The 84,730-nt window shown below is 64.4% G+C and carries 91 protein-coding genes, 3 tRNA genes, 1 other RNA gene and 1 riboswitch; of the genes, 63 read left to right on the top strand and 32 right to left on the bottom strand.

The features are described 5' to 3' along the window. Positions 1-218: 218 nt before the first annotated feature. The gene (locus P0X85_RS13245; RefSeq protein ID WP_275814215.1) at positions 219-662 is read right to left on the bottom strand and encodes a BrnA antitoxin family protein; all 444 of its coding nucleotides are present in this window, start codon (positions 660-662) and stop codon (positions 219-221) included. 142 nt (positions 663-804) lie between these two features. Between P0X85_RS13245 and P0X85_RS13240 the strand changes: the two genes are divergently transcribed. Next, positions 805-1,125: a hypothetical protein gene (locus P0X85_RS13240; RefSeq protein ID WP_275814212.1), complete on the top strand. Its 321-nt coding sequence runs from the start codon at positions 805-807 to the stop codon at positions 1,123-1,125. Positions 1,126-1,248: 123 nt separating this feature from the next. Beyond that, positions 1,249-1,434, top strand: a complete 186-nt coding sequence (locus P0X85_RS13235; protein WP_275814208.1) for a CTP synthetase — start codon at positions 1,249-1,251, stop codon at positions 1,432-1,434. A gap of 47 nt (positions 1,435-1,481) precedes the next feature. On the opposite strand, the gene P0X85_RS13230 is transcribed toward P0X85_RS13235, so the two are convergent. Next, positions 1,482-2,249 carry an alpha/beta fold hydrolase gene (locus P0X85_RS13230; protein WP_275814205.1) on the bottom strand — a complete coding sequence of 256 codons (768 nt, stop codon included), beginning with the start codon at positions 2,247-2,249 and terminating at the stop codon, positions 1,482-1,484. A gap of 88 nt (positions 2,250-2,337) precedes the next feature. On the opposite strand from P0X85_RS13230, the gene P0X85_RS13225 reads away from it, so the two are divergent. Next, positions 2,338-2,709 carry a hypothetical protein gene (locus P0X85_RS13225; protein WP_275814202.1) on the top strand — a complete coding sequence of 124 codons (372 nt, stop codon included), beginning with the start codon at positions 2,338-2,340 and terminating at the stop codon, positions 2,707-2,709. A gap of 64 nt (positions 2,710-2,773) precedes the next feature. Here the strand turns inward: P0X85_RS13225 and glyA are convergent, their stop codons facing one another. After that, positions 2,774-4,066: a serine hydroxymethyltransferase gene (gene glyA / locus P0X85_RS13220; protein WP_275814199.1), complete on the bottom strand. Its 1,293-nt coding sequence runs from the start codon at positions 4,064-4,066 to the stop codon at positions 2,774-2,776. Between the two features lie 173 nt (positions 4,067-4,239). Between glyA and P0X85_RS13215 the strand changes: the two genes are divergently transcribed. Further along, positions 4,240-5,004, top strand: coding sequence for an NAD kinase (locus tag P0X85_RS13215; protein ID WP_275814196.1), 765 nt, complete (start codon positions 4,240-4,242; stop codon positions 5,002-5,004). Here P0X85_RS13215 and P0X85_RS13210 read toward each other — a convergent pair. The 3 genes from P0X85_RS13210 to P0X85_RS13200 all read right to left on the bottom strand — a co-directional run bounded on the left by P0X85_RS13210 (position 5,001) and on the right by P0X85_RS13200 (position 11,140). Continuing rightward, complete coding sequence (locus tag P0X85_RS13210; RefSeq protein WP_275814193.1) at positions 5,001-6,371, bottom strand: sigma-54-dependent transcriptional regulator; 1,371 nt, start codon at positions 6,369-6,371, stop codon at positions 5,001-5,003. The two genes, P0X85_RS13215 and P0X85_RS13210, sit on opposite strands and share 4 nt — an antisense overlap. Before the next feature lie 382 nt (positions 6,372-6,753). Continuing rightward, positions 6,754-8,646, bottom strand: a complete 1,893-nt coding sequence (prpE, locus tag P0X85_RS13205; protein WP_275814189.1) for a propionate-CoA ligase PrpE — start codon at positions 8,644-8,646, stop codon at positions 6,754-6,756. A gap of 217 nt (positions 8,647-8,863) precedes the next feature. Beyond that, positions 8,864-11,140 carry an NADP-dependent malic enzyme gene (locus P0X85_RS13200; protein ID WP_275814186.1) on the bottom strand — a complete coding sequence of 759 codons (2,277 nt, stop codon included), beginning with the start codon at positions 11,138-11,140 and terminating at the stop codon, positions 8,864-8,866. Between the two features lie 201 nt (positions 11,141-11,341). Between P0X85_RS13200 and P0X85_RS13195 the strand changes: the two genes are divergently transcribed. The 5 genes from P0X85_RS13195 to P0X85_RS13175 all read left to right on the top strand — a co-directional run bounded on the left by P0X85_RS13195 (position 11,342) and on the right by P0X85_RS13175 (position 16,476). Beyond that, a complete protein-coding gene (locus P0X85_RS13195) occupies positions 11,342-11,734 on the top strand; it encodes a cytidine deaminase (RefSeq protein WP_275814183.1) in 393 nt (130 codons plus the stop codon). Further along, entirely contained in the window at positions 11,734-13,044 is a 1,311-nt protein-coding gene (locus tag P0X85_RS13190) for a thymidine phosphorylase (protein WP_275814180.1), read from the top strand. The genes P0X85_RS13195 and P0X85_RS13190 overlap by 1 nt, the downstream gene beginning before the upstream one ends. Next, positions 13,041-14,258: a phosphopentomutase gene (locus P0X85_RS13185; protein WP_275814177.1), complete on the top strand. Its 1,218-nt coding sequence runs from the start codon at positions 13,041-13,043 to the stop codon at positions 14,256-14,258. The genes P0X85_RS13190 and P0X85_RS13185 overlap by 4 nt, the downstream gene beginning before the upstream one ends. Before the next feature lie 26 nt (positions 14,259-14,284). After that, the gene (upp, locus tag P0X85_RS13180) at positions 14,285-14,917 is read left to right on the top strand and encodes a uracil phosphoribosyltransferase (RefSeq protein ID WP_275814173.1); all 633 of its coding nucleotides are present in this window, start codon (positions 14,285-14,287) and stop codon (positions 14,915-14,917) included. Between the two features lie 65 nt (positions 14,918-14,982). Further along, positions 14,983-16,476 carry an SPOR domain-containing protein gene (locus P0X85_RS13175; RefSeq protein ID WP_275814169.1) on the top strand — a complete coding sequence of 498 codons (1,494 nt, stop codon included), beginning with the start codon at positions 14,983-14,985 and terminating at the stop codon, positions 16,474-16,476. A gap of 56 nt (positions 16,477-16,532) precedes the next feature. Here P0X85_RS13175 and P0X85_RS13170 read toward each other — a convergent pair whose 3' ends face one another. Further along, positions 16,533-17,549 carry a hypothetical protein gene (locus tag P0X85_RS13170; protein ID WP_275814166.1) on the bottom strand — a complete coding sequence of 339 codons (1,017 nt, stop codon included), beginning with the start codon at positions 17,547-17,549 and terminating at the stop codon, positions 16,533-16,535. Positions 17,550-17,684: 135 nt separating this feature from the next. Continuing rightward, positions 17,685-19,310 (bottom strand): AMP-binding protein, encoded by a 1,626-nt coding sequence (locus tag P0X85_RS13165; RefSeq protein WP_275814163.1) that lies wholly within the window; start codon positions 19,308-19,310, stop codon positions 17,685-17,687. 157 nt (positions 19,311-19,467) lie between these two features. Here P0X85_RS13165 and P0X85_RS13160 point away from each other — a divergent pair, with 157 nt between their 5' ends. After that, on the top strand, positions 19,468-20,115 hold the full coding sequence (locus P0X85_RS13160; protein ID WP_275814161.1) for a sulfotransferase family 2 domain-containing protein: 648 nt from the start codon (positions 19,468-19,470) through the stop codon (positions 20,113-20,115). Positions 20,116-20,312: 197 nt separating this feature from the next. Next, positions 20,313-20,969, top strand: coding sequence for a Hint domain-containing protein (locus tag P0X85_RS13155; protein ID WP_275814158.1), 657 nt, complete (start codon positions 20,313-20,315; stop codon positions 20,967-20,969). A gap of 74 nt (positions 20,970-21,043) precedes the next feature. Here the strand turns inward: P0X85_RS13155 and P0X85_RS13150 are convergent, their stop codons facing one another. The 8 genes from P0X85_RS13150 to P0X85_RS13115 form a co-directional block, all read right to left on the bottom strand. After that, positions 21,044-23,245, bottom strand: a complete 2,202-nt coding sequence (locus P0X85_RS13150) for a 3-hydroxyacyl-CoA dehydrogenase NAD-binding domain-containing protein (RefSeq protein WP_275814155.1) — start codon at positions 23,243-23,245, stop codon at positions 21,044-21,046. Between the two features lie 11 nt (positions 23,246-23,256). After that, positions 23,257-24,468, bottom strand: a complete 1,212-nt coding sequence (locus P0X85_RS13145) for an acetyl-CoA C-acetyltransferase (RefSeq protein WP_275814153.1) — start codon at positions 24,466-24,468, stop codon at positions 23,257-23,259. Positions 24,469-24,477: 9 nt separating this feature from the next. After that, complete coding sequence (locus P0X85_RS13140; protein ID WP_275814150.1) at positions 24,478-25,110, bottom strand: glutathione S-transferase family protein; 633 nt, start codon at positions 25,108-25,110, stop codon at positions 24,478-24,480. A 123-nt stretch (positions 25,111-25,233) separates the two neighbouring features. Beyond that, entirely contained in the window at positions 25,234-25,764 is a 531-nt protein-coding gene (locus P0X85_RS13135) for a hypothetical protein (RefSeq protein WP_275814147.1), read from the bottom strand. An 11-nt stretch (positions 25,765-25,775) separates the two neighbouring features. Next, positions 25,776-25,988, bottom strand: coding sequence for a hypothetical protein (locus P0X85_RS13130; RefSeq protein WP_275814145.1), 213 nt, complete (start codon positions 25,986-25,988; stop codon positions 25,776-25,778). A gap of 99 nt (positions 25,989-26,087) precedes the next feature. After that, positions 26,088-27,863, bottom strand: coding sequence for an acyl-CoA dehydrogenase C-terminal domain-containing protein (locus P0X85_RS13125; RefSeq protein WP_275814142.1), 1,776 nt, complete (start codon positions 27,861-27,863; stop codon positions 26,088-26,090). A gap of 18 nt (positions 27,864-27,881) precedes the next feature. Then, a complete protein-coding gene (locus P0X85_RS13120; RefSeq protein ID WP_275814140.1) occupies positions 27,882-28,280 on the bottom strand; it encodes a MerR family transcriptional regulator in 399 nt (132 codons plus the stop codon). Positions 28,281-28,510: 230 nt separating this feature from the next. Next, positions 28,511-28,879, bottom strand: a complete 369-nt coding sequence (locus tag P0X85_RS13115; protein WP_275814137.1) for a MerR family transcriptional regulator — start codon at positions 28,877-28,879, stop codon at positions 28,511-28,513. A gap of 174 nt (positions 28,880-29,053) precedes the next feature. On the opposite strand from P0X85_RS13115, the gene P0X85_RS13110 reads away from it, so the two are divergent. From P0X85_RS13110 to P0X85_RS13100, 3 genes are read left to right on the top strand one after another with little or no spacing between them, the layout of a single operon-like run. Next, the gene (locus P0X85_RS13110) at positions 29,054-29,518 is read left to right on the top strand and encodes a PaaI family thioesterase (RefSeq protein WP_275814135.1); all 465 of its coding nucleotides are present in this window, start codon (positions 29,054-29,056) and stop codon (positions 29,516-29,518) included. Then, on the top strand, positions 29,515-30,030 hold the full coding sequence (locus P0X85_RS13105; protein WP_275814132.1) for a PaaI family thioesterase: 516 nt from the start codon (positions 29,515-29,517) through the stop codon (positions 30,028-30,030). Before P0X85_RS13110 ends, P0X85_RS13105 begins: the two co-directional genes overlap by 4 nt. After that, entirely contained in the window at positions 30,023-31,327 is a 1,305-nt protein-coding gene (locus tag P0X85_RS13100; RefSeq protein ID WP_275814129.1) for an MATE family efflux transporter, read from the top strand. Before P0X85_RS13105 ends, P0X85_RS13100 begins: the two co-directional genes overlap by 8 nt. Positions 31,328-31,394: 67 nt before the next feature. Here P0X85_RS13100 and P0X85_RS13095 read toward each other — a convergent pair whose 3' ends face one another. Continuing rightward, complete coding sequence (locus P0X85_RS13095; RefSeq protein ID WP_275814126.1) at positions 31,395-32,342, bottom strand: 1-phosphofructokinase family hexose kinase; 948 nt, start codon at positions 32,340-32,342, stop codon at positions 31,395-31,397. Positions 32,343-32,468: 126 nt separating this feature from the next. Here P0X85_RS13095 and P0X85_RS13090 point away from each other — a divergent pair, with 126 nt between their 5' ends. Continuing rightward, positions 32,469-32,678 (top strand): hypothetical protein, encoded by a 210-nt coding sequence (locus P0X85_RS13090; RefSeq protein ID WP_275814123.1) that lies wholly within the window; start codon positions 32,469-32,471, stop codon positions 32,676-32,678. Positions 32,679-32,690: 12 nt separating this feature from the next. Continuing rightward, the gene (locus P0X85_RS13085) at positions 32,691-33,680 is read left to right on the top strand and encodes a DUF6976 family protein (protein ID WP_275814120.1); all 990 of its coding nucleotides are present in this window, start codon (positions 32,691-32,693) and stop codon (positions 33,678-33,680) included. 75 nt (positions 33,681-33,755) lie between these two features. Here the strand turns inward: P0X85_RS13085 and P0X85_RS13080 are convergent, their stop codons facing one another. Continuing rightward, positions 33,756-34,691, bottom strand: coding sequence for an MBL fold metallo-hydrolase (locus P0X85_RS13080; RefSeq protein ID WP_275814116.1), 936 nt, complete (start codon positions 34,689-34,691; stop codon positions 33,756-33,758). 113 nt (positions 34,692-34,804) lie between these two features. After that, positions 34,805-35,209, bottom strand: a complete 405-nt coding sequence (locus P0X85_RS13075; RefSeq protein WP_275814114.1) for a metallopeptidase family protein — start codon at positions 35,207-35,209, stop codon at positions 34,805-34,807. 90 nt (positions 35,210-35,299) lie between these two features. On the opposite strand from P0X85_RS13075, the gene gltX reads away from it, so the two are divergent. The 11 genes from gltX (at position 35,300) to P0X85_RS13020 (ending at position 46,162) form a co-directional block, all read left to right on the top strand. Further along, positions 35,300-36,628, top strand: a complete 1,329-nt coding sequence (gene gltX, locus P0X85_RS13070; RefSeq protein ID WP_275814111.1) for a glutamate--tRNA ligase — start codon at positions 35,300-35,302, stop codon at positions 36,626-36,628. Positions 36,629-36,803: 175 nt separating this feature from the next. After that, a riboswitch (glycine riboswitch) is annotated at positions 36,804-36,892 on the top strand. A 148-nt stretch (positions 36,893-37,040) separates the two neighbouring features. Beyond that, the gene (gcvT, locus tag P0X85_RS13065) at positions 37,041-38,156 is read left to right on the top strand and encodes a glycine cleavage system aminomethyltransferase GcvT (protein ID WP_275814107.1); all 1,116 of its coding nucleotides are present in this window, start codon (positions 37,041-37,043) and stop codon (positions 38,154-38,156) included. Positions 38,157-38,166: 10 nt separating this feature from the next. Beyond that, positions 38,167-38,526, top strand: a complete 360-nt coding sequence (gene gcvH, locus P0X85_RS13060; protein WP_275814104.1) for a glycine cleavage system protein GcvH — start codon at positions 38,167-38,169, stop codon at positions 38,524-38,526. Between the two features lie 9 nt (positions 38,527-38,535). Further along, positions 38,536-41,367 (top strand): aminomethyl-transferring glycine dehydrogenase, encoded by a 2,832-nt coding sequence (gcvP, locus tag P0X85_RS13055; RefSeq protein ID WP_275814102.1) that lies wholly within the window; start codon positions 38,536-38,538, stop codon positions 41,365-41,367. Between the two features lie 138 nt (positions 41,368-41,505). After that, positions 41,506-41,949, top strand: coding sequence for a thioredoxin domain-containing protein (locus P0X85_RS13050; protein ID WP_275814100.1), 444 nt, complete (start codon positions 41,506-41,508; stop codon positions 41,947-41,949). 99 nt (positions 41,950-42,048) lie between these two features. Then, positions 42,049-42,124: transfer RNA gene (locus P0X85_RS13045), tRNA-Ala, on the top strand. A 245-nt stretch (positions 42,125-42,369) separates the two neighbouring features. Beyond that, positions 42,370-42,873, top strand: coding sequence for a type III secretion system chaperone family protein (locus tag P0X85_RS13040; protein ID WP_275814098.1), 504 nt, complete (start codon positions 42,370-42,372; stop codon positions 42,871-42,873). 26 nt (positions 42,874-42,899) lie between these two features. Then, the gene (gene proC / locus P0X85_RS13035) at positions 42,900-43,712 is read left to right on the top strand and encodes a pyrroline-5-carboxylate reductase (RefSeq protein ID WP_275814095.1); all 813 of its coding nucleotides are present in this window, start codon (positions 42,900-42,902) and stop codon (positions 43,710-43,712) included. After that, positions 43,709-44,044, top strand: a complete 336-nt coding sequence (locus tag P0X85_RS13030; protein ID WP_275814092.1) for a tRNA-binding protein — start codon at positions 43,709-43,711, stop codon at positions 44,042-44,044. Before proC ends, P0X85_RS13030 begins: the two co-directional genes overlap by 4 nt. Next, the gene (locus P0X85_RS13025; RefSeq protein ID WP_275814090.1) at positions 44,044-44,985 is read left to right on the top strand and encodes a 2-hydroxyacid dehydrogenase; all 942 of its coding nucleotides are present in this window, start codon (positions 44,044-44,046) and stop codon (positions 44,983-44,985) included. Before P0X85_RS13030 ends, P0X85_RS13025 begins: the two co-directional genes overlap by 1 nt. Before the next feature lie 55 nt (positions 44,986-45,040). Continuing rightward, positions 45,041-46,162, top strand: a complete 1,122-nt coding sequence (locus P0X85_RS13020) for a beta-ketoacyl-ACP synthase III (RefSeq protein ID WP_275814087.1) — start codon at positions 45,041-45,043, stop codon at positions 46,160-46,162. A 4-nt stretch (positions 46,163-46,166) separates the two neighbouring features. On the opposite strand, the gene P0X85_RS13015 is transcribed toward P0X85_RS13020, so the two are convergent. Next, positions 46,167-46,748 carry a thymidine kinase gene (locus tag P0X85_RS13015; RefSeq protein ID WP_275814084.1) on the bottom strand — a complete coding sequence of 194 codons (582 nt, stop codon included), beginning with the start codon at positions 46,746-46,748 and terminating at the stop codon, positions 46,167-46,169. A 258-nt stretch (positions 46,749-47,006) separates the two neighbouring features. On the opposite strand from P0X85_RS13015, the gene P0X85_RS13010 reads away from it, so the two are divergent. Next, complete coding sequence (locus tag P0X85_RS13010; protein ID WP_275814081.1) at positions 47,007-47,468, top strand: hypothetical protein; 462 nt, start codon at positions 47,007-47,009, stop codon at positions 47,466-47,468. A gap of 3 nt (positions 47,469-47,471) precedes the next feature. On the opposite strand, the gene P0X85_RS13005 is transcribed toward P0X85_RS13010, so the two are convergent. The 9 genes from P0X85_RS13005 to P0X85_RS12965 all read right to left on the bottom strand — a co-directional run bounded on the left by P0X85_RS13005 (position 47,472) and on the right by P0X85_RS12965 (position 57,738). After that, positions 47,472-48,818, bottom strand: coding sequence for a DEAD/DEAH box helicase (locus tag P0X85_RS13005; RefSeq protein WP_275814079.1), 1,347 nt, complete (start codon positions 48,816-48,818; stop codon positions 47,472-47,474). A gap of 266 nt (positions 48,819-49,084) precedes the next feature. Next, entirely contained in the window at positions 49,085-49,534 is a 450-nt protein-coding gene (dtd, locus tag P0X85_RS13000; RefSeq protein WP_275814076.1) for a D-aminoacyl-tRNA deacylase, read from the bottom strand. Further along, positions 49,531-50,460: a carbohydrate kinase family protein gene (locus P0X85_RS12995; protein ID WP_275814073.1), complete on the bottom strand. Its 930-nt coding sequence runs from the start codon at positions 50,458-50,460 to the stop codon at positions 49,531-49,533. Before P0X85_RS12995 ends, dtd begins: the two co-directional genes overlap by 4 nt. A gap of 110 nt (positions 50,461-50,570) precedes the next feature. Further along, positions 50,571-51,701 carry a TFIIB-type zinc ribbon-containing protein gene (locus tag P0X85_RS12990; RefSeq protein WP_275814071.1) on the bottom strand — a complete coding sequence of 377 codons (1,131 nt, stop codon included), beginning with the start codon at positions 51,699-51,701 and terminating at the stop codon, positions 50,571-50,573. A 6-nt stretch (positions 51,702-51,707) separates the two neighbouring features. Further along, positions 51,708-52,841 carry an SPFH domain-containing protein gene (locus P0X85_RS12985; protein WP_275814069.1) on the bottom strand — a complete coding sequence of 378 codons (1,134 nt, stop codon included), beginning with the start codon at positions 52,839-52,841 and terminating at the stop codon, positions 51,708-51,710. A gap of 12 nt (positions 52,842-52,853) precedes the next feature. After that, on the bottom strand, positions 52,854-53,825 hold the full coding sequence (locus tag P0X85_RS12980; protein WP_275814067.1) for a DUF2927 domain-containing protein: 972 nt from the start codon (positions 53,823-53,825) through the stop codon (positions 52,854-52,856). A 1-nt stretch (position 53,826) separates the two neighbouring features. After that, positions 53,827-54,996 (bottom strand): toxic anion resistance protein, encoded by a 1,170-nt coding sequence (locus P0X85_RS12975; RefSeq protein WP_275814065.1) that lies wholly within the window; start codon positions 54,994-54,996, stop codon positions 53,827-53,829. A 53-nt stretch (positions 54,997-55,049) separates the two neighbouring features. Further along, on the bottom strand, positions 55,050-55,949 hold the full coding sequence (locus tag P0X85_RS12970) for a 5-bromo-4-chloroindolyl phosphate hydrolysis family protein (RefSeq protein WP_275814062.1): 900 nt from the start codon (positions 55,947-55,949) through the stop codon (positions 55,050-55,052). Positions 55,950-56,163: 214 nt separating this feature from the next. Beyond that, complete coding sequence (locus P0X85_RS12965) at positions 56,164-57,738, bottom strand: pseudouridine synthase (RefSeq protein ID WP_275814058.1); 1,575 nt, start codon at positions 57,736-57,738, stop codon at positions 56,164-56,166. 122 nt (positions 57,739-57,860) lie between these two features. Between P0X85_RS12965 and P0X85_RS12960 the strand changes: the two genes are divergently transcribed. Continuing rightward, the gene (locus P0X85_RS12960; RefSeq protein ID WP_275814055.1) at positions 57,861-58,310 is read left to right on the top strand and encodes a nucleoside deaminase; all 450 of its coding nucleotides are present in this window, start codon (positions 57,861-57,863) and stop codon (positions 58,308-58,310) included. Positions 58,311-58,393: 83 nt separating this feature from the next. Next, complete coding sequence (locus P0X85_RS12955) at positions 58,394-58,831, top strand: DsrE family protein (RefSeq protein ID WP_275814052.1); 438 nt, start codon at positions 58,394-58,396, stop codon at positions 58,829-58,831. A gap of 142 nt (positions 58,832-58,973) precedes the next feature. Here the strand turns inward: P0X85_RS12955 and P0X85_RS12950 are convergent, their stop codons facing one another. Further along, positions 58,974-59,666 carry a metal-dependent hydrolase gene (locus P0X85_RS12950; RefSeq protein WP_275814049.1) on the bottom strand — a complete coding sequence of 231 codons (693 nt, stop codon included), beginning with the start codon at positions 59,664-59,666 and terminating at the stop codon, positions 58,974-58,976. A 115-nt stretch (positions 59,667-59,781) separates the two neighbouring features. Here P0X85_RS12950 and gatC point away from each other — a divergent pair, with 115 nt between their 5' ends. The 15 genes from gatC to P0X85_RS12875 all read left to right on the top strand — a co-directional run bounded on the left by gatC (position 59,782) and on the right by P0X85_RS12875 (position 72,453). Beyond that, positions 59,782-60,069, top strand: coding sequence for an Asp-tRNA(Asn)/Glu-tRNA(Gln) amidotransferase subunit GatC (gatC, locus tag P0X85_RS12945; protein ID WP_275814046.1), 288 nt, complete (start codon positions 59,782-59,784; stop codon positions 60,067-60,069). Beyond that, on the top strand, positions 60,066-61,544 hold the full coding sequence (gatA, locus tag P0X85_RS12940; protein WP_275814043.1) for an Asp-tRNA(Asn)/Glu-tRNA(Gln) amidotransferase subunit GatA: 1,479 nt from the start codon (positions 60,066-60,068) through the stop codon (positions 61,542-61,544). Before gatC ends, gatA begins: the two co-directional genes overlap by 4 nt. Before the next feature lie 16 nt (positions 61,545-61,560). Then, positions 61,561-62,187 carry a hypothetical protein gene (locus P0X85_RS12935; RefSeq protein ID WP_275814040.1) on the top strand — a complete coding sequence of 209 codons (627 nt, stop codon included), beginning with the start codon at positions 61,561-61,563 and terminating at the stop codon, positions 62,185-62,187. Next, positions 62,188-62,868, top strand: a complete 681-nt coding sequence (locus P0X85_RS12930) for an N-acetylmuramoyl-L-alanine amidase (protein WP_275814037.1) — start codon at positions 62,188-62,190, stop codon at positions 62,866-62,868. It begins immediately after the preceding gene. Positions 62,869-63,056: 188 nt separating this feature from the next. Further along, an RNA gene (gene rnpB / locus P0X85_RS12925) (RNase P RNA component class A) lies at positions 63,057-63,453 on the top strand. An 81-nt stretch (positions 63,454-63,534) separates the two neighbouring features. After that, entirely contained in the window at positions 63,535-63,921 is a 387-nt protein-coding gene (locus tag P0X85_RS12920) for a DUF302 domain-containing protein (protein WP_275814035.1), read from the top strand. An 81-nt stretch (positions 63,922-64,002) separates the two neighbouring features. After that, entirely contained in the window at positions 64,003-64,713 is a 711-nt protein-coding gene (locus tag P0X85_RS12915) for a tellurite resistance TerB family protein (RefSeq protein ID WP_275814032.1), read from the top strand. A gap of 156 nt (positions 64,714-64,869) precedes the next feature. Next, positions 64,870-65,037: a 50S ribosomal protein L33 gene (gene rpmG, locus P0X85_RS12910; RefSeq protein WP_011750518.1), complete on the top strand. Its 168-nt coding sequence runs from the start codon at positions 64,870-64,872 to the stop codon at positions 65,035-65,037. A gap of 204 nt (positions 65,038-65,241) precedes the next feature. Beyond that, positions 65,242-66,513, top strand: coding sequence for an imelysin family protein (locus P0X85_RS12905; RefSeq protein WP_275814028.1), 1,272 nt, complete (start codon positions 65,242-65,244; stop codon positions 66,511-66,513). A 45-nt stretch (positions 66,514-66,558) separates the two neighbouring features. Then, on the top strand, positions 66,559-67,920 hold the full coding sequence (locus tag P0X85_RS12900) for a di-heme oxidoreductase family protein (protein ID WP_275814025.1): 1,362 nt from the start codon (positions 66,559-66,561) through the stop codon (positions 67,918-67,920). Continuing rightward, the gene (locus P0X85_RS12895) at positions 67,920-68,924 is read left to right on the top strand and encodes an imelysin family protein (protein WP_275814022.1); all 1,005 of its coding nucleotides are present in this window, start codon (positions 67,920-67,922) and stop codon (positions 68,922-68,924) included. Before P0X85_RS12900 ends, P0X85_RS12895 begins: the two co-directional genes overlap by 1 nt. A gap of 3 nt (positions 68,925-68,927) precedes the next feature. Further along, positions 68,928-69,998, top strand: a complete 1,071-nt coding sequence (locus P0X85_RS12890; RefSeq protein WP_275814019.1) for a DUF1513 domain-containing protein — start codon at positions 68,928-68,930, stop codon at positions 69,996-69,998. Positions 69,999-70,222: 224 nt separating this feature from the next. After that, on the top strand, positions 70,223-71,347 hold the full coding sequence (locus tag P0X85_RS12885; protein WP_275814016.1) for a Gfo/Idh/MocA family protein: 1,125 nt from the start codon (positions 70,223-70,225) through the stop codon (positions 71,345-71,347). A 204-nt stretch (positions 71,348-71,551) separates the two neighbouring features. Beyond that, the gene (locus tag P0X85_RS12880) at positions 71,552-71,845 is read left to right on the top strand and encodes a YciI family protein (RefSeq protein WP_275814013.1); all 294 of its coding nucleotides are present in this window, start codon (positions 71,552-71,554) and stop codon (positions 71,843-71,845) included. Continuing rightward, positions 71,842-72,453: a DNA-3-methyladenine glycosylase I gene (locus P0X85_RS12875; protein WP_275814010.1), complete on the top strand. Its 612-nt coding sequence runs from the start codon at positions 71,842-71,844 to the stop codon at positions 72,451-72,453. Before P0X85_RS12880 ends, P0X85_RS12875 begins: the two co-directional genes overlap by 4 nt. Before the next feature lie 35 nt (positions 72,454-72,488). Here P0X85_RS12875 and P0X85_RS12870 read toward each other — a convergent pair whose 3' ends face one another. Beyond that, a complete protein-coding gene (locus P0X85_RS12870; protein ID WP_275814007.1) occupies positions 72,489-73,376 on the bottom strand; it encodes a LysR family transcriptional regulator in 888 nt (295 codons plus the stop codon). A 110-nt stretch (positions 73,377-73,486) separates the two neighbouring features. Here P0X85_RS12870 and P0X85_RS12865 point away from each other — a divergent pair, with 110 nt between their 5' ends. From P0X85_RS12865 to P0X85_RS12855, 3 genes are all read left to right on the top strand, one after another. Continuing rightward, positions 73,487-73,888: a (R)-mandelonitrile lyase gene (locus P0X85_RS12865; RefSeq protein ID WP_275814004.1), complete on the top strand. Its 402-nt coding sequence runs from the start codon at positions 73,487-73,489 to the stop codon at positions 73,886-73,888. 85 nt (positions 73,889-73,973) lie between these two features. Continuing rightward, positions 73,974-74,324 (top strand): cyclophilin-like fold protein, encoded by a 351-nt coding sequence (locus tag P0X85_RS12860; RefSeq protein ID WP_275814001.1) that lies wholly within the window; start codon positions 73,974-73,976, stop codon positions 74,322-74,324. 25 nt (positions 74,325-74,349) lie between these two features. Further along, the gene (locus tag P0X85_RS12855) at positions 74,350-75,090 is read left to right on the top strand and encodes an SDR family oxidoreductase (protein WP_275813998.1); all 741 of its coding nucleotides are present in this window, start codon (positions 74,350-74,352) and stop codon (positions 75,088-75,090) included. 220 nt (positions 75,091-75,310) lie between these two features. Here the strand turns inward: P0X85_RS12855 and P0X85_RS12850 are convergent. After that, a tRNA-Thr gene (locus P0X85_RS12850) sits at positions 75,311-75,385 on the bottom strand. 116 nt (positions 75,386-75,501) lie between these two features. Between P0X85_RS12850 and P0X85_RS12845 the strand changes: the two genes are divergently transcribed. The 15 genes from P0X85_RS12845 (at position 75,502) to P0X85_RS12775 (ending at position 84,504) form a co-directional block, all read left to right on the top strand. Beyond that, a complete protein-coding gene (locus P0X85_RS12845; protein ID WP_275813995.1) occupies positions 75,502-75,657 on the top strand; it encodes a hypothetical protein in 156 nt (51 codons plus the stop codon). Positions 75,658-75,659: 2 nt separating this feature from the next. Next, entirely contained in the window at positions 75,660-76,928 is a 1,269-nt protein-coding gene (gene murA / locus P0X85_RS12840) for a UDP-N-acetylglucosamine 1-carboxyvinyltransferase (RefSeq protein WP_275813992.1), read from the top strand. Then, positions 76,925-77,401 (top strand): DUF2948 family protein, encoded by a 477-nt coding sequence (locus P0X85_RS12835; RefSeq protein WP_275813989.1) that lies wholly within the window; start codon positions 76,925-76,927, stop codon positions 77,399-77,401. Before murA ends, P0X85_RS12835 begins: the two co-directional genes overlap by 4 nt. Positions 77,402-77,535: 134 nt before the next feature. Next, positions 77,536-78,846, top strand: a complete 1,311-nt coding sequence (hisD, locus tag P0X85_RS12830; RefSeq protein ID WP_275813986.1) for a histidinol dehydrogenase — start codon at positions 77,536-77,538, stop codon at positions 78,844-78,846. After that, positions 78,846-79,325, top strand: coding sequence for a UPF0262 family protein (locus P0X85_RS12825; RefSeq protein ID WP_275813983.1), 480 nt, complete (start codon positions 78,846-78,848; stop codon positions 79,323-79,325). Before hisD ends, P0X85_RS12825 begins: the two co-directional genes overlap by 1 nt. 13 nt (positions 79,326-79,338) lie before the next feature. Beyond that, positions 79,339-79,794: an arsenate-mycothiol transferase ArsC gene (locus tag P0X85_RS12820; protein WP_275813981.1), complete on the top strand. Its 456-nt coding sequence runs from the start codon at positions 79,339-79,341 to the stop codon at positions 79,792-79,794. Between the two features lie 4 nt (positions 79,795-79,798). After that, on the top strand, positions 79,799-80,206 hold the full coding sequence (locus P0X85_RS12815) for a ketosteroid isomerase-related protein (protein ID WP_275813977.1): 408 nt from the start codon (positions 79,799-79,801) through the stop codon (positions 80,204-80,206). Further along, entirely contained in the window at positions 80,206-80,787 is a 582-nt protein-coding gene (locus P0X85_RS12810; RefSeq protein WP_275813974.1) for a GNAT family N-acetyltransferase, read from the top strand. Before P0X85_RS12815 ends, P0X85_RS12810 begins: the two co-directional genes overlap by 1 nt. Next, positions 80,784-81,689 (top strand): carbon-nitrogen hydrolase family protein, encoded by a 906-nt coding sequence (locus tag P0X85_RS12805; protein ID WP_275813971.1) that lies wholly within the window; start codon positions 80,784-80,786, stop codon positions 81,687-81,689. The genes P0X85_RS12810 and P0X85_RS12805 overlap by 4 nt, the downstream gene beginning before the upstream one ends. 82 nt (positions 81,690-81,771) lie before the next feature. Beyond that, a complete protein-coding gene (gene infA / locus P0X85_RS12800) occupies positions 81,772-81,990 on the top strand; it encodes a translation initiation factor IF-1 (protein ID WP_022707441.1) in 219 nt (72 codons plus the stop codon). 5 nt (positions 81,991-81,995) lie between these two features. After that, positions 81,996-82,574, top strand: a complete 579-nt coding sequence (locus tag P0X85_RS12795; protein ID WP_275813964.1) for a Maf family protein — start codon at positions 81,996-81,998, stop codon at positions 82,572-82,574. Then, a complete protein-coding gene (locus P0X85_RS12790) occupies positions 82,571-83,614 on the top strand; it encodes a ribonuclease E/G (protein WP_275813961.1) in 1,044 nt (347 codons plus the stop codon). The genes P0X85_RS12795 and P0X85_RS12790 overlap by 4 nt, the downstream gene beginning before the upstream one ends. Continuing rightward, on the top strand, positions 83,611-83,796 hold the full coding sequence (locus P0X85_RS12785) for a DNA gyrase inhibitor YacG (protein ID WP_275813958.1): 186 nt from the start codon (positions 83,611-83,613) through the stop codon (positions 83,794-83,796). Before P0X85_RS12790 ends, P0X85_RS12785 begins: the two co-directional genes overlap by 4 nt. A gap of 151 nt (positions 83,797-83,947) precedes the next feature. Next, positions 83,948-84,023: transfer RNA gene (locus tag P0X85_RS12780), tRNA-Phe, on the top strand. A 256-nt stretch (positions 84,024-84,279) separates the two neighbouring features. Then, entirely contained in the window at positions 84,280-84,504 is a 225-nt protein-coding gene (locus P0X85_RS12775; protein WP_275813955.1) for a helix-turn-helix transcriptional regulator, read from the top strand. Positions 84,505-84,730: the final 226 nt, after the last annotated feature.

The raw sequence follows: 84,730 nt of genomic DNA, 5'->3' as shown, positions 1-84,730 counted from the left end.
TCAGCATAACCACGAAAGCCGCCTGATCATGACCTCAGGCCATCTGGGAAATTACACCACCTTGACGGACGCTACCGCAAAAACTTCCCTCAGTGCTTTCTGCACGTTTCCCAAACGAATATATAGGTCATTGTGGATAAAATGTGAACAACTCACATTCACGTGTGTCTTCGGCCACAAGAGCGGCCTATATCTATCAAACCCATAACTCCCCCCCCTCACCGCCGCTTGATCCGCACCTTCTCCGCCGCCCCAATCTCGGGCGCTGGCCTCTCCGTGCCGCGCAGTTCATGTTCCGTCAGGCCCCAGGCCGGGCGCTCGGCCTCGGTGGCCGTGTCGCGGTAAGCGTCGATCGTGTCCGCGCCTTTCACCAGCCCTGCCAGCCGTCCGTGCATGAACGCCGAGAGCACCGCGCCGATCCGTTCGCCGTAGCCGCGCCCTTGGGATTTGAAGAACCGCACCACGTCCGCCTCGATCCAGAGCGTGACCTTGACCTTCGGGCGCGGGCCGCGCGTCTGGGCGATCTCGTGCCAGTCCTCGGGGATGCGCCCGCCAAGGTCGATCGTGTTGTGCAGGTCCCATTCCAGCCGGCGCATCGCGTCGAGCATGTAGTAATGGTGTTCGCGTTGTTTGGCGGTCAGTTTCGGGCGGGCGGTCGGCATTCTGCGCTCCTGTGTTGGGGGCGTCAGTCTGGCGCGAAAGCGTTAAGCAAGTCTGGCCCCTGCGTCTGGCGCAAAACCAGCGCAAAACCAGACGAAAGCTGGATTTAACGGATCGTTAACCAAGAGGCGGCATCCTGCGCCCATGAAACAGCTTTTTGCCCTCCCGATTGTCATCCTCCTCGCCGCCTGCGGGGCGCAGCCCGCGCCGCAATTCTTCGGTGCCGAGCGGCATGAGGTGACGCTTCAAGGCATTGATTTCGTTGTCTTTCAAAAGGGAGATCAGGCAGAGGTGATCCGTCTGGGCTATCTCTCCCGCGCCGCGCGCGACGCCGTGCCGCCCCTGATGATCGAGGCCGCCGAGAGGACCACCCGCTGCCGTGTCGCCGGTCCCGCCGCCGGACCCTTCCGCTCGCCCTCTCTGCCCGGCGATACCGGCGAGGCCCGCTTTCAGCTTGCCTGCTAAGTGATTGATTTCCCGTCGCTCCTGCGACAACCCGCCGCGCTCCCGGCGTGACACAGATCAAAGTCGGGGGCGGGAATTCATGTTTTTTCAATACACGAAACGCATCCTCACTCGGAGGCCATCATGACTCGCCTTTTCGGAATCATCTACGCCCTCGCCGGCCCGACTCTCGCCGGTATCCTGATCACCGCGGCATTGACGATGAACATGTTCGACACCAAGTCGATGATCGTCGCCGCAGCAGTCGGGTTTTTGGCTGCATTGCCAATTGCTTGGATCGTTGCCAAGCAGATCAACGAGAACACCTGAACCGGTATGGCGCGTGTCCTGAACGGGGTGCGCGCCATCGGCTTTTGTCACCCGGTGGTCAGGAAATTCTCGATTGTGGCCTCGAATTCACGCGGCTTTTCCGCGTGAAGCCAGTGGCCTGCACCTTCGAGTGATACGAACTCCGCCGCAGGAAACTGCGCGCGGATAGCCGCGTGATCTGCGGGGGTCACATAGTCCGATAGCGCGCCGGAAATGAACAGGCTCGGCCCCTTGAACCGGCCCGGCGTGTCCGGCCAACCAGTGATGTCCGCCATCACCCGGTCAAGCACATCAAGGTTGAGCTTCCAGCGCACCGGCCCGTCCCGCATCTCCAGAGATTGCAGGAGAAACGCGCGCACCGCGGGGATCTTGATGCTTTCGGAGAGCCTCCGGTCGGCCTCTGACCGAGACGTCAGATCGTCAATCTTCAGCCCCTGCATCGCCGCGATCAGCCCACTATGCGAATGATCGTAGCCCTTCGGCGCGATATCCGCGACGACGAGCTTACGCACCAGCTCGGGCCGCGTCAGCGCGAGTTGCATGGACGCTTTGCCCCCCATCGAATGGCCCAAAACATCGGCTTGGCCGCCATGGGCTTCGATCACTTCAGCGAGGTCAGCAGCCATGGCTTCGTAGGAATGCTCATCCGACCAGAAGCTGTCGCCGTGGTTGCGCATGTCGAGGGCGATGACCTCCCGCATATCGGACAGACGCTTGGCGATCACCCCCCAGTTGCGTGCGGACCCGAAGAGGCCGGGCGCGATCAGTAGCGGGGGCAGGGCGGTTGGGGTGCCATGGATTTGTGTGTTCAGCATGGCCCATAGCTAGCGCAGTGTGACGTTCCCCGCCAGCCCGGTTGCACGAGATTTCCGGCCCGGTTAGCGTGACCGGAAAGGAGGCAGGATGGACCCGAAACGCTTGCAGGATATGGCGCAGGAAATCTCGCAGCTTCTGGTGACGCGGCTTGGTGCGAAGGGGCACGGGCTACGTGCGCGCATTGAAAGCCGGATCCGGGCACTGCCGCGCAAAGTGCGCCGTGCAGCCCTCGCATTGGCCGACGCAGAGGCGCAGGTGGGCGCCCCCAAGATCACGCACCAGCTCGACGCGCGCCAAATCGAGCATGACTATCAAACGTGTCGCCATTATCTCGAACCGTTGGGGTTCGGGGCGCGATGGGTGGCGTTGGCGCTGAGCATCAGTGCGTCGGTGGCTTTTGCCATCCTTACAACGCTCGTCCTGTTGGTGGTCGTCGCGCGTTGGCGCGGCCTGATCTGATTGACAATCCGCCCAAGCAAAAGGGCCCCCGAAGCGGAGGCCCTTTCGACACATCGTATTGCGATCACAGGTTCGGGTAGAGCGGGAAGCGCGCGCAGAGCGCCGAGACCTTGGCCTTCACGGCCTCTTCCACCGCCGCATTGCCCTCTTCGCCGTTCTGCGCCAGCCCGTCGACGACCTCGACGATCAGGCGGGCGATTTCGCGGAACTCTTCTTCCTTGAAGCCACGGGTGGTGCCGGCGGGCGTGCCCAGACGGACGCCCGAAGTGACCATCGGCTTTTCGGGGTCGAAGGGAATGCCGTTCTTGTTGCAGGTGATATGCGCGCGCCCGAGAGCTTTCTCGGTTGCGTTGCCCTTCACGCCTTTCGGGCGCAGGTCAACCAGCATCACGTGGGTGTCGGTGCCGCCGGTGACGATGTCGAGGCCGCCCTTCATCAGTTCATCCGCGAGCGCTTGCGCGTTCTTGACGACCTGCTCGGCATAGACCTTGAACTCGGGGCGCAGCGCCTCGCCGAAAGCCACGGCCTTGGCTGCGATCACATGCATGAGCGGACCGCCCTGGATGCCCGGGAAGATGGCTGAATTGATCTTTTTCGCGATCTCTTCGTTGTTGGTCAGGATCATGCCGCCGCGCGGACCGCGGAGCGTCTTGTGGGTGGTGGTGGTCGCCACGTCCGCATAGGGGAAGGGCGAGGGGTGCTGACCGCCGGCCACGAGGCCCGCGAAATGCGCCATGTCCACCATCAGCCATGCGCCGACCTCATCCGCGATTTCGCGGAACTTGGCGAAGTCGATCTGGCGTGGAATGGCCGAACCACCAGCGATGATCAGCTTGGGCTTGTGCTCTTGGGCGAGGGCGCGGACCTGATCGTAGTCGAGCAGCGAGTCCTGCTTGCGCACGCCGTATTGGATCGCGTTGAACCATTTGCCCGATTGGTTGGGCTTGGCGCCGTGGGTCAGGTGACCGCCCGCGTCGAGGCTCATGCCGAGGATGGTGTCGCCCGGTTGCAGCAGCGCGGTGAACACGCCCTGGTTGGCCTGCGAGCCCGAGTTCGGCTGCACGTTGGCGAATTCGCAGCCGAACATCTGCTTGGCGCGGTCGATGGCGAGGTTTTCGGCCACATCTACGAATTGGCAGCCGCCATAGTAGCGCTTGCCCGGATAGCCCTCGGCATATTTGTTGGTCATCACCGAACCCTGCGCTTCCATCACGGCGGCAGAGACGATGTTTTCGGAGGCGATCAGTTCGATCTCGTCGCGCTGGCGACCGAGTTCATCGGTGATCGAACCCCAAAGCTCGGGGTCGCGGGTGGCGAGTTTTTCAGTGAAAAAGCCTTCGTCACGTTGGCCGGTCATGGCGGTCTCCTGCGTGGGTCCTGCATGGGTGTGCCGCTCGTTTATCCCAGAAATTTCCGCGCTGAAAGCGTTCAAAACGACGAAAACGCAATTTGCCGCGGCATTTGTCGGACGTTCGGCGCTTGTCTTTCGGCCTGCGGCTTGTCACATCTTGGGCAAAGCGGGGGGCGGGCGTGGCCAAATCCAAGCAGAAGATCCATTTCGTGGCGTCGAGCGCCGAGAGCGCGCAGCGGGCGCTGGCCCAACTGATCGAACGGTATGGGCAGGTGCCGCTCTATGCGGCCGATGTGATCGTAGCGCTCGGCGGTGACGGGTTCATGCTGCAAACCCTGCATGACGGCACCGGCTTGCCGGTTTACGGGATGAACCGGGGCACGATCGGCTTTCTGATGAACGATTACGAACCCAAGGATCTGCCCGACCGTCTGGCGGCGGCGGAAGAGGCGGAGATCAACCCGCTGTCGATGCGTGCCGAGACGATGGATGGCATCATCCATGAGGCCCTTGCGATCAACGAAGTCTCGTTGCTGCGCGCGGGTCCGCAGGCGGCCAAGCTGCAGATATCCGTGAACGGGGTGGTGCGGCTTGAGGAACTCGTCTGCGACGGGGCGATCCTGTCCACGCCCGCAGGTTCGACCGCTTACAACTATTCGGCGCATGGGCCGATTCTGCCGATCGGTTCGGATGTGCTGGCCCTGACCGGGATTGCAAGTTTTCGGCCCCGGCGCTGGCAGGGCGCGATCCTGCCCAGCTCGGCTGTCGTGCGGTTCGACGTGCTCGATCCCGACAAGCGCCCGGTGATGGCCGACGCGGATTCTCGTTCGGTGAAGCCTGTGAAGTGGGTCGAGATTCGCTCGGAGCCAAGCGTCAAGCACCGTATCCTCTTTGATCCCGGTCACGGGCTGGAGGAGCGGCTGATGCGGGAGCAGTTCGCCTAGGCGTCGCGCAGGCGCCAGGCGTCCATTTTGCGGTAGATCGTCGAGGGCGCGATACCCAGCTCATACGCGGCGCGCGGCACCGAACCTGCATGACGGACGAGGGCGTCCTCGATGACGAGCCGTTCGATCTCGGCCAGCGAGCGCCCGGCAAGTGTCGAGAGCGTCAGGCTGGCAGGTGTGGAGAGATCGCCGCTCGGTCGGCGCACCTCCGGGGGCAGCATCTCGAGCGTCAGCTCTGCACCATCATGCAGCAGAACGGCCGAACGCAGCACATTCATCAATTGCCGCACGTTCCCCGGCCAGTCGAAGCGTTCGAGCGCGCTGAGGGCGCGCGCGTCAATCTGGTCGAATGCGCGCTTCTCGGTTGCCGCGAAACGCGCCAGCAAGTGGCGCGAGAGCTGAGCGATATCCGTCGGGCGCTCGCGCAGCGCGGGCATGCGGATCGAGAGCACATGAAGCCGATAAAACAGGTCCTCGCGCAGCGTGCCGTCTTCGATGGCTTTGGCTGGCGCCGTGCCAGAGGTGCAGATCAGCCGCAGATCAATATCGCGTGGGGTGGTTTCCCCGGCGAGGCGGATCGATTCATCTTCGATAAAGCGCAGGAATTTGCCCTGAAGCGCGATTGGCATCTCGCACAGATTGTCGAGCAGGAGCGTGCCGCCATCGGCAGCGGGCACCGCGCCGAGCTTCGCGGCGCTTGCGCCGGGCGCCACGCCGCGGCCAAGGCCAAAGACCTCTGCCTCGATCTGATCGGCGGGCAGGGCGGCGCAGTCGAGCGTGATGAACGGGCCAGAGCGGCGATTGGAGAGGTCGTGGATGGCCCGCGCGCACAGCTCTTTGCCGGTGCCGCTCTCTCCGGTGATGAAGGTCGGTGCGTCCGATTGCGCGGCCTTCCTGATCCGGGCGTAGACATCCTGCATCATCTCCGACTGACCAAGGAACGCACCGGGTGGCGTGTCCCGGCCGGTGCAGTCCGCAGGCCCATCGAGCGCGATATGGCGCCGGGCATTTTCCAACGCCGAACTTAGCCGGGTTTCATTGACCGGCTTGACCAGAAAATCGAATGCACCTGCCCGCATCGCAAGAACCGCGCGGTCGGTCGAGCGATCTGCGGTAATCACCACAACCGCCGTCGCCGGGCGCAGGGCAAGGAACTCGGCCATCAGGTCGAGCCCGTCACGGTCCGGCAACATCAGGTCCAGCAGCACCACGCCGACGCCACTTTGCCGAAACAGCGCCAGCCCTTCGGACGCGGTGGCGGCGGCGAGTGTCTCCCAGCCCTCGGCGCGCAGATGGGCCTCGTAGATCGAGCGCAGGCTGGGCGTGCCCTCGATAAGAAGCAGTTTCGGTGCGTTGGGGTCAGGCAAGGGCGGTACTCACATCAGGCACAAAAGGGGTAGCGAAAAAAGGTTCGCAAATGATTGCCCATTCACGGCTCGGATGCCAGCGCTGCGGGGGCTTGATTTTGGGATCAATCGGCTCTGGATCGGTGACTGATGGGCATGAGGAGGTCTTGCGCACCGCAAAAGCGTCCAGAGAGGACTGCGGGGTAACGGAAGTTAATTTAATCATTTCGCGCAACCGCCGTAAGTACGGCGTCCATATGATTGGGGGCAATATGCCAAAATTATAGGTATGGTGCATGCAATATATGTGAGCAGTTTATACAATAAATAGTCGGCTGCAAACGAAGACGGGCGAGCCGCGCGTGGCGGCCCGCCCGTTTGAGGCATAAATGTCTCTGGCTGGTCAGGCCATCGGATAACCCAGCCCTTTCAGGGCCTCTGCGATTTCGCCGAGGATGGCGGGATCGTCGATGGTCGCGGGCATCTTGTACTCTTTGCCATCCGCGATCGACACCATGGTCCCACGCAGGATCTTGCCCGAGCGCGTCTTTGGCAAACGATCCACCACGCAGGCGAGCTTGAACGCCGCCACCGGACCGATCTGGTCGCGCACCAGTTTCACGCATTCCTTGACGACATCCGCATGGGGCTTGTCGCAGCCCGCGTTGAGGCACAGGAAGCCGACCGGCATTTGGCCCTTGAGGTCATCCGAGACGCCGATCACGGCACATTCGGCCACGTCGGGATGCGAGGCGAGAACCTCTTCCATGCCGCCGGTCGAGAGGCGGTGGCCCGCCACGTTGATGACGTCATCGGTGCGCGCCATGATGTAGAGGTAGCCGTCCTCGTCGATCATGCCCGCATCACCCGTCTCGTAATAGCCGGGGAAGTGTTCGAGATAGCTTTTCTTGAAGCGCGCTTCGGCATTCCATAGCGTCGGCAGCGTGCCCGGAGGCAGCGGCAGCTTGATTGCGATGGCGCCAAGCTCGCCCGCCTTGACCGGGTGGCCGCCCTCGTCGAGCACTTGCACATCATAGCCCGGCATCGGCACCGAGGGGCTTCCGATCTTGGTCGGCAGTTCCTCAATCCCAAGCGGGTTCGCGGCAATCGCCCAGCCGGTCTCAGTCTGCCACCAATGGTCGACCACCGGAACGCCGAGATGCTCTTGCGCCCATTTCACGGTGTCCGGGTCGGCCCGCTCACCGGCGAGGTAGAGCGCCTGCATGTTCTTGAGGTTGTATTCCTTGATGAACTCGCCCTTGGGATCTTCACGCTTGATGGCGCGCAGGGCGGTCGGCGCGGTGAAGAAGCTCTTCACCTTGTGGTTCTGGATCACGCGCCAGAAAGTGCCTGCATCCGGGGTGCCGACGGGTTTGCCTTCGAAAACGATGGTGGTGGCGCCCGCGATCAACGGACCGTAGCAGATGTAGGAGTGGCCCACGACCCAACCCACGTCCGAGGCGGCCCAGAACACGTCGCCCGCGTCGATGTTGTAGATCGCTTTCATCGTCCAGTTCAGCGCGACGAGGTGGCCTGCGGTCGGGCGCACCACGCCTTTGGGCTGGCCGGTCGTGCCCGAGGTGTAGAGGATATAGGCCGGGTGGTCGCCCTCGACCGGGACGCAATCCGCCGGCTCCACGCCATACTGGAAACCGTGCCAGTTATAGTCACGCCCTTCGATCAGCTTCGCGACTTCCTGCTCGCGCTGGAAGATCACGCAAAAATCGGGCTTGTGCGTCGCCTGGTCGATCGCATCGTCCAGCAGCGGCTTGTAATGCACGACGCGGTTCGGCTCGAGACCGCAGGAGGCGGCGATGATCGCCTTCGGTTTCGCATCGTCGATGCGCACCGCAAGCTCGTGCGCGGCAAAACCGCCAAACACGACCGAGTGAATCGCGCCAAGGCGGGCACAGGCCAGCATCGCCTCAAGCGCTTCGGGGATCATCGGCATGTAGATGATGACGCGGTCGCCCTTCTCAACGCCCTTGGCGCGCAGGGCGCCCGCGAGCGAGGCCACGCGGTCGCGCAGTTCGAGATAGGTGATGCCCTTGGTCGAGTGGGTGATTGGGCTGTCATGGATGATGGCGAGCTGGTTGCCGCGGCCTTCTTCGACATGGCGGTCCACCGCGTTCCAGCAGGTGTTGACCTTGGCATCGACGAACCATTCGTAGAGAGGCGCGTTTTCGTCGAACAACGCCTTCGAGGGTTTCTGATCCCAGGAAATCGCCTCGGCCGCATCCATCCAGAACCCGTTCGGGTCGGCTTTCCACGCTGCGTAGACCTTATCGTATGACATATGTGCCTCCTCCAAGCTTGCACGCTTGTTAGGCAGGCAGAAAGATTCCCGCAAGATTGTTACCGCCCCCATTCACGACGTGGCGTCAAAAATTTGCATAAATCCGCCGGATGGGGGTGCAAATATTTGCAAACACCTGAAAATTATTCAAAAGCGCGCGAAGAGGCTGGGGTGTTTGCAAACTTATGGTCGCGCGCCGCACTGGCGCGCGACGGGGTTAGCCGTAATGCGCGACCGGGGTTCCTGCGATGGCCGACATGTTCAACAGCCCGCGCGCGGTGATCGAGGGCGTCACGATATGCGCGCGGTTCCCCATGCCCATCAGGATCGGCCCGACCTCAAGCCCACCCGCCTTGGCCTTGAGGATGTTGCGCACCCCCGAAGCCGCGTCGGTATTGGCAAAGACCAGCACGTTCGCCGCTGTGTCGAGGCGCGAATTCGGCATGAGCCGGCTGCGGATGCCCGGGTCCAGCGCCGCGTCGATATGCATCTCGCCCTCATAGGCAAAGTCGGGCTGACGTGCGTCGAGCAGTTCCAGCGCCGCTCGCATGCGTCGCCCGGAATCGGTGTCGAGATTGCCGAACTGGCTGTGCGAACACAGCGCGACCTTGGGCTGCAATCCAAAGCGGCGCACATGGCGCGCGGCCCCGATCGCGGTGTGCATGATCTGCTCGGGGCTTGGCTCGTGGTTCACATGCGTGTCCGCGATGAAGAGCGGCCCGTCTTCAAGGATCATCAGCGACAGCGCCCCCACCGGGGAAAGCCCGCCGCGCGCAAGCACCTGTCGCACATAGTTGAGGTGCCACAGATACTGTCCGAAAGTGCCGCAGATCAGGCTGTCGGCTTCTTCCCGATGGACCATGATTGCGGCGATGGCTGTGGTGTTTGTCCGCATGATCGCGCGGGCGAGGTCGGGCGTCACGCCGCGCCGCGCCATCAGGCTGTGATAGGTGCCCCAATAGTCGCGGTAACGCGGGTCGTCATTGGGGTTGACCACTTCGAGATCAGAGAGCCGCAGCGGCAGGCCCGCCCGCTCGCAGCGCTGCTCGATCACCTCGGGGCGACCGATCAGGATCGGTGTGTCGGTGGTTTCCTCGATCATCGCATTGGCAGCGCGCAGGACGCGCTCATCCTCGCCCTCGGCAAAGACGATGCGGCGGGTTGCGGTCGCGGCGGCCTCGAAGACAGGGCGCATGAGGAGCGCCGATTTGAAGACCGAGCCGTCCAGTTTGCGTTTATAGGCGCCGAGGTCGTCGATTTCGCGGGTGGCGACGCCGGTCTCCATCGCCGCCTTGGCCACGGCCGACGAGACCACGCCGATCAGCCGGGGATCGAAGGGTTTCGGGATCAGGTAATCCGCGCCGAAGGTCATCTTCTCGCCGCGATAAGCCGCGGCGGCCTCGGCAGAGGTGGTGGCGCGGGCCAGCGCAGCGATCCCTTCGATGCAGGCGATCTGCATCTCGTCATTGATCGTCGTCGCGCCGACATCCAGCGCGCCCCGGAAGATGAACGGGAAACAGAGCACGTTGTTCACCTGGTTCGGGAAATCCGAACGCCCGGTTGCGATGATTGCGTCGGGCGCCACCTCGCGCACCTGATCGGGCAGAATCTCGGGCGTCGGGTTGGCCAGCGCGAACACGATCGGTTGTTTGGTCATCCGGGCGACCATCTCGGGCTTGAGCACGCCCGGTCCCGACAGGCCGAGGAACATATCCGCGCCCTCGATCACCTCGTCGAGCGTCCGCAGATCGGTCTTTTGCGCATAGGCCGCCTTTTGCGGGTTCATGTCCTCGCTGCGGCCCTCATAGACGAGGCCGTGAATGTCGCAGAGCCAGACATTCTCGCGCTTCACGCCGAGCTTGAGCAGCATGTTGAGGCAGGCGATCCCCGCTGCGCCGCCCCCGGTGGAGACGATCTTGATCTCGTCGAAACGCTTGCCGGTGATGTGCAGCGCGTTGGTGGCGGCGGCGCCGACCACGATGGCGGTGCCGTGTTGGTCATCATGGAAGACCGGAATGTTCATCCGCTCGCGGCAGATTTTCTCGACGATAAAGCAGTCCGGAGCCTTGATGTCTTCGAGGTTGATTGCGCCGAAAGAAGGCTCCATCGCGCAGACGATCTCGGCCAGTTTCTCGGGATCGGTTTCCGAGATTTCGAGGTCGAAGCAGTCGATATTGGCGAATTTCTTGAAGAGCACCGCCTTGCCCTCCATCACCGGCTTCGAGGCCAGCGCCCCGATATTGCCAAGGCCCAGCACCGCCGTGCCGTTCGAGACCACTGCGACAAGGTTGCCGCGCGCGGTGTAGCGGGCGGCGGTCGAGGGGTCGGCCTTGATCTCGAGACAGGCTTCGGCCACGCCCGGCGAATAGGCGCGACTCAGGTCGCGGCCATTCGCAAGGGGCTTCGTTGCCCGGATCTCGAGTTTTCCCGGCTTTGGGAACTCGTGATAATCAAGTGCCGCCTGCCGTGCGCTGTCCTGTCTGACGTCGTCCATGGTCGCCTCCCGAAAACTGGTTTAGCGTTAAACTAAATTCCCGAGCATTAAAAGGTGTCGGTTGCGCTATCACGGCGAAACTCTGCCGAAACTTGTGCGCCGCTTGCCCTTGCGCCGTGCTTGCATCGGGGCGCGACCCGGCGCAGGATCGGAAATTGAACCGGGCGGACAAATCCGCCAGCCAGTCCGTGGAGGGCCCAGATGTCGCTTTTGCAAGCCGCGCGCGAAGTGCGCGAAAACGCCTATGCTCCCTATTCGAAGTTCAAGGTGGGGGCCGCGATCCGGGGCAAGTCCGGGGTGATCTATCGCGGCGTGAATGTCGAAAACGTGGCCTATCCCGAGGGCACCTGCGCCGAAGCGGGCGCGATTGCGGCGATGGTTGCGGCGGGCGAGACCGAGCTGATTGAGGTCGCCGTCATCGCGGACAGCCCCACGCCGGTGCCGCCTTGCGGAGGATGCCGGCAAAAGCTGGCCGAGTTCGGGCGGGGCGAGGTGCCGGTGACGCTGGCGACCACGGGCGGTGAACGGCTCGATACGACCGTTGGGGAATTGCTCCCTGGACGGTTCGACATTTCGCACATGGACAACTGCTGATGGATGCCCGCTCGATCATCGCGGGCGTGCGCGACCGGCGCGGGTTGCCGCCCGAGGCGGCCGCGTGGTTTGCGCGGGGGCTTGCGGATGGGTCGGTATCCGACGCGCAGGCGGGCGCTTTTGCGATGGCGGTTTTGCTCAACGGTATTGGAGAAGCGGGCCGCGTCGCGCTGACCGAAGCGATGCGCGACAGTGGGCTGGTGATGAAATGGGACCTGCCGGGACCTGTCATCGACAAGCATTCGACCGGCGGCGTGGGGGATAGCGTGTCGCTGTTGCTGGCCCCGGCGCTGGCGGCCTGTGGGGTCTATGTGCCGATGATCTCGGGGCGCGGGCTGGGACATACGGGTGGCACGCTCGACAAGATGGAGGCGATCCCGGGCTATCGCGCGCTGCCGGGCACCGAGGCACTGCGCAAGGTCGTGGCCGAGGTCGGTTGCGCCATTGTCGGCGCCACGGATGAGATCGCGCCTGCCGACCGGCGCCTCTATGGCATTCGCGATATTTCCGGGACGGTGGAGAGCATCGACCTCATCACCGCGTCGATCCTGTCCAAGAAACTCGCCGCCGGGCTGGAGGGCTTGGTGCTTGACGTCAAAGTCGGCACCGGGGCCTTCATGGCCACGCCCGAGGATGCTCAGGCGCTCGCTCATTCCTTGGTGAAGACGGCGAATGATGCGGGCTGCAAAACCTCGGCGCTGATCACCGATATGAACCAGAGCCTTGGCCACACGGCGGGCAATGCGCTTGAGGTGATGGAGGTGATGGAGATCCTCACCGGCGCGGGCATGAACGAGGCGCTTTGGGACGTGACGGCGGCCTTGGGGGGCGAGGCGCTGATGCTGGCCGGACTCGTGGAGGATGCCGAGGCCGGGGCCGAGAAGATCGACGACGCGATCGAGACGGGGCGCGCGGCCGAGATATTCGGCAAAATGGTCGCGGCACTGGGTGGGCCGCTCGATTTCGTCGAGCGCTATCCCGACCGGCTGCCCTCGGCCCCGGTGGTGCGGCTGGTGCCTGCGCCGGGCGACGGGTTCGTCTCGTCCGTCAATGCGCGCGCGCTGGGCGAGGCGGTGGTGCATCTGGGTGGCGGGCGGCTGGTCGGCTCCGACAAGGTCAATCCTTCGGTGGGCCTCTCGGCGCTGGCCGAGATCGGTGAGCCACGCAGCCGGGGCGAGCCTCTGGCGATCATCCATGCCAGCAGCGACGCGGCGGCGGACGCGGCCCAGGCGGCGGTTCTGGCGGCCTATGCCATGTCCGAGGTGCAGCCCGAAGAACCTGACCTGATCCATGAAAGGATCGGCCCATGACCCGTGCCTTTCTGATCGTGATGGACAGTGTCGGCATTGGCGGCGCGCCGGATGCGGATCGGTTCTTTAACGATGGCGTGCCGGACACGGGCGCGAACACGGTCGGCCATATCGCTGAAGCCTGCGTCGCAGGCCGGGCCGAGGATGGCCGCTCGGGGATGCTCCGGGTGCCCAATCTCGATGCGCTGGGTCTGGGCGAAGCGGTGCGGCTGGCCTCTGGTCTGCGCCCGCCCGGGCTTGGTGCGGTGCCGCGCGGGCTTTGGGGGGCTGCGACCGAGATTTCGAAAGGCAAGGACACTCCCTCGGGGCATTGGGAGCTTGCCGGGGTGCCGGTGCCTTGGGACTGGCATTACTTCACCGAAAAGACCGGCAGTTTCCCGCCCGATCTCGTCGCCGAGGTGGCGCGCGCGGCGGGCACCGAGGGGATATTGGGCAATTGCCACGCGCCCGGCACCGCCATCATCGAGCGGCTGGGAGAGGAGCATATGAGGACCGGATGGCCGATTTGCTATACCTCCGCCGACAGCGTGTTTCAGATCGCCGCGCATGAGGAAACCTTCGGCCTTGAGCGGCTCTTGACGCTGTGCCGCGAGGTTGCACCCCGGTTGCATGCGATGAAGGTGGGGCGGGTTATCGCGCGCCCCTTCATCGGGCAGCCGGGCGCGTTCACGCGCACGCCTAACCGCCGCGATTTCGCCATTGCGCCACCCGCGCCAACGCTTCTTGATTGGGCTGTGTCCGCGGGGCGCGTGACCCATGCGATCGGAAAGATCGGCGACATCTTCAGCCATCGCGGCGTGACCCATCTGCACAAGGGCAAGGGCGACCGCGATCTGATGGAGCATCTCGTCCGGCTGGGCGAGGAGGCCGAGGACGGCTCGCTCACCTTCGCCAATTTCGTCGAGTTCGATAGCCTCTATGGCCACCGCCGCGATATCTCTGGCTATGCGCGGGCGCTCGAATGGTTCGATCTTGCGGCGGGGCGGTTCCTGTCGCGGCTCGGGCCGGGCGATCTGGCGATCTTCACCGCCGATCACGGCAATGACCCAAGCTGGACCGGCACGGACCACACCCGAGAGCGGGTGCCGGTGCTCTGCTATGCGCCCGGATCGGGTGCGCGCGGTTTGGGGCAGGTGGGGTTCAGCGATGTCGCGGCTTCGGTGGCCGCGCATCTTGGGCTGCGGTCCGAGGGGCCGGGGCGCACATTTCTATGACACAAGACAAGCGGACTGGAACGGACATGACCAAGCATCTGACCATCGTCGATCACCCTCTCGTGCAACACAAGCTGACGTTGATGCGCGAGAAAGACACGTCCACTGCAAGCTTTCGCCAGCTTCTGCGCGAGATCAGTCTGCTGCTGGGCTATGAGGTGACGCGCGAATTGGAGATGACCCGGAAGCGGATCGAAACGCCGCTTTGCGAGATGGATGCGCCGATCCTTGAGGGTAAGAAGCTGGCGCTGATCTCGATCCTGCGGGCCGGGAATGGGCTGCTCGACGGTATCCTTGAACTGATCCCCGCGGCGCGGGTCGGATTTGTCGGGCTCTATCGCGATCCCGAAACGCTGCAACCGGTCGAGTATTACTGCAAGGTGCCCTCCGAGCTTGAGGACCGCATGACCATTGTCGTCGATCCGATGCTGGCAACGGGAAATTCTTCGGTGGCGGCCATCGACCTGCTCAAGGCCAAGGGCGCGCGCAAGATCCGTTTTCTGTGCCTGCTGGCGGCGCCCGAGGGCGTGAAGCGCATGCAGGAAGCCCATCCCGATGTGCCGATCGTCACAGCATCTGTGGACGAATGTCTCAACGACCATGGATATATTGTTCCCGGCCTAGGGGATGCGGGTGATCGCATGTTCGGCACTAAATAGGCCGTTTATCCTTTACTTGATGCCCGGATTCCGGCATTTTCACCCTGCAATATGTGGGGGCGGACATGCGTTTGGGTGGCTTGGTTTCAGCGGGTGCAATCTTGGCGATGATGCTGGGCGGGACCGCTTTGGCGCGCTCGACGATGGATGTGAACGGTCCGGCCGATCTCCCGCCACCCAGCTACAAAGGCCGCCAGTTCGTCGATAGCGCTGGCTGCGTGTTCGTGCGGGCGGGCTTTGGGGATGCGGTGCGCTGGGTCCCGCGCGTAAGCCGCGACCGTCAGCACCTGTGCGGCTACAAGCCGACATTTGGCAGCCGCGCGCCGACGCTTGATGTGGCGCGCAGCGCGCCGGTCGCCGAGCCGGCCCCCGCATCGGCTCCGGTCCCGACACGGGTCGCCGCGCCTGTGTTGGCGGCTCCGGCCGTGCCCGCATCGCGTCCGGCAGAGACGCCGGCTCCGACCAGCTTCTCGGCCTCTGTGCCCGAGACGCCCGCAGCATCACCCGTCGCGCCTGCTCGAGCGCCCTCGATCTCGCGCGTCGCGCCTGCGCAGCCCAAGGCAGCGCGCGCGACCGCGCCAAGTGTGTTCTCCCCGACGCCGCAAGCGGCCAAGCCTGCGGCTCCGCGTGTTGCCGCGGCGCCTGCCCCTGTCGTCTCGCGCACGGCTGAACCCGCTCCGCGTGCCGAGCGGGTTTACGGCACGAGCTTTTCCAAGCCTGCCGAAGAGCGCCAGGTTGGGGCGCCGATGCCGACCATTGCCAGCCGGATGATGACGCCGCCGCAGCCGGCCCGCCCGCAGGCCCCGGCCCGTGTCGCGGCCCCGCCTGTGGCCGGGACAACGCTCAGCGGCTATGTCTCGCCTTATGCCAAACCCGGCTATGTGGCCCCGACCCAACAGGTCGCGGCTTACCCGGTGCAACGCAATTCCGCGCAGGCCGCGGCACAACGCGCGGCGGCGCATGCGGCTGCGAACTGTGCCTATCAGTCGCCCTATACCGATCGCTATGACGGGACGGCCATGGGCTGCGTGCCGCAAGGGCAGGCCATGGCGCCCAGCTCGTTCGCGCCCTCCGCCGCCGTGGTCGCCACCAAGCCGCCCGCCGGTGGCTACAAGCCAGCCTTCGAGGATGGACGTCTCAACCCCTATCGCGGGCCACGCACGCTTCAAGGGGACTACGAGATGGGGCAGCTATGGACCAATGAAGTGCCAGCCAAGCTGGTGACGGCCAAGACCCCGGCGCGCAAGCGGATCTTGGTCGCCCCGGCCCCGGTGCAGCCGCAGGCGCGTCTGTCGAGCAAATCCCTCCCGGGTGCCGCGCCCAAGGCGGCCAGTGGTGCGCGCTATGTGCAGGTTGGCACGTTCGGCGACCCCGCCAATGCAGAGGGGGTCAAGTCGCGGTTGCGGGCGATGGGCCTGCCGGTGGCAACGTCTCGCCTGACCAAAGGGGGGCGGACGCTGCAAATCGTTCTGGCCGGGCCCTTTACCTCGGGTGCCGATCTGGGGCGTGCGCTGGGCGCGGCGCGGTCTGCGGGCTTCGGGGATGCGTTTGCGCGCTGAACGTCAGAGTTTCGACAAATAGATACGGCGGCTCCCGGGCCGCCGTTTTTATTCGATCAGTCGGTGCAGATCGCCTGAAGCGCGATCCATTGGGCGTCTTCCAGCACGGGCTGCGGCGCGGGGCTGCCTTTGAACGGGTCGGCTTCGATCAGGCCGAGCACGCTCTCCCCGGAGGGGTCGAGCGCGAAGGCATAGGGTGTCGAGGACACGCCCACGCGCGCGAAGGCTTCGAGCAGCGGCTCGTCCTCGGGGCGGGGCACCGCGTCGGTCAGGAGTTTCTGACCATATCCTTTCAGAGCATCCTCAGGCAGGTTGCCGGTCGTGAGCAGTTTGAAGGCGGCGACCGGCCCGGTCCAGCGCAGCAAATCGCGCAGGGGATCGCGCCCGAGACTGTCGAGTTCGGCGGCGATGATGTGACCTGCCGCGATTTCGGGCGTGTCGGGGCCGTCGATGGCGTCCTGCCCGATGACGGCGATCCGTCCGGGCAAGCGGCGCGCGCCCTTGAGCGCATCTGGCAATACGACGATCTGCGCCGGGCCTTGCAGGCGTGTGGCCAGTGCTTTGAGCGCCGCATCCCCTGCGCTTGAGCGGCACGGCGACCCGGTGAGGGTGGTCAGTTCCGCCAGCACGCGTTGTCCGATCTCTACCCGCTTGGGCGGGGGCGCGACCCGCGCCGCGTGGTCGATCAGCGCGCCGGGCAGCCAGAACACGGCCGCACCAAGCCCGAGGATCACAGCCGCCCCGGTCAGAATCGCGCGTAATCGGCCCGGGTGCGGGCGACGTGCGTCGATCAGGGCGTGCACCTTCTCGATCGCGGCGATCATCGTTTCGTCCTCGATCTCAAGCTCCTCGCCCGGTTCTGTCGAGGGGGTATAAACCGCCGGGCGCTTGCCCGGATTGCGTCGGATCATGGCCGGGAGCGACCAATGTGCGAGCGCCTTGGCGGAGCGGTCGTCCGAAATCACCAGCGTGGCATCGCCAAACGCGACGATAACCTCCTGACGCTGCGCGTCGGGGGACTCGCGCCAGATCGCCGGGGCTTCGAGCCGTTCATATTCGCTTAGGGCGGTCATTCGGACCTTTGGCTGCTCTTATTGCTTGGGGTCAGGATAGACGATCTGCCCCCCGGGTCAATCTGTGAGCGCGCCTGCTAGGGCCGGGGGCTGTCTGCCCCCGGCCCCCCGAGAGTATTTCGGGTTTCATGAAGATCAGTCCAGCAGCTTGGCCACGGCGCGCAGTTCGAATTTCTGGATCTTGCCGGTCGAGGTCTTGGGCAGGTCGGTGAACACCACACGCTTGGGCGTCTTGAAGCCTGCGAGCCGTTCGCGACAGAACTTGATGATCTCCTCCTCGCTGGCCTCGGCGCCGTCCTTGAGTTCGACGAAGGCGCAGGGGACCTCGCCCCATTTCTCATCGGGCTTGGCCACGACGGAGGCGAGAGACACGGCGGGGTGCGCGGCAATCACGCCTTCGACCTCGACCGAGGAGACGTTCTCGCCGCCCGAGATGATGATGTCCTTCGCCCGGTCGGTGATCTTGATGTAGCCATCGGGATGCATGAAGGCGATATCGCCAGAGTGGAAATAGCCGCCCTCGAAGGCCTCGCGGGTGGCTTCGGGGTTCTTGTAATAGCCCTTCATCGTTGCGTTGCCGCGCATCACGATCTCGCCAAGATGCTGGGCGTCGCGGGCGACTTCCTTGCCGTGATCGTGGACGGTGATGCTTTCCATCATCGGCATTAGCACGCCTGTCCGGGCCTTGAGGTCCGCGCGCTCGGGACCCGTGATCCCGTCCCATGCGGGCTTCCAGGTGCATTCGGTCGCCGGGCCGTAGACCTCGGTCAGGCCATAGACCTGGGTCACGTTGAAGCCGAGCGGCTCGATGGCAGCGAGGGTCGCGGCCGGGGGCGGTGCGCCAGCGGTGAAGACCTCGACGATATGGTCGAAGGGGCGGCGGTCGCTGTCCTTGGCGTTGACGATCGTGTTTAGCACGATCGGCGCGCCGCCGAAATGGGTGACGCCGTGATCGGCGATGGCATCATAGACGCCCTTGGCGGTGACATCGCGCAGGCACACGACCGTGCCGCCGAGCAGCGGGACCATCCAGCCATGGGTCCAGGCGTTGCAATGGAACAGCGGCACGATGGTGAGATAGACCGGATAAAGCTGCATCCGCCACGAAATCAGGTTCCCCATCGTCGCAAGATAGGCACCGCGGTGGTGGTAGACCACGCCTTTGGGGCGTCCGGTGGTGCCGGAGGTGTAGTTGAGCGCGATGCTCTCCCATTCATCCTCGGGCATGATCCATTGGAACATCGGATCGCCCTCGGCGACCAGGTCTTCGTATTCGAGGTAATGGCCGCCCGGCGCGAAGCCGTGCTCGGGATCGGCCACCTCGATGATCTGCGGGGCGGGGGCGTGCATCTTCTTGATCGCCTCCTCGGCGAGCGGCAGGAAGGCCGTGTCGCAGAGCACGACCTTGGCGCCGCCATGCTCGAAGATATAGGCGACGGTATCGCTGTCGAGACGGGTGTTGATTGCGTTCAGGATCGCCCCGCAGGCCGGCACGCCGAAATGCGCCTCCATCTGGGGGGCGGTGTTGGGCAGGATCGTCGCCACCACGTCACCGGGCTGGACACCGCGCCCCTTGAGCGCCGAAGCCAGCTGGCTGATGCGGGCGTGGTAGTCGAGATAGCTGCGCTGGATCGAGCCGTAGATCAGCGCGGTGCGTTCCGGGAAGACTTCGAGCGCGCGGTTGAGATGCGATAGCGGCGTCAGCGGCACGAAATTTGCCGCGCATTTCTCGAGACCGGTTTCGTCAGCTAGCCACCCCATCGGAGCCTCCCTGTGCTTGGATCGAAGTGGCGCGATCATTGGCGTCTTGGCGGCGAAAGGGAAGGGGGCGGCGGCGCAAACATTTTAGGTTGACGCTGCGTCACGTGACAGTGTCGAGAGGCTAGGCCGCGCGACCCCGGCAGGCTATGGTTCGCCCATGATCGTTTCGCATGGCCGCCGGTATATCTTTGTCCATATCCCGAAAACAGGGGGGACGGCGCTGGCACTGGCGCTTGAGGCCCGGGCGATGGCGGATGATCTGTTGATCGGCGATACGCCCAAGGCGAAGCGGCGGCGCAAACGGCTGGATGGGATACAGAGCGCCGGGCGGCAGTGGAAACATGCCACGCTGAGCGACGGGATCGGGCTGTATTCCGAGGCCGAGGCGGCGCAATATTTTACCTTCACGCTTGTGCGCAATCCGTGGGATCGCATCGTGAGCTATTACCACTGGCTGCGCGCGCAGAGCTTTGCCCATCCGGCGGTGGCGCTGGCGCGGCGATTGGATTTCGGGGCCTTTCTGAACGACCCGCATACGCAAGCGACGCTGGGGCGTGCGCCGTACGGGCACTACATGCGGTTGCCGGATGGGCGTGAATGTTGCGATGGGTTCCTGCGTCTTGAGGCACTGGACGAGGATATCGCCCCGCTTGAGGCGCATCTGGGATTTTCACTGACGCCCCTGCCACGGGTCAATGAATCAGAGCGGTTGCGGGATTGGCGCGGCTATTACAGCGACGCTGACGCCGATCTGGTCGCGCGGCTCTGTGCCGAGGACATCGCGCGATTTAACTACTCTTTCTGAGATATTTACGCCGAACACGCATATTGGCCCTGATGCACAGATCAATCGGGGTAGGGCGGGAAGATTGCGCGGTGATATAGAAACAGTGCCGCTTTTGCGCCGCAAACTGGCCCACGAATCGACCTCAAATCTTCTCCAACTGGACATCAGCGAAACGCGGTTCGGTCATTTTCGACCGCAGGGGGAAAGGGGCAGCGATGTTCGGTCTCAAGCCGAGAAAGCCATGGAATAGCGCTGAACCTTTCGAGGGGCTGATCGCGGCCCAGCAAGCTGCAAGCCCCGCCATGCCCATGGGCGCGCTGGCAGAGGGGATCGTCGCCGGGACACGGATTGCGACCGAGATGGGCTGGCGACTGATCGAGAGCATCGCTCCGGGCGACAAGATCATGACCTTCGATCACGGCTTGCGCGAGGTCGTGCAGGTCAAGCGCAGCGCGCTGTGGACCGGCTCCGATAGCTGTCCCCGCCACATGATGCCGCTTGCGGTGCCGCCGGGGGCGCTTGGCAATGCGACGGCGATGCTGCTTTTGCCCGAGCAGAATATTCTGGTGGAGAGCGATCTGGCCGAGGCAGTCTTTGGCGACCCCTTCGCCTTGATTCCCGCCGCTGCGCTCGAGGGCTATCGCGGGATCGACCGGATCACGCCACACCAAAAAGTCGAAATCATCATCCTGCAATTCGAGTGCGACGAGGTGATCTATGCCAATGGAATGGGGATGATCCATTGCGCCTCGGTCAATGGCGGGCAGTTCGCAGCGATGCTGGAAGAAGGTGCCGAATATGCGGCTTTGCCGCTGGATATGGCGCGGGCGATTGTCGCCTCGATGATCGAGGAAGATGCGCGTCAACCCTGAGGGATCCCCGTCCCGTATGAAAACGCCGGGTGCCTCTGGCCCCGGCGTTTTGGTGTCTGCGTAGAGGATTGGGATCAGGCGGCCTTGGCTGCCTGACCGCCGCCGAAGCGCGCGTAGAACCCGTCACCTTTGGCCGCGATGTCACGCAGCAGGGCGGGGGCGTTGAAACGTGCACCGTATTGGGCTTCGAGCGCGTCGCAGATTTCGACCGCACGGCCCGCGCCGATGATATCGAGCCAGCTGAACGGGCCGCCCGACCACGGCGCAAAGCCCCAGCCGAGGATCGCGCCGACGTCACCCTCGCGGATGTCCTCGAGCACACCGGCCTCGAAAGCGCGGACAGCTTCGAGCACCTGTGCCATCAGCAGACGATGCTGAACGTGGTGCAGGTCGGGCTGATCGGTGGCTTCGGGATAGTGCCCCGTGACAACCTCCGAGAGGCCCTGACGCTTGCCGGCTTCGTCATAATCGTAGAAGCCCGACTTGGTCTTGCGGCCCAGACGCCCCTGATCGGCCATCCAGAAGATCACCTCATCCACCGCGTCGTCCGGATAGGCTTCGCCCATCGCCGCACGGGTCGCCTTGGCGATCTTCACGCCCAGATCAATCGAGGTCTCGTCCACCAGTTGCAGCGGTCCAAGCGGCATCCCGACCATCTTGGCGGCGTTCTCGATCAGCGTCGGGTTGACGCCCTCGGCCACCATGCGGATGCCCTCGTTGATATAGGGGATGATGCAGCGGTTGGCGTAGAAGAAGCGCTCGTCATTGACGACGATCGGGGTCTTCTTGATCTGACGCACGAAGTCGAGCGCCTTGGCCACGGCCACCTCGCCGGTCTCACGGCCCTTGATGATCTCGACCAGCAGCATCTTTTCGACGGGCGAGAAGAAGTGGATGCCGATGAACTGCTCGGGGCGCTTGGAGGCCTTGGCGAGCGAGGTGATCGGCAGGGTCGAGGTGTTGGTGGCGAAGATCGCATTCTCGGGGATCACGGCTTCGGCCTTGGCGGTGACGTCTGCCTTGACCTTCGGGTCCTCGAACACGGCTTCGACGATCAGGTCGCAGCACTCAAGCGCCGCGTAATCGGTCGTGGCCGTAATCAGGCCCAGAACCGCGTCCTTCTTCTCGGGGGTGACCTTCTTGCGGGCGATCCCCTTGTCGAGATAGGCCTCGGTATAGGCTTTGCCGCGATCGGCCGCGTCCTGCGCGGCGTCGATCAGGACGACCTGAATACCGGCCAGCGCCGAGACCAGCGCGATGCCTGCGCCCATCATGCCTGCGCCCAGCACGCCCACCTTCTTCACCGTCTGATCCGGCACCGAGGGGCGGTTCGCGCCTTTCTCCAGCGCCTGCTTGTTGATGAAGAGCGAACGGATCATCGCCGAGGACGAGGGGTTCATCAGCACGTTGGTGAACCAGCGCGCCTCGATCGAGAGCGCCTGATCGAAAGGCACGAGCGCGCCTTCATAGACCGCGCTGAGCAGCGCCTTGGCTGCCGGGTAGACGCCCATGGTCTTGCCATGCACCATCGCGGAGGCACCGACAAAAGTCATAAAGCCCGCCGGATGGTAGGGTGCGCCGCCGGGCATCTTGTAGCCCTTGGCGTCCCACGGTTTGACGATGTCGCTGTCCTTGGCGTTGAGCACCCATTCCTTCGCCGCGGCGACCGGATCGTCCACCACCTCGTCGATGATGCCCGCAGCCTTGGCCTTCTTCGGGTCCGAGAGCTTGCCTTCAAGCAGGAAGGGGGCCGCGACCATCGCGCCCATCTTGCGCACGAGCCGCGTCGTGCCGCCCGCGCCGGGGAAAATGCCGACCATGATTTCCGGCAGGCCGATCTTGGCCTTGGGGTTGTCGGCGGCAAAGATGCGATGCGTCGAGAGCGGCAGTTCGAGGCCGATCCCAAGCGCCGTGCCCGGCAGCGCTGCCGCAATCGGCTTGCCGCCCTTGAGGGTCTTCGGGTCCATGCCCGCGCGCTCGATCTTACGCAGCACGGCGTGCATCTGCATGACGCCCTCATAAAGGCCCTTCGCCGGTTCCGCGCCCGCGTCCTCTTTCATCTTGGCGATGACATTGAGGTCCATGCCGCCCGCGAAATCGGGCTTGCCGGAGGTGATGACGACGCCCTTCACGGCGTCATCGGCCAGCGCCTTGTCGATGAAGCTGTCCAAGAGCGCAAAGCCCTCAAGGCTCATCACGTTCATGGATTTTTCCGGCACGTCCCAAGTGATGACTGCCACGCCATCGGTGCCGAGTTCATAGGTAAAATCAGCCATGTCTCTCTCCCTCAGACGCGTTCGATGATGGTGGCCGCGCCCATGCCGGACGCGATGCAGAGCGTTGCCAGACCCGTCGACAGGTCGCGCCGCTCCAGTTCATCGAGCAGCGTGCCGATGATGATTGCGCCGGTTGCACCCAGCGGGTGGCCCATCGCGATGGAGCCGCCGTTCACGTTGACTTTGGAGCTGTCCACGTCGAAGGCCTGCATGAAGCGCAGCACGACCGAGGCGAAGGCTTCGTTCACCTCGAACAGGTCGATATCGCCGATCTTCATGCCGCTGTCGGCGAGGATTTTCTCGGTGACCGGCACCGGGCCGGTGAGCATGATCGTCGGGTCGGTGCCGATCTTTGCGGTGGCGCGGATGCGCGCGCGCGGCTTGAGCCCGTGGGCCTCGCCGAATTCCTTGTTGCCGATCAGCACGGCGGCTGCACCGTCCACGATGCCCGAGCTGTTGCCCGCATGGTGGATGTGATTGATCGCCGAGAGATGCGGGTATTTCAGCATCGCGACCTTGTCAAAGCCGGGCATCACTTCGCCCATTTCCTTGAACGAGGCCTTCAGCTTGCCGAGATCCTCCATCGAGGTGCCCGGGCGCATGTATTCGTCATGGTCGAGAATGGTCACGCCGTTCTGGTCGAGCACCGGCACGATGGATTTCGCAAAACGGTTATCGGCCCAGGCTTCGGCGGCGCGGCGCTGCGATTCAACGGCCAGCGCATCGGCATCCTCGCGCGAGAAGCCGTATTCGGTCGCGATGATATCGGCCGAGATGCCTTGCGGGACGAAATAGGTTTTCATCGCCAGCGAAGGGTCAACCGCGATCGCCGCGCCGTCCGAGCCCATCGCCACGCGGCCCATCATTTCGACGCCGCCCGCGATATAGGCCGAACCGGCGCCGCCCTTGACCTGGTTGGCGGCGAGGTTCACCGCCTCCATGCCGCTTGCGCAGAAGCGGTTGATGGCGAGGCCGGGGATGCTTTCGTCGAGATCCGAGAGCAGCACCGCCGAGCGTGCAAGGCAGCCGCCTTGCTCCATGACCTGGGTCACGTTGCCCCAGATCACGTCCTCGACCGCATGGCCCTCAAGACCGTTGCGCTCCTTGACCGCGTTCAGCAGCCGCGCCGACAGCGCGACCGAGGTCACCTCGTGCAGTGCGCCGTCCTTGCGGCCCTTGCCGCGAGGCGTGCGCGCCGCGTCATAGATATAGGCTTCCGTCATTGCTCCTCCTCACGCCCGGTCGGATGGGTTTCCGGGCATCATGTCATAGGGATGTTGCCAGCCGGGCAGGGCCGCGATGCGGTCGAGCCATTGGCCGATATTCGGGTAATCCTCACGCGCGAAGCCGAACGGCTCCGGGTAATAGAGATAGGCGCAGCAGGCAAAGTCGGCCAGCGTCGGGCCATCGCCCACCATCCAGTCGCGCCCCGCCAGATGCGCCTCGAGCGTCTTGAGCGCCGCCCGCACGCGGCCCGAGAGCCACTGGATCGTTTCTTGCGGGCGTTTGTCCTCAGGCAGGAAATTCATCAGGAACCGCAGGGTGCCGAATTGCGAGCTGCCCTTGTGGTTGTCCCAGAAAAGCCAGCGCAGGACCTCGTCGCGGTCCTCGGGGGCGCCCATGAACTTGCCGGTCTTCTCGGCCACCATGAGCTGGATCACGCCCGATTGGGTGATGGTGCGGTCGCCGTCGACAAGAACGGGCGCTTCGCCCATCTCATTGAGCGCGAGGAATTCCGGGCTGCGGGCCTCGCCGCGAAAGAAATCGACGAAGACCGGCTCCCAGGCGTAGCCCGCCAGCGTCATCGTCAGCGCCGCCTTGTAGGCGTTACCGCTTTCGCCAAAGCAATAGAGTTTCGCGACCATACAGATCCCTCCCCGGATCATCGTATAATTGCGGAAAAGTGACGCGCACGTAAAGGAGTGGAGCGGGATGCGCCGCAACGTCACGAACCGCGTGACTTCGCGTCGCGCCCCGTCAGGGCCGTGTCACTGGACCGCTTCCATCGTCCCTTGCGGGAAAACGATTCCCTCGAAATCCGGGTAGACCGAGCGCAGCACCGCGATTTGCTGCGGATTGTCCATCCGCACCAGATACCATGCGCCGTCATCCTCCAGTGCGAGCGTGGTATTTGTGCTGCGGGTCTTGCCGATATTGGGCACCGAGACCGTGGTCGTCGTCGGGATTATCGCATAGCCGCGCCCGCTGCTGGTGTCGCCGGTCTCCATCGCGTCGAGGTCGATCTCGAATTGCTCGATCGTCACCGAGGACATCGCGGTTTGAATCTGCGCGCCCATCGCGGCCTTGAGCTCCGCAGGCGGAAGCTGGGCCTGTTCCGCGATGAAATCGAGCATCTTCGGCGGGATCGTGTCGAAGAAGACCGAATAGTTCTGGCTGCGCACGGCGCTTTCGAAGTCCGCGACCTTGCTGCGGACCGCTGAAGCGTCGCTGTCATCGAAGGCAAGGGCCGGGGCGGCGCAGAGGGCAAGGGCGAAAATGGCGGGAAGCAATGGGCGCATGAGTCAGGCTTTCAGCGTTTGCGATCCTCCAGCTCCGCCTTGAACAGGCGCAGCCGGTGACCGAGGTTTTCAGAATGGGTGACGGAGTTGAAATTCTCGAAGAGGAAGGTCAGCGCCTCGTCCTGCGTCAGCCCGGCTTCGGTGGCAAAGCCTTGCAGACGGCGATAGGCATCATTGGTGACTGCGACGGGAAAGCGGCGCGTCAGGCGCAGGCGTTTGGGCATGGGGCCTCCTTTGTCGGGGCAGCTTAGGCCGAACGGGCGCGAAAAGAAAAGGCGCGCGAGTTGCCCCGCGCGCCAAATCTTTGTGTCATCCCGGCGGGATCAGAACTGATCGTCGGCCAGCGCCATCACCGGGTCGGCACCGCTTTCGATCCGTGCGAGGTGCATCGCACAGGCCGGAAGCTGGCGCGCCATGTAATAGCGACCAGTGGCGATCTTGCCCTCGTAGAAGGCTTTGTCGGACGCGCCGCCATCAAGCGCGGCATGGGCCGCCGCGGCCATCCGGGTCCACATCAGGCCAAGGCAGACATGGCCCATCAGATGCATGAAGTCGTAGCTGCCCGAGAGCGCCGCGTTCGGGTTCTTCATCCCGTTCTGCATGAAGAACATGCCCGCCGCCTGAAGCTGTTTGGAGGCGGTCTTCAGCGCATCGGTGAAGGGTTTCATGCGCTCGTCCGCATCATGCGCCTTGCACTCGGCCTTGATCATTTCGAAGAAGGCCATCACGTGCTTGCCACCGTCCTGCGCGAGCTTGCGGCCCACGAGGTCGAGCGCCTGCACGCCGTTCGCACCTTCGTAGATCATGGCGATCCGGGCGTCGCGGACGAATTGGGACATGCCCCATTCCTCGATATAGCCGTGGCCGCCATAGACCTGCTGCGCCTGCACCGCCGAGTCGAAGCCCTTGTCGGTCAGGAAGCCCTTGATGACCGGGGTCATCAGCGAGATCAGCCCCTCGGCATCGGCGTCATTGGCCTTGTGGCTGCGGTCGATGAGATGCGCGCCCCAAAGCGTGAAGGCGCGCGCGCCCTCGACGAAGCTTTTCTGGTCCATCAGGTTGCGGCGGATATCCGGGTGCACGATCAGCGGATCGGCCGGGCCGTTCGGGTTCTCGGCGCCGGTGACCGCGCGGCCTTGCAGGCGATCCTTGGCATAGGCGACTGCGTTCTGATAGGCCGCCTCGGCCACGGCGTAGCCTTGCAGGCCCACGCCCAGACGCGCCTCGTTCATCATCGTGAACATCGCGCGCATGCCCTTGTGCAGATCGCCCAGCAGCCAGCCGGTTGCGCCATCATAGTTCATCACGCAGGTCGAGTTCGCGTGAATGCCCATCTTCTCTTCGATCTTGCCGACCGAAACGGCGTTCCGGTCGCCCAGCGAGCCATCCTCGTTCACAAGGAATTTCGGCACGATGAACAGCGAAATGCCCTTGGTGCCTTCGCCGCCGCCCGGTGCCTTGGCCAGCACGAGGTGAATGATGTTGTCGGCCAGATCGTGTTCGCCCGCCGAGATAAAGATCTTCTGGCCGGTGATCTTGTAGCTGCCGTCGTCCTGCGGCTCTGCCTTGGTGCGCATCATGCCCAGATCGGTGCCGCAATGCGGCTCGGTCAGGTTCATGGTGCCGGTCCATTCGCACGACACCATCTTGGGCAGGTACTTGGCTTTCTGCTCATCCGTGCCATGGGCATGGATCGCGGAATAGGCGCCGTGCGTCAGGCCCTGATACATGTTGAAGGCCATGTTGGCCGAAACAAACATCTCGCCCACCGCGCAGTTGAGCACATAGGGCATGCCCTGACCGCCATATTCGGGATCGCAATCGAGCGCGGTCCAGCCGCCCTCTTTCATCGCTTCGAACGCCGCATCGAACCCTTTGGGCGTCCGCACCACACCGTTTTCGAGCACGCAACCCTCGGCATCGCCCGAGGCGTTGAGCGGGGCCAGAACTTCGGACGACACCTTGCCGGCCGCGTCCAGCACAGCCTCGGTGAAGTCGCGCTCCATCTCCTCGTAGCCGGGCAGGCCCGATTCCGAGATTTTCAGGACATCGTGCAGAACGAATTGCATGTCCTTGGTGTTGGCGTTGAATTGCGGCATTTCTCTCTCCCTTCCGGTTCAGGCGGCGGAAGTTTCCGGGTCGGACCCGCTCAGCTCCCGCTCGACCAGTTCGATCTGCTCGCCCAGCTCGACGATGGCCTGTCCAAGCTCATCGCGCTGCGCGATCATTTCCTGATGGCGTTGACGCGCCAGTTTCAGCGTCTCGGCCAGTTGCGTTTTCTGCTGATCGCCCATCGCGTAGAGGTCCAGCAGCTGGCGAATGTCCTCCAGACTGAAACCGAAACGCTTGCCGCGCAGGATCAGTTTCAACCGGGCCCGGTCGCGCCGGGTAAACAACCGCTTCTGCCCCTCACGGATCGGGAACAGCAATTCCTTCGACTCGTAAAACCGCAGCGTGCGGGGCGTCACGTCGAACGCGTCGCACATCTCGCGGATCGTCATCACTTCTTCACTCATTCTCTCTGCCCTTTGCATGTCCTTGCGTAATGCAGGGGGCAGATCGACAATCTGCACCTACATTACAAGCGAAGTTGACGTGAACGTCACTGTAACGTGGCGTCACAATCGGACTGACGTAATGTCAGACAAAATTGACCTAGAGGTAAAGCAATTTTCTTTCACAGAAAGCGGCTCGGCGGAGCGGCTCTGGTGGCGCTGATCCGCCCGGATTCGCCCAGAAAGCGCGGTCAGTCGCCCACGCTTTTTGCGACCTCATTGCGCAATTGGCGCAGGTCGTCGATGGTGACGCTCAATTCGTCACGCTGCTTTTCGAGCACGCCCAACTGGCGGTCAGCGAGTTCGACCCAGACCCGGTTCTGCTCGTCAGTGCCTTTCTGGTCGTAGATCAGCAGCCATTGGCGGAGTTCCTCAAGCGAGAAGCCAAAGCGCCGCCCGCGCAGGATCAACGTCATCCGGGCGACCTCTCGCGGGCCGTAAAAGCGCGCACGGCCTTCCTTCTGGGGGGAAAGCAGTTCGATATACTCATAATACCGCAAGGTGCGCGGCGTCACGTCGAAGCGTGCGCACATTTCCTTGAACGTCAGTGTGTCCGCCATTCGGGCCTCCCTGCGGGGGAAAGCTAACGCGCCCCCGCCGTGGCTTCAATAGAGATGCGCCGAACGGCGGGGCAAGCGGTGCGAAAAATTCCGTAACGGCAGGCTCGCGCTCTCTTGCGCGCGGATAGCCGGGCCTGCGATGATCGCACCGATATTGACAGGAGCATGGCACAGATGACCGACCCTGATGCAAACGCACCGGATGCGGACAAGCTCCGGCTTGCCCGCCAGTTCATCGAGGCGATCCCGCATAGCCACGCGCTGGGCATGAAGGTCGAGTCGATCGGCGGCGGGGCTGCGGTGCTTTCGATGCCCTACGATCTGCGGCTGGTGGGCGATCCGCGCACCGGGGTCATCCATGGCGGCGCGGTTTCGGCGCTGATGGATACCTGCTGCGGCGCCGCCGTCATGAGCCATCCCGAAGCGCCCGCCGGCACCGCGACCATCGATCTGCGGATTGACTATATGCGCGCGGCGACCCCCGGGCAGCGGATTACCGCGCGGGCGGAGTGCTTTCACATCACCCGCAGTGTCGCCTTCGTGCGCGCGAGCGCCCATGACGAAGAAACGGGCATTCCGGTGGCCTCCGCGACCGGGGCTTTTACCGTCGAACGCATGAAGAAAGGGGGCGCGGCATGACCCGGCCCAAGCCCGAACCCGTTCAACTCATCAAGCAACGGCGCGACGGGGCGCTGCGGGCGCTGGTCTCGGGCGTGCCCTATATCCAGTTCCTCGGCATCACTTTCGAGCGTCGGGGCGATGAGCTGACGGCCGTTCTGCCCTTTGACGACAAGCTGATCGGCAACCCGATGCTGCCCGCGCTCCATGGCGGGGTGACGGCGGCGTTCCTTGAGGTGACTGCGATCATCGAATTGAGCTGGTCCTATCTTTGGGAGGACCTTGAAGCAGGCCGGATCGACGCGGCCTCCCTCGATCCGATGCATCTTCCGCGGCTGCCCAAGACGATTGACTTCACCGTCGATTATCTGCGCTCCGGCCTGCCGCGCGATGCCTATGCGCGGGCGCGGGTGAACCGCTCGGGGCGGCGCTATGCGAGCGTGCATGTCGAGGCGTGGCAGGATAATCGCTCGCGTCTGTTTGCGCAGGCGACCGGGCATTTCCTGATGCCCGATCCTGCGCAGAATGGCTGAGATCACCCATGCGCGGGTGCTGCGGATCGCGGCGCCTATCGTGATTTCCAATGCCACCGTGCCGATCCTTGGCGCGGTGGATACGGGCGTGGTCGGGCAGTTGGGCGAGGCCGCCCCGATCGGCGCGGTCGGCATGGGGGCGGTGATCCTCGCCTCGCTTTACTGGATTTTCGGGTTCCTGCGGATGGGCACGACCGGGCTTGTCGCGCAGGCGCATGGGACGGGCGACGCGACCGAGGTCTCCGCTGGCCTGATGCGGGCGCTGATCATCGCGGGGGCGGCGGGGCTGGCCCTGATCGTGCTGCAACTGCCGCTTTTTGCCGCCGCCTTCTGGCTCTCGCCCGCAAGTCCCGAGGTCGAGGCGCTGACCCGCGATTACCTGACGATCCGGATCTGGGGCGCGCCCGCGACGATTGCGCTCTATGCGCTGACCGGCTGGCTTATCGCGCTGGAGCGCACGCGGGCGGTCCTGGCGGTGCAACTGTGCATGAACGGGCTGAACGTCGCGCTCGACCTGCTCTTCGTGCTGGGCCTCGGCTGGGGCGTGCAGGGTGTCGCGGTGGCCACGCTGATTGCCGAGCTGTCGGGCGTGGCGCTGGCGCTTTGGCTGGCGCGGGCGGCCTTTGCGGATGGGCTATGGCGGGCGCGCTCTATCTTTGACCGGGTGCGGCTGGCCACCATGGCGCGGGTCAATGGTGATATCATGATCCGCTCGGTGCTCTTGCAGGCGAGTTTCACGAGCTTTCTGTTCCTCGGTGCGGGGCAGGGCGATGTGCAGCTCGCCGCCAATCAGGTTTTGCTGCAATTCCTGTCGATCACGGCCTTCGCGCTCGACGGGTTTGCCTTCGCGGCCGAGAGTCTTGTCGGGCAGGCAGTGGGGGCAAAATCCCTGCGCGGGCTGCGGCGCGCTTCCATCATGACCTCGCAATGGGGGCTGGGCGGGGCGATCCTCTTGGGGCTCGGTTTCTTCATCGGCGAGCCTTGGATCATCGACCTGATGACCACGGCCGAGCCGGTCCGTGAGAGCGCCCGGCATTACCTCCCGTGGATGATCATCGCGCCCCTGATCGGGATCGCCAGCTGGATGCTCGACGGTATTTTCATCGGAGCGACGCTCACGCGCGAGATGCGCAATGCGATGATCCTCTCGGTCGCGGTCTATGTGCTGGCGTTGTTGGTGTTTGTGCCGGTCTTGGGCAATCACGGGCTGTGGGCGGCGCTGATGGTGCTGAACGCCACACGGGGGGTGGTGATGGGGCGGCTTTATCCGCGCGCCGAGGCGAAGGCGGCGGGGTAAGGGGGCGCCGCCCCCTCTGGCGCGTTGCGCCATTCACCCCCGGGATATTTGTCGCAGACTGACCAGCTCAGAGCGTGCTGACCGCGCTGTGCGGGAGCAGTTTGCGCACCATTGGCAGGTGGCACAGGTCGGTGGCGGAGGTGGTGACGGCGGCCGAGGCCGCAGCGGCCCCCCATTGCAGGGCCTCGGGCATCGAGAGCCCCCGCGACAGCGACAAGGTGAACGCCGCGACGAAGCTGTCGCCGGCGCCGACTTTGGAGACGACATCGACCTTGGCGGCCTCGGCGACCCAGCGGTTCTCCGCCGTGGCGAGGACATTGCCGTCTCCGCCCCGCGCCACGATCACGGCGCGTGCAAGCCCGCGCCGGACAAGCGATTGGGCGAAATCCGCGCTGTCGGCCCGGCTGGGGAGTTTGCGTCCGGCGAGGTCCTCGGCTTCAAGATCGTCCATGCGCAGTACATCGGCGGGGGCAGTGCAGTTGCGCAGCAGGCAATGCAGGGCGGCACCCGATGTGTCGAGAAAGAGCTGCGCACGCGTGCGGGCAATGCGGGCTGCGAGGCGTGCGGGAAAATCGTCGGGGACGCCGGGCGGCTGCGAGCCCGAGAGCACCACGATCCCGTTCTCGGGCGCGGCGCGACCGATGCGGGTGAGCGCGCGGGTCACATCGCCGGATTTCCACTCCGGGCCGGGCATCACGAAACGATATTGCAGGCCGGAGGATTGATCCGTGACGGTCAGGGACTGGCGGGTTTCGCCTGGCGCCGGGAAAGGGGCAAGGCCGATCCCCGCTTCGGCGAGGAGCCGCATCACCTTGTCGCCCGTCAGCCCACCGACCGCCACGAAGGCCGTGGAGTGTCCGCCCAGTTCAAGAATCCCCCGGCTGACATTGATCCCGCCGCCGCCCGGATCGGTCTCGGGCCGGGTGCAGCGGAGTTTGCGTTCGGGCTCGACCTTGTCCGCCCCGATCGACAGATCGACCGTGGGATTGAGGGTGATGGTGAGGATGGAGGTCATGGTTTGCTCCGGCATCGTGCCGCGTTAGCGCTATCTTGGCAGGAAGCTGGAGGGGATGGAAGGCCGGAAACCGTTTTTTAAGGTGCGGATGTTTAGCTCAGCGCATCCGTTTAGCGGGAGAGATTGATGATTCCAGATATGAATGACCCGCGTTGGTCGCGGGTTTTGACTTCGGATGCCGATTTGTCGGCGGCCTCTTTGGCGACGCGCATTCTTGTGACGCGCCTGCGCCGGGAGGTGGCCGCTGCGCCGACCACACTATCGGCAAAGATCGCCGAATTGCGCGATTTCGTCGCCAAGAATGCCTTTGCCAGTGCCGATGTGGCGCGCTTCTGAAGGGATATGCCAATGAAGAATGAAATGCTCAGCGCGGCCGAGGCCGCGCAACGGATCGAGGCGGGGGCGGTCATGGTGATCGCCGGGGCGGAAGATCTGCTGGCACAACTTCCCAAAGGGGCGTGGATCGGCGGCACCACGGTCTATTTCGTGACCGATGAAGGGGGCGCTGTCGTGCGCGACAAGCTTTTTTGCACGACCTTCCCCGAGGCGACTGGCGCGGCGCCGCGTTTCGTCCCGGTCCAAGAGTTGGAAGGCATCGCAACGGGCTATGTGCCGGGTGGATTCACGATGATCATGATCCCGGCCTTCTCGGTCGCGCATTCCGATTTCGCGATCCATGGGCAGACCTATCCCAATTTGTTCAACCAGCCGCTGGCCGGGTGGATCACCGGGGTGCATCTCGATGATCTCGGCAAGCGCGCGCCGATGGTATTCGACGGGGCGACAGGGACCGGCCATGACGAGGGGGCGGTGTTGCTGCATTGCGCCTTGCCCGAGGGTCGTTCGGTCGATCTCGACATCCTCAACATCTTTGCGCAGGGGGATCAGGAGGAGCTGACCTTCAGTTTCCCCGAAGGCGGATTCGCCGCGCATGATGTGATCGTGGGCGGTGAGCGGGTGAATTTTGCCCGCTACCTCGAAGAGAACAAGGTCGACACGCGCTTGCCGCTGGTGGCGAATTACGCAGGCGCTTTGGTGAACGTTTCGATCCAGTCGGTGGATGAAAACGAGGGTGAGGTGCGGTTCTATGCGCCGGTTGTCGCAGGGGTCGAATATCGCCTCGCCCGGGCGCTTGGCAGCTATGCCCAAGCCTTTGCGGAGGGCGCTGGCCCGGATGGGGTCGGGCAATACTCGTGCAACTGCATCCTCAACTATCTTTATGGTGAGTTGGAGGGGCAGAAGACCGGGCATTTCACCGGTCCGGTCACCTTTGGCGAGATCGCTTACATCCTGCTCAATCAGACACTCGTGCGGCTCGATATCTCTGATGCTGCCTGATCTGCATAACGGCGTTGCGTAACGAGTGGTGACGCGGACCCCCCGGGGTCCGCGTCGGTTGCCTTGACTGAGGGTTCAAAGGTCAAGCTGATAGGCGACAGGCACGAACTGGAAGCCTTCGTTTCTGGCTTCCAGATAGCCCGTGCCGGGGAAAGGCATATGGTAGCCTACGAACGGAATCTTTTCAGCCGCGATCCTGCCCAAAAGCGATTTGCGCGTGGCGGCGGCGGCCGATTTGTCCATGTCATAGCGCACCTCCCAATCTGGACGTTGTAGCGACCAGACGAAGTGATTGGCCGTGTCCGCGGTGAGCATCAGGTGCCGGCCGTTGCTTTCGAGGTGATAGGCCATGTGGCCCGGCGAATGGCCGAAGGCGGCGACCGAAGTGATGCCGCCTGCCACATCCGCGCCATCTCCGATGAAGGCCATCTTCTCGGCCAAAGGGCGCACCTTGGCTTCGAAATTCTCGTTGCTTGCGGCGGCCCAGTGGTCGAATTCGACCTGCCCGGTAACGTAACGCGCATTGGTGAAGGTCGGCGTATCGCCCGACATCAGGCCGCCGATATGATCGCCGTGCATATGCGTGAGTACGACGATGCTGATCTGATCGGGGGACTTACCCGCTGCGGTGAGTGCGGCCGTGATGCTCTCGGGACTCAGTCCGGTGTCGAACAAGATCACCTCGGAACCGGTTTCGACAAGCGTCGGTGTAAAGAAGTTCATGCTCTTGTCCGACGGGATGAACGCGGCCTGAGAGAGCGCCGCGAAATCCTCGGCGCTCGCATTGAGCCCAAAAATCTCCTGAGGGTTGTCCATCGGGCGCGTGCCGGCAAGTAATGTCGTGACAGTGAAATCGCCCACGGAGAAACGCCGATAGGGCGCGATGGCGGGGGCGGCCGTAGCCTGCGCCATTGCAGGGCGGGCCCCGGCCAGAATGGCAGGCGCGGAGACGAGCGGCATCGCCGCGATGCCGGCCATGACAGACCGGCGGGTCAGAGCAGCAGGTTTCATGAAAAACCCTCCCTCGGTTTTCAGGTGAATATGAAAGACACCGGAAAGAGGTTAGGGCGCGCGGATCATGCGGCAAGGTTGGCTCCCGCACGAATCCGTGTGTGTGGTGCGGGTTATTCCCACCACCTGTCGATGCGCGCGATATCCGCATCCGACCAGCCGAAATGATGGGCCAATTCATGCACGAAGACGTGGGCGACCAGCGCGCCGAGTTCGATGTCGCCGCGCGCCACCCATTCGTCGAGGATCGGGCGACGAAACAGCCAGATGACATCCGGCCCACCCGGGTCCATCACCGATTTTTCGGTGAGGGGAATGCCCTCGTAAAGTCCGGTGATCTCGAACGCGTCCTGCGCGCCCATCTCTTCGAGAAGCGCCTCGGAGGGGAAATCCTCGACGCGCAGCACGACCTGCGCGGCGGCCCCGGCAAAAGCCTCGGGGAGCGCGGCGCGGGTGGCTTCGGCGAGGGTCTCGATATCTTCGAGGGACGGCGCGGTCGCCGCTGTCCATTCAACCATGATTTACCCTTTGCCGCTAACGCTCCACCCCGCCTGATATGGACAAAACCGCGCGCATATGAAAGAGCAGGCGCGAACCAGGAGATCATCATGACGACCGTTACCCGCTTCGCGCCCTCGCCCACCGGCTTCATCCATGTCGGCAACCTGCGCACGGCGCTGTTCAACTACCTGATCGCGCGCAAGACGGGGGGCACCTTCATCTTGCGTCTCGACGACACCGATCAGGAGCGCTCGAAGCAGGAATATGTGGACGCGATCAAGGAAGATCTCGAATGGCTCGGCCTGACCTGGGACCGCGAGGAGCGCCAGTCGCTGCGCCTCGACCGCTATGAGGCCGCCGCCGAGAGCCTCAAGCGCGTGGGCAAGCTCTATGAATGTTTCGAGAGCCCGACCGAGCTGGACCTCAAGCGCAAGAAGCTGCTGAACATGCACAAGCCTCCGGTCTACGACCGCGCGGCGCTGAAGCTGACGGACCTTGAGAAAGACAAGTTCCGCGAAGAGGGGCGCGAGGGGTACTGGCGCTTCCTGCTGAACCAGACCCGGATCGAATGGACCGACGGCATTCTGGGCGATCTGTCGATCGACGCGGCCAGCGTGTCCGACCCGGTTCTGATCCGCGCGGATGGGCAGGTGCTTTATACCTTCGCCTCCTCGGTGGACGATATTCAGATGGGCATCACCCATATCGTGCGCGGCGGCGACCACGTCACCAACACCGCGACGCAGATCCAGATCATCGAGGCGCTGGGCGGCACCGCGCCGTCATTTGCGCACCATTCGCTGCTGACCGGCGCGCATGGCGAGGAGCTGTCGAAACGTCTCGGCACGCTCTCGATCCGCGATCTGCGCGCGAACGGGATCGCCCCCGAGGCGCTTCTGAGCATGATGGCGCGGCTCGGATCGTCGCAGCCGGTCGAACTGCGCATGTCGCTCGAAGAGATCGCGGACGGGTTCGATCTGTCGCAATTTGGGGCCGCGCCGACGAAGTTCGACCCTGAGGACCTCGTGCCGCTGACCCGCGCGCGCAACCAGCACCTGCCCTTCGCTGCTGTTGCGGACGAGATTGCGGCGCTCGGTATCCCCGCCGACAAGGCCGAGCAGTTCTGGGCCGTCGCCTCGCAGAACATCGACAAGCTGTCGGATCTTGGCCAATGGGCGGATCTGGTGCTGAATGGCGCCGAGCCGGTCATCGACCCGGAGGATGCGGAGTTCGTGGCGGAGGCGCTCACGCTTCTGCCGGCTCTGCCCTTCACCGAGACCACTTGGAAGGACTGGACGACAGCCGTCAAAGAGAAAACCGGGCGCAAGGGCAAGGGGCTGTTCATGCCGCTGCGCAAGGCGCTGACGGGGCTTTCGCACGGGCCGGATATGGGTGAGTTGATGCCGCTTCTGGCGAAGGTGCGCGCCAAGGGCTGAGGCCGGCGGGGGGGGGCGCCCCGGAGTATTCCGGGTTTGATGAAAGCAAGCGCGGTCCGGTACGGGTCGCGCTTTTTTCATGCTGTTTGCGACCCGCGATGGTCGTATTTTTCTCAAATGGGTCGCTTCCGGTTTTTGGGCTTGTCTCGGGCGGGTGGGACGGGCTATCCGGTAAGGGACGGACACGGGAGAATCTGGCCCCGCGCCAGTGCCGAAGGAGCAACCGCCCCGGTAAACTCTCAGGCAAAAGGACCGGTCCGACGCAGAATTCTGGAGAGTGGCGCCGCGCGGTGCCCGCCGAAGGGATAACGATCTCAGGCGCCCGCATGCGGGCATGGACAGAAGGGGCATCGAGCGGGCCGAAAGGCTCATGGATTCGATGCCGGGCATCCGGCTGACAGAAGGGGGCGGCATGGCTGACCTTGCGGGCGCGGAGCTGAAGCGGACACCGCTTTACGATCTTCATGTGGAACTGGGCGCGAAGATGGTGCCCTTTGCAGGCTACGAGATGCCGGTGCAATATCCGCTGGGCGTGATGAAAGAGCATCTTCACACGCGGGCGCGGGCCGGGCTTTTCGATGTGAGCCATATGGGTCAGGTGATCTTGCCGCCCGACGCGGCGCTCGCGCTCGAGGCTCTGGTGCCGGTGGATATCGCGGGGCTGGGTGAGGGTCGCCAGCGTTATGCGCTTTTCACCGATCCGGCGGGGGGCATCCTTGATGACTTGATGGTCGCCAATCGCGGGGACGATCTGTTCCTCGTGGTGAACGCGGCCTGCAAAGAGGCGGACATCGCCCATCTTCAGGCGCATATCGAAGGCGTTCAGCCGGTCAACGACCGGGCGCTTCTGGCGCTTCAGGGGCCCGACGCCGAGACGGTGCTGGCGACGCTGGTCGCCGGTGTGGCCGGGATGCGCTTCATGGATGTTGGCCGTTTCGACTGGCAGGGCACTGAGTTGTGGATTTCGCGCTCGGGCTACACGGGCGAAGACGGCTTCGAGATTTCCGTTCCCGAGGGCCGGGCCGTCGATCTGGCGCGGGCGCTTTTGGCGCATGAGGCGGTGGAGGCCGTCGGTCTGGGCGCGCGCGACAGTCTGCGGCTTGAGGCAGGGCTGTGCCTCTACGGGCATGACATCGACACCACCACCTCGCCGGTCGAGGGCGCGCTGACATGGGCGATCCAGAAGGTCCGGCGCAATGGCGGTGCGCGTGCAGGCGGGTTCCCGGGCGCGGAGCGTATTCTGGCCGAACTGGACACTGGGACCGCGCGCAAACGCATGGGGCTCTTGCCCGAGGGCCGTGCCCCGATGCGTGAGGGCACCGAGATTTTCGCGGGTCCCGAAGGCGGCGCACCAATCGGCACTGTCACCTCGGGCGGCTTTGGCCCCTCGATCGGGCGGCCCATGGCGATGGCCTATCTTCCGGCCGATCTTGATATCGGCGCTACCGTTTACGGCGAGGTGCGCGGCAAAAGACTGCCCGTGCAGGTCGCGCCGATGCCCTTCCAACCCACCAATTACAAACGCTGAGGAGCGAGAGATGAAATTCACCGAAGAACACGAATGGCTGCGCGTCGAAGGCGATCTGGTGGTCGTGGGCATTACCGACCACGCCTCGGAGCAGCTGGGCGATGTGGTCTTTGTCGAACTGCCCGAGCCGGAAACCAAGGTCGCCAAGGGTGATGAGGTCTCGGTGATCGAGAGCGTCAAGGCGGCCTCCGACATCCTCGCGCCCGTCGATGGCGAGATCGTCGAGGTGAACGAGGCGCTGGTCGACAACCCGGCACTGGTGAACGAGGACCCGCTCGGCGAAGCGTGGTTCTTCAAGATGAAGGTGGAGGACATGGAGCAGCTTGACGACTTCATGGACGAGGACGCCTACAAAGACTTTATCGGCTGAGGCTGCACGATGTTTACCCCCACGACCTACGACACCTACGATTTCGCGAACCGCCGTCATATCGGGCCGTCTCCGGCTGAGATGGCGGAAATGCTCAAGGTGGTGGGGGTGGAAACCCTCGACCAGCTCATCGACGAGACCGTGCCCCGCGCGATCCGTCAGGATGAGCCGCTTTCCTGGGCGCCGCTCACCGAACACGCGCTGCTGCAAAAGCTGCGCAAAGTGGCCGAGAAGAACGAGGTGATGACCTCGCTGATCGGGCAGGGCTATTACGGCACGGTGACGCCTCCCGCGATCCAGCGCAACATTCTCGAAAACCCGGCCTGGTATACGGCCTACACGCCCTACCAACCCGAGATCGCGCAGGGCCGGCTTGAGGCGCTCTTGAATTACCAGACGATGGTTGCGGACCTGACCGGGTTGCCGGTGGCGAATGCGTCGCTACTCGACGAGGCGACCGCGGCGGCCGAGGCGATGGCGATGGCGCAGCGTTCGGCCAAGTCGAAGGCGACGGCCTTCTTCGTCGATCAAAGCTGCCACCCGCAGACGATCGAGGTGATCCGCACACGCGCGCTGCCGCTCGGGATCGAGGTCATCGTGGGCGCGCCCGAGGCGCTGGAGCCCGAAACCGTCTTTGGCGCGATCTTCCAGTATCCGGGCACTTACGGCCACGTCCGTGATTTCACTGACCTGTGCGAAAAGCTGCACGAAGCCAAAGCCTTGGCAGTCGTTGCAACGGACCTTCTGGCGCTGTGTCTGCTCAAAGAACCGGGTGCGATGGGGGCCGATATCGCGATTGGCTCCGCGCAGCGGTTTGGCGTGCCGATGGGCTATGGCGGCCCGCACGCGGCCTTCATGTCCTGCCGCGACGAGTTGAAACGCGCGATGCCGGGGCGGATCGTCGGTGTCTCTATCGACAGCCATGGCAACCCCGCCTATCGCCTGTCGCTGCAAACCCGCGAGCAGCATATCCGCCGCGAAAAGGCGACCTCGAATGTCTGCACGGCGCAGGCGCTTCTGGCGGTCATGGCCTCGTTCTATGCGGTCTTCCACGGGCCTGTTGGCCTGCGCTCGATTGCCGAGATGGTGCATCTGAACGCGGTGCGTCTGCGCGATGCGCTGGTCGCCGCCGGGGCCGAAGTGGCGCCGGAAGCCTTCTTCGACACGATCACGGTCAAGGTCGGCGTGGGCCAGATGGGCATCCTCGCGGCGGCGCGTCAGCGTGGGTTAAACCTGCGCAAAGTGGGGCGTGACCGCGTGGGCATTTCGGTCGATGAGATGACCGATGGCGAGGTGATCGCCCGCGTGCTCGACGCGTTTGGCATCACCGAGCCCGCGCCCGAGACGGTGGGGCTTGGTTTCCCCGAGGAGATGCTGCGGCAGAGCGACTACCTGACCCACCCGGTTTTCCACATGAACCGCGCCGAGTCCGAGATGATGCGCTACATGCGCCGTCTGTCGGACCGCGATCTGGCGCTTGACCGGGCGATGATCCCGCTCGGTTCGTGCACGATGAAGCTCAATGCGGCGGCAGAAATGATGCCGATCACATGGCCGGAATTCGGCTCGCTGCACCCGTTCGCGCCCGCGGATCAGGCGCAGGGCTATGCCGAGGTGATCGAGGACCTGACCGCGAAACTCTGCGAGATTACCGGATACGATGCCTTCTCGATGCAGCCCAATTCCGGCGCGCAGGGTGAATATGCTGGCCTTCTGACGATTGCCGCCTATCACCGCGCGCGCGGCGAGGGGCATCGCAATATCTGCCTGATCCCGACCTCGGCGCATGGCACGAACCCGGCCTCGGCACAGATGGCAGGGATGAAAGTCGTTGTGGTCAAGTCCGCGCCGAACGGCGATGTGGACCTTGAGGATTTCGCGGCCAAGGCGGAAGCTGCTGGCGAAAATCTGGCCGCCTGCATGATCACCTACCCCTCGACCCACGGGGTGTTCGAGGAAACCGTGCGCGAGATTTGTGACATCACGCATCGCTTTGGCGGGCAGGTTTATCTGGACGGGGCGAATATGAACGCGCTGGTCGGGCTGGTGAAGCCCGGCGAGATCGGCTCGGACGTGTCGCACCTGAACCTGCACAAGACCTTTGCGATCCCGCATGGTGGCGGTGGTCCGGGGATGGGTCCGATCGGCGTGAAGGCGCATCTGGCCCCTTACCTGCCGGGGCATCCCGAAACCGGCGGCAGTGAGGGCCCCGTATCGGCGGCGCCCTTCGGCTCTGCCTCGATCCTGCTGATTTCATGGGCTTATTGCCTGATGATGGGTGGCTCGGGTCTGGCGCAGGCGACTCGTGTGGCGATCCTCAACGCGAACTATATCGCTGCGCGGCTTAAGACCGCCTATCCGATCCTGTTCATGGGTAACCGGGGGCGGGTGGCGCATGAGTGCATCCTCGACACGCGACCTTTCGGAGAGTGCGGCGTGACCGTGGACGATATCGCCAAGCGTCTGATCGACAACGGGTTCCACGCGCCGACCATGAGCTGGCCGGTCGCAGGCACGCTCATGGTGGAGCCGACGGAGTCGGAAACCAAGGCAGAGCTTGACCGTTTCATCACCGCGATGCTCGCGATCCGCGAGGAGGTGCGCGCCGTGGCCGATGGCGAGATTGCCGCCGAGGACTCGCCGCTGCGCCATGCGCCCCACACGGTCCATGACCTCGTGGCCGAGTGGACGCGCCCCTATAGCCGGGAGCAGGCCTGCTTCCCGCCGGGGTCGTTCCGCGAGGACAAATATTGGCCGCCCGTCGGGCGGGTCGATAACGTTCACGGCGATCGGCACCTGATCTGCACCTGCCCGCCGCTGGAGAGCTATGCTGCGGAATAGAGAGAGGGGGTGCTGCCCCCTCTTTTCCTTCGGCAAATTCACCCTCAGAGTATTTCGGGTTTGATGAATGGCGTGGTCTTGCGCGGGAGCCATTCTGCCCCAATATATTCGGTAAGTTGAATATTGCGGGAGGCTGTCATGGCCCAATCCTATCGCGTGACCTGTCTGGACTGCGGACAGGCGAACCGTGTGCCCTCGGACAAGCTCTCGGCGGGCCCCAAATGCGGGACGTGCGGCGGCAAGCTGGTGAGCGGCAAGGTGACCGAGATCGACGCGGGCATCCTTGCCAAGGCGGAAAAGGACGACCTGCCGCTGCTGGTGGATTTCTGGGCGCCGTGGTGTGGGCCGTGCCGTCAGATGGCGCCGCAGTTCCAGATCGCCGCCGGGCAACTGGCACCGCAGGTGCGGCTGGCCAAGCTGAACACCCAAGTGAACCCGCAAGCGACGCAGCGCTATCGTATTCAGGGCATCCCCTCTTTCATCCTGTTCGGCAAGGGGCGCGAAATGGCGCGGGCCTCGGGCGCGCGTCCGGCTTCGGATCTGGTTGCGTTCGTGCGCGCGCATCTGCCGGCAATGGCGTGACATCTGGTCGCCCCTCCGGGCCCGTCAAAACGGGGTCTGCCACGGGTGCACGTGCTTGACAAGAATACGCGATTGCGCGAAACAGCCGCCATCGAATGTGGGGTCGTAGCTCAGTTGGGAGAGCGCGTCGTTCGCAATGACGAGGTCGTCGGTTCGATCCCGATCGACTCCACCAATCGATCCTCCCGCTTTCTTTCGCTTTAGCGTCCTGTGCGCCGCGTTTTTCGGTTCTCGCACGGGTTTTCCCCAGATTTGGTGGGTGTGGGCCAAGTTATCCACGACAAATTGCTTTACAGAATGCACCTTTGCCCGCACGATATCTTGTATGGGCAAGGCGGTTATCCGCCGCACTTTGTGGATACACCAAACCCTAGGGGAGCTGCACCCCGTCGGGACGTATACAGGCAGGGGGATACGGGCATGGCACTGAGCGAGGACTTTCTCTACGCGGACGACCTTCACCCGATCGATGTGGTGGAGACGCTCGCCGAGGCGCATGACTGGGATTTTGACCGCGTGACTGACGACCAGATCGCAATGGCGGTTGAGGGTCAGTGGCGGACCTATTCGATCACCCTCGCATGGAGCCCGGTCGATGAGACCCTGCGTCTGATCTCGACCTTCGAGATGGACCCGCCCGCCGAGCGCGAGAGCGAACTTTACGACCTGCTGAACCGCGTGAACGATCAATGCTGGACGGGGGCCTTCACCTTCTGGAACGAGCAGAAGCTGATGGTCTGGCGCTATGGGCTGGTGCTGTCGGGCGGGCAGGTGGCGAGCGCGGATCAGATCGACCGGCTGATCGGCGCGGCGGTCGTGGCGTCCGAGCGCTTCTATCCGGCCTTCCAACTGGTGGCCTGGGGCGATCAGAAAGCGGCGCGCGCGATGGATGTCGCCATTGCCGAGGCCTACGGTCGCGCCTAATCTGCCCCCGCAACAAAGGGGGTAACATGAATTTTTCCGATATCGTGACGCGGGGGCTTGTGCTTCTGGGCTGTGGCAAGATGGGCTCTGCGATGTTGCAGGGCTGGCTTGGCAATGGCTTGCCGCCGACCTCCGTGCATGTGATCGACCCGAACCCGTCCGATTGGCTGCGCGGGACGGGCGTGCATATCAATGGCGACTTGCCAGCCGCTCCGGCGGTTGTTTTGCTCGCGGTGAAGCCGCAGATGATGGGCGCGGCGCTGCCGCAACTGGCGGCGATGGGCGGCGGCAAGACGCTGTTCGTCACGGTCGCCGCGGGTATCACCATCGAGGGCTATGAGAAGCTGCTCGGCGCCCAAACGCCCTTGATCCGGGCGATGCCCAACACGCCCGCGGCGATTGGGCGCGGGATCACGGCAATCGTCGGGAACGGGGCGGCGAGCGCGGCGGATCTCGATCTTTCCGAGGCGCTGTTGCGCGCCGTTGGACAGGTTGTCCGGCTTGAAGATGAGGCTCAGATGGATGCTGTGATCGGGGTTTCGGGTTCCGGTCCGGCCTATGTGTTCCACCTGATCGAGACGATGGCTGCGGCCGGAGTCGAACAGGGACTCTCCGAAGAGCTTGCGATGCAGCTGGCCAAGGCGACCGTCGCCGGGGCGGGCGCGCTGGCCGAGGCGTCCGACGAAAGCCCCGCTCAACTGCGGGTGAATGTCACGAGTCCGGGTGGTACGACTGCTGCCGCGCTTGAGGTCCTGATGGAGCCGGAGACCGGATTTCCCGGACTTCTCAGCCGCGCCGTCGCCGCCAATATCCGCCGCAACCGGGAGCTGGCCGGATGACCATCAGTTTCGACGATTTCCTCAAGGTCGATATCCGCGTGGGCCAGATCGTGCAGGCGGAACCTTTCCCCGAGGCCCGCAAGCCCGCGCTCAAGCTCTGGGTCGATTACGGACCGGACATCGGGGTCAAGAAAAGCTCGGCGCAGATCACGGTGCATTATACCCCCGACGCGCTGATTGGGCGCAAGGTGCTGGGCGTCGTGAACTTCCCGCCGCGCCAGATCGGGCCGTTCATGTCCGAGGCGCTGGTGCTGGGCCTGCCCGATGAGGCGGGTGAGGTCGTGCTCATCACCCCCGACAAAGATGTCCCCATCGGCGGGCGGATGTTCTGATGCGGCTCTTCGTGACGCGTCGGATGACGGATGCGGTCGAGGCAGCCATCGCCGACGAATTCGATACGACCTTTCGCCATGAGGCGGCGCCGCTGACCCAAGATGAGGCCCGCGCGGCTTTGGCTGAATTCGATCTCGTGTTGCCGACCTTGGGCGATGCGTTCGGGGCGGGGGCTTTCACCGGACAACCGCGCTGCAAGCTCTTGGCGAATTTCGGGGTGGGCTACAATCACATCGACGTCGAGGCCGCTCGCGCCGCCGGGATCGCGGTGACCAACACGCCGGGGGCCGTGACCGATGCTACCGCCGATATCGCGATGGCGCTGATCCTGATGAGCGCGCGCCGCGCGGGCGAAGGGGAGCGTCTGGTGCGCTCGGGTGGCTGGACTGGCTGGCAGCCGACGCAGATGCTCGGCCTTCACGTGACGGGCAAGCGCGTGGGGATTATCGGCATGGGCCGCATCGGCAAGGCCATCGCGCGGCGCTGCCATTTCGGCTTCGGCATGGAGGTTGTCTTTCACAACCGCTCTGTGGTGACCGATCCGGGCTGTCCGGCGCGGCAGGTTTCGCTCGCCGAGGTGTTGCGGGCCGATATCGTGGTGATCGCTGTGCCCGCGACGCCGGAAACCCATCACTTGATCGGTGCAGATGAACTTGCACAAATGCAACCTCATGCACACCTGATCAATATCGCACGGGGCGATATCCTTTCACAATCCGACCTGATCGTGGCTTTGGAGGCCGGTACAATCGCTGGCGCGGGGCTGGATGTCTATGAGTTCGAGCCAGAGGTGCCGGATGCGCTGCGCGCGCTCGACAATGTCACGCTGCTGCCGCATCTGGGGACCGCTGCGGAAGAGGTGAGGACGGATATGGGGCTGATGGCACTGGCCAATCTGCGCGCTTTCCGTGACGGCAAGCCTTTGCCGAATTTGCTCTGATCTCTTGACCTTTTTCGGCCTTGGGCGGACTCTGCCCGAGGTCAGGAGGAGTGCCATGTTTACGCCAGCGATTACCGGGGTGGGCGTCTTTACGCCGCAAGAGACCATCTCCAATGACGAGCTCGTCATCGCCTTCAACGCCTATGCGGATCGGATGAACGCCGAGAACGCGCAGGCCATCGCCGCCGGAGAGATGGAGCCGATCCCCCATTCCTCGAGCGAGTTCATCGTCAAGGCGTCGGGCATTCACAGCCGCCATGTGATGAACAAGTCGGGCGTGCTCGATCCTGCGCGGATGTATCCTGAATTCCGCCAGCGCGCTGACGAGGAGCCTGGCATCATGGCCGAGATGGCACTCAAGGCCTGCGAAACCGCGCTGGCGCAGGCTGGCCGCACAGGTGAAGAGGTCGATCTGGTGATCTGCGCCGCCTCCAACATGGAGCGGCCCTATCCCGCCATCGCGATCGAGATCCAGAAGCTGATCGGCGCGACCGGATTTGCCTTCGATATGAATGTCGCCTGCTCCTCGGCGACCTTTGGGATTCAGGCGGCGGCGGACATGATCCGCGCCGGCTCGGTGCGGCGCGCGCTGGTCGTAAACCCCGAGATTACCTCGGGGCATCTCGAATGGCGCGACCGCGATTGTCACTTCATCTTCGGGGATGTGGCGACGGCGACCCTTTTGGAACGGCGCGAGGATGCGAAACACGGTGGCTTCGTGATCCATTCCACTCGCTGCGCGACCGAGTTCTCGAACAATATTCGGAATAATAACGGTTTTCTGCGCCGCACCCGGCCCGATGGCGTGGCGGATCGCCGCGACATGCAGTTCATGCAAGAGGGCCGCAAAGTGTTCAAGGAAGTGCTGCCGATGGTCTCGGCACATATCCAGAACCATCTCGCCGAGGAAGGGATTTCTTCCGACTCGCTCCGGAGGCTTTGGCTGCATCAGGCGAACAAGACGATGAACGACTTCATTGGCAGAAAAGTGCTAGGCCGCGACCCGGAAGAGGGCGAGCAGCCCAACATTTTGCAGGATTATGCCAATACCTCGTCGGCCGGGTCGATCATCGCCTTTGCGAAATATTCCGACGATCTGAAGCCGGGTGATTTGGGGCTGATCTGTTCGTTTGGCGCGGGCTATTCTGTCGGCTCTGTCGTGGTCGAGCGGTTCTGAAGGTTCAAGCCTCGCCTACCGCTTCGCGCCAATGGCGGCGGCAGAGCGAGACATAGCTCTCGTTCCCGCCGATCTGAACCTGATCGCCATCGCGCAACGCCTGTCCGTCGGCACCAAGCCGCACGACCATCGTGGCTTTTTTCCCGCAATGGCAGATCGTACGCACCTCGCGCATCTCGTCGGCCAAGGCCAGCAGAGCGGCGGATCCGGGAAAAAGGTTCCCCTGAAAATCCACGCGCAACCCATAGCACATCACGGGAACGCCCAGATCATCGACCGCACGGGCCAGTTGCCAGACCTGCGCATGGGTCAGGAATTGCGCTTCATCAACAAAAACACAATGGCAGGGTGCCTCTCCAAGCCGATTCTTTACCAAATCGAACATGTCGGTGTTCTGATCGAACGTTGTGGCGGCCGCGCCGATACCGATACGGCTTGCAATCGTCGCCTCTCCGGCCCGGCGATCGAGTGCCGCCGTCACCAGAAAGGTCTGCATCCCGCGTTCGATATAGTTGTGCGACGCCTGCAAGAGGATCGTGCTCTTGCCCGCATTCATCGTCGAGTAGTTGAAATACAGTTTCGCCATGGCAAGCGGGATAGCCCGGACTAAACGGAGCGCGCAAGCCCCACCCGCGAGCGCGCTCCGCCGAGACAAAGAGGGATGCCGCACGCAACAGCCCACCACATACACGGCGGATCGGCACCCCAGTACACGCCAGCTCTTGTGGCTGGTACTCACACTGCCGGGCTGTGGACCGGCGCTTTCTATGTGACAAATTTTTCGAGAAGGGCTAATGGGAAAGGGAGGGGTGTTTTCCCCTCTAAGGCACATTCGGAGGACGCGGTGACGGACCGTATCGGCAGCTATCTCAAAAGACATACCGAGGCCTTGGTCAAGGATCTCGGGGTCGAGCGATCGGCGGAGCTTTGCGGGAAATCCAAGGCGACCTTGGGTCGTTACTATTCAAACGATACCGAGAATGCGGATCGGTTCATGCCGATCGACGTGGTCGCCCATCTCGAGGCCGAGGCCAGCTTTCCGCATGTGACCTCTGCGCTGGCCGAACTGGGCAAGATGACGATCAGTTTCGATGAGGACCGTCGCAACACCAAGGGCGGGCATATCAATTCCGACATCGTCGAGCTGAGCCAGCGTTTTGCGATGCTGATGAGTGAGTATCACCAGTCGATTCAAGACGGCACGATCACCGTCAATGAGGCCAAACGCCTCTTGTTCGAGACGCAGGCGCTCCAGAAGGTTCTGCTGGAGATGAAGCTGCGTCTCGAAGGCGAGGTCGTGATCTGACGGTCAGGCGCGCGCGCCCGACCGGTTCCCCGATTTCGCGCGGCGCGGCGGCTGCGCGCCGCCATTGGCCGCCTTGTTGGGCTTGGCCGCGCGCGGTTTGCCCGCAGATTTCCCTGCGCCCGGCTTGCCGCCAGCTTTCGCCGATTTCGGACGTGCGGCCTGACGCTGCTGGTTGCGCTTTTTCTGGGCGTTACGTTCGCGCGCGCCCGGGGCAACCTCTTCGTGCGGCGTGCCGCCGATAACCGGAATCTTTGCGCCCATCGCCTTTTCGATCTCGCGCAGGTCGCCCATTTCCAGCGGCGCACAAAGCGCCACTGCGCGCCCGTCACGGCCCGCGCGCGCGGTGCGGCCGATCCGGTGGACGTAGTTCTCGGGGACGTTCGGCAGGTCGTAGTTGTAGACATGGGCGACCAGCGGAATATCGAGGCCGCGAGCCGCGACATCGGTCGCCACCAGCACTTCGGTCTTGCCTTCACGGAAGGCCGCAAGCGCGCGCTCGCGCTGGCCCTGCGACTTGTTGCCGTGGATAGCGGCGACGCTGAAACCCCATTTCTCCAGAAGCCCTGCAAGCTTGTCCGAGCCGTGCTTGGTCCGGTTGAAGACCAGCGCGCTCTCGCCCTTGTGCTCGCCGAGATACTGCGCGAGGAGCGTCGCCTTTTCGCCCTGCGTGGTGAAATGGACGCCTTGTTCGATCTTGTCCGCGGCCTTGCCCGGCAACGAGACCTGCACGCGGACCGGGTCGGTGAGGTAGCTGTCGGCCAGCTCTTCCATCAGCTTCGGCATGGTGGCCGAGAACAAGAGCGTCTGACGTTCCGCCGGGATCAGCTTGGCGATTTTGCGCAGCGCGTGGATGAAGCCGATATCGAGCATCTGGTCGGCCTCGTCGAGGACGAGGTAGCTCGTCTCCGAGAGGACCAGAGCGCGGCGGTCCAGAAGGTCCAGAAGCCGTCCGGGCGTTGCGATCAGCACGTCCACGCCCTTGGCGAGCTTTTGCGACTGCACGTTGATCGAGGCCCCGCCCACGACACGCTGGATATGCACAGGCGCGTCCTCGGCAAAGGCCGAGAGGTTCTCGTGGATCTGGGTGGCAAGTTCACGGGTCGGCGCCAGCACCAGCGCCCGCACAGTCTTGGGCGCGGGGCGTTTGCCGTAGTTCAGGATGCGGGTCAGCATCGGCAGGCCGAAGGCCGCCGTTTTGCCGGTCCCGGTTTGCGCCAGACCCAGCAGGTCGCGGCCCTTGACCACATGCGGGATCGCCTTGGTCTGGATCGGGGTGGGCTTGGTGAATCCCATGCGGGTGAGGTTTTCCAGAAGGATCGGGGCGAGGCCGAGATTGTCGAAATTATCCAAAGTCGTGTCTTTCTTGGCGCCATTCAGGGCGCGGAATAGGGGGCAGGCCCAAGGATTTGGGCGCGCGTGCGGGCGGGTGCCGACCTCTGGCCGACGGGGTCCCCCCGCGTGAATTGGGAACCATTTTGTGCAGGATCTGCGCCGTCTTTCGGGTGGGGCCTGATGCCCCATTGGCGCGGCCGCTCACGCGGGCGGCACTCCTTGCATGTGTCGCAGATGGGGGAGCGGCCCCCAAAAGTCAAGGGAAACCGTATCCGCGCAGGCGGTCAGGCGCGATCGGCGCTGTCCATCCAGATCGTGACCGGGCCCTGATTGAGCAGGCTCACATCCATATCCGCGCCGAATTCGCCGGTCTCGACCGGCAGGCCAAGCCCGCGCAGCGCTTCGGCGAAATGCAGATAAAGCCGCTCGCCCGTCGCGGGATCGGCCGCGTAGGAAAAGCCCGGACGATTGCCGCGCGAGGTATCGGCGGCCAGCGTAAACTGGCTTACCACGAGGCAGGCACCGCCGATATCGCTCACCGAGAGGTTCATCTTGTCGGCAGCATCCTTGAAGATGCGCAGCTTCGAGATGCGCTGCGCGAGTTTCTCGGCCTCGGTCTCGGTATCGCCACCCATCGCGCAGATCAGGATCATCAGGCCCTGTCCGATCTCTCCGGTGACGCGCCCGTCCACTTCAACCTTGGCGTGGCTCACACGCTGAATGAGGGCCCTCATGCCCCCAACTCCGCAGCCCAGGGCGGGTTTGCGCCCGCGCGGCTGACCGTAACGGCGGCAGCGGCGACGCCGAGGCTCAGGCAGTCGCGGATCAGCGCCTCGGATGCGTCGGCGACCTGCGCCTTGCTCAACGCCCCGGCCCGGTCGAGCGCCGCCAGAACGCCCGCGTTGAACGTGTCGCCCGCGCCGACCGTATCAACGACCTCGACCTTGTTGGCCGGTACAAAGACCTCATGCGCGGCGCTGATGCCACGTGCACCCTTGGCGCCTTCGGTGATGAGCACGAGCTTTGGCCCTTGCGCCAGTATCCCACGCGCAAGCGCGTCGATCTCGCCCGGCCCCATCAGCCAGCGCAGGTCCTCGTCCGAGAGCTTGACGATATCCGCAGCCCCGAGCATCCGCTCCAGACGGGCGCGATAGGCCGCCTCGTCGCGGATGAAGCCGGGGCGAATGTTCGGGTCGATCATGCACAGGCGCCCCGCCGCACTCTCGCGCAGCATCAGCGCCTCATAGGTTCCGCCGCAGGGGTCCACGACCAGCGAAATCCCCCCGAAAAACACGGCGCGCACCGAAGCCGGCAGATCGGGCAGGTCAGCGGGCGTAATCATCCGCCCGGCGGTGTTCTCATCATAGAAGGCGTAACTTGCATGGCCGTTCACCAGCTTGACGAAAGCCAGCGTGGTGGGCCGGTCCGAGCGGATCGAGAGCCCGGCATCCACCTTGGATGCGGCCAGCGCCTGTTCCAGGATCTCGCCGAAAAGATCGGTGGAAATGCCCGACAAGAACCCCGCATCAACCCCAAGCCGCCCAAGCGCAATCGCCGTGTTGAACACCGCGCCGCCCGGATAGGGCGCAAAGGCTGGCTCTCCTGCCGCACTCTCGCGCGGCAGCATGTCGATCAGCGACTCGCCACAACTCAGGATCATGTTGCCCTCCATGTTATCGCTAACGGTGCTACACAATCCCGCCGCCAGCGACAATTCCTTTCACGCTTTCATCAAGCCCCAAAATACACCACGGGGGCGGCTCACGACACTCATCGCTGGAAGGCGCCCGTCTCGTTCAGATAGATGCCAACCCCGATCACCAGCGCCGCCAGCAGCACGGCAAAGCCGATTTTCCACGCGGACCACGGTCGGTCGCCCCGCACCTGTCCGGTCTGTGCATTGACCACGAAACGATAGCTCTGGCCCCGATAGCGGTAGGCGGCGGTCCAGACCGGCAGCAGAACATGCTTGAAGGTCTCGGCGCTGAATTCCGGATCGAGATGCCCGATCCGCTGCTCGTCGCCGCCGATATCGCGGCGCACGTCGGATTGGATCACATGCATCATCTGAGCGCGTGCGAGGTGGTGCCCCTCATGCAGCTCGACCGTATAGCCCTCGGCCTCGAAGCCCGCGAGGAAATCCGGCTGATAGGCCCGCAGCGCCCCAAGATCCCAAGGACGCAGCGCGTCGATATAGGTGGGCGGCAGCGAGCGCGCGGCATAGACCAGCACATCGTCGAAGGCCCGTGCGACGCGCCCCCGCACCGCGTGCCAGCGAACCTTGCGAACCTGCTGGCGCCGGGTCTCGTTGCGCCCGTTTACATTCACGCGGACCGAGCGGGTCTCGTAGTAGTAGTCGCCCCGCTGACCGCTATAGGCCGTGCGGCTCTGCGCGTCGAAGGTCCAGAACGGCGCGTAAATCCCCGTCATCCGCCGCCCCTTGCGGGCATAGCGCGACAGGCCCGAGGGCGCGAACCAAAGCCCCCGGAGCCAGCGCGACAAGGCCGCGCGGGCCTGCTCCTCGGTGATCTCGAAGGGCACGACCCCTTGCGGCTTGATCAGCCGCCGGGTTCCGGTATCGGCGACGACGGGCGTTGCGCAATAGGGACATTCGGTCGCGTGGCGCTCACCCTCGAACTCGATGGAGGCGCCGCAATTCGGGCAAGAGAGTGTCCGACGCTCGTCGATGATCTCCTCGGGCAGACGGGCGCGCAGCCCGTCTTCGAGCGGCAATTCGACCAGCACCGCGCGGCCCTGTCCGGTCGCCTGCGGGATGTCCTGCACATGCCCGCAATGATCGCAAACCAGTCGCGTCTGGCCGGGCGCGAACCGCAGGTCCGCCCCGCAGCTCTCACAGGGGTAGTGATGCTCGGACGCAAGCCCGATTGGCGCCAGTGCCATCGCGGATCAGGCTCCGGGCGGCGGGGGCGGCGGTTGGATGGTGAAGAGTTGCGCAAGCTCCGCGATCTCGTCGGCGGGCTTCCAGCCGTCCTGACCGGGCGTCCAGACGAGCGTCTCGCGCGTCAGCCCGCCCTCGGCGGCCATGCGGCCCAGATGTCCACGGCCATAGGGGCCGGTGGCCACACCATTCACGGCCACATGCCAGACCTTTTCGACGGTCGGGACCGGAGGGGGCAGGGCAACGCCGCCCGTCTGGGGCAGGGCCTGCGGCGCGGCGGCGCGTTGCCCCCACGGTCCCTGAAGCTGGCCCTGCACCATCTGCTGCCCGATCCCGAGCCCCAGCCCCGCACCAACCGCAGCGCCGACCCCCGAGCCCGGCATTGCCAGTCCCTCGGCGGCGTTGAAGTTCATATAGCCGTGCAGATCGCCGATGATCCCCATTGAGGTGCGCTTGTCGAGAACGGCTTCGACCGCTTCGGGCAAGCTGATGTTTTCGATATAGAATTCGGGGATCGAGAGGCCATAAGCCGCGACCACCGGGTCGATAGCGCGGGCGATGATCGTGCCGAGGTCGCGCGTGTTCGCCGCCATGTCCAGCACCGGGATGCCCGCGCTTGCGATCACGCGGCTGAACTCCTGCACGATCACATTGCGGATCTGGAAGCTGATCTCGTCGGCGGTGAATTCGCCATCCGTCCCCACGATCTCCGCGATGAACCGCGCCGGGTCCGCGACGCGCATCGAATAGGTGCCAAACGCCCGCAGCCGCACCGGCCCGAATTCCGGGTCGCGCGCGATGACCGGGTTCTTCGTGCCCCATTTGAGGTCATTGAACCGGGTCGTGTTGATGAAATAGATCTCGGACTTGAAGGGCGAGCGGAAGCCGTGATCCCAGTGCTGAAGGGTGGTCAGGATCGGCATGTTGTTGGTTTCGAGCATATAAAGCCCCGGCCCGAACACATCCGCGATTTGCCCCTCATGGACGAAGACGGCGGCCTGCCCCTCGCGCACGGTCAGCTTCGCGCCGTATTTGATCGCATGCCCCTCGCGCTCAAAGCGCCAGACCATCGTGTCACGGCTGTCATCGACCCAGTGGATTACATCGATGAATTCGCCGGTCAGAAAATCGAGAATACCCATGTCGGGGCCTCCTTAGCTGTCTCCGCCCATCAGCTCGGCGGCAATGGTTTGAACGATCGGGCGCGCCTCGGCCTCGGTCATGCCGGGGCGCAGGCGCGGGTCGTAAAGGATGCGCAAAAGCATTTCGTCATGGCGCGTCAGCAGGGCGAATTCCTCGTCGTCGTTAAAGATCGACGGGCGCGCGCGGGGGCTGTCATTTGCAAGCCCCATGCCCTGCGCCAGTTCCTCGTGAATGCACGAGAGGCGCAGCCGGTCGGGGTGCTCGCCCCGGATCACCGCCACGGCGCGGGAATATTCGGGCGAGTCGCCCTCGGAGAAGGCAAAGACCACGCAGAAGGTCGACGGTGCCAGCCCGGTGATTGCGCCGATCGAGGCCGCGTCGATCCCCGGCACCAATGCGCGCAGTCGCGCGGCCGCGTTGCGGCGCTCATCTTCGTTGAGCACCAGCACGTGGAAATTACCACCCCGCGCGACCACCGACACCGGATGGCTCGAGGCGCGCCCCAGTTGCCCGGCATAGGCCGAGATCGCGGCGCGGTCGGCCTTGCGTTGCGCGACCGGGACCGAGGGGCCGAACTCGACCGACATGCGCACGGGACTCGCCCAGCGGCGCAAACGGCTCGCGCTCTGGCGGGCGACGAAGGTGCCGTTTTGCGGCGCATATTCGTCATACAGCGCGATGCGGACAAAATCCTCGACCAACTGGCGGCTGTTGAACGGCGCGTCGCGCGGGGCCACGTCCTGCCGCAGCAAGCCCTGATCCTGAAGCGTCCGCTCGACCCGCGCGAAATACTCCCGCATGGCCTCCGATTCCGGCGAGGCGGGGAGGCTGGCCACGTCACCAAGATCGCCCGGCGCAGGCACCGGGCGCGGCGTGGCTTCGGGGGCCTGTTGAGAGCCGCCGGGGCCGAATTCGCACCCTGCAAGGGCCAGCGCCGCCAGCATCACGCAGACCTGAAAGACGCGCGCCCCGCCCCCGATCATCTCAGACCGAGCCGCCCGTGGTTTCGGGCGATTTCGCCGCCGCAAGGGTGTCGCGCAACTTGCCTTCGAGCGTGATCAACTCGGCTTCCGCGTCGGCGCGCTTGCGCTTGCCCTCGTCGGCGATGCGCAGGCTGTCCTCGATGGTGGCGATCAGTTCGGCATTGGCGGTCTTGACCGCTTCGATATCGAACACGCCGCGTTCCATCTCCTCGCGCACGATTGCATTGGCCTCACGCAGATTCTTGGCGTTGGCGGTGAGCAGCTCATTGGTCAGATCGTTCGCCTCGCGCACCGCCTCTGCCGCCTCGCGCGAGCGCTGGATAGTCACCGCCTGCGCCAGTTGCGTTTCCCAAAGCGGCACGGTGTTGACCAGCGTCGAGTTGATCTTGGTGACCAGCGACTTGTCGTTTTCCTGTACAAGCCGGATCGAAGGCAGCGACTGCATCGTCACCTGACGGGTCAGCTTGAGGTCATGGACGCGGCGCTCCAGATCGTCGCGCGCGGCCCGCAGATCGCGCAATTCCTGCGCGCGCAGCACCTTGTCGCCCTCGGCAGCCGCCTCGACCGCCGCCTCTTTGGCAGGGATATCGGTCGCGTCGATCGCGGCGAGTTTTTCCTCGCCCGCGGCGATGTAGAGCCCCAGCTCGTCATAGAACTTGAGCGTCTTGTCATAGAGCATATCGAGCGACTTGATGTCCTTGAGCAGCTTGTGCTCATGGCTCAACAGATCATCCGTCACCTTGTCGATCTGGCCCTGCACTTGCTCGAAACGCGCGAGGAAATTGGCGAAGGGCGCAGCGCGACCCAGCAGCTTCTCCCACCACGAGCGCTTGCGCCGCACATCGAGTTCCGACACCGAGAAGCCGCGGATCGTGGTCACGATCTGGCGCAGGCTGTCGCCCGCAGGGCCCACATCCTTGTTCTTCACATCGGCCAGCATGGCTTGGCTGATCTGCTGCAACTCGTTCTGCGCGCGCGCGCCGAAGCGCACGATGGAGCCGGTGTCGCTCAGGTCGAGCTCATCCATCCGCGAGCGGATCTCGATGGCGACGGCGGTCGGTGCGGCGGTCAGCGGCACGATTTCGGCGGCGGGCTCGGGCAGGATCACGGCGGTCACGTTCTCAATCTCGGCCAGGGCCTGCGCGGCCTTTTCGCGGGTGGTCTCACTCATTCGTCGCTCCTTATCGCATCTGTCGGGCCGCCGGGCGGTGCCGATCATACCATTCAATCCTGACGCACGCCCTCGCGGGCGAGTCGTTCGCGTAGCACGTCGATCTCGATCTCGAGCCCCTCGCGCCCGCCTTCGATCAGGCTACGCGTGCGTGCGGTGAAATTCTGTTCGAGATCGCCCAGAAGCGCCTCGTAATCGCTGCGCGCCTTGGCGTCGCGGGTTTGGGTCCAGAGGTCCACGAACTTGACGGTCGCATCGCGCGCGCCCTCAAGGTAGACGCCCATGTACCGCCGCGCGGCGCTCAGATCGCCGGGGTCCTGTTCGACGGTGCGGAACAAGTCGCGTGCGGTGGCAATGAACAGCTCCACCCGCGCTTCGAGCGGGCGATCCCCAGTGCGGGCGATCGCATCGCGCATCGCGGCGAGGTGCTTTTCGCCCTCGGCGATCACGCGGGCCACGCGGTCTTGCTGGAACGGGTCGATCCCCTCCATGCCCTTGTTTGTCATCGGATCGCTGCCAAAGGCCAGCAGCGCAAGGCCGGTGCCGATCACACCCACGACGATGGCCCCGATCAGGCCCATCTCGGGCGCCTGCGCGCCGATGGTGATGCCAAGCCCATAGAGCACAGCCCCGAAAATCTTGCGCGGAAAGGCTGGACGACGCGCCACGCGGCGCGCGTTATAGGCGGCCTCGGCCTGCAACCCTTCGCGGATCAGCCAGCTTGCCCCCGCGATCAGCGCGAATGCCCCCAACGCCCGCAAGAGCGCAAACGGCCCGTCGCCAAAGGCCCCAAGCAGGAAGGGCGCGGCGGTGAGGGTGATCCAGAACGGCCGGTTTTCCAGCGGGTGGCGCGGCGGGGCCGGGGGTTTTTGCGCGATCTCACGTCCGGCCAGTCCGCCGCCTGCGGGCCCGGTGCCGGTCGGGCTGTATTTGCCGCCAAATCTCTGTGCCATCGCAGCCTCAGACGCTTCCGGTCAGCGCGACCGAAAGGGTTAGAGCAAGCATCAGGTAAAACGCGATGCGCTGCAAGGCAGAGCGTGACATTGGGTCCCCCGGATCAGGCGCGATGGCTCACCGCGCCCGATAGTATAGGAACTCGGGTCCGTTCTTGCCAGTGCCGAGCCTGCAAAACCCTTGAATCGGCGGGATTTTGCAGGTGTCGTAAGGTTAGTTTGGTTTGCGCGGACCGCCGCGCCCGCCGCTGGGCCGCTCGCCATGCGATTTGAAGCCGCCCGCGCGCGGTTTGCCCTTGCCGCCATGGGTCTTGGCGCCATGCGACTTGTAGCCGCCCGGCTTGCCTTCGCCGCGCGGAGCGTCGCCGCGAGGCTTGTAGCCCTCGCCCTTGGGTTTGAACCCTTCCCCGCGAGGTTTGTAGCCCTCGCTGCGAGTGCCTTCACCACGGGCCTTATAGCCTTCGCTGCGCCCTCCTTCGCCACGCGGTTTGTAGCCTTCAGAACGCGGCTTGAAGCCTTCGCCACGGGGTTTGTAGCCTTCGCTGCGGCCACCCTCGCCACGCGGCTTGTACCCCTCGGAGCGCGGCTTGAAGCCTTCGCTGCGCGGGCCGCGCCCGGCGTCCCCATCGCGGCTGGACTTAGCGTAACCGCCTTTGCGGAAAGGCTTGTCGCCGCCCTCGTCGCGGTCACGATGCGATTTGAACCCGTCCGAACGCTTGTCGGCGCTCCAGCGCGGCTTGCGTGCCCGCTCTTCGCCGGCACCCTCACGCGGCGCGCGCTCCGCGAAATCCTTCTGGCGACCAAAGCCCTTGCGCGGGCTGTCCTCGCCGCCACGCGGACCACGGGACTCGCCCCGACCTTCCGAACGGCCCTCTGGGCGGGGGCCGCGATCCTTGCGCGGGCCGCGCTCCGGGCGATCACCGCGGTCACCGCGGTCACCGCGCTCCGCCCGATCCTTCACGCCCTCAAGCCGTGCCTGGCGCTTGGCCGCGCTTTGCTCTTCGCGCTCGGACTTGGACAGGCGTCCGTCCTCGGCCCCGGTCAGCAGCCGGTCGCCCAACTGATCGCGCAGCATCTTGCGGCGAATCTCGACGACGTCGCCGGGGTTCATGTCATTGAGTCGGAACGGGCCGTAGCTCACGCGGATCAGCCGGTTCACGGTCAGGCCGATCTCGGTCATCGCGCGACGGATTTCACGGTTCTTGCCCTCGCGGATGCCCACCGTCAGCCACGCATTCGCGCCTTGCTGGCGGTCGAGCGAAATCTCCATTGGCTGGAACTCCTCGCCGTCGATGGTGATGCCCCGGCGCAGCGGATCGAAGGTCGCCTCGGTCGGGCGCCCGTTCACGCGCACGCGGTATTTGCGCAGCCAGCCGGTCTCGGGCAGCTCCAGCCGGCGCTTCAGCCCGCCATCGTTGGTCAGCAGCAGAAGACCTTCGGAATTGAGGTCAAGACGCCCCACGTTGAGAACGCGCGGCATCTCTGCGGGCATCTCGTCGAAAATCGTGCGCCGACCCTGCTCGTCCTTCTCGGTCGTCACCAGCCCCAGCGGCTTGTAATACAGCCACATCCGGGTTTCCTGCGGTGCGTCGATCGGCTTGCCGTCGATCATCACCTTGTCCTTGGGGGTGACATCGAGCGCGGGGCTCTCGATCAGCTTGCCGTTGACGCTCACGCGACCGGCAAGGATCATCTTCTCGGCATCGCGGCGCGAGGCAACGCCCGAGCGGGCAATGACCTTGGCGATACGTTCGGCGGATTGCGCCGGATTGGCGGGAGTGTCGGTCATCTCTGTCGTCCTTCTAAGGGAATGGGCGCGGGCGACACGCCGGCGCAAGGCGCCTCTCTACACCTTTCGAAACCGCAGGGAAAGCGCCTTGCGCGCAGGGGCGTTCGGGGCGATGAAAGGACATGAGTTTCACCAGCTACATGGATATCGCCCTTGAAGAGGCGCGCGCGGCTGCGGCGCGTGGCGAAGTGCCGGTGGGCGCGGTGATCGTCGCGCCCGACGGCTCGGTCGCGGCGCGGTCGGGCAACAGGACGCGCGAACTTGCGGACCCGACGGCGCATGCCGAGATCCTCGCGCTGCGTGCGGCCTGCGCGGCTGCCGGCTCCGAGCGGCTGCCAGGGCATGACCTCTACGTGACGCTCGAACCTTGCCCGATGTGCGCCTCCGCTCTCTCGCAGGCGCGGATCGCCCGGATATATTACGGCGCGGCCGATCCCAAATCCGGTGGTGTCGCACAGGGCCCGCGTATCTTCGCGCATCCGCAATGCCATCATGTGCCGGAAGTCTATGACGGAATTGGCGCCCGCGAGGCAGAGGCACTCCTCAGGGCGTTCTTCGCCGCCCGGCGCTGAACTCCAATCATATATTCAAAGCTATTGATTTATTCCCGATTCCCCCGGACGCTGCGGGTTCGGATGTGAAAAGGGAGGTTCACATGCATCTCAAGGGAGGCGCCCGTCTCGGGCTCGCTCTGGCCGCAGCGCTTTGGGCATTGCCCGCGCTGGCAGACCAGAAGGTCGCAATCCAGGTCAATGAAAACGACCCGCAGACCATGAATATTGCGCTGAACAATGCCGCCAACATCATCGGCTATTACAAGGAGAAGGGCGAAGAGGTCGCGGTGGAGATCGTGACCTACGGGCCCGGCCTGCACATGCTGCGCAGCGATACCTCACCGGTGAAGGCGCGGATCGAACAGATGGCGCTGGAAGGCCAACCGGTGAGCTTCCGCGCCTGCGCGAACACGATTGCGGGAATGACCCAAAAGCAAGGCGTCGCGCCGGTTCTGGTCGAAGAAGCCCAGATCGTGCCCTCTGGCGCGGTCTATCTGATGGAGTTGCAGGGCCAAGGCTACGCCTACCTGAAACCCTGATCGGAGGGAGGGGCTCTGCCCCTCTTTTCCTGCGGAAAATTCACCCCGGGATATTTGACGCGATTGGAGGACCGGAACCCCTGCGCTTCCAATCGCTCCAAATATCCCGGGGGAGGCCGAAGGCCGGGGGCAGAGCCCCCTCTCAGAGCGCGATCGGGGTCAGAACCTCGGGTTCGATCACCGTCACACCCGGCAGTCCCTCGATCAGTGCTTGGGCGCTTTGTTCGAGCAGCGGGAAGGTGCGGTAGTGGCAGGGGATGACCGTTTTGAAGTCGAAAAACTTGCGCGCCGCAAAGGCCGCGCGTTTCATGTCCATGGTGAAATGTCCGCCCGCGCAGAGGATGCCGATATCGGGCGCGTGATATTCGCCCATCCAGCCCATATCCGCCATGATGTCGGTATCGCCCGAGACATAGATCGTATGACCCTCGCCCGCGATCATGTAGCCGGCTTCGCTGCCTGCATAGACGGGGCCGGTCTCAGAGCCGATTGATGAGGAGTGGCAGGCGTTCACCATCGTTACTTTCGCGCCGCCCAGATCGACCGTGCCGCCTTTGTTGAAGCCGATGCCCTGGATGCCTTCTGACGCTTCCCAATGGCTCACAATGTCATAGCTGCCGACCACGGGGATGCCGAGGTCCTTGGCGATGGCGAGCGTGTCGCCCGAGTGGTCTCCGTGCCCATGGGTGAGCAGGATATGCGTTGCGCCTCTGATCGCCTCAGCGCGGCGCGCCTCGGGGAACATCGGATTGCCCGTGAGCCACGGGTCGATCAGGATCACCGCCCCCTCGATTTCGAGACGGAAACCGGAATGTCCAAGCCAGTTGAGTTTCATCGCTATCCTCCTGTCTGTCGCTTTCCACAGTAGCGCGCCCGCCCCATAAGGGAAGCGCCGCTTGAAAGCCTGCGCCCGTGCGGCTAAACCCGGTCCGAGATTAGCGGAGAGACCCATGTCCATCGACATCGATACCGCCCGCAAGGTGGCGCATCTGGCGCGCATTGCCGTGGCCGAAGAGGACCTGCCCGAACTGGCCAAAGACCTGTCGGGCATCCTGACCTTCATGGAACAGCTCAACGAGGTCGATGTGGACGGCATCGAGCCGATGACCTCGGTGACGCCGATGCGCCTCAAGCGCCGCGTCGATGCGGTCACTGATGGCGGCTATCAGGACAAGATCCTCTCCAATGCCCCTGACGCCCGCGAGGGCTTCTTTGCCGTTCCGAAGGTGGTCGAATGAGCTTGAACACGCTGACGATTTCGGCCGCGCGCGATGCGCTGCGCGCCGGTGAGACGACTTCGGTTGCCCTGACCGAAGCTTGCCTGTCCGCTATCGAAGGGGCAGGGGTTCTGAACGCTTTCGTGCATAAGACGCCCGAGATCGCGCTCGACCAGGCGCGGGCTGCGGATGCGCGGATCAAGGCGGGCGATGCGCCCGCGATGTGCGGCATCCCGCTGGGGATCAAGGACCTCTTCTGCACCAAGGGCGTCGCCTCTCAGGCCGCCTCGAACATCCTCGAAGGGTTCAAGCCGGAATACGAATCCACCGTGACCCAGAACCTCTGGGACGCAGGTGCGGTGATGCTGGGCAAGCTCTCGATGGACGAGTTCGCGATGGGCTCCTCGAACGAGACCGCGTGCTATGGCCCCGTGGTGAACCCGTGGAAGGTCGATGACGTGCAGCGCACGCCGGGCGGCTCCTCGGGCGGGTCGGCGGCGGCTGTGGCGGCGGACCTGTGTCTGGCCGCGACCGGCACCGACACCGGCGGCTCGATCCGTCAACCGGCGGCCTTCACCGGCATCGTCGGCATCAAGCCGACCTATGGCCGTGTCTCGCGCTGGGGCGTGGTGGCCTTTGCCTCCTCGCTCGATCAGGCGGGTCCGATGACCAAATCAGTGCGCGATGCGGCGATCATGCTGGGCACGATGTGCTCGCACGACCCAAAGGACTCGACCAGCGCCGATATTCCGGTGCCGGATTTCGAGGCGGCGCTGACCGGCGACATTCGCGGCAAGAAGATCGGTATCCCCAAGGAATACCGCATGGACGGCATGCCCGCCGAGATCGAGAAGCTCTGGGCTGAGGGCACGGCGATGCTCAAGGACGCCGGCGCCGAGATCGTCGATATCTCGCTGCCGCATACGAAATACGCGCTGCCCGCCTATTACGTGGTGGCCCCCGCCGAGGCGTCCTCGAACCTCGCGCGCTATGACGGGGTGCGCTATGGCCACCGCGCCAAGCTGGGCAAGGGCGATGGCATCACCGAGATGTATGAAAAGACCCGCGCCGAAGGCTTTGGCCCCGAGGTCCAGCGCCGCGTGATGATCGGCACCTATGTGCTCTCGGCGGGCTTCTACGACGCCTATTACAACCGCGCCCGCAAGGTCCGCGCGTTGATCAAGCGTGACTTCGATCAGGCCTTCGCCGCCGGGATCGACGCGATCCTGACGCCCGCGACGCCGTCCTCGGCCTTCGGGCTTGGCGAGATGGCCGAGGCCGATCCGGTCGAGATGTATCTCAACGACGTGTTCACCGTGACCGTGAACCTCGCGGGTCTGCCGGGCATTTCGGTTCCGGTGGGGCTCGATTCCAAAGGGCTGCCGCTCGGGCTGCAACTGATCGGGCGTCCGTGGGAAGAGGGTGATCTCCTGAACCATGCTTATGTGCTTGAAAAAGCGGCAGGTTTCGCGGCGAAGCCGTCGAAGTGGTGGTAAGGTAAAGGGGCAGGCGATGCGCAAGCTGGTATGGGTTCTCGCAGGGCTTTCGGTCGCGGCTTGTGATCCGGGGGTGCCCAATTCGGCCGCGGGCGTCGGCTTTGGCGATTATACCGAATACGCGCTGCGCCGTGAGGCGGAGTTGCGCGGCATGACGCCGAACCAGACGGTCGCCCCGACCCAGCCCGCGCAGCCAATCCTGCCGCCGACGAGCCCCCAAACACTCGCGCCCGGCGCGCCGCTTTCGGCGATCGACCCGCAACCGGCGACCGCAGCGCAGGGCAGCATTGGTGCCGACGCGCTGGCCGCGTTGCGCGCGACCGCTCCCGCGCAGACCGCCCCTTCCGTCGCTCCGCGCGTAGCCCCTGCGCAGGCGACGCAGGTGAATGGCTCTGCCGGTCCAAACCTCGCCGCCTACGCGCTCTCGGTCAGCCATCAGCCGGGGCAGTCGGTCTATCCGCGTGGCGGTATAGCGCTCACCAGCACCGAGAAGGCCTGCGCGAAATACGTCTCGCCGGATCTGGCTCAGATGGCGTTCCTCGAGGCCGGTGGCCCGCAGAAAGACCGCAAGAACCTCGATCCCGATGGCGACGGGTTCGTCTGCGGCTGGGACCCGCGCCCGTTCCGCGCGGCGCTGCAATAAATGTCGCTCCCGTCTCCGAATTTCGGCGAAAGACGGGGGGGCGCGCGCCCGGAGCTGGTGGTCATCCACTACACGGCCATGACAAGCTGCGCCGCGGCGCATAAGCGGCTCTGCCTGCCCGAGGCAGAGGTGTCCGCGCATTGGCTGATCGGCGAGGATGGAGAGACCCATCAGCTTGTCGCCGAGGAGATGCGCGCCTGGCATGCCGGTGCTGGCAGTTGGGGCGGGCTGGGCGATGTGAACTCGCGCTCGATCGGGATCGAACTGGCGAATACTGGCGACGCGCCTTTCCCCGAGCCGCAGATGGCGGCGCTCGAGACGCTGCTGCGCGGAATTCTGGGCCGTTGGAACCTCGGACCCGAGGCGGTGATTGGCCATTCCGACATGGCCCCCGACCGCAAGATCGACCCCGGCCCCCGCTTCGACTGGCTGCGCTTGGCTAGGCAAGGGCTGGCGATCTGGCCCGACTCTGGTCCGGCCCCCGATCCAACGCCAGAAAGCTTCACCGCGCTCGCGATGGCCTTCGGCTATCCGGATGTCGCGCCGGAAACCCTGCTTTCGGCCTTCCGCCTGCGCTTTCGTCCGCGCCACGAGGGCCCCCTGGACGCGACCGATATGGCGCTGATTGCCGATCTCGCGGCACGTTTCGGCTCGGATGGCGGCTCCTGGCGGAGCGCGTGACGGGGGCTCTGCCCCCGCGGCGCGTGCCGCGCCTTCCCCCGGGATATTTCGGGCGATTGGAAGCGAAGAGATTTCCAGTCTTCCAATCGCGTCAAATATCCTCGGGGGTGAATGGGCGTAGCCCAGAGGGGGCGGAAAGCCCCCTTCGTCTTGACGTTCCCGGCCTTGCGGGCGTAAGGCAGGCGCGCGCGGATGGCTGGATGGCCGCGTTCGCTCATAGCTCCGCTTCGGCGGATAGCTGGGCGGGCGAGGAAAGTCCGGACTCCATGAAGCGACGGTGCCGGGTAACGCCCGGGCGGGGCAACCCGACGGAAAGCGCCACAGAGAACAAACCGCCCTGCTTGCAGGGTAAGGGTGAAACGGTGGGGTAAGAGCCCACCGCGGGACGGGCAACCGAACCGGCACGGCAAGCCCCACCGGGAGCAACGCCGAATAGGGATCGCGCGCCGCTTGCGGCAGGGGAGCTTCGCCCCGAGCGGTCCGGGTTGGCGGCTAGATCCTGCGAGCAATCGCAGGGCCAGAGGAATGGTCATCGAAGGGGGGCGACCCCCGGAACAAAATCCGGCTTACAGGCCATCCGCGCAAATTTTCAACAAATCGTTGCCCTCGTCTTGATCTTGCGGGGGCGCGTGCCGACCTTGATCGAAAGGTATCAAGGAGGACGCTATGAGTTACACGATCGACCGCATCATCACGGACGCGGACTTCGCCGAGGTCGAGGCCCGCACGCGCAAGGCGCTTGCCGATGGCGGTTTCGGCGTTCTGACCGAGATCGACGTGGCGGCCACGATGAAGACCAAGCTTGGCGAGGACATGGCGCATTACAAGATCCTCGGGGCGTGCAACCCGAAGCTTGCCTTCACGGCCATCGGGCACGAGCCGCGGATCGGTGCCATGCTGCCGTGCAACGTGATCCTGCGTCAGCTCGACGAGGGCGTCGAGGTGTCTGCCGTGGACCCGATCGCCTCGATGCAGGCGGTGGAGAATGAAGGGCTCGGCGAGGTCGCCTCCAAGGTCAAGACCATGCTCGAGGCGGTTATCGCCGCCGTCTGATCCGCGCCTGGCGGGGAATCATTGGACATGGGCCCGCATTGGCGCAACACTTCGCCCGACCATTAAATAAGGGGGTTTAGCATGAGCTTCGTTAAGACACTGGCAACTCTGGCCGTGGGTTTCGCCGCCGCAAAGGGCGTTGACAAGTTCCGCAAGGCGGGCGGGCTCGATGGCATGAAAGACGCGCTGCGCAACGCGGGTGCCGAGGGCGGCATGGCTGACCAGATGGGCGAAATGGCGGAGAAGTTCGGAGTTCCCGGTGGTAAGGCGGCCGTGCGCGATATGTTCGCCAAGTTCGGGGATCAGGCTGCCACCGCGACCGAGGCGACCGAGGCGGGTCTTGGCGGCTTGATGACTGCGATGACCGGCGCCGCGGCGGCAGGTGCGAAGGGGCTGGGCGATATGCTCGGCGCTGTCACCTCCGGCACCCCGGTCAATGCGATGATGGAAGAGCAGGCCAAGCTGATGATCCGCGCGATGATTCAGGCTGCCAAGGCCGATGGCGAGATTGACGCAGAGGAGCGGGCGAAGATCCTCGACCATCTGGGCGATGCGTCGGATGAAGAGATCGCCTTTGTCGAGGCCGAACTCGACGCGCCGATCGACATCTCGGCACTGGCCTCCGCCGCGACCGATGCCACCAAGGCGCAGGTCTATTCGGCGGCGCTCATGGTGATTTCGGTCGATACCGAGGCCGAGAAGCAGTATCTCGCCAATCTGGCGGCGGCCCTTGGGCTCGAGGCGCCCAAGGTGCTCGAGATCCATCACGCGATGGGCAAGCCGACCGTCTGAGCGCGGGGCCTGCATCCGGTGCAGGGAATGCGAAAAATTCGGCGCGTGGTCCGGTTTCTTGGTTGACTCCGGGCTGCGCCTCGGTAAAAGGCGGGCTTCAAGGATTTCGAGGGTGTCGCGCCCGATGCGCGTGTGCCCGACTCTAGGAGAGAGAAAATGGCGAAGCCGACGACGATCAAGATCCGTCTGAACTCGACGGCGGGCACCGGGCACTTCTATGTGACCAAGAAGAACGCCCGCACCATGACGGAAAAGATGACCGTGAACAAATACGATCCGGTTGTCCGCAAGCACGTTGAATACAAAGAAGGCAAGATCAAGTAAGATCTGTCTGACTTGTAACCGCACAAGCCGCGCCCTCGGGTGCGGCTATTTGCATTTCAGGCCGGTGGTGGTGCTTGGAGATCGAATCGGCCCGGACTGGGGAATGCATCGGAGGAAATCTTTAGTAAAAAAATCGGGTTTACAAATCTGACTCATTAAGTCAGTTATTCTCGGCATTGGGAGAATACTGAACCGAGGACCGCCATGACCCGCACCCTGACCGCCTGTATCGCAACGACCGCCCTGATTTCCGCTCCGCTTCTGGCCCATGCCGATGCGCCTGCCACGCTTGCGGTGCTCGACACCTATGCCGATATTGCCGAAGCCGGGTATGGCGATAGCGTCGCCACCGCCGAGTCGCTGCGCGCGGCGGTCGAGGCGCTGATCGCCGCGCCTTCGCCCGAGACACTCATGGCCGCGCGCGCCGCATGGGTCGCGGCCCGCATCCCCTACCAGCAGACCGAGGCCTTCCGTTTCGGCAATGCCATCGTCGATGACTGGGAGGGCAAGGTGAACGCCTGGCCGCTCGACGAGGGGCTGATCGACTATGTCGATCCGGGCTCGGCGGCCGTGAACGAGGAAAACGACTACGCGCTGCTCAACGTCATTGCGAACCCGACCCTGACCATCGCCGGGCAAGAGATCGACGCGACCGAGATCACGCCGGCGCTGTTGGGCGAGGTGCTGCACGAGGCCGAGGGGATCGAGGCCAATGTCGCGACCGGCTATCACGCCATCGAATTCCTGCTCTGGGGGCAGGACCTGAACGGCACCGATGCGGGGGCGGGGGAGCGCCCTTACACGGATTTCATTCAAGGGGCCGATTGCACGGGTGGCAATTGCGACCGCCGCGCGGATTATCTGCGCGCAGCGACCGATCTTCTGATCGCGGACCTGCAAGAGATGGCTGCAAACTGGGCTGAGGGCGGTGCCGCGCGCGCGGCTGTGCTCGAAGCCCCCGAGGCGGGTATCTCGACAATTCTGACCGGGATGGGCTCGCTGTCTTACGGCGAACTCGCAGGCGAACGCATCAAGCTGGGCCTAATGCTCCATGATCCCGAGGAAGAGCATGACTGCTTCTCGGACATGACCCACCTGTCGCATTACTATGACGGGGTGGGCATCCGGAACGTCTACACCGGCAGCTATACCCGGATCGACGGCAGGGAGGTGAGCGGCCCGTCGCTCTCCGATTTGGTGGCGGCGCGTGCGCCCGAGGTGGATGCGCAACTGCGCAGCGAGCTGGACCTGTCGGTGGCGGCGCTGGGCCGTCTGAAAGAGCGTGCCGAAAGCGGGATGGCCTATGACCAGATGCTCGCCATGGGCAATGATGAGGGCCGCGCGCTGATCGAAGGTGCGGTCGAGGCGCTGGTGGCGCAGACCCGTTCGATCGAGCGGGCGGTGAGCGCGCTGGGCGCCGCGATCGAGGTCGAAGGCTCTGACAGCCTCGACAACCCGAGCGCTGTTTTCCAATAATCCAAACGGGCGGCCCTTGGGTCGCCCGGCCAGCCGATGCCCGCTATGCCCCGCCTTCTTCTCATGACCCGCTGCCTTCTTGTCTGCCTCCTCGCCGCGTCGGCGGGTGCGGCGGATGAGCTGCATCCGGGTGGGGCGGCCACAGGCTCTGCGGGTCCCGAGGCGCTGCAAGCCACCGCGCCGGGGCTCGATCTGATGCTGGGGCTCGACGCGGAGCTCGGGCGCGCGCTGTTCGAGAAACTCTGGGTACCCGCGCCGACCGCGACGCGGGCCTCGGATGGTCTTGGGCCATTGTTCAACGCGCGCGCTTGCGTCAATTGCCATCCCGGTAACGGGCGCGGGCATCTTCCCGAGGGCGGGCAGGGCTTTGGTGCGGTGCTGAAACTCTCACAGCCGGGTGCGGACGCGCCAATCCCGCACCCCGTTCTGGGCAGTCAGGTGCAGGACCGTGCAGCGACCGGGCTTCGCCCCGAAGGCCACATGGCGCTGCGTTTTGAGCGGGTTTCGGTGCGGCTTGAGGACGGAACCGAGGTCGCGCTCCGCCGCCCCGTCGCGGAGATCACCCCCGCTCCAAGTGACCCCGTGACGCTTGCGCTGCGGGTGGCACCGCCGCTCGTGGGCCTTGGTCTGATCGAAGCGATCCCCGAGGCCGCCATTCGATCAGGTGCGGACCCGGAGGACCGCGACGGCGATGGCATCTCGGGCCGCGCGGCCAATGTCTCGTCCCGTGCGCTTGGGCAAGAGGCGCTGGGCCGCTTTGGCTGGAAGGCCGAGATGGCGACGATCGCGGATCAGTCAGCACAGGCCTTTTCCCACGATTTGGGCCTCTCGACGCCGCTTTACCCGGACCCTGCGGGCGATTGCCCGACCGAGGCGTGCCGCGCAATGCCGCATGGCGAGGATGCGGGCCTGCGCGATGGGCGCGAGGTTTCGGGCGCGGCGCTCGATCTGGTCGCGCTGTATCTCTCCAGCCGGTCGGTGCCCGCGCGGCGCGACCCGACCGCCGCAGAGGTCTTGCGCGGCGAACAGGTCTTTCATGAGATCGGCTGCGCGGCCTGTCACCGCCCGGGCTTCGAGACCGGCGCCGAGGCCGCACGCCCCGATCTGGCTGGGCAAACCATCTGGCCCTATTCGGATTTTCTGCTCCATGACATGGGGCCGGGTCTGGCGGATGCGCGTCCGGGCGTCGATGCCGCGCCGGGCGAGTGGCGCACGCCGCCGCTTTGGGGCATTGGCCTGACACGGGCCGCGACAGGGCGCGAAAGCTACCTGCATGACGGGCGTGCCGAGACGCTTCTGGATGCGGTGCTTTGGCACGGTGGCGAAGCGCGGGCGGCCCGTGATAGGGTCACCGCGTTACCCAAGGCCGACCGCGCCGCACTGATCCGCTTTCTGGAGAGCCTCTGATGCGCCAAACGATCCTGTCCCTTCTGACCGCCACGCTTTGCGCGGCCCCGGCGCTTGAACCCGCCCGCGCCGATGTGCCCGAAGCGATTTCCAAGGATATCCTGCCCGGCTATGCGGGGTTCACGCGGGCGACCGGCGCACTCGCGCAGGCGGCAGAGGCCGATTGCACCCCCGAAGCGCTCAAGGCCCCGTGGAACGCCACCTTCGACGCATGGCTCGAGGTGGCGCATCTGCGTTTTGGCCCGGTCGAAGAGAAGGGGCGCGCTTTGGCCATCGCCTTCTGGCCCGACCCCAAGGCGATTGGCGCGCGACAGCTTGAGGGCATGCTGACCAAAGCCGACCCGGACCTGCTCGATCCCGCCGGCATGGCGCAAATCTCGGTCGCGGCGCGCGGGCTCTTTGGCCTCGAGCGGCTGATCTACGAGCCGACCTTCACCGAGGGCGCCTATGCCTGCGACCTGCGCCGCGCGCTCAGCGCCGATCTGGCCGAAATGGCGCAGTCGGTCGAGGCGGGCTGGACGGGGGGCTATGCCGATCTGCTGCTGAACGCCGGGGCCGAGGGCAACACCCAATTCCTGACCGTGGCCGAAGCGCGACAGGCGCTTTTCACGCAACTGATCTCGGGGCTCGAATTCAACGCGGATCAACGCCTTGGCCGCCCCTTGGGGAGTTTCGACAAGCCGCGCCCCGAACGCGCCGAGGCGCTGAACTCCGGACGTTCGCTCCAGAACGTGACGCTGTCGCTTCTCGCGTTGCGCGACTATGCCCGCGCGCTGGCGCAGGGCATGGGCGACATCCCCAATACCGAGGCCGCTTTCGCGCGGGCCATCGCCAGCGCCGAGGCGCTGAACGATCCGGTTTTCGCAGGGGTTTCCGAGCCCGGCTCGCGCCTCAAGGTCGAGATTTTGCAGCAGAATATCCGGCTCGCCCATGATGCCGCGCTGGCCGAGATCGGCGCGGTTCTGGGTGTCACTGCCGGGTTCAACGCTGCTGACGGAGACTGAGCCATGGATCGCCGCGCGTTTCTCGCCTCGCTGGCTGCGGCCACGACGGTGCCTCGCCTGAGCTGGGCCGATCTGGGCGCGCCCGCCTATCTGGCCGCCGCCCGCACCCCCGAGGGGACCCACGCGCTCTATGGGATCGCGGCCTCTGGCGCGGTGCTGTTCTCGCAGCCGATGCCGTCGCGCGGCCATGCCGCCACCGCTCATCCCACGCGCCCCGAGGCCGTCGCCTTCGCGCGCCGTCCGGGCACCTTCGCGCTGGTGATCGACTGTGCGAGCGGCGCGACCATGGCGCGGCTGACCCCGCCCGAGGGACGCCAGTTCAACGGCCATGGCGCCTATTCGGGCGATGGTGCGGTGCTCTATACCTCCGAAGTCGTCGCCGAAGGGTCGGCGGGGATGATCGGGCTGTGGGATGCGGCGCAGGGCTATCGCCGGATTGGCGAGTTTTCGTCGAACGGGATTGGCCCCCATGAGATTCGCCGCCTGCCCGGCTCGGAGGATCTGGTTGTCGCAAATGGCGGCATCCAGACCGACCCCGAGGATCGCACGCCCCTCAACCTCGATACGATGCGCCCAAACCTGAGCTATCTCTCGCCCGAGGGAGAGGTGCTGGAAACGGTCGAGCTGCCCGATCTTTGGCAGAACTCGATCCGCCATTTGGCGCTGCGCGGCGATGGGCTTGTGGCCTTTGCGATGCAGTGGCAGGGCGACCTGATGGAGCCGGTGCCGCTCTTGGGGCTGCATCGGCGTGGCGCAACGCCGATCCTCTGCGATCCGGCCCCCGAGGAAATGTTCGCAATGGAGGGCTATGCCGGCTCTGTCGCCTTCGCGCCCGGCGGTCAGCAAGTTGCCATTACCAGCCCGCGCGGCGGCCGTGTGCAGGCCTTCTCGGCCGAGGGTCAGCCCCTTTGGTCCGTAGCGCGCGCCGATATCTGCGGGCTTGGCCCCTGTGCCGAGGGTGGCTTTCTTGCGACCGATGGGCAGGGGCTTGTCGCGCGCGTTGCGGACGGGCGGTTGACCCCGCTGACCCGGGCAGAGCTGTCCTGGGACAATCATCTCGTGGCGCTCGGCTAAGGCCGCGAATCGACACCGCGCGTGCATTGATGCGGGCGTGTCGCGCGCGTCAGAGCGTCCGATCTGCCCGATTTCTCATCACTGCGCGGCGCGCTGGCGGGGATTCTTGCCGATTTCACAGGTTTTTCGGTGCCGCGCGCAGGTCTTCGTGCTGTGAGCGGTTAGGCTGTTCCCAGCCGCGCGAATCCGCTGCGCGGCGATAAGGGACAGTCTGGGGCACGCAGATGAGCGCCGTCACGGTGATTGGATGCGGTTATGTGGCCGATTTCTACATGCGCGCGCTGCGGTGCTATCCGGGCGTCGCTGTGGCGGGTGCTTACGACAGCGACCCCGAGCGGGCGGCAGCCTTTTGCCGCTATTGGGATGTGCCGCGCCGCGATAGTCTGGAGGCGGCGCTGGCGGCGCACCCGCGCGATGGCATCGTGCTCAACCTCACGAATCCGGCGGCGCATCTGAGCGTGAACCGCGCGAGTCTCGGCGCGGGCTGCCATACCTATTCCGAAAAACCCCTCGCGCTCAGCCTTGAGGAGGCGCGGGAACTCGATGACCTTGCCGCGGCGCAGGGCGTGCATCTGGCCTCGGCGCCGTGCAGTTTCTTGGGCGAATCCGCACAGATCATGGCGCGCTCCCTTCGGGAGGGCCGGATCGGCGCGCCGCGCCTGATCTACGCCGAACTCGATGACGGGTTCCTGACCCAAGCGCCGCTCGAAAGCTGGCGCAGCGAGAGCGGCGCGCCCTGGCCCTATCGCAACGAATTCGAGGTGGGCTGCACGCTGGAACACGCGGGCTATCACCTGTCTTGGTTCATCGCCTGCTTCGGCTCGGTGACGCGGGTGGTGTCGGCGGGCGCGTGCCTCTTGCCCGAAAAGAAGGGTGTCGCGGGGCAGACGCCTGATTATGCCTCGGCGACGGTCTATTTCGAGGCCGGGCCGGTAATGCGGCTCACCTGCTCGATCCTCGCACCGCGTGATCATTCGATCCGCATCATCGGCGATGACGGGGTGCTTGAGGTGGGCGATGTTTGGAACCCGTCATCGGCGGTGCGGCTGCGCAAGCGGATGCTGGTCCATGGCAACCTGATCGAGCTGCCCTTTGGCCGCCGCCTGCGCCCGACCGGGGCAAGTCACCCCAAGCTCAAGGCGAAGAACGGCTCGGTGATGAATTACGCGCTCGGACCCGTCGAGATGCTCGAGGCGATTGCCGAGCGGCGCGATCCGCGGATGAGCCGCGCGATGGCCGTGCATCTCAACGAGGTGGTGCTGGCTGTCAACGCGCCCGCAGGGCAGGGCGCGCTGGTCGATATTCAGAGCCGCTGCGCCCCCGTCGCACCAATGCCCTGGGGCATGTAAGGCGGGCATATCTCATCTTGCCAACAGCAGGGAGGAGGGTCTGAACCCGTTCTGCATGTGCGCCGGACCCGGCGATGTCCTCGTGTCGAGCGCATGCGGATCGAACAAGGCGGTCGGGGATATTCTTCCGTGACGTGTCCAGGTCGATTGTCCTATTCTCTTGGCAACACAGTGCCATCTGCTCGCCGCCAATAAGGAGCGCTCATGTTCGTCACTTTCCTGAAATTTGCCGGGAACCGGGCGGCGGCGCCGGACTATCTGGCGGCCCATAACGACTGGCTTGCGCAGGGCTTTGACGATGGCGCATTCCTTTGCGCCGGCACGCTGATGCCCGCAGCCGGTGGCGCGATCCTTGCGCGCGGCGAAAGTCGCGCAGAGCACGATGCCCGCATCGCCACTGATCCGTTCGTCGTGCAGGGTGTCGTGGTGGCCGAAACCCATGAGATCGATCCGAAAAAGACCGCGCCCGCGCTCGATTTTCTCAAGGTGTCGGCATGACCGGCACCGTTCCCGGACCCGATGGCCAACCACGTTGCCGGTGGTGTTCCGCCGCGCCGGAGTTCTTTGCCTATCACGATACCGAATGGGGTTTCCCGGTTGCGGACGACATCCGGCTCTTCGAGAAGATATGCCTTGAGAGCTTTCAGTCGGGGCTGAGTTGGCGCACGATCCTCGCCAAGCGCGAAAATTTCCGCGAGGCTTTCGAGGGGTTCGATTTCCGCAAAGTCGCCCTGTTTGATAGCGCTGATGTCGAGCGGTTGCTGGCAGATCCGGGTATCGTCCGGCACCGCGGCAAGATCGAGGCGGTCATCAATAACGCCCGTCGCGCTTGCGAGCTTGTCGAGGCGGAGGGATCGTTGGCGGCGTTTCTCTGGCGGTTCGAGCCGGAAGAGGAGGATATCGCCCCGCAAAGCCGCTCTGTCTCGCCCACCTCCGAAAGACTCGCGAAAGAGTTGCGCAAGAGGGGCTGGAAATTCGTCGGGCCGACCACGGTTTATGCCTTCATGCAAGCCATGGGATTGTTGAACGATCACGCCGAAGGCTGTGTGATCCGTGCGAAGGCCGAGAAGGCGCGAAACGCATTCCACCGGCCGCGCGCAGGCTGAGGGGTGGCTTTGCCCGCAGGGCTGAGCGTGGGGCCTCAATGCCGCAAGGCGCTGACCACGACCTTGAAGGCAGGCAGGTTCTGATGGCGGCTCGGGTAATAGATGTGATAGCCGGCAAAGCGCGGCGACCAGTCGTCCAATAGCAGCTCCAGCGCGCCGCTTTCCAGATGCGCCGCGACCATGTCCTCGGGGACATAGGCGATGCCCACCCCATCGAGGGCGGCCGCGACGATCGTCGCCTCGTCGTTCAGTGTCAGGCGACCGTCCACGCGCACCCGCAACTCCTTGCCGTCCTTCTCGAATTCCCAGGCGTAGAGCCCGCCTGCCGTGGTCAGCCTCCGATTGATACAGTCGTGCGCCAGAAGGTCCTGGGGATGGGTGGGGCGGTCATGGGTCGCCAGATAGCCGGGCGACGCAACCGCGACCAGCCGCCAGTCCGCTCCGACCCGCAATGCGATCATGTCATGCTCGACGCTTTCGCCAAGACGGATGCCCGCGTCGAACCCGTCCTCGACGATGTCACGAAACCCGCTGTCGACGTTCAGTTCGAGACGGATATCGGGATAGTCGCGCAGCACCGGCCGCAGTTTTGGCCAGATCAGTTGGGTCAGCGCGTGTAGCGAAAGCGTGATCCGCACCGTGCCTGCGGGCTTGTCGCGCAGTTCCAGAAGCGCGGCGATTTCCTCTTCGATCTCGGCGACACGCGGCGCGAGCGTGCGGCGCAACCGCTCCCCCGCCTCCGTGGTCGAGACCGAGCGCGTGGTGCGGGACAACAGACGTATCCCCATCCGGGTCTCAAGCCGCTTGATCCGGTGGCTCAGGGTCGATTGCACGACACCCAGTTTCGCCGCTGCGCGGGTAAAATTGCCCTCATCGGCGACGGTCAGGAACCACATGAGGTCCTTGAAATCGGTCTTTGGCATGGCGACCCATTCATGAATTCTGTCGATAAGTGCAAGCGACCCGCGATCTCTAATCAATAGGTCTTGCGCGGCCATATAACAACCATGCAACCCGGAAAGCGGAGCCCACCATGAAAATTACCCGCGCAGGCAGCACGCCCTCGGTCAAGGCGCCGGACGACTGGTTCACCGGCAATGTGCGCATCGACCCCTTGTTGCGAGCCGAACCCCCCGGTCGTGTGGTCGGCGCTGCTGTCACCTTCGAGCCGGGCGCACGCACCGCGTGGCACACGCATCCGGCGGGACAAACTCTGATCGTGACGTCCGGTCGTGGTCGGGTTCAACGCGCAGGCGGCCCGATCGAAGAAATTTTCCCCGGCGACGTTATCTGGATTTCCGCGGATGAGCCGCATTGGCACGGCGCTGCACCCGGCGTGGCGATGACTCATATTGCCATTCACGAAGCGATCGACGGCGAGACCGTCACCTGGATGGAGCTGGTGAGCGATGCCGAATATCTCGCCCAAGCCTAGCGCAATCACCCGGCGCGGCCTGATCTGCGGGGCACTCTGCGCGCCGACGGTCCGCGCCGCTCGGGCCAATCCCAAGGAGTCGCCCATGCGCCTCAAATGCAGTTTTGCGGATCAGGAGTTCATCGTCAGCCTGCTGGATACGCCCGCCGCGCGCGATCTGGTCTCGCTCTTGCCGCTCAGCCTGACGATCGAGGATTACGCGCAAAACGAGAAGATCGCCTATTTGCCGCGCAAGCTCACCGAGGACGGGGCCGAGGCCTATTCGGACCCGGCGGTGGGTGATGTCTGCACCTATGCGCCCTGGGGCAACCTCGTGTTCTTCTACGCCCCTTATCGCTATGCGCGTGGGTTGATCCGGCTCGGACGGGTCGAAGGGTCCATCGCTCCGCTGCGCGTCCGCGGCACCCATCCATTCAGCGTGACACAGCTTGGCTGAGCCTCTCATTCAAAGGAGTAAAGACATGAAAGACAAGGTTATCATCATCACCGGCGCCTCATCGGGCATCGGCGCGGCCACTGCCAGACTGCTGGCCTCGAAAGGTGCGAAGGTCGTGCTTGGGGCGCGCCGCGAGGATAAGCTCAAGGCTCTGGCCGAGGAGATCCGTGCCGCAGGCGGCGAGGCGATCTGGCAGACGCTCGATGTCACCAAACAGGCCGAGAACGACGCGATCGTCAAGCTGGCTACCGAAACCTATGGCCGGATCGACGTGATCTTCCTCAATGCCGGGATCATGCCCAGTTCGCCCCTCTCGGCGCTTAAGACCGACGATTGGCACGAAATGGTCGATATCAACATCAAGGGTGTTCTCAATGGCGTCGCCGCTGTGCTGCCCGCGTTTGTCGCGCAGAAGTCCGGCCATGTGATTGCGACCTCCTCCGTGGCAGGTCTCAAGGCCTATCCTGCGGCGGCCGTCTATGGCGGCACGAAATTCTTCGTGCGCGATTTCATGGAGATTCTGCGCATGGAATCGGCGATGGAAGGCACCAATATCCGCACGGCGACGATCTACCCGGCGGCGATCAACACTGAACTGCTGCACACAATCAGCGAGCCGGGCACCGCCGCAGGCATGGCCGCGCTATATGAACAAGTCGGCATCACCCCTGACCGGATCGCCAATGTCGTGGCGTTCGCCATCGAGCAACCGGCGGATACCAATGTCAGCGAATTGACCGTCGGACCAACCGTTCAGGCTTGGTAAGCAGGCAGGCGGCGGGGCAAGGGCTCATGGCACAACATCGGAACGGCAAGGTGTCAGCCCGCGCAACCGCGCAAAGCAAGACCTTCGGGCATCCGCCGTGGTCGGTTGCCCAGCCCCGCCCGCCCTGTAATTGCGCGTTTTGGTTGCCGGTTGGCTCCCGCGCGACATCCCAAGACAGCCTGAGAATGCTTGGGAAATATTTGATTGCGTGGGATTGGAGTGGTGCTGCTGGAGAGATTTGAACTCTCGACCTCTCCCTTACCAAGGGAGTGCTCTACCCCTGAGCTACAGCAGCGCCGGTTCGGTCCGTTTCGACCGTGGGCGGGGATGTAGCGGCATTTCCCGACCCGTGCAAGCACAAATCTGCACCCTCTCTCGACACATTTTCCCAGAGCCGCTAGAGAGGGGGCGATGAGTGACAAACCCACCCAGACTGGCAAGGCCAAATCGCCCTCGGAGACCGCTCGCGAAGAGCGGCTGCGCGCGGCGTTGCGAGCCAATTTGCAAAAGCGCAAGCAACAGGCCCGCGCCCGCAAGGCCGATGGCGACGAGAAAAAGGACGCGTAACGATGGATCAGATTATCGTGCATGGGAACGGCCCGCTGAAGGGGCAGATCCCGATCGCGGGGGCCAAGAACGCCTGTCTCGCGCTGATGCCGGCGACGCTTCTGTCCGAGGAGCCGCTGACGCTCACCAACGCGCCGCGTCTGTCGGACATCCGCACGATGACCGAATTGCTGGCGAGCCTCGGGGCCGAGGTGTCCTCGCTGCAATCGGGCAAGGTGCAGGCCATGTCGAGCCATGGCGAGATCAACCCGGTGGCGGACTATGAAATCGTCCGCAAGATGCGCGCTTCGAATCTGGTGCTTGGCCCGCTGCTCGCGCGGCTCGGTCATGCGGTCGTATCGCTGCCGGGCGGCTGTGCGATCGGCGCGCGTCCGATGGATATCCATATCGACGCGCTCGAAGCGCTGGGCGCGCAGATCGAGCTGAAGGAGGGGTACCTCCACGCCAAGACGCAAGGTGGGCTCAAGGGTGCGGTGCATGAGATGCGCTTTGCCTCTGTCGGCGCGACCGAGAACTTCCTGATGGCGGCCGTGCTTGCCAAGGGCACGAGTGTCCTCAAGAACGCCGCGCGCGAGCCGGAAATCGTCGATCTGGTGCGCTGCCTGCGGGCGATGGGCGCGCAGATCGAGGGCGAGGGGAGCTCGACCATCGAGATCCAAGGCGTCGACCGCCTGCACGGCGCGACCCACCCGGTCGTCACCGACCGGATCGAGCTTGGCACCTATATGCTGGCCCCCGCGATCTGCGGCGGCGAGGTGGAATGCCTTGGCGGGCGGATCGAACTGGTCGAGAGCTTCTGCGAAAAGCTGGACGCGGCGGGGATCGGCGTCGAGGAAACCGCGACGGGCCTCAAGGTCAGCCGCAAGGGTGACCGGGTGCGCGCGGTCGATGTCGTGACTGAGCCCTTCCCGGGCTTCCCGACCGACCTTCAGGCGCAGATGATGGCGCTTTTGTGCACCGCCGAGGGGACTTCGGTGCTGGAAGAGAAAATCTTTGAGAACCGCTTCATGCACGCCCCCGAACTCGCCCGGATGGGCGCGAAGATCGAGGTGCATGGCGGCCACGCGACCGTGCACGGGGTGGACCGCCTCAAGGGCGCGCCGGTGATGGCGACCGACCTGCGCGCCTCGGTGTCGCTGATCCTCGCGGGGCTTGCCGCAGAGGGAGAGACCATCGTGAGCCGCGTCTACCACCTTGACCGCGGCTATGAACATGTCGAGGACAAGCTCTCGGCGGTGGGCGCCAAGATCGAGCGGGTGAAAGCCTCATGAGCGACGCGCGCTTCGAAGACGGGGGCGAGCAGCCGCTCGCCTTGCGGGCCGAAACGGCCGAGGATCTGGGCGTGATCGCGGCGCTGGTGCAGGATGCCGTCCTGCCGGCCTCGGAAATCGTCTGGGAGGCCAAGGCCCGTCGTCTGGCCTTTCTGATCAACCGCTTCCGCTGGGAAGACAAACCCGCCGCAGAGGCCGAGAAGCGCCCCTATGAGCGGGTGCAATCACTTTTGGTCATCTCGGATGTGCGGCGCGTGTCCTCGATGGGGATCGACCGGGCGGACAAGGATCTCGTGCTCTCGGTGCTCGATCTGGGCTTCGTCGCGGGCGAGGACGGTGCGGGCCGGATCGAACTGACGCTCGCGGGGGACGGTGCGATTGCCGCAGAGGTCGAATGCCTCTCGGTCGATCTGCGGGATGTCACGCGGCCGTATCGTGCCGTTTCGGGGCAAGCGCCCCGCCACCCGGACTAAGCGCAAACGGCCCCGGCGGAGCCTCCGGCAGGCGTATTTCGGGTTTGATGAAAGCGCATCCGGGGTGTGAGGGTGCGCGCCGCTTGGCAAGGGCCGCGGAAGGCACTATCCCGTTGCCTGACAAGGAGAGTCAGATGCCGCAGTTCCTCGACACCACCACCGCCGATTTCGAGACCCGCTTCGCGGCCCTTCTGGGTATGAAGCGCGAGGACAGCCCCGATGTGGATGCCATCGTCGCGGATATCATCGCGGATGTGCGCGCTCGCGGCGATGCGGCGGTGATCGAGCTGACGGCGAAATTCGACAAGCTGGCGCTCAAGCCCGAAACGCTGGCCTTCTCGGAGGCCGAGATCGCGGCCGAGATCGCGAAAGTGCCGGCGGCGGAGCGCGCGGCGCTTGAACTCGCCGCCAAGCGCATCCGTGCCTATCACGAACGCCAGATGCCCGAGGATCAAAGCTGGACCGAACCGACCGGCGCGATGCTGGGCTGGCGCTGGACGCCCGTGTCGGCGGCGGGGCTGTATGTGCCGGGCGGGCTTGCGAGCTATCCGTCCTCGGTTTTGATGAACGCGATCCCCGCCAAGGTGGCAGGCGTCGAGCGTCTGGTCGTCGTCTGTCCGACGCCGGGTGGTGTGGTCAATCCGCTGGTTCTGCTGGCCGCGCAGATCGCGGGCGTGGACACGGTCTACCGGATCGGCGGAGCGCAGGCGGTGGCGGCGCTGGCCTATGGCACCGATACGATTGCGCCCGTGGACAAGATCACCGGCCCCGGCAACGCCTTCGTGGCGGCGGCGAAACGGCGGGTCTTTGGCAAGGTCGGCATCGACATGATCGCGGGCCCGTCCGAGATTCTCGTGATTGCCGACGGCACCGGCGACCCGGACTGGATCGCGCTCGATCTGCTGAGCCAGGCCGAGCATGACGAGAGCGCGCAATCCATTCTCATCACCCCCGATGCCGGGTTTGGCCGCGCCGTCGCGGAGGCGGTGGAGAAGCGGCTCGAAACGCTCGAGCGGCGTGCCATCGCGGGGCCGAGCTGGCGCGATTTCGGCGCGGTGATCGTGACGCGTGACCTATCAGAGGCGGCGGCGCTTTCAAATCGCGTGGCGCCCGAACACCTTGAGCTGTGCGTGGCCGATCCGGACGCGCTGAGTGCCGAGATCACCCATGCGGGTGCCATCTTCTTGGGCGCCTACACGCCCGAAGCGATCGGTGACTATATAGGCGGGCCGAACCATGTGCTTCCGACCGCCCGCTCGGCGCGTTTCTCCAGCGGGTTGTCGGTTCTCGACTTCCTCAAGCGCACGACCCTTGCCAAGATGACCCCCGAGGCGCTCAAGGCTATTGGTCCGTCCGCCGAGGTTCTGGCCAAGTCCGAGAGCCTCGAGGCGCATGGCCTGTCGGTGCGCGCCCGGCTCGACGCGCTGAATGAAGGAGAGGGATGATGTCGCGGATCGCACGTCTGGAGATCGACGATAGCGGCTTGCCCGCGCCCACCCCCGAAATCGAGCAAGAGCGCCGCGTCGCGGTCTATGATCTGCTCGAAGACAACAGCTTCGTGCTTCCGGGGCGCGACGATCTGCCTCCGCCCGAGGGGCCCTTTGCGCTCACGCTTGCGGTGCGCGACGGGCGGCTGGTGTTCGATACCCAGACGGAAGCTGGCGAAAAGCTGGCGGAATTCCATCTGTCCTTCGGGCCGTTCCGGCAAGTAGTGAAGGACTATTTCCAGATCTGCGAAAGTTATTTCGAAGCGGTCAAGAAGCTGCCGCCCGGTCAGATCGAAGCCATCGACATGGCCCGTCGTGGCATCCACAACGAGGGTGCCCGCGTGCTGCAAGAGCGGCTTGAGGGCAAGGCCGAACTCGACATCGACACGGCGCGGCGGCTGTTTACCCTGATCTGCGTTCTGGCGCCGCAAAAGTGAGGGGCATGCGCTGATGACCGGTCTTCCCTCTTCGGTGCTCTTCTGTTGCGATCACAACGCGACGCGCTCGCCGATGGCCGAAGCGATGATGAAGAAATTCTATGGCACCGGCTGCTATGTGCAGTCGGTGGGTGTGAAGTCCGATATGGAGATCGACGGCTTTTCGATTGCCGTGATGGATGAGATCGGGATCGACCTGCATCGCCATCGTTCGCGCTCTTTCGACGAGTTGGAGCAATTGGGCGACGATCTGTCCTCTTTCGATCTGGTGGTTGCGCTCTCGCCTGCGTCGCAGCATCAAGCACTTGAAATGACGCGTATATTCCATCTGGATGTGGAATATTGGCCAATCATGGACCCAACCGGGATTGGCGAGGGGCGCGAGGCCAAGCTCGCGGCCTATCGTCAGACCCGTGACCAGATACGCGGTCATCTTATCGCACGTTTCGGCCCCCCAATTCAGGAGTGATCCCATGCCCCGCGCTCAGGCTCTGGCCACGATTTCCGCCTATTACGATGCGTTCAATGCGGGAAATACCACCGGAATGGAGGCGCTGATTTCTCCCGATTTTGAGCATCATGTGAATGAGGGGGAAATACGCCGCGGCCCCGAGGCGTTCCGCGCATTCAACGCCCACATGACCCGCTGCTACAAAGAGCACCTGGCCGATATCGTCATCATGGCGAACGATCTGGGCACGCGCGCGGCGGCGGAGTTCGTGGTGCATGGCGTCTATCTGGAGACGGACGGAGACTTGCCGGTGGCACGTGGTCAGAAGTATGTCTTGCCTGCGGGGTCTTTCTTCGATCTCGAGGCGGGCCGGATCACCCGCGTGACGACCTATTACAATCTTGCGGACTGGGTCCGGCAGGTCTCGTGATGGAGGTCCGCACGCTCACCGGAGCGGCGCTTGATGGGGCACTGGACGATGTCGCGCGGTTGCGGATCGCGGTGTTTCGCGACTGGCCATATATATATGACGGCTCGCTCGACTATGAGCGGCGCTATCTGGAGAGCTACCGCAATTCCGATGCGGCGATCGTTGTGGGGGCGTTCGATGGTGCGCGGCTGGTGGGCGCGGCCACGGGCACGCCGCTCGAGGATCACGCCGAGGACTTTGCGGCGCCTTTCGCCGGGACGGGCCTCGCGCTCGATCAGGTGTTCTACTGCGCGGAGTCGGTTTTATTGCCCGAGTATCGTGGGCATGGCGTGGGACATGCGTTCTTCGACCACCGAGAGGCCCATGCCCGGGCGCTTGGGCGGGTGCATTCGGTGTTTTGTTCGGTGATCCGACCTGCCGATCATCCGCTGCGCCCCGCCGATTATGCGCCGCTCGATCCGTTCTGGCGCAAACGCGGTTATGTGCCGATGGAGGGCGTGATCGCGCGCTTCAAATGGACCGATCTGGGCGAGGATCATCAGACCGAGAAGGCCCTGCAATTCTGGGGGCGGGCGCTGTGAGTGTGCTTCGCGTCGCTGCTGCGGCCTATCCGCTGGACTGGTTCGACGACTGGTCGGGTTTCGAGGCAAAGGCCCTTGCTTGGGTGGCCGAGGCGGCTGAGAACGGCGCGCGGCTTCTTGTTTTTCCTGAATATGGCGCGATGGAGCTGGCGAGCCTTGGCGGAGCAGAGGTCGCCGCCGATCTGGAGGCCGCCTTGCTTGAAGTGGCCCGGCACCGTCCAGAGATGGACGCGCTTTTCGCGCGGCTCGCGGCGGAGCATGGCGTCTATGTTCTTGCGCCCTCGGGCCCGGTCATCGAGAGCGGGCGGCGCGTCAATCGCGCGAGTTTCTTCGGGCCATCGGGGCTGATCGGGCATCAGGACAAGCAGATCATGACCCGGTTCGAGCGCGAAGAGTGGCGCGTCGATGCGGGGCTGCACGGGCTGACGCTGTTCGAGACTGCGCTGGGCAAGATCGGCATCGTGATCTGCTACGACAGCGAGTTCCCGCTGCTGGCGCGCGATCTGTGCGAGCGGGGCGCCGAGATCCTTCTGGTTCCGTCCTGCACGGACACCGTCGCGGGCTACAGCCGCGTCCGGGTGGGGGCGATGGCGCGGGCGCTGGAAAACCAATGCGTGACGGTGCAGGCGCCGACCGTGGGCGGGGCGCTCTGGTGCCCTGCCATCGACGAGAACCGCGGTGCCGCCGGGATCTTTGGCCCCGCCGATCGCGGTTGGCCGGAAACGGGCGTGATCGCGGAAGGGGTGCTGGATCAGCCGGGCTGGACCTATGCCGATCTCGATCTGAACCTTGTCGCACAAAGCCGCCGCGATGGTGCGGTTTTGCCCTTCCGGCACTGGTCCGAACAGGGTGCGCGTATCGGAAAAGGCGCTTTCGCCCGGGAAAACCCCCGCAAATCCTGACATAGCGCTTGATATTTACCGCGCCGAGGCGCATTTAAGCCGCGCCCGCAGCTTTTGGCGGGCGGATGAATATGGAGTGACCATGGCCAAGGAAGAAATGCTCGAATTTCCCGGCGTCGTGAAGGAACTCCTGCCGAATGCGACGTTCAGGGTCGAGCTGGAAAACGGCCATGAGATCATCGCACATATGGCAGGCAAGATGCGCAAGAACCGCATCCGCGTTCTGGCTGGCGACCGCGTTCAGGTCGAGATGAACACCTACGACCTCACGAAGGGTCGTATCAACTACCGCTTCAAGTAAGCCCCGTGAAACTGGTTCTGGGGTCTGCAAGCCCGAGGCGGCACGAGCTTCTGGGCCAGATCGGTCTGGTGCCCGATGCCGTGCGCCCGGCCGATATCGACGAGACCCCGCTCAAGGGCGAAGCTGCGCGCGACTATGTGGCGCGCATGGCACGGGAAAAGGCGCTGGCGCTGGAGTGTGCGGGCGACGAGGTGATCCTCTCGGCTGACACGACCGTCAACTGCGGGCGCCGTATCCTTGGAAAACCCGAAAACGAAAAAGAAGCGGCCGAGTTTCTGTGGCTGCTGTCGGGGCGGCGGCACCATGTGATGACCGCCATCGCCGTGCGGACCGTCGATGGGCTGCGCGAGCGGCTCGTCGATACAGTGGTGAAATTCCGTCCGCTGTCCAATGAGGATGTGAACCTCTACCTCGCCAGCGGCGAATGGCAGGGCAAGGCAGGTGGCTACGCGATTCAAGGTCGTGCGGGGGCTTTCATCCCGTGGCTGCAAGGCTCGTTCACCGCCGTTGTGGGCCTGCCGCTGGCAGAGACCGCGACGCTGCTGGCCGCCGCCGGAATTCGCGCTGGAGAGGAGACGCCATGAAGGGCCGTGTTGTTCTGCTGGATCATCTGAACGGGCTTGAAGCCGCCGCTCTGATGGAAGATGGCCAGCTTCTGGACCTCATCCTCGACAGTTCCGACGTGGTGCCGTTGGCGCCCGGTGCAATTTGCCGGGGCGTGGTTGGTCGCCAGATGAAGGGCCAGGGGGGCGTCTTTGTCGATCTTCCCGAAGGCGAAACGGGTTTTCTTCGTGAGGTCAAGGGCTTGCGTCCGGGGCAGACGGTGATCTGTCAGGTCTCGGGCGGGGCGGAATCCGGCAAGGCCGTTCCGGTCTCGCTGCGGCTCTTGTTCAAGTCGCGCTATGCAATCGTGACGCCGGGTGCGCCGGGGCTGAATGTGTCGCGGCGGATTCAGGAGGAAGATGCGCGCGCCGAGCTCAAAGCATTGGCCGAAGAGGTGATGGCGGGCTCCGAGATGGGGCTTATCCTGCGCTCGGCCTGCGAGAGCGCGGCGCTCGATGACATCGCCGATGATATCGGCCAGATGCGCGCGCTTGCCGAGGCGGTCGGCGCGGATCTTGAGGGTGGCCCGGAATTGCTCGTCGATGCGCCCGGCCCGCATGAAGAGGCATGGCGCGACTGGGCTGATCCCGCCCCGGATGAGGTGGTTGAGGGCGGCTTCGAGGATCACGGTGTGCTCGATGCGGTCGACGCGTTGCTTGGCCCGCGCATCGAGCTGCCGAGCGGCGCGCATATGATGATCGAACCCACGCGCGCGCTGATCGCGGTCGATGTGAATACCGGGCGGGATACCTCGCCTGCGGCGGCGCTGAAGGCAAACATCGCGGCGGCCCGTGAGCTTCCGCGCCAGTTGCGGCTGCGGGGTCTTGGGGGGCAGATCACCATCGACTTCGCCCCGGTGCCCAAGCGGGATCGTCAGGCGCTCGAACAGCAGTTGCGCGCAGCCTTGCGTGGCGAGTCAGCGGAGACGAGCCTTGCCGGCTGGACGCCGCTTGGCAATTTCGAGATGCAGCGCAAACGCGATCGCGTGGCGCTCTCCGTGCTGATGGGGGGGGGCGCATGAGCTGTCCCATCTGCCAGAAAGAGGCCGACCCGAAATATCGCCCGTTCTGCTCCAAACGCTGCGCCGATATCGACTTGGCGAAATGGCTGAACGGCTCCTATGTGATCCCCGGCGATATGGCCGAGGAAGAAGAGCGTGCTCCGGGCAGTGCGTTCGACGCGGATGAGCCGCCTCGCCACTAGGGTTCCCCTGGGTTTCTTGCGGGTCGAAGTAAGGCGCGACGACAGTTTGCCAGCGCTCGCGAAACAGCGGCGAAAAAATCACGAAAACCCTCTGGACAGCCCTCGCGGCCTCGTCTATTCACCCTCCACCGAAGGCCGCGAGGCCCAGAGTGCCCGGATAGCTCAGTTGGTAGAGCAGCGGATTGAAAATCCGCGTGTCGGTGGTTCGAATCCGCCTCCGGGCACCACTAAAAATCCTTAAAAATAAGAGAAGTTTGTTAACTCCTATCACGGCTGTGCCGTTCCGTTGTCGTGCTGGGCTACATGGGGGCTACATTCTGGTCTTGGTTGCCTTTCTCTTGGAGTTAACATGCCTACCCGCGTCACGATCGTGCATCACGGGAACTCGATTTTTTTGCGCTCCCATGCGACAATCTTTAATTGCAGCCGAATAAGTAGATCAGAAGGGGCGGATTGTCTGGCCTAAGTCTGAGTATATACTTCATGGAAGCTACTAATCCCGAGCAATTCTTTCTGTCCGTCGAGCAGGTCGCTACCCGCTATGGCGTCTCTACCGACAGCATCTGGCGTTGGAGGGGAAAGGGCTCGTTTCCTGCGCCGGTCCGCATCGGAGATCGTTCTACGCGCTGGCGCCTTTCAGACCTGTTGGAGTATGAGGAGACGTTGCAGGCCTGTTTCGCGATGGATGCAGGCTTCTCCTTTTCCTGAGCAGTCGTCAGTTTCTCGGGGTGGAGCTTGCACCCCACCCATGAGGAATGGCTTGATACGCCTGAATCGGCGCCCCGCGCCTAAGACAGAAGCGTGGTCAGCGCTCTAACGCGCTCAGGGGTGACCTTCGGGTCGCACCCACCTGAGATGAGGTAGCGTCCGTCAAGGTGGTGTAATTTCCCAGATGGCCTGAGGTCATGATCAGGCGGCTTTCGTGGTTATGCTG

This window comes from Pseudothioclava nitratireducens (genome assembly GCF_029210495.1).
Classification (GTDB): domain Bacteria; phylum Pseudomonadota; class Alphaproteobacteria; order Rhodobacterales; family Rhodobacteraceae; genus Pseudothioclava; species Pseudothioclava nitratireducens.
Note: the sequence above shows the minus strand (reverse complement) of the source record. Positions and strands in the feature narration are given on the sequence as shown.

What these genes read in the sequence shown, in the direction of transcription:
- proC (WP_275814095.1), top strand. Translation starts at nt 42,900, where the DNA reads ATGAATTTTTCCGATATCGTGACGCGGGGGCTTGTGCTTCTGGGCTGT.
- gcvP (WP_275814102.1), top strand. Translation starts at nt 38,536, where the DNA reads ATGTTTACCCCCACGACCTACGACACCTACGATTTCGCGAACCGCCGT.
- P0X85_RS13145 (WP_275814153.1), bottom strand. Translation starts at nt 24,468, where the DNA reads ATGACGGAAGCCTATATCTATGACGCGGCGCGCACGCCTCGCGGCAAG.
- P0X85_RS12785 (WP_275813958.1), top strand. Translation starts at nt 83,611, where the DNA reads ATGAGCTGTCCCATCTGCCAGAAAGAGGCCGACCCGAAATATCGCCCG.
- P0X85_RS12960 (WP_275814055.1), top strand. Translation starts at nt 57,861, where the DNA reads ATGAGTTTCACCAGCTACATGGATATCGCCCTTGAAGAGGCGCGCGCG.
- P0X85_RS12905 (WP_275814028.1), top strand. Translation starts at nt 65,242, where the DNA reads ATGACCCGCACCCTGACCGCCTGTATCGCAACGACCGCCCTGATTTCC.
- P0X85_RS13050 (WP_275814100.1), top strand. Translation starts at nt 41,506, where the DNA reads ATGGCCCAATCCTATCGCGTGACCTGTCTGGACTGCGGACAGGCGAAC.
- P0X85_RS12775 (WP_275813955.1), top strand. Translation starts at nt 84,280, where the DNA reads ATGGAAGCTACTAATCCCGAGCAATTCTTTCTGTCCGTCGAGCAGGTC.
- P0X85_RS12825 (WP_275813983.1), top strand. Translation starts at nt 78,846, where the DNA reads ATGTCGCGGATCGCACGTCTGGAGATCGACGATAGCGGCTTGCCCGCG.
- P0X85_RS12865 (WP_275814004.1), top strand. Translation starts at nt 73,487, where the DNA reads ATGAAAATTACCCGCGCAGGCAGCACGCCCTCGGTCAAGGCGCCGGAC.
- gcvH (WP_275814104.1), top strand. Translation starts at nt 38,167, where the DNA reads ATGAAATTCACCGAAGAACACGAATGGCTGCGCGTCGAAGGCGATCTG.
- P0X85_RS13155 (WP_275814158.1), top strand. Translation starts at nt 20,313, where the DNA reads ATGTTCGGTCTCAAGCCGAGAAAGCCATGGAATAGCGCTGAACCTTTC.
- P0X85_RS12955 (WP_275814052.1), top strand. Translation starts at nt 58,394, where the DNA reads ATGCATCTCAAGGGAGGCGCCCGTCTCGGGCTCGCTCTGGCCGCAGCG.
- P0X85_RS13020 (WP_275814087.1), top strand. Translation starts at nt 45,041, where the DNA reads ATGTTTACGCCAGCGATTACCGGGGTGGGCGTCTTTACGCCGCAAGAG.
- P0X85_RS13200 (WP_275814186.1), bottom strand. Translation starts at nt 11,140, where the DNA reads ATGGACGACGTCAGACAGGACAGCGCACGGCAGGCGGCACTTGATTAT.
- P0X85_RS13165 (WP_275814163.1), bottom strand. Translation starts at nt 19,310, where the DNA reads ATGGGGTGGCTAGCTGACGAAACCGGTCTCGAGAAATGCGCGGCAAAT.
- P0X85_RS12895 (WP_275814022.1), top strand. Translation starts at nt 67,920, where the DNA reads ATGCGCCAAACGATCCTGTCCCTTCTGACCGCCACGCTTTGCGCGGCC.
- P0X85_RS13195 (WP_275814183.1), top strand. Translation starts at nt 11,342, where the DNA reads ATGTCGCTTTTGCAAGCCGCGCGCGAAGTGCGCGAAAACGCCTATGCT.
- P0X85_RS12885 (WP_275814016.1), top strand. Translation starts at nt 70,223, where the DNA reads ATGAGCGCCGTCACGGTGATTGGATGCGGTTATGTGGCCGATTTCTAC.
- P0X85_RS12790 (WP_275813961.1), top strand. Translation starts at nt 82,571, where the DNA reads ATGAAGGGCCGTGTTGTTCTGCTGGATCATCTGAACGGGCTTGAAGCC.
- P0X85_RS13085 (WP_275814120.1), top strand. Translation starts at nt 32,691, where the DNA reads ATGAAGAATGAAATGCTCAGCGCGGCCGAGGCCGCGCAACGGATCGAG.
- P0X85_RS12815 (WP_275813977.1), top strand. Translation starts at nt 79,799, where the DNA reads ATGCCCCGCGCTCAGGCTCTGGCCACGATTTCCGCCTATTACGATGCG.
- rpmG (WP_011750518.1), top strand. Translation starts at nt 64,870, where the DNA reads ATGGCGAAGCCGACGACGATCAAGATCCGTCTGAACTCGACGGCGGGC.
- P0X85_RS13230 (WP_275814205.1), bottom strand. Translation starts at nt 2,249, where the DNA reads ATGCTGAACACACAAATCCATGGCACCCCAACCGCCCTGCCCCCGCTA.
- gatC (WP_275814046.1), top strand. Translation starts at nt 59,782, where the DNA reads ATGTCCATCGACATCGATACCGCCCGCAAGGTGGCGCATCTGGCGCGC.
- P0X85_RS13170 (WP_275814166.1), bottom strand. Translation starts at nt 17,549, where the DNA reads ATGACCGCCCTAAGCGAATATGAACGGCTCGAAGCCCCGGCGATCTGG.
- murA (WP_275813992.1), top strand. Translation starts at nt 75,660, where the DNA reads ATGGATCAGATTATCGTGCATGGGAACGGCCCGCTGAAGGGGCAGATC.
- P0X85_RS12990 (WP_275814071.1), bottom strand. Translation starts at nt 51,701, where the DNA reads ATGGCACTGGCGCCAATCGGGCTTGCGTCCGAGCATCACTACCCCTGT.
- P0X85_RS13090 (WP_275814123.1), top strand. Translation starts at nt 32,469, where the DNA reads ATGATTCCAGATATGAATGACCCGCGTTGGTCGCGGGTTTTGACTTCG.
- P0X85_RS13105 (WP_275814132.1), top strand. Translation starts at nt 29,515, where the DNA reads ATGACCCGGCCCAAGCCCGAACCCGTTCAACTCATCAAGCAACGGCGC.
- P0X85_RS13175 (WP_275814169.1), top strand. Translation starts at nt 14,983, where the DNA reads ATGCGTTTGGGTGGCTTGGTTTCAGCGGGTGCAATCTTGGCGATGATG.
- P0X85_RS13150 (WP_275814155.1), bottom strand. Translation starts at nt 23,245, where the DNA reads ATGGCTGATTTTACCTATGAACTCGGCACCGATGGCGTGGCAGTCATC.
- P0X85_RS13075 (WP_275814114.1), bottom strand. Translation starts at nt 35,209, where the DNA reads ATGGTTGAATGGACAGCGGCGACCGCGCCGTCCCTCGAAGATATCGAG.
- P0X85_RS12810 (WP_275813974.1), top strand. Translation starts at nt 80,206, where the DNA reads ATGGAGGTCCGCACGCTCACCGGAGCGGCGCTTGATGGGGCACTGGAC.
- P0X85_RS13190 (WP_275814180.1), top strand. Translation starts at nt 11,734, where the DNA reads ATGGATGCCCGCTCGATCATCGCGGGCGTGCGCGACCGGCGCGGGTTG.
- P0X85_RS12965 (WP_275814058.1), bottom strand. Translation starts at nt 57,738, where the DNA reads ATGACCGACACTCCCGCCAATCCGGCGCAATCCGCCGAACGTATCGCC.
- P0X85_RS13025 (WP_275814090.1), top strand. Translation starts at nt 44,044, where the DNA reads ATGCGGCTCTTCGTGACGCGTCGGATGACGGATGCGGTCGAGGCAGCC.
- gltX (WP_275814111.1), top strand. Translation starts at nt 35,300, where the DNA reads ATGACGACCGTTACCCGCTTCGCGCCCTCGCCCACCGGCTTCATCCAT.
- P0X85_RS12820 (WP_275813981.1), top strand. Translation starts at nt 79,339, where the DNA reads ATGACCGGTCTTCCCTCTTCGGTGCTCTTCTGTTGCGATCACAACGCG.
- P0X85_RS12855 (WP_275813998.1), top strand. Translation starts at nt 74,350, where the DNA reads ATGAAAGACAAGGTTATCATCATCACCGGCGCCTCATCGGGCATCGGC.
- P0X85_RS13120 (WP_275814140.1), bottom strand. Translation starts at nt 28,280, where the DNA reads ATGAGTGAAGAAGTGATGACGATCCGCGAGATGTGCGACGCGTTCGAC.
- P0X85_RS13240 (WP_275814212.1), top strand. Translation starts at nt 805, where the DNA reads ATGAAACAGCTTTTTGCCCTCCCGATTGTCATCCTCCTCGCCGCCTGC.
- P0X85_RS13135 (WP_275814147.1), bottom strand. Translation starts at nt 25,764, where the DNA reads ATGCGCCCATTGCTTCCCGCCATTTTCGCCCTTGCCCTCTGCGCCGCC.
- P0X85_RS13130 (WP_275814145.1), bottom strand. Translation starts at nt 25,988, where the DNA reads ATGCCCAAACGCCTGCGCCTGACGCGCCGCTTTCCCGTCGCAGTCACC.
- P0X85_RS12935 (WP_275814040.1), top strand. Translation starts at nt 61,561, where the DNA reads ATGCGCAAGCTGGTATGGGTTCTCGCAGGGCTTTCGGTCGCGGCTTGT.
- gatA (WP_275814043.1), top strand. Translation starts at nt 60,066, where the DNA reads ATGAGCTTGAACACGCTGACGATTTCGGCCGCGCGCGATGCGCTGCGC.
- P0X85_RS12915 (WP_275814032.1), top strand. Translation starts at nt 64,003, where the DNA reads ATGAGCTTCGTTAAGACACTGGCAACTCTGGCCGTGGGTTTCGCCGCC.
- gcvT (WP_275814107.1), top strand. Translation starts at nt 37,041, where the DNA reads ATGGCTGACCTTGCGGGCGCGGAGCTGAAGCGGACACCGCTTTACGAT.
- P0X85_RS12995 (WP_275814073.1), bottom strand. Translation starts at nt 50,460, where the DNA reads ATGATCCTGAGTTGTGGCGAGTCGCTGATCGACATGCTGCCGCGCGAG.
- P0X85_RS13030 (WP_275814092.1), top strand. Translation starts at nt 43,709, where the DNA reads ATGACCATCAGTTTCGACGATTTCCTCAAGGTCGATATCCGCGTGGGC.
- P0X85_RS13140 (WP_275814150.1), bottom strand. Translation starts at nt 25,110, where the DNA reads ATGGTCGCGAAACTCTATTGCTTTGGCGAAAGCGGTAACGCCTACAAG.
- P0X85_RS13160 (WP_275814161.1), top strand. Translation starts at nt 19,468, where the DNA reads ATGATCGTTTCGCATGGCCGCCGGTATATCTTTGTCCATATCCCGAAA.
- P0X85_RS13245 (WP_275814215.1), bottom strand. Translation starts at nt 662, where the DNA reads ATGCCGACCGCCCGCCCGAAACTGACCGCCAAACAACGCGAACACCAT.
- P0X85_RS13235 (WP_275814208.1), top strand. Translation starts at nt 1,249, where the DNA reads ATGACTCGCCTTTTCGGAATCATCTACGCCCTCGCCGGCCCGACTCTC.
- P0X85_RS13040 (WP_275814098.1), top strand. Translation starts at nt 42,370, where the DNA reads ATGGCACTGAGCGAGGACTTTCTCTACGCGGACGACCTTCACCCGATC.
- P0X85_RS12860 (WP_275814001.1), top strand. Translation starts at nt 73,974, where the DNA reads ATGCGCCTCAAATGCAGTTTTGCGGATCAGGAGTTCATCGTCAGCCTG.
- P0X85_RS12920 (WP_275814035.1), top strand. Translation starts at nt 63,535, where the DNA reads ATGAGTTACACGATCGACCGCATCATCACGGACGCGGACTTCGCCGAG.
- P0X85_RS13015 (WP_275814084.1), bottom strand. Translation starts at nt 46,748, where the DNA reads ATGGCGAAACTGTATTTCAACTACTCGACGATGAATGCGGGCAAGAGC.
- glyA (WP_275814199.1), bottom strand. Translation starts at nt 4,066, where the DNA reads ATGACCGGCCAACGTGACGAAGGCTTTTTCACTGAAAAACTCGCCACC.
- P0X85_RS13095 (WP_275814126.1), bottom strand. Translation starts at nt 32,342, where the DNA reads ATGACCTCCATCCTCACCATCACCCTCAATCCCACGGTCGATCTGTCG.
- P0X85_RS12930 (WP_275814037.1), top strand. Translation starts at nt 62,188, where the DNA reads ATGTCGCTCCCGTCTCCGAATTTCGGCGAAAGACGGGGGGGCGCGCGC.
- hisD (WP_275813986.1), top strand. Translation starts at nt 77,536, where the DNA reads ATGCCGCAGTTCCTCGACACCACCACCGCCGATTTCGAGACCCGCTTC.
- prpE (WP_275814189.1), bottom strand. Translation starts at nt 8,646, where the DNA reads ATGTCATACGATAAGGTCTACGCAGCGTGGAAAGCCGACCCGAACGGG.
- P0X85_RS13125 (WP_275814142.1), bottom strand. Translation starts at nt 27,863, where the DNA reads ATGCCGCAATTCAACGCCAACACCAAGGACATGCAATTCGTTCTGCAC.
- P0X85_RS13080 (WP_275814116.1), bottom strand. Translation starts at nt 34,691, where the DNA reads ATGAAACCTGCTGCTCTGACCCGCCGGTCTGTCATGGCCGGCATCGCG.
- P0X85_RS12845 (WP_275813995.1), top strand. Translation starts at nt 75,502, where the DNA reads ATGAGTGACAAACCCACCCAGACTGGCAAGGCCAAATCGCCCTCGGAG.
- P0X85_RS13100 (WP_275814129.1), top strand. Translation starts at nt 30,023, where the DNA reads ATGGCTGAGATCACCCATGCGCGGGTGCTGCGGATCGCGGCGCCTATC.
- P0X85_RS12970 (WP_275814062.1), bottom strand. Translation starts at nt 55,949, where the DNA reads ATGGCACAGAGATTTGGCGGCAAATACAGCCCGACCGGCACCGGGCCC.
- infA (WP_022707441.1), top strand. Translation starts at nt 81,772, where the DNA reads ATGGCCAAGGAAGAAATGCTCGAATTTCCCGGCGTCGTGAAGGAACTC.
- upp (WP_275814173.1), top strand. Translation starts at nt 14,285, where the DNA reads ATGACCAAGCATCTGACCATCGTCGATCACCCTCTCGTGCAACACAAG.
- P0X85_RS13110 (WP_275814135.1), top strand. Translation starts at nt 29,054, where the DNA reads ATGACCGACCCTGATGCAAACGCACCGGATGCGGACAAGCTCCGGCTT.
- P0X85_RS13185 (WP_275814177.1), top strand. Translation starts at nt 13,041, where the DNA reads ATGACCCGTGCCTTTCTGATCGTGATGGACAGTGTCGGCATTGGCGGC.
- P0X85_RS12835 (WP_275813989.1), top strand. Translation starts at nt 76,925, where the DNA reads ATGAGCGACGCGCGCTTCGAAGACGGGGGCGAGCAGCCGCTCGCCTTG.
- P0X85_RS13225 (WP_275814202.1), top strand. Translation starts at nt 2,338, where the DNA reads ATGGACCCGAAACGCTTGCAGGATATGGCGCAGGAAATCTCGCAGCTT.
- P0X85_RS12890 (WP_275814019.1), top strand. Translation starts at nt 68,928, where the DNA reads ATGGATCGCCGCGCGTTTCTCGCCTCGCTGGCTGCGGCCACGACGGTG.
- P0X85_RS13115 (WP_275814137.1), bottom strand. Translation starts at nt 28,879, where the DNA reads ATGGCGGACACACTGACGTTCAAGGAAATGTGCGCACGCTTCGACGTG.
- P0X85_RS12870 (WP_275814007.1), bottom strand. Translation starts at nt 73,376, where the DNA reads ATGCCAAAGACCGATTTCAAGGACCTCATGTGGTTCCTGACCGTCGCC.
- P0X85_RS12875 (WP_275814010.1), top strand. Translation starts at nt 71,842, where the DNA reads ATGACCGGCACCGTTCCCGGACCCGATGGCCAACCACGTTGCCGGTGG.
- P0X85_RS12950 (WP_275814049.1), bottom strand. Translation starts at nt 59,666, where the DNA reads ATGAAACTCAACTGGCTTGGACATTCCGGTTTCCGTCTCGAAATCGAG.
- P0X85_RS12975 (WP_275814065.1), bottom strand. Translation starts at nt 54,996, where the DNA reads ATGAGTGAGACCACCCGCGAAAAGGCCGCGCAGGCCCTGGCCGAGATT.
- dtd (WP_275814076.1), bottom strand. Translation starts at nt 49,534, where the DNA reads ATGAGGGCCCTCATTCAGCGTGTGAGCCACGCCAAGGTTGAAGTGGAC.
- P0X85_RS12980 (WP_275814067.1), bottom strand. Translation starts at nt 53,825, where the DNA reads ATGATCGGGGGCGGGGCGCGCGTCTTTCAGGTCTGCGTGATGCTGGCG.
- P0X85_RS12880 (WP_275814013.1), top strand. Translation starts at nt 71,552, where the DNA reads ATGTTCGTCACTTTCCTGAAATTTGCCGGGAACCGGGCGGCGGCGCCG.
- P0X85_RS12985 (WP_275814069.1), bottom strand. Translation starts at nt 52,841, where the DNA reads ATGGGTATTCTCGATTTTCTGACCGGCGAATTCATCGATGTAATCCAC.
- P0X85_RS12900 (WP_275814025.1), top strand. Translation starts at nt 66,559, where the DNA reads ATGCCCCGCCTTCTTCTCATGACCCGCTGCCTTCTTGTCTGCCTCCTC.